112 protein-coding genes and 5 tRNA genes (2 of these 117 running past the window's edge) are annotated in these 111,759 nt (G+C 60.6%); 79 read left to right on the top strand and 38 right to left on the bottom strand.

The window, feature by feature from the left end; translation table 11 throughout:
* Together gatA and HFC70_RS10335 are read left to right on the top strand one after the other, a co-directional pair.
* On the top strand, nt 1–432 hold the end of the coding sequence (gene gatA, locus HFC70_RS10340) for an Asp-tRNA(Asn)/Glu-tRNA(Gln) amidotransferase subunit GatA (protein WP_168473150.1). The gene continues 1,050 nt to the left of window position 1, outside the view; the window shows 432 of its 1,482 coding nt (coding positions 1,051–1,482); the start codon falls outside the window, past its left edge; the stop codon is at nt 430–432.
* 65 nt (nt 433–497) lie between these two features.
* Complete coding sequence (locus tag HFC70_RS10335) at nt 498–770, top strand: hypothetical protein (protein WP_168473149.1); 273 nt, start codon at nt 498–500, stop codon at nt 768–770.
* Between the two features lie 56 nt (nt 771–826).
* Here HFC70_RS10335 and HFC70_RS10330 read toward each other — a convergent pair whose 3' ends face one another.
* Nucleotides 827–1,084, bottom strand: a complete 258-nt coding sequence (locus HFC70_RS10330) for a YjhX family toxin (RefSeq protein WP_168473148.1) — start codon at nt 1,082–1,084, stop codon at nt 827–829.
* A 377-nt stretch (nt 1,085–1,461) separates the two neighbouring features.
* On the opposite strand from HFC70_RS10330, the gene HFC70_RS10325 reads away from it, so the two are divergent.
* Both HFC70_RS10325 and HFC70_RS10320 read left to right on the top strand, forming a co-directional pair.
* Nucleotides 1,462–1,980, top strand: a complete 519-nt coding sequence (locus HFC70_RS10325; RefSeq protein WP_168473147.1) for a GNAT family N-acetyltransferase — start codon at nt 1,462–1,464, stop codon at nt 1,978–1,980.
* Between the two features lie 149 nt (nt 1,981–2,129).
* Nucleotides 2,130–3,464: a M10 family metallopeptidase gene (locus tag HFC70_RS10320; protein WP_168473146.1), complete on the top strand. Its 1,335-nt coding sequence runs from the start codon at nt 2,130–2,132 to the stop codon at nt 3,462–3,464.
* Nucleotides 3,465–3,490: 26 nt separating this feature from the next.
* Here HFC70_RS10320 and HFC70_RS10315 read toward each other — a convergent pair whose 3' ends face one another.
* Nucleotides 3,491–3,826, bottom strand: a complete 336-nt coding sequence (locus HFC70_RS10315) for a DUF1294 domain-containing protein (RefSeq protein ID WP_168473145.1) — start codon at nt 3,824–3,826, stop codon at nt 3,491–3,493.
* Nucleotides 3,827–3,980: 154 nt separating this feature from the next.
* On the opposite strand from HFC70_RS10315, the gene gatB reads away from it, so the two are divergent.
* From gatB to HFC70_RS10290, 5 genes are all read left to right on the top strand, one after another.
* Nucleotides 3,981–5,486 (top strand): Asp-tRNA(Asn)/Glu-tRNA(Gln) amidotransferase subunit GatB, encoded by a 1,506-nt coding sequence (gene gatB / locus HFC70_RS10310; RefSeq protein ID WP_168473144.1) that lies wholly within the window; start codon nt 3,981–3,983, stop codon nt 5,484–5,486.
* A gap of 3 nt (nt 5,487–5,489) precedes the next feature.
* Nucleotides 5,490–5,987, top strand: a complete 498-nt coding sequence (locus HFC70_RS10305) for a GNAT family N-acetyltransferase (protein WP_168473143.1) — start codon at nt 5,490–5,492, stop codon at nt 5,985–5,987.
* Nucleotides 5,988–6,016: 29 nt separating this feature from the next.
* Nucleotides 6,017–6,484 (top strand): GNAT family N-acetyltransferase, encoded by a 468-nt coding sequence (locus tag HFC70_RS10300; protein ID WP_168473142.1) that lies wholly within the window; start codon nt 6,017–6,019, stop codon nt 6,482–6,484.
* A 125-nt stretch (nt 6,485–6,609) separates the two neighbouring features.
* Entirely contained in the window at nt 6,610–7,008 is a 399-nt protein-coding gene (locus tag HFC70_RS10295; protein WP_168473141.1) for an NADH:ubiquinone oxidoreductase subunit NDUFA12, read from the top strand.
* A gap of 99 nt (nt 7,009–7,107) precedes the next feature.
* Nucleotides 7,108–7,548: a DUF2155 domain-containing protein gene (locus HFC70_RS10290; protein ID WP_168473140.1), complete on the top strand. Its 441-nt coding sequence runs from the start codon at nt 7,108–7,110 to the stop codon at nt 7,546–7,548.
* A 70-nt stretch (nt 7,549–7,618) separates the two neighbouring features.
* On the opposite strand, the gene HFC70_RS10285 is transcribed toward HFC70_RS10290, so the two are convergent.
* From HFC70_RS10285 to HFC70_RS10260, 6 genes are all read right to left on the bottom strand, one after another.
* Entirely contained in the window at nt 7,619–8,182 is a 564-nt protein-coding gene (locus HFC70_RS10285) for a hypothetical protein (RefSeq protein WP_168473139.1), read from the bottom strand.
* A gap of 121 nt (nt 8,183–8,303) precedes the next feature.
* The gene (aat, locus tag HFC70_RS10280) at nt 8,304–8,924 is read right to left on the bottom strand and encodes a leucyl/phenylalanyl-tRNA--protein transferase (protein ID WP_168473138.1); all 621 of its coding nucleotides are present in this window, start codon (nt 8,922–8,924) and stop codon (nt 8,304–8,306) included.
* An 8-nt stretch (nt 8,925–8,932) separates the two neighbouring features.
* Nucleotides 8,933–10,282 carry an acetyl-CoA carboxylase biotin carboxylase subunit gene (gene accC / locus HFC70_RS10275; protein WP_168473137.1) on the bottom strand — a complete coding sequence of 450 codons (1,350 nt, stop codon included), beginning with the start codon at nt 10,280–10,282 and terminating at the stop codon, nt 8,933–8,935.
* A gap of 4 nt (nt 10,283–10,286) precedes the next feature.
* The gene (gene accB / locus HFC70_RS10270) at nt 10,287–10,745 is read right to left on the bottom strand and encodes an acetyl-CoA carboxylase biotin carboxyl carrier protein (RefSeq protein WP_168473136.1); all 459 of its coding nucleotides are present in this window, start codon (nt 10,743–10,745) and stop codon (nt 10,287–10,289) included.
* A 21-nt stretch (nt 10,746–10,766) separates the two neighbouring features.
* Nucleotides 10,767–11,204: a type II 3-dehydroquinate dehydratase gene (gene aroQ / locus HFC70_RS10265; RefSeq protein ID WP_168473135.1), complete on the bottom strand. Its 438-nt coding sequence runs from the start codon at nt 11,202–11,204 to the stop codon at nt 10,767–10,769.
* 133 nt (nt 11,205–11,337) lie between these two features.
* Nucleotides 11,338–12,141, bottom strand: coding sequence for a DsbA family protein (locus tag HFC70_RS10260; protein WP_168473134.1), 804 nt, complete (start codon nt 12,139–12,141; stop codon nt 11,338–11,340).
* Between the two features lie 201 nt (nt 12,142–12,342).
* On the opposite strand from HFC70_RS10260, the gene HFC70_RS10255 reads away from it, so the two are divergent.
* Entirely contained in the window at nt 12,343–13,500 is a 1,158-nt protein-coding gene (locus tag HFC70_RS10255) for an aminotransferase class I/II-fold pyridoxal phosphate-dependent enzyme (protein WP_168473133.1), read from the top strand.
* A 123-nt stretch (nt 13,501–13,623) separates the two neighbouring features.
* Complete coding sequence (locus HFC70_RS10250) at nt 13,624–14,175, top strand: GNAT family N-acetyltransferase (RefSeq protein WP_168473132.1); 552 nt, start codon at nt 13,624–13,626, stop codon at nt 14,173–14,175.
* A 102-nt stretch (nt 14,176–14,277) separates the two neighbouring features.
* On the opposite strand, the gene HFC70_RS10245 is transcribed toward HFC70_RS10250, so the two are convergent.
* The gene (locus HFC70_RS10245; protein ID WP_168473131.1) at nt 14,278–17,178 is read right to left on the bottom strand and encodes a ribonuclease E/G; all 2,901 of its coding nucleotides are present in this window, start codon (nt 17,176–17,178) and stop codon (nt 14,278–14,280) included.
* Nucleotides 17,179–17,924: 746 nt separating this feature from the next.
* Between HFC70_RS10245 and HFC70_RS10240 the strand changes: the two genes are divergently transcribed.
* The 3 genes from HFC70_RS10240 to prfB all read left to right on the top strand — a co-directional run bounded on the left by HFC70_RS10240 (nt 17,925) and on the right by prfB (nt 23,044).
* Nucleotides 17,925–19,121 (top strand): N-acetylmuramoyl-L-alanine amidase, encoded by a 1,197-nt coding sequence (locus tag HFC70_RS10240; RefSeq protein ID WP_210259225.1) that lies wholly within the window; start codon nt 17,925–17,927, stop codon nt 19,119–19,121.
* A 235-nt stretch (nt 19,122–19,356) separates the two neighbouring features.
* On the top strand, nt 19,357–21,813 hold the full coding sequence (locus HFC70_RS10235) for a penicillin-binding protein 1A (protein WP_168473129.1): 2,457 nt from the start codon (nt 19,357–19,359) through the stop codon (nt 21,811–21,813).
* A gap of 99 nt (nt 21,814–21,912) precedes the next feature.
* Nucleotides 21,913–23,044, top strand: a protein-coding gene (prfB, locus tag HFC70_RS10230) for a peptide chain release factor 2 (protein ID WP_168473128.1) whose coding sequence is annotated in 2 segments (ribosomal slippage) — nt 21,913–21,981 and nt 21,983–23,044 — 1,131 coding nt in all. Because the reading frame shifts where the segments join, the coding sequence is not laid out codon by codon here.
* 92 nt (nt 23,045–23,136) lie between these two features.
* Here the strand turns inward: prfB and HFC70_RS10225 are convergent.
* Nucleotides 23,137–24,339 (bottom strand): multidrug effflux MFS transporter, encoded by a 1,203-nt coding sequence (locus HFC70_RS10225; RefSeq protein WP_168473127.1) that lies wholly within the window; start codon nt 24,337–24,339, stop codon nt 23,137–23,139.
* Nucleotides 24,340–24,517: 178 nt separating this feature from the next.
* On the opposite strand from HFC70_RS10225, the gene HFC70_RS10220 reads away from it, so the two are divergent.
* Complete coding sequence (locus tag HFC70_RS10220) at nt 24,518–25,171, top strand: TetR/AcrR family transcriptional regulator (protein WP_168473126.1); 654 nt, start codon at nt 24,518–24,520, stop codon at nt 25,169–25,171.
* Nucleotides 25,172–25,191: 20 nt separating this feature from the next.
* On the opposite strand, the gene HFC70_RS10215 is transcribed toward HFC70_RS10220, so the two are convergent.
* Both HFC70_RS10215 and HFC70_RS10210 read right to left on the bottom strand, forming a co-directional pair.
* Complete coding sequence (locus tag HFC70_RS10215; RefSeq protein ID WP_246735717.1) at nt 25,192–25,716, bottom strand: hypothetical protein; 525 nt, start codon at nt 25,714–25,716, stop codon at nt 25,192–25,194.
* Between the two features lie 12 nt (nt 25,717–25,728).
* Nucleotides 25,729–26,502: an NAD kinase gene (locus HFC70_RS10210; RefSeq protein WP_168473125.1), complete on the bottom strand. Its 774-nt coding sequence runs from the start codon at nt 26,500–26,502 to the stop codon at nt 25,729–25,731.
* A gap of 170 nt (nt 26,503–26,672) precedes the next feature.
* On the opposite strand from HFC70_RS10210, the gene HFC70_RS10205 reads away from it, so the two are divergent.
* Both HFC70_RS10205 and HFC70_RS10200 read left to right on the top strand, forming a co-directional pair.
* Nucleotides 26,673–26,748, top strand: a tRNA-Thr gene (locus tag HFC70_RS10205).
* Nucleotides 26,749–26,986: 238 nt separating this feature from the next.
* Nucleotides 26,987–27,199, top strand: coding sequence for an alkylphosphonate utilization protein (locus HFC70_RS10200; protein WP_168473124.1), 213 nt, complete (start codon nt 26,987–26,989; stop codon nt 27,197–27,199).
* 94 nt (nt 27,200–27,293) lie between these two features.
* Here the strand turns inward: HFC70_RS10200 and rlmB are convergent, their stop codons facing one another.
* Nucleotides 27,294–28,172, bottom strand: a complete 879-nt coding sequence (rlmB, locus tag HFC70_RS10195; RefSeq protein WP_168473123.1) for a 23S rRNA (guanosine(2251)-2'-O)-methyltransferase RlmB — start codon at nt 28,170–28,172, stop codon at nt 27,294–27,296.
* 198 nt (nt 28,173–28,370) lie between these two features.
* Here rlmB and HFC70_RS10190 point away from each other — a divergent pair.
* The 14 genes from HFC70_RS10190 (at nt 28,371) to HFC70_RS10125 (ending at nt 44,622) form a co-directional block, all read left to right on the top strand.
* A tRNA-Tyr gene (locus HFC70_RS10190) sits at nt 28,371–28,455 on the top strand.
* A 24-nt stretch (nt 28,456–28,479) separates the two neighbouring features.
* A tRNA-Gly gene (locus HFC70_RS10185) sits at nt 28,480–28,553 on the top strand.
* 202 nt (nt 28,554–28,755) lie between these two features.
* A complete protein-coding gene (tuf, locus tag HFC70_RS10180; protein ID WP_168473109.1) occupies nt 28,756–29,931 on the top strand; it encodes an elongation factor Tu in 1,176 nt (391 codons plus the stop codon).
* Between the two features lie 237 nt (nt 29,932–30,168).
* Nucleotides 30,169–30,831, top strand: a complete 663-nt coding sequence (locus HFC70_RS10175) for a hypothetical protein (protein WP_168473122.1) — start codon at nt 30,169–30,171, stop codon at nt 30,829–30,831.
* 129 nt (nt 30,832–30,960) lie between these two features.
* Nucleotides 30,961–31,036: transfer RNA gene (locus HFC70_RS10170), tRNA-Trp, on the top strand.
* 195 nt (nt 31,037–31,231) lie between these two features.
* Nucleotides 31,232–31,432: a preprotein translocase subunit SecE gene (gene secE / locus HFC70_RS10165; protein WP_168473121.1), complete on the top strand. Its 201-nt coding sequence runs from the start codon at nt 31,232–31,234 to the stop codon at nt 31,430–31,432.
* A gap of 16 nt (nt 31,433–31,448) precedes the next feature.
* Nucleotides 31,449–31,979, top strand: a complete 531-nt coding sequence (gene nusG, locus HFC70_RS10160) for a transcription termination/antitermination protein NusG (protein WP_168473120.1) — start codon at nt 31,449–31,451, stop codon at nt 31,977–31,979.
* 152 nt (nt 31,980–32,131) lie between these two features.
* Complete coding sequence (rplK, locus tag HFC70_RS10155) at nt 32,132–32,563, top strand: 50S ribosomal protein L11 (protein WP_168473119.1); 432 nt, start codon at nt 32,132–32,134, stop codon at nt 32,561–32,563.
* Between the two features lie 2 nt (nt 32,564–32,565).
* A complete protein-coding gene (gene rplA, locus HFC70_RS10150) occupies nt 32,566–33,264 on the top strand; it encodes a 50S ribosomal protein L1 (RefSeq protein WP_168473118.1) in 699 nt (232 codons plus the stop codon).
* A 347-nt stretch (nt 33,265–33,611) separates the two neighbouring features.
* Complete coding sequence (gene rplJ, locus HFC70_RS10145; protein ID WP_168473117.1) at nt 33,612–34,130, top strand: 50S ribosomal protein L10; 519 nt, start codon at nt 33,612–33,614, stop codon at nt 34,128–34,130.
* A 58-nt stretch (nt 34,131–34,188) separates the two neighbouring features.
* On the top strand, nt 34,189–34,566 hold the full coding sequence (rplL, locus tag HFC70_RS10140; RefSeq protein ID WP_168473116.1) for a 50S ribosomal protein L7/L12: 378 nt from the start codon (nt 34,189–34,191) through the stop codon (nt 34,564–34,566).
* Nucleotides 34,567–34,829: 263 nt separating this feature from the next.
* On the top strand, nt 34,830–38,972 hold the full coding sequence (gene rpoB / locus HFC70_RS10135) for a DNA-directed RNA polymerase subunit beta (protein ID WP_168473115.1): 4,143 nt from the start codon (nt 34,830–34,832) through the stop codon (nt 38,970–38,972).
* A gap of 197 nt (nt 38,973–39,169) precedes the next feature.
* The gene (gene rpoC / locus HFC70_RS10130) at nt 39,170–43,384 is read left to right on the top strand and encodes a DNA-directed RNA polymerase subunit beta' (RefSeq protein ID WP_168473114.1); all 4,215 of its coding nucleotides are present in this window, start codon (nt 39,170–39,172) and stop codon (nt 43,382–43,384) included.
* A 182-nt stretch (nt 43,385–43,566) separates the two neighbouring features.
* Complete coding sequence (locus tag HFC70_RS10125; RefSeq protein ID WP_168473113.1) at nt 43,567–44,622, top strand: cytochrome-c peroxidase; 1,056 nt, start codon at nt 43,567–43,569, stop codon at nt 44,620–44,622.
* A gap of 90 nt (nt 44,623–44,712) precedes the next feature.
* Here the strand turns inward: HFC70_RS10125 and HFC70_RS10120 are convergent, their stop codons facing one another.
* Entirely contained in the window at nt 44,713–45,006 is a 294-nt protein-coding gene (locus HFC70_RS10120; protein ID WP_168473112.1) for a transcriptional regulator, read from the bottom strand.
* Nucleotides 45,007–45,520: 514 nt separating this feature from the next.
* Between HFC70_RS10120 and rpsL the strand changes: the two genes are divergently transcribed.
* From rpsL to rplQ, 31 genes are all read left to right on the top strand, one after another.
* Nucleotides 45,521–45,892: a 30S ribosomal protein S12 gene (rpsL, locus tag HFC70_RS10115; RefSeq protein ID WP_003507760.1), complete on the top strand. Its 372-nt coding sequence runs from the start codon at nt 45,521–45,523 to the stop codon at nt 45,890–45,892.
* Nucleotides 45,893–45,973: 81 nt separating this feature from the next.
* Nucleotides 45,974–46,444, top strand: a complete 471-nt coding sequence (gene rpsG / locus HFC70_RS10110; protein WP_168473111.1) for a 30S ribosomal protein S7 — start codon at nt 45,974–45,976, stop codon at nt 46,442–46,444.
* Between the two features lie 31 nt (nt 46,445–46,475).
* On the top strand, nt 46,476–48,575 hold the full coding sequence (fusA, locus tag HFC70_RS10105; RefSeq protein WP_168473110.1) for an elongation factor G: 2,100 nt from the start codon (nt 46,476–46,478) through the stop codon (nt 48,573–48,575).
* Nucleotides 48,576–48,644: 69 nt separating this feature from the next.
* Nucleotides 48,645–49,820 carry an elongation factor Tu gene (gene tuf / locus HFC70_RS10100; RefSeq protein WP_168473109.1) on the top strand — a complete coding sequence of 392 codons (1,176 nt, stop codon included), beginning with the start codon at nt 48,645–48,647 and terminating at the stop codon, nt 49,818–49,820.
* A gap of 259 nt (nt 49,821–50,079) precedes the next feature.
* A complete protein-coding gene (rpsJ, locus tag HFC70_RS10095) occupies nt 50,080–50,388 on the top strand; it encodes a 30S ribosomal protein S10 (protein WP_006728688.1) in 309 nt (102 codons plus the stop codon).
* Nucleotides 50,389–50,561: 173 nt separating this feature from the next.
* On the top strand, nt 50,562–51,203 hold the full coding sequence (rplC, locus tag HFC70_RS10090) for a 50S ribosomal protein L3 (protein WP_168473108.1): 642 nt from the start codon (nt 50,562–50,564) through the stop codon (nt 51,201–51,203).
* 13 nt (nt 51,204–51,216) lie between these two features.
* A complete protein-coding gene (gene rplD / locus HFC70_RS10085; protein ID WP_168473107.1) occupies nt 51,217–51,837 on the top strand; it encodes a 50S ribosomal protein L4 in 621 nt (206 codons plus the stop codon).
* Nucleotides 51,834–52,127: a 50S ribosomal protein L23 gene (locus tag HFC70_RS10080; protein WP_168473106.1), complete on the top strand. Its 294-nt coding sequence runs from the start codon at nt 51,834–51,836 to the stop codon at nt 52,125–52,127. Before rplD ends, HFC70_RS10080 begins: the two co-directional genes overlap by 4 nt.
* Before the next feature lie 42 nt (nt 52,128–52,169).
* Nucleotides 52,170–53,006, top strand: coding sequence for a 50S ribosomal protein L2 (gene rplB, locus HFC70_RS10075; protein WP_168473105.1), 837 nt, complete (start codon nt 52,170–52,172; stop codon nt 53,004–53,006).
* A gap of 15 nt (nt 53,007–53,021) precedes the next feature.
* Nucleotides 53,022–53,300: a 30S ribosomal protein S19 gene (rpsS, locus tag HFC70_RS10070; RefSeq protein WP_054158102.1), complete on the top strand. Its 279-nt coding sequence runs from the start codon at nt 53,022–53,024 to the stop codon at nt 53,298–53,300.
* Nucleotides 53,301–53,302: 2 nt separating this feature from the next.
* Nucleotides 53,303–53,692: a 50S ribosomal protein L22 gene (gene rplV, locus HFC70_RS10065; protein WP_168473104.1), complete on the top strand. Its 390-nt coding sequence runs from the start codon at nt 53,303–53,305 to the stop codon at nt 53,690–53,692.
* Nucleotides 53,692–54,405 carry a 30S ribosomal protein S3 gene (gene rpsC / locus HFC70_RS10060; RefSeq protein WP_168473103.1) on the top strand — a complete coding sequence of 238 codons (714 nt, stop codon included), beginning with the start codon at nt 53,692–53,694 and terminating at the stop codon, nt 54,403–54,405. Before rplV ends, rpsC begins: the two co-directional genes overlap by 1 nt.
* 36 nt (nt 54,406–54,441) lie before the next feature.
* Complete coding sequence (rplP, locus tag HFC70_RS10055) at nt 54,442–54,855, top strand: 50S ribosomal protein L16 (protein ID WP_168473102.1); 414 nt, start codon at nt 54,442–54,444, stop codon at nt 54,853–54,855.
* A gap of 12 nt (nt 54,856–54,867) precedes the next feature.
* Complete coding sequence (gene rpmC / locus HFC70_RS10050) at nt 54,868–55,068, top strand: 50S ribosomal protein L29 (protein ID WP_168473101.1); 201 nt, start codon at nt 54,868–54,870, stop codon at nt 55,066–55,068.
* A gap of 14 nt (nt 55,069–55,082) precedes the next feature.
* Complete coding sequence (rpsQ, locus tag HFC70_RS10045; protein WP_168473100.1) at nt 55,083–55,319, top strand: 30S ribosomal protein S17; 237 nt, start codon at nt 55,083–55,085, stop codon at nt 55,317–55,319.
* 231 nt (nt 55,320–55,550) lie between these two features.
* Complete coding sequence (rplN, locus tag HFC70_RS10040) at nt 55,551–55,919, top strand: 50S ribosomal protein L14 (protein WP_018328276.1); 369 nt, start codon at nt 55,551–55,553, stop codon at nt 55,917–55,919.
* Nucleotides 55,920–55,932: 13 nt separating this feature from the next.
* On the top strand, nt 55,933–56,241 hold the full coding sequence (gene rplX / locus HFC70_RS10035) for a 50S ribosomal protein L24 (protein ID WP_168473099.1): 309 nt from the start codon (nt 55,933–55,935) through the stop codon (nt 56,239–56,241).
* Nucleotides 56,234–56,791 (top strand): 50S ribosomal protein L5, encoded by a 558-nt coding sequence (gene rplE / locus HFC70_RS10030; RefSeq protein WP_168473098.1) that lies wholly within the window; start codon nt 56,234–56,236, stop codon nt 56,789–56,791. The genes rplX and rplE overlap by 8 nt, the downstream gene beginning before the upstream one ends.
* Before the next feature lie 33 nt (nt 56,792–56,824).
* Nucleotides 56,825–57,130 (top strand): 30S ribosomal protein S14, encoded by a 306-nt coding sequence (gene rpsN / locus HFC70_RS10025; RefSeq protein ID WP_168473097.1) that lies wholly within the window; start codon nt 56,825–56,827, stop codon nt 57,128–57,130.
* Nucleotides 57,131–57,142: 12 nt separating this feature from the next.
* Nucleotides 57,143–57,541: a 30S ribosomal protein S8 gene (gene rpsH, locus HFC70_RS10020; protein ID WP_168473096.1), complete on the top strand. Its 399-nt coding sequence runs from the start codon at nt 57,143–57,145 to the stop codon at nt 57,539–57,541.
* Between the two features lie 42 nt (nt 57,542–57,583).
* A complete protein-coding gene (rplF, locus tag HFC70_RS10015) occupies nt 57,584–58,117 on the top strand; it encodes a 50S ribosomal protein L6 (protein WP_168473095.1) in 534 nt (177 codons plus the stop codon).
* Between the two features lie 12 nt (nt 58,118–58,129).
* Nucleotides 58,130–58,492 carry a 50S ribosomal protein L18 gene (gene rplR / locus HFC70_RS10010; protein ID WP_168473094.1) on the top strand — a complete coding sequence of 121 codons (363 nt, stop codon included), beginning with the start codon at nt 58,130–58,132 and terminating at the stop codon, nt 58,490–58,492.
* Between the two features lie 146 nt (nt 58,493–58,638).
* Nucleotides 58,639–59,208, top strand: coding sequence for a 30S ribosomal protein S5 (rpsE, locus tag HFC70_RS10005; RefSeq protein ID WP_168473093.1), 570 nt, complete (start codon nt 58,639–58,641; stop codon nt 59,206–59,208).
* A gap of 14 nt (nt 59,209–59,222) precedes the next feature.
* Entirely contained in the window at nt 59,223–59,432 is a 210-nt protein-coding gene (gene rpmD, locus HFC70_RS10000) for a 50S ribosomal protein L30 (protein WP_168473092.1), read from the top strand.
* A 16-nt stretch (nt 59,433–59,448) separates the two neighbouring features.
* Nucleotides 59,449–59,928, top strand: coding sequence for a 50S ribosomal protein L15 (gene rplO / locus HFC70_RS09995; protein ID WP_168473091.1), 480 nt, complete (start codon nt 59,449–59,451; stop codon nt 59,926–59,928).
* A 241-nt stretch (nt 59,929–60,169) separates the two neighbouring features.
* Nucleotides 60,170–61,510: a preprotein translocase subunit SecY gene (gene secY / locus HFC70_RS09990; protein ID WP_168473090.1), complete on the top strand. Its 1,341-nt coding sequence runs from the start codon at nt 60,170–60,172 to the stop codon at nt 61,508–61,510.
* Nucleotides 61,507–62,157 (top strand): adenylate kinase, encoded by a 651-nt coding sequence (locus HFC70_RS09985; RefSeq protein WP_168473089.1) that lies wholly within the window; start codon nt 61,507–61,509, stop codon nt 62,155–62,157. The genes secY and HFC70_RS09985 overlap by 4 nt, the downstream gene beginning before the upstream one ends.
* Before the next feature lie 227 nt (nt 62,158–62,384).
* Nucleotides 62,385–62,753 carry a 30S ribosomal protein S13 gene (rpsM, locus tag HFC70_RS09980; RefSeq protein ID WP_168473088.1) on the top strand — a complete coding sequence of 123 codons (369 nt, stop codon included), beginning with the start codon at nt 62,385–62,387 and terminating at the stop codon, nt 62,751–62,753.
* A 136-nt stretch (nt 62,754–62,889) separates the two neighbouring features.
* Nucleotides 62,890–63,279, top strand: coding sequence for a 30S ribosomal protein S11 (gene rpsK / locus HFC70_RS09975; protein WP_168473087.1), 390 nt, complete (start codon nt 62,890–62,892; stop codon nt 63,277–63,279).
* A gap of 103 nt (nt 63,280–63,382) precedes the next feature.
* Nucleotides 63,383–64,393: a DNA-directed RNA polymerase subunit alpha gene (locus tag HFC70_RS09970; RefSeq protein ID WP_168473086.1), complete on the top strand. Its 1,011-nt coding sequence runs from the start codon at nt 63,383–63,385 to the stop codon at nt 64,391–64,393.
* 126 nt (nt 64,394–64,519) lie between these two features.
* Nucleotides 64,520–64,945 (top strand): 50S ribosomal protein L17, encoded by a 426-nt coding sequence (gene rplQ, locus HFC70_RS09965; protein ID WP_168473085.1) that lies wholly within the window; start codon nt 64,520–64,522, stop codon nt 64,943–64,945.
* Nucleotides 64,946–65,059: 114 nt separating this feature from the next.
* Here rplQ and HFC70_RS09960 read toward each other — a convergent pair whose 3' ends face one another.
* The 3 genes from HFC70_RS09960 to msrP all read right to left on the bottom strand — a co-directional run bounded on the left by HFC70_RS09960 (nt 65,060) and on the right by msrP (nt 67,451).
* Nucleotides 65,060–65,698 (bottom strand): hypothetical protein, encoded by a 639-nt coding sequence (locus tag HFC70_RS09960; protein ID WP_168473084.1) that lies wholly within the window; start codon nt 65,696–65,698, stop codon nt 65,060–65,062.
* A 140-nt stretch (nt 65,699–65,838) separates the two neighbouring features.
* Nucleotides 65,839–66,501, bottom strand: coding sequence for a protein-methionine-sulfoxide reductase heme-binding subunit MsrQ (gene msrQ, locus HFC70_RS09955; protein WP_168473083.1), 663 nt, complete (start codon nt 66,499–66,501; stop codon nt 65,839–65,841).
* A 2-nt stretch (nt 66,502–66,503) separates the two neighbouring features.
* Nucleotides 66,504–67,451 (bottom strand): protein-methionine-sulfoxide reductase catalytic subunit MsrP, encoded by a 948-nt coding sequence (gene msrP / locus HFC70_RS09950; RefSeq protein ID WP_168473082.1) that lies wholly within the window; start codon nt 67,449–67,451, stop codon nt 66,504–66,506.
* Between the two features lie 285 nt (nt 67,452–67,736).
* On the opposite strand from msrP, the gene ilvD reads away from it, so the two are divergent.
* Complete coding sequence (gene ilvD / locus HFC70_RS09945) at nt 67,737–69,572, top strand: dihydroxy-acid dehydratase (protein ID WP_168473081.1); 1,836 nt, start codon at nt 67,737–67,739, stop codon at nt 69,570–69,572.
* Nucleotides 69,573–69,627: 55 nt separating this feature from the next.
* On the opposite strand, the gene HFC70_RS09940 is transcribed toward ilvD, so the two are convergent.
* Nucleotides 69,628–70,791: an endonuclease/exonuclease/phosphatase family protein gene (locus HFC70_RS09940; protein ID WP_168473080.1), complete on the bottom strand. Its 1,164-nt coding sequence runs from the start codon at nt 70,789–70,791 to the stop codon at nt 69,628–69,630.
* Nucleotides 70,792–70,866: 75 nt separating this feature from the next.
* Nucleotides 70,867–71,208 carry a lysozyme inhibitor LprI family protein gene (locus tag HFC70_RS09935; protein WP_210259222.1) on the bottom strand — a complete coding sequence of 114 codons (342 nt, stop codon included), beginning with the start codon at nt 71,206–71,208 and terminating at the stop codon, nt 70,867–70,869.
* A 241-nt stretch (nt 71,209–71,449) separates the two neighbouring features.
* Here HFC70_RS09935 and HFC70_RS09930 point away from each other — a divergent pair, with 241 nt between their 5' ends.
* Together HFC70_RS09930 and HFC70_RS09925 are read left to right on the top strand one after the other, a co-directional pair.
* Nucleotides 71,450–72,826: a DegQ family serine endoprotease gene (locus HFC70_RS09930; protein ID WP_246735730.1), complete on the top strand. Its 1,377-nt coding sequence runs from the start codon at nt 71,450–71,452 to the stop codon at nt 72,824–72,826.
* Nucleotides 72,823–74,136 carry a replication-associated recombination protein A gene (locus tag HFC70_RS09925; RefSeq protein ID WP_168473077.1) on the top strand — a complete coding sequence of 438 codons (1,314 nt, stop codon included), beginning with the start codon at nt 72,823–72,825 and terminating at the stop codon, nt 74,134–74,136. The genes HFC70_RS09930 and HFC70_RS09925 overlap by 4 nt, the downstream gene beginning before the upstream one ends.
* A 15-nt stretch (nt 74,137–74,151) precedes the next feature.
* On the opposite strand, the gene HFC70_RS09920 is transcribed toward HFC70_RS09925, so the two are convergent.
* Nucleotides 74,152–74,466, bottom strand: coding sequence for a DUF1883 domain-containing protein (locus tag HFC70_RS09920; protein WP_168473076.1), 315 nt, complete (start codon nt 74,464–74,466; stop codon nt 74,152–74,154).
* A gap of 172 nt (nt 74,467–74,638) precedes the next feature.
* On the opposite strand from HFC70_RS09920, the gene HFC70_RS09915 reads away from it, so the two are divergent.
* The gene (locus HFC70_RS09915) at nt 74,639–74,869 is read left to right on the top strand and encodes a hypothetical protein (RefSeq protein WP_168473075.1); all 231 of its coding nucleotides are present in this window, start codon (nt 74,639–74,641) and stop codon (nt 74,867–74,869) included.
* Nucleotides 74,870–74,982: 113 nt separating this feature from the next.
* On the opposite strand, the gene HFC70_RS09910 is transcribed toward HFC70_RS09915, so the two are convergent.
* Complete coding sequence (locus HFC70_RS09910; RefSeq protein WP_168473074.1) at nt 74,983–76,161, bottom strand: DUF1036 domain-containing protein; 1,179 nt, start codon at nt 76,159–76,161, stop codon at nt 74,983–74,985.
* 243 nt (nt 76,162–76,404) lie between these two features.
* Between HFC70_RS09910 and HFC70_RS09905 the strand changes: the two genes are divergently transcribed.
* Nucleotides 76,405–77,115 carry a lysozyme inhibitor LprI family protein gene (locus tag HFC70_RS09905; protein WP_246735716.1) on the top strand — a complete coding sequence of 237 codons (711 nt, stop codon included), beginning with the start codon at nt 76,405–76,407 and terminating at the stop codon, nt 77,113–77,115.
* Nucleotides 77,116–77,250: 135 nt separating this feature from the next.
* Here the strand turns inward: HFC70_RS09905 and lepB are convergent, their stop codons facing one another.
* From lepB to HFC70_RS09885, 4 genes are all read right to left on the bottom strand, one after another.
* Nucleotides 77,251–78,129, bottom strand: a complete 879-nt coding sequence (lepB, locus tag HFC70_RS09900; protein ID WP_168473073.1) for a signal peptidase I — start codon at nt 78,127–78,129, stop codon at nt 77,251–77,253.
* Between the two features lie 222 nt (nt 78,130–78,351).
* The gene (locus HFC70_RS09895; RefSeq protein WP_168473072.1) at nt 78,352–82,158 is read right to left on the bottom strand and encodes a vitamin B12-dependent ribonucleotide reductase; all 3,807 of its coding nucleotides are present in this window, start codon (nt 82,156–82,158) and stop codon (nt 78,352–78,354) included.
* 680 nt (nt 82,159–82,838) lie between these two features.
* Complete coding sequence (locus HFC70_RS09890; protein ID WP_168473071.1) at nt 82,839–83,420, bottom strand: hypothetical protein; 582 nt, start codon at nt 83,418–83,420, stop codon at nt 82,839–82,841.
* A 66-nt stretch (nt 83,421–83,486) separates the two neighbouring features.
* A complete protein-coding gene (locus tag HFC70_RS09885) occupies nt 83,487–85,355 on the bottom strand; it encodes a methyl-accepting chemotaxis protein (RefSeq protein WP_168473070.1) in 1,869 nt (622 codons plus the stop codon).
* Nucleotides 85,356–85,904: 549 nt separating this feature from the next.
* Here HFC70_RS09885 and HFC70_RS09880 point away from each other — a divergent pair.
* The 4 genes from HFC70_RS09880 to HFC70_RS09865 all read left to right on the top strand — a co-directional run bounded on the left by HFC70_RS09880 (nt 85,905) and on the right by HFC70_RS09865 (nt 90,495).
* Nucleotides 85,905–86,093 (top strand): hypothetical protein, encoded by a 189-nt coding sequence (locus HFC70_RS09880; protein ID WP_168473069.1) that lies wholly within the window; start codon nt 85,905–85,907, stop codon nt 86,091–86,093.
* Between the two features lie 73 nt (nt 86,094–86,166).
* Entirely contained in the window at nt 86,167–87,921 is a 1,755-nt protein-coding gene (locus tag HFC70_RS27200; protein WP_168473068.1) for a M10 family metallopeptidase C-terminal domain-containing protein, read from the top strand.
* A 397-nt stretch (nt 87,922–88,318) separates the two neighbouring features.
* The gene (locus HFC70_RS09870) at nt 88,319–89,869 is read left to right on the top strand and encodes a S8 family serine peptidase (RefSeq protein WP_168473067.1); all 1,551 of its coding nucleotides are present in this window, start codon (nt 88,319–88,321) and stop codon (nt 89,867–89,869) included.
* Nucleotides 89,870–89,907: 38 nt separating this feature from the next.
* On the top strand, nt 89,908–90,495 hold the full coding sequence (locus HFC70_RS09865) for a calcium-binding protein (RefSeq protein ID WP_168473066.1): 588 nt from the start codon (nt 89,908–89,910) through the stop codon (nt 90,493–90,495).
* Nucleotides 90,496–90,614: 119 nt separating this feature from the next.
* Here HFC70_RS09865 and gpt read toward each other — a convergent pair whose 3' ends face one another.
* The 3 genes from gpt to HFC70_RS09850 form a co-directional block, all read right to left on the bottom strand.
* A complete protein-coding gene (gpt, locus tag HFC70_RS09860) occupies nt 90,615–91,112 on the bottom strand; it encodes a xanthine phosphoribosyltransferase (protein WP_168473065.1) in 498 nt (165 codons plus the stop codon).
* A 226-nt stretch (nt 91,113–91,338) separates the two neighbouring features.
* The gene (locus HFC70_RS09855; protein ID WP_168473064.1) at nt 91,339–92,181 is read right to left on the bottom strand and encodes a universal stress protein; all 843 of its coding nucleotides are present in this window, start codon (nt 92,179–92,181) and stop codon (nt 91,339–91,341) included.
* Between the two features lie 111 nt (nt 92,182–92,292).
* On the bottom strand, nt 92,293–93,060 hold the full coding sequence (locus tag HFC70_RS09850) for a competence/damage-inducible protein A (protein ID WP_168473063.1): 768 nt from the start codon (nt 93,058–93,060) through the stop codon (nt 92,293–92,295).
* Nucleotides 93,061–93,286: 226 nt separating this feature from the next.
* Here HFC70_RS09850 and wrbA point away from each other — a divergent pair, with 226 nt between their 5' ends.
* Nucleotides 93,287–93,886, top strand: coding sequence for an NAD(P)H:quinone oxidoreductase type IV (wrbA, locus tag HFC70_RS09845; protein WP_168473062.1), 600 nt, complete (start codon nt 93,287–93,289; stop codon nt 93,884–93,886).
* Nucleotides 93,887–94,080: 194 nt separating this feature from the next.
* Entirely contained in the window at nt 94,081–94,326 is a 246-nt protein-coding gene (locus HFC70_RS09840) for a PilZ domain-containing protein (protein ID WP_168473061.1), read from the top strand.
* Nucleotides 94,327–94,353: 27 nt separating this feature from the next.
* Here HFC70_RS09840 and HFC70_RS09835 read toward each other — a convergent pair.
* The 3 genes from HFC70_RS09835 to HFC70_RS09825 all read right to left on the bottom strand — a co-directional run bounded on the left by HFC70_RS09835 (nt 94,354) and on the right by HFC70_RS09825 (nt 96,642).
* Nucleotides 94,354–94,438, bottom strand: a tRNA-Leu gene (locus HFC70_RS09835).
* Between the two features lie 72 nt (nt 94,439–94,510).
* On the bottom strand, nt 94,511–95,083 hold the full coding sequence (locus HFC70_RS09830; RefSeq protein ID WP_168473060.1) for a hypothetical protein: 573 nt from the start codon (nt 95,081–95,083) through the stop codon (nt 94,511–94,513).
* Between the two features lie 104 nt (nt 95,084–95,187).
* Complete coding sequence (locus tag HFC70_RS09825) at nt 95,188–96,642, bottom strand: TrkH family potassium uptake protein (protein ID WP_168473059.1); 1,455 nt, start codon at nt 96,640–96,642, stop codon at nt 95,188–95,190.
* Between the two features lie 102 nt (nt 96,643–96,744).
* On the opposite strand from HFC70_RS09825, the gene ilvA reads away from it, so the two are divergent.
* Nucleotides 96,745–97,992, top strand: a complete 1,248-nt coding sequence (gene ilvA / locus HFC70_RS09820; RefSeq protein ID WP_168473058.1) for a threonine ammonia-lyase — start codon at nt 96,745–96,747, stop codon at nt 97,990–97,992.
* On the opposite strand, the gene HFC70_RS09815 is transcribed toward ilvA, so the two are convergent.
* Complete coding sequence (locus tag HFC70_RS09815) at nt 97,985–98,971, bottom strand: carboxylesterase (protein ID WP_168473057.1); 987 nt, start codon at nt 98,969–98,971, stop codon at nt 97,985–97,987. The two genes, ilvA and HFC70_RS09815, sit on opposite strands and share 8 nt — an antisense overlap.
* A gap of 96 nt (nt 98,972–99,067) precedes the next feature.
* On the bottom strand, nt 99,068–100,081 hold the full coding sequence (locus tag HFC70_RS09810; RefSeq protein ID WP_168473056.1) for a glycerophosphodiester phosphodiesterase family protein: 1,014 nt from the start codon (nt 100,079–100,081) through the stop codon (nt 99,068–99,070).
* A 105-nt stretch (nt 100,082–100,186) separates the two neighbouring features.
* Between HFC70_RS09810 and HFC70_RS09805 the strand changes: the two genes are divergently transcribed.
* The 3 genes from HFC70_RS09805 (at nt 100,187) to HFC70_RS09795 (ending at nt 105,356) form a co-directional block, all read left to right on the top strand.
* Nucleotides 100,187–100,525, top strand: a complete 339-nt coding sequence (locus HFC70_RS09805; protein ID WP_168473055.1) for an HlyU family transcriptional regulator — start codon at nt 100,187–100,189, stop codon at nt 100,523–100,525.
* Between the two features lie 235 nt (nt 100,526–100,760).
* A complete protein-coding gene (amt, locus tag HFC70_RS09800; RefSeq protein ID WP_246735715.1) occupies nt 100,761–103,970 on the top strand; it encodes an ammonium transporter in 3,210 nt (1,069 codons plus the stop codon).
* A gap of 132 nt (nt 103,971–104,102) precedes the next feature.
* On the top strand, nt 104,103–105,356 hold the full coding sequence (locus tag HFC70_RS09795) for a diguanylate cyclase (protein ID WP_168473054.1): 1,254 nt from the start codon (nt 104,103–104,105) through the stop codon (nt 105,354–105,356).
* Nucleotides 105,357–105,434: 78 nt separating this feature from the next.
* Here the strand turns inward: HFC70_RS09795 and HFC70_RS09790 are convergent, their stop codons facing one another.
* A complete protein-coding gene (locus HFC70_RS09790; RefSeq protein ID WP_168473053.1) occupies nt 105,435–106,049 on the bottom strand; it encodes an FMN-dependent NADH-azoreductase in 615 nt (204 codons plus the stop codon).
* Nucleotides 106,050–106,182: 133 nt separating this feature from the next.
* Between HFC70_RS09790 and HFC70_RS09785 the strand changes: the two genes are divergently transcribed.
* Nucleotides 106,183–107,142: a LysR family transcriptional regulator gene (locus tag HFC70_RS09785; RefSeq protein ID WP_168473052.1), complete on the top strand. Its 960-nt coding sequence runs from the start codon at nt 106,183–106,185 to the stop codon at nt 107,140–107,142.
* A gap of 86 nt (nt 107,143–107,228) precedes the next feature.
* Here the strand turns inward: HFC70_RS09785 and HFC70_RS09780 are convergent, their stop codons facing one another.
* The 3 genes from HFC70_RS09780 to HFC70_RS09770 all read right to left on the bottom strand — a co-directional run bounded on the left by HFC70_RS09780 (nt 107,229) and on the right by HFC70_RS09770 (nt 110,262).
* Nucleotides 107,229–109,214 (bottom strand): bifunctional 2',3'-cyclic-nucleotide 2'-phosphodiesterase/3'-nucleotidase, encoded by a 1,986-nt coding sequence (locus HFC70_RS09780; RefSeq protein ID WP_168473051.1) that lies wholly within the window; start codon nt 109,212–109,214, stop codon nt 107,229–107,231.
* A 146-nt stretch (nt 109,215–109,360) separates the two neighbouring features.
* On the bottom strand, nt 109,361–109,696 hold the full coding sequence (locus tag HFC70_RS09775) for a PilZ domain-containing protein (RefSeq protein ID WP_168473050.1): 336 nt from the start codon (nt 109,694–109,696) through the stop codon (nt 109,361–109,363).
* A 104-nt stretch (nt 109,697–109,800) separates the two neighbouring features.
* A complete protein-coding gene (locus tag HFC70_RS09770) occupies nt 109,801–110,262 on the bottom strand; it encodes an Lrp/AsnC family transcriptional regulator (RefSeq protein WP_168473049.1) in 462 nt (153 codons plus the stop codon).
* Between the two features lie 156 nt (nt 110,263–110,418).
* Between HFC70_RS09770 and ald the strand changes: the two genes are divergently transcribed.
* Complete coding sequence (ald, locus tag HFC70_RS09765) at nt 110,419–111,537, top strand: alanine dehydrogenase (protein ID WP_168473048.1); 1,119 nt, start codon at nt 110,419–110,421, stop codon at nt 111,535–111,537.
* A 115-nt stretch (nt 111,538–111,652) separates the two neighbouring features.
* Here the strand turns inward: ald and HFC70_RS09760 are convergent, their stop codons facing one another.
* Nucleotides 111,653–111,759, bottom strand: partial view of a DUF1203 domain-containing protein gene (locus tag HFC70_RS09760; RefSeq protein WP_168473047.1) — the 3' portion only. Its footprint extends 367 nt past the window's final position; the window shows 107 of its 474 coding nt (coding positions 368–474); its start codon lies beyond the right edge, outside the window; it ends in the stop codon at nt 111,653–111,655.

Raw genomic sequence — 111,759 nt, 5'->3', positions numbered from 1 at the left:
CGCGCGCAAGGTTTCGGCACTGAGGTCAAGCGTCGCATCATGATCGGCACCTATGTGCTGTCGGCCGGCTATTACGACGCCTATTACCTGCAGGCCCAGAAGGTCCGCACGCTGATCAAGCGCGACTTCGAGCTGGCCTTCCACGCCGGAGTCGATGCGATCCTGACGCCCGCTACGCCATCATCGGCCTTCGGTATCGCCGACGAGGAACTGGCATCCGATCCGGTCAAGATGTACCTCAACGACATCTTCACGGTCACGGTCAACATGGCCGGCTTGCCGGGCCTGTCCGTTCCCGCCGGCCTCGACGCCAAGGGCCTGCCGCTCGGCCTGCAGCTGATCGGCAAGCCGTTCGAGGAGGAAACGCTCTTCAAGACGGCCCATGTCATCGAACAGGCCGCTGGAAAATTCACGCCGAAGAAGTGGTGGTAAGAGCCGCCACCTTTGAGCCTGGGCAGAGTGTTCGGAGCATCAGTCGATAACGAGCGGGGCATGCCATGGTCCATTCCGATCTCTCGCGTCTGATCGAAGCCTTCGACCGCCTTGCAGCCGTGAGCTTCAACATGGGCGCGGAATGGCAGGCTGTTCACCAGATTTGCCAGGATCACGAGGGCGAGCCGGTTTTCGATTGGGGGCATGCGTTATGTCATCGCATCGAAGGCGACGACTGGAATGCCGGCTATTGGTATCTCAGTGCCGGCAAGCTGAAGGCCACCGGCAGCTTTGCCGATGAATGGGCTGCGATGCGGGCCGCGTTGGTCGAGGTGTAGGAGCCGGGGCGGTACCGGCGGGATACGCCCGGGATTTCTCCCGGGCGCCTTGTTTTTCACCGATTATCCAGCTCCGCCCTGACCAGCACCAACCCTCTCTCGGTGATGCGGTAGGGCTTTCCGCCTTTCGACGAGATCGCCCGCTTCTGTTTCAGCTTGCGAAACAGGAAAAGGTTGACGCCGGGATAGAGCCAGCCGTCGCGGGAAAAGCAGTTCACCTTTTCGATTTTGCGGTTTTGGTCGCGGATGAGTTCGATCCTGCCGCCCTGGGCGAGCAGGTGAAGGATGCGCTGTTCGGCGCGGGAAATGTCCATTGTCGTGGTGATCCGGAATTCGCGTTCGAAAGCGAACGTACAAAAACGTATCCGGCGCCGTCAGGCGTCGGGGCTTCGTTTCTGTCGGGCCCTTGCGCGCGGGGGTTCCGCGGGCAGGGGCCTTTACCGGGTCTCAGCGAACATAAAAGCTCCACGGATTGATCGTTCTGATATGCCGAAGCTCGGGATCGCGGTCAACCAGCCTGCCAGACCCTTCGACACGCCAGCCAGTTCCACGCGCACAACTGTGACCCTGCCGCAACAATCCCATGACCGGTCATGGACCAGGGACATCCGGCGCCCGCCCGCCGGATTCCGGGACCCACTGGAAAAAGCCGTTCGCTAATGGTCTACTGGTCGGGATTGAAGGGGAGTCCATGATCACCATACGGAATGCGCGACTGGACGAGGCCGGGCTTTTGGCCGAAATCGGGCTTAGAGCCTGGGAAAAGGCCATGGTGCCTGTCGGCGAGACCAAGGCGATGCTGGACAATGCGCGATCCGCCTTCATGAACTTCACCTTGTCGCGCTGGCTGACCATCTCTGTCGTCGAAAAGCATGGCAGCCCTGTCGGCTGGGCGGCTCGCGAGGATCTCGACGAGAATATTTCGGACTTCTGGATCGACCCTGACTACCAGGGTCAGGGTCTGGGAACCGCGTTGCTGGCGGCCATCGAGGCCGACATTCTCCACCAGGGTTTCGAGAAGGCCATGCTGCAGACCCATGCGCGCAATAGAGAAGCGGTGGATTTCTTCGAGAAGCATGGCTTTACCGTCCACTGGCTGACGGTCGCCTATAATCCGAAGCTCGACCGCGATGTTGAGACGGTCGGCCTTTCCAAGCAGCTCGCATCCGAAACAGCGACCATTTATGGGCCTAATGGTAGTTTCGAGTAGAAAGAATCTGCTTTGCCGGATAGGCATTTTCCAGATTGTTTTTGGTCGCTGATATTTACCGACTGCGAACCGAATACTTGTAGGATCTTAGCCATCTAAACAACACAACAAGGCGGCCTCCGGTCCGCCTTTTCCGGGAGTGGAAGAGCATGGTCAATGCGGTTGCGCGCGACTTCAACAGCCTTGTGGATTACATCGCCAGGTTCAATGAGACGGATTTCATCGCCTTCGATCATACACGGATCACCGTCAATCTGAACGGCCTGTCTGATCCGGCAATGGTCGCCTCTGCCAAGAAGGCGCTGGCGTCCTGGGAGCGCGCGACGGGCCTGGATTTCGTCCTGTCCAACAGTGCCAATGCCGACATGATCATCAATGACAATGATTCCTCCGGCGCCTATGCGGGGCCGGAGTGGGATGGCGATGGCGTGATCAGTCAGTCGCATGTCAACGTGCCGACCAATTGGATGGACGGATTTCCGGTGGCTGAACGTTGGGGCTACGGATCCTATGGGCTCCAGACCTTCATCCATGAGATCGGACATGCCTTGGGTCTTAACCACGGCGGGCCCTATGACGGCTCCGGCACCTATGACGATGACGCAATCTACTGGACGGATACCTATCAGTATTCGATCATGTCCTACTTCACCCAGAGCGACAATCCGTTCAACGGGGCGACGGATCTCTATCCGATGTCGCCGATGATCGCCGATATCCAGGCGATCCGGCTGTTGTACGGCAATCTGGCTGTCGCCACCGGCAACACGCTCTATGGCAAGGGTGAGACGGTGCTGAGTGGCATTTCGGACCTTTCCAGATTCGCCGATGCCGCATTCACGATCAAGGACACCGGCGGCGTAGACACCTTCGACTTCTCCAATGCCGCCGCCCGCAGCGTCATCGATCTTCGCCCCGGCTATTTCTCCGACATCAACGGAAATGTTGGCAATGTGGCGATTGCGGTCGGAACGGTGATCGAAAAAGCCTTTGGCGGTCGCTTCAACGACACGCTTATCGGCAACAATGCCGCCAATACACTGGGCGGCAATGCCGGCGTCGATAGGATCAGCGGCGGCAACGGAGCCGACCGTATGGTTGGCGGTGCGGGTGCAGACTTCTTGACCGGAGGTGCCGGCGCTGATGATCTGTATGGCGGCGATGGCGCTGACAGGTTCATCTTCAAGACTGTCAGCGAGTCCCGCTCGACAGCGTCACAACGCGACACGATCTTCGATTTTTCCGGATCGTCCGGCGATCGCATCGACCTGTCGGGTATCGACGCCAGGGCGTCGGCTACCGGCAATCAGGCCTTCACCTTCATCGGCGGCAGCGCCTTTACCGGCGCTCAGGGCCAACTCCGCGTGTTCAAGCAGAATGGTGACACGTTCGTGGCTGGCGATGTCAACGGGGACAGGGTGGCGGATCTGGTTATTCACTTCGACGACAACCTGAATTTCTCGAGCGGTCACTTTATTGTCTGAGTGATCGATCAGCTATCGCCGGCGCGCTATCGGGCTGTCGATATCAGGTTGAGAACCATATCTATGATCGCGGCAGGCGTCATCGCAAAGATGGCGCCTGCCGCAATCATGATGGCATGCAGCCAGGCGATGCCGTTGAGATTGGACGCAAAGGGCTGCTTGCGGGTCTTGTGTCGAAGGATCTTGCGGGCCAGCAAGGCCGCGGGACTGCCCGCAAGAAAAGCCAGCGTCAGCAGTGTCGATTCCCGGACACGCCAAGTGCCGTCTCGGGCGGCATTCTTGTCCCACCAGTAGACGCAGAACACCACCACATTATAGAGCGCCACGATGAGCGCGAGAATCAGGATATCTTCGGATGCCATGCGCTCGAAGGTAGCGGGCGCGTGTTAAAGGATCGTCACCCATGACCGCGGACTTGACCCCGCAGGCGCGCCAAGCCTTGCGCCGCCCGGTCATTTGTTCTACCTCAACGAAGAACAAAATTCCCATTCAGCCCAGCATTCGCACGAGCATCAGATGACCCTTGTTGACACCCGCACGCCCGATCCGAAACGCTTCATCCCCGGCGCCACCGGCGATTGGGAAATCGTCATCGGCATGGAAGTCCACGCGCAGGTCACCAGCCAGTCAAAACTCTTTTCCGGCGCCTCGACGACGTTCGGCAATGCGCCGAATTCCAACGTGTCGCTGGTCGATGCCGCCATGCCCGGCATGCTGCCTGTCATCAACGAGGAATGCGTGGCCCAGGCCGTGCGCACCGGCCTGGGTCTGAAAGCCCAGATCAACAAGCGCTCGATCTTCGACCGCAAGAACTACTTTTATCCCGACCTGCCGCAGGGCTACCAGATCTCGCAGTTCAAGGACCCGATCGTCGGCGAGGGCAAGATCATCATCTCGCTCGGTCCCGATCGTCAGGGCCAGTTCGAGGATATCGAGATCGGCATCGAGCGCCTGCATCTCGAACAGGATGCCGGCAAGTCGATGCATGACCAGCATCCGACCATGTCCTATGTCGACCTCAACCGCTCCGGCGTGGCGCTGATGGAAATCGTCTCCAAGCCCGACATGCGGTCTTCCGACGAAGCCAAGGCCTATATGACCAAGCTGCGCTCGATCGTGCGCTATCTCGGCACCTGCGACGGCAACATGGACGAGGGTTCGATGCGCGCCGACGTTAACGTCTCCGTGCGCAAGCCCGGCGGCGAGTTCGGTACGCGCTGCGAAATCAAGAACGTCAACTCGATCCGCTTCATCGGCCAGGCCATCGAATACGAGGCCCGTCGCCAGATCGCCATTCTGGAGGATGGCGGCTCGATCGACCAGGAAACCCGCCTTTTCGATCCGGGCAAGGGCGAGACCCGTTCGATGCGCTCCAAGGAAGATGCGCATGACTATCGCTATTTCCCCGACCCGGACCTGCTGCCGCTGGAATTCGACGATGCCTTCGTGGAGGCGCTGAAGAAGGACCTGCCGGAACTGCCCGACGACAAGAAGGCCCGTTTCGTCGCCGATCTCGGCCTGTCGATTTACGACGCATCCGTGCTGGTCTCGGAAAAGGCGATTGCCGATTATTACGAGGCGGTCGCTGCCGGCCGCGACGGCAAGATCGCCGCCAACTGGGTGATCAACGACCTGCTGGGCGCCTTGAACAAAGCGGGCAAAGGCATTGAGGAGACTCCGGTTTCCCCCGCCCAGCTCGGCGGCATCATCGATCTCATCAAGTCGGAAGTCATCTCCGGCAAGATTGCCAAGGACCTGTTCGAGATCGTCTTCAACGAAGGCGGTGACCCGGCCGAACTGGTCGAGAGCCGTGGCATGAAGCAGGTTACCGACACCGGCGCCATCGAGAAGGCCGTGGACGACATCATCGCCGCCAACCCGGACCAGGTTGCCAAGGTGCTGGCCAAGCCGACGCTGGCCGGCTGGTTCGTCGGCCAGGTCATGAAGGCGACCGGCGGCAAGGCCAATCCCCAGGCCGTCCAGGCGCTGGTCAAGGCCAAGCTCGGTCTGCCGGAGGAATAGGCCTTGTTCTTTGTCCGCACCGCCGGCCCTCAGGATCTGGATGCGGTCCGGGCGTTGCTGGCTGAGAGCTTCCACGCCACCTATGACGGGTTTTATGGACCTGCCAAGGTCAAGCAGTTGCTGGACAGCTGGCATTCGCCGGCGGCCCTGAAAGCCCGACTGGCAAAGAAGGGTGGCGAGTTTCTGGTGGCCGACGACGGCCGCAAGCTGGGCGGCGTCGGCTATGCCGCCATGTCGGACAAGATGACCAAGACCGCCATGCTGCATCAGCTCTATGTCCGCCCGACCTGCCTCAGGCAGGGTATCGGCCGCGATATATTCGCCGAGCTGGAAAGCTGTTTTCCGGATGCCGAAGTCATGCGTCTGGAAGTCGAGCCGCGCAATGCAGCGGCGATTGCCTTCTATACGTCCCATGGCTTTGTCGAAGTCGACCGCACGACAAGCTGCGGCGGTCCGGACAGCGGTCTTGAGGCCATGGTCATGGAAAAGCCGCTCGGCTGACGGGACCGCTGAAACAAGGAGAACCGTCGATGGACCTTGGCACGATCACGGTCAGGCTGGCTGTTGAAAAGGATGTGCCGGCGATCGCCGCCATTCTGGCTGGCGATACGGTCGGCGGGCATGGCGATACGGCCGATCCCTCGGCACTGCCGGACTACCTCCAAGCCTTCAGGCAAATCGAGGCTTCGACCAACGAGCGGCTCTATGTAGCCGAGCGCGGCGGCGAGGTCGTGGCGACCTTCCAGACGCTCGTCACCACCACGCTGTCTGGCCGCGGGTCCTCCTCGATGATCATCGAGGCGGTGCACACGCGGCCCGATTGCCGCGGGCAGGGGATCGGTGCGGAGATGATCCGTTTTTGCTTGGCTAAGGCCGAGCAGAACGGCATGCGGCTGGTTCAGCTGACGTCGAATGCCGCCCGCAAGGATGCCCACCGCTTCTACGAACGCCTCGGCTTTACGGCGAGCCATATCGGCTTCAAGATCAAGCTGAAATGACGGGCATGATATTTGGAATCACTGGACAACGCAGCCCCGAGGCGGCATAAGCGGGAGAGCGAATTTTGGATCGGCCAGGCCTTTCCGCCCGCTGGCATGGACTGACGAATCCCCGAGGAAAAGACATGAAGAATTTCCTGCTGCAGATTTTCACCTGGTGGAATGGCCAGACCATGGGGACGCGTTTCTTCACTTGGCGCAACGGCAAGCGCGTCGGCGAAGATGAATTCGGCAATATCTATTACGAAGGCGGCCTGACCACGTTTGGCCTGCCGCGCCGCTGGGTCATCTACAAGGGCTATGCGGATGCCTCCTGCATTCCGCCCGGCTGGCACGGCTGGATCCATCACCGCACCGACGTCGCCCCGACCAAGGAAGACTACAAGGCGCGGGAATGGGAAAAGGGCCACCGCGCCAATGCCACCGGCACGTCGCTGGCCTACCGTCCGCCGGGTTCGATCGCCGTTGCCGGCGAACGTCCTGCGGTCACGGGCGACTATGACGCATGGACGCCGGGCAACTGATCCCGGCTTTTTGCCACAATTGAGCTTTAGGCGCTGAGCCTTCGGTGCTGCAATTGCCAGCGGCGCAAGACGATGCATTCGGTGGAGACCTGCAGACACATGAAGCCTTTCAAGCGGGATGGATCTTTGCCTGGCCTGTTGCGGCTGAGCGTGGCACTGGCCGCCGGATCCGTCTTCCTCCCAATGGCGCCGGCCCATGCCGAGCGGATCAGCAATTCCGTCGCCGTCTTTTCCGGGATCGACAAGATCACCGGGCGCATCACCGAATTCGATGTCTATATCGACGAGACCGTGCAGTTCGGCGCGCTGCAGGTGACGCCGAAGGTCTGCTATTCTCGCGACGAAACCGAAGCGCAGAAGATCGACGCCTTCGTGGAAGTCGACGAGATCACGCTGGACCGCAAGATCCGCCGCATTTTTTCCGGCTGGATGTTCGCCGACAGTCCGGCGCTCAATGCCGTCGAACACGCCATCTATGACGTGTGGTTGAAGGACTGCAAGCAATCGTCCGACGTGCCGGCGCCCAAGCCCGCCAGCTGACCTTGCGGCCAGCGTCCGACAGGACAGTTTCAGCGAAACCTGCGGCCCTCTTCGCGCCATTCATCGATTTTTATGCGAGGATCGCCGTGACGCTGGTGACGAACAGGATGGCAATAGCGACAGTGATGCCGACGACCACCTTGCTCCTTGCCAGTGCGGCAATGCCAAGCAGGATGTAATAGGTCAGGTTGAGGCCGGACCATAGTGCGAGGTCCGATAGGGGCCATGGCGTCGTGAAGGCAGAGATGGCTGCCGGAATCTGTTCCATGAGGTTGCTGGTCAGCACACAGAAGACCACCACCCGCCGGTGCTCCATGATGTGAATATCCAGCGTGTCTCTTTCCGACGCTTTCGGGAAAACCTGTGTGGCAGCGAAATAATACAGGAGCGCAACCAAGGCCACGGCGAGTGCGGTCAGATAGCGGACCTCGGCCAGGTCGCGATAGGCCCAGGCGTTCATCCAGAATGTGATCAGATCGACGAGGAGGAGCACACCGAACAGCGGCGCGACAAGGCCCAGCCGGCGCCTGTGGCGTTCATCGTAGGCGCGCGAGAAGCCGGACGCGACCTCGGCAACGGCCAGGCCGAGCAACAGGCCGTAAAAGCCGAACATGAAGGCGAATGCGTCGCTCATCGAATCGAATCCTTCCGTGAAAATCAGAAGATCGATTACTACTTGACGCCTGCATCTGAACGAACACCATAGGCGAAAACCTCACATCAGAAATCGTCGCACGGTGCTGTATTGCAATGGTTCAATCACCGAACGGCAGGTTCGGCGAGGCCATGGCGCGCTCCAACAGACGTGCGTATTCTGCTTTCGGAACGTCGATGGCGCCGAATGTCTTCAGGTGCTCGGTGGTGAATTGCGTGTCGAGCAGGGTGAAGCCCTTGGCGTTCAAATGATCGACCAGGAAGGCCAGACAGATCTTCGAGGCATTGGTGCGCCTGGAAAACATGCTCTCGCCGAAGAAAGCCGAGCCCAGCGACACGCCGTAGAGCCCGCCGATCAACTCGTCACCCTCCCAGGCCTCGACCGAATGGGCATGGCCCATGCGGAAAAGGGCGCCGTAGAGGCCGCGAATGGTCTGGTTGATCCAGGTGCTCGGCCGGTTTTCTACCGCCTCTCCACATTTCTCGATCACTTGCTCGAAGGCGGTATCGATCCGGATGTCGAACGGCTTCCGGCGGATGGCCTTGGCAAGGCTGCGGGGCAGGTGGAACCCGTCAAGCGGCAGGATGCCGCGCAGATCAGGCTCGACCCAGAAGATTTCCGGGTCATCGGCCGATTCGGCCATCGGGAAGAGCCCGATGGAATAGGCGCGCAGCAGGATGTCTGGCGTAATGGAAGTATCTCTGCCGCGCCGCCTTGCCATCGAGGTCTTTAAGGAGCCGTCCTGGCCAGGTATTCTTCCAGCCAGTGGATGTCATAGTCGCCGTTGGCAATGTCCTGATTGGAAATCAGGTCCTGGAACAGCGGCAGGGTGGTCTTGATACCGTCGATGACGAACTCGTCGAGCACGCGGCGCAGACGCATCATGCATTCGACGCGGGTGCGCCCATGCACAATCAGCTTGCCGATCAGGCTGTCATAATAAGGCGGGATCTTGTAGCCCTGATAGGCGCCGCTGTCGACGCGCACGCCCAGACCGCCCGGTGCATGGAAATGCGTGATCGTGCCGGGGGAGGGCACGAAGGTGCGTGGATCCTCGGCATTGATGCGGCATTCGATGGCATGGCCGGAAAACACCACTTCGTCCTGAGTGACCGACAGGCCGCCGCCGGACGCGATGCGGATCTGCTCGTGCACCAGGTCGATGCCGGTGATGGCCTCGGTGATCGGATGCTCCACCTGCAGGCGGGTGTTCATTTCGATGAAATAGAACTCGCCGTTTTCATAGAGGAATTCGATCGTGCCCGCGCCGCGGTATTTCAGCTTCTGCATCGCATCGGCGCAGACCTTGCCGATGGCCATGCGCTGCTCGACGTTGAGGGCCGGGGAATTGGCCTCTTCCCAGACCTTCTGGTGCCGGCGCTGCAGCGAGCAGTCGCGTTCACCCAGATGAATGGCATTGCCTTCGCCGTCGCCCAGAACCTGGACTTCGATGTGCCGCGGCTTGCCGAGATATTTTTCCATATAGACGGCATCATTGCCGAACGCGGCCAGCGCTTCGGAGCGGGCCGTCGAGACGGCCTCTTCGACTTCCGACTCGTCCTTGGCGATCTTCATGCCGCGGCCGCCGCCGCCGGCAGTTGCCTTGATCAGGACCGGGAAACCGATTTCGCGGGCGATCTGCAGGGCATTTTCCGGCAGCACTTCGCCGGCCGAGCCCGGAACGACCGGGATGCCGAGCGCCTTGGCGGTGTCCTTGGCGGTGATCTTGTCGCCCATGATGCGGATGTGGTCGGCGGTCGGGCCGATGAAGGTGATGCCATGGGCGTCGAGGATATCGGCGAACCGGGCATTTTCCGACAGGAAGCCGTAGCCCGGATGCACGGCGTCGGCGCCGGTAATCTCGCAGGCAGCCACGATCTGATGAATGTTCAGATAGCTGTCGCGCGATTGCGGGGGACCGATGCACACGCTTTCGTCAGCGAGGCGCACATGCATCGCATCGGCGTCTGCGGTCGAGTGCACGGCGACGGACGCAATGCCGAGTTCCTTGCAGGCGCGCAGGACGCGAAGGGCGATTTCGCCGCGATTGGCAATGAGGATCTTGGAAATGGGGGGCATCGGCTTACTCGATGATGACCAGAGGCTCGCCGTATTCGACAGGGCGGGAATCCTCGGTGAGGATTTCAACGACCTTGCCCGAACGCGGCGCGGGGATCTGGTTCATGGTTTTCATCGCTTCGATGATCAGAAGCGTCTGGCCTTCCTTGACGATCGAACCCACTTCGATGAAGGGCCGCGATCCGGGAGCCGGCGAGAGATAGACCGTGCCGACCATTGGAGCGGTGACGGCATTGGCGAGGTTGCGCACGGGTTCGGCGGCAATGACGGGCGCCGCGGCGACGGGTGCCGGCTGAGCCTGATAGGCCATCTGCGGCATCGACATCATCGGCGTGCCGGCGCGCGACACGCGAATGCGCAGGGCGTCCTGCTCGACTTCGATTTCCGTCAGATCGGTTTCGTTGAGGATGTTCGCCAGATCACGGATCAACGCCTGATCGATTCCCGTCTTTTTTTCAGCCATGGAGTGTGTCCCGATTCTTATCTATTGGGTGATGTTCTTCAGCGCATGGAGCGCCAGGATATAGCTAAACGGCCCGAAGCCGCAGATGACGCCTTTGACCGCGGGCGCTATCATCGATTTGTGGCGGAATTCCTCGCGCGCGTGCACGTTGGAAATATGCACCTCGATGACCGGCACCGGAATGGCGCGGATCGCATCGTGCAGGGCAACCGAGGTATGGGTATAGGCACCCGCATTGAAGGCGACGCCGGCGGCCGTCGCGCCGGCCTCGTGCAGCCAGTCGACCAGCACGCCCTCATGATTGCTCTGCCGGAAATCGACCGCAAAGCCGAGAGCTTCGCCGGCGGCCTGGCATTCGGCCTCGATATCGGCCAGCGTCTTGCCGCCGTAAATTCCGGGCTCGCGCTTTCCCAGCGCATTCAGATTGGGGCCGTTCAGGACAAATATCGTCTTGCTCATCTGCGGTTCCGTAGCGTCTTGAACGCCTCCTATAGACCGCCGGACCGGCTAGGGAAAGCCCCTAGCGGTTTTGCACAGGAACTTGCCCCGCATTTGCGGGCGGCAGCCCATTGTAGGGTGGGGGATAGGGCGTTCAGCAGGTGGTCTTGCCGCAGCCGCGGATATTGGCGACCATCTCGCCGATCGCCTGCGAACCGACGGCGCCGCCGATGGGCTGGTCGCCGACGACATAGGCCGGTGTCCCGGTGAAGCCGAGGCTGAGCGCCAGCTGATTGGCTTCGGCAAAGGCCTGGGTAGCCGGCTTTGCCGCCATCATCGCCCGGATTTCGGCCTCGCTGACGCCGAGGGCTTCTGCCGTCTCAAGCGCGCTTTCTTCCGTGGCCCGGCTCTGGCTGCCCATCAGGGCGCGGTGAAACTCGCCGTATTTTTCCGGAGCGATCTTGCGGAACGCGTCCGACACCACATGGGTCGCCTCGGAATCCGGACCGAGGATCGGCCATTCCTTCAGCACGAAGCGGACGTTCTTGTCGCTGGCGATGATCTTGTCCATGTCGGCGAGCGCCTTGCGGCAATAGCCGCAATTGTAGTCGAAGAACTCGACGATGGTGACGTCGCCCTGAGGGTTGCCAAGGGCAATGTCGTGTTCCGATTGGAACAGGGCGGTCTTGTTGTCCTTTAGCGCCGCCGATGCCTTTTCGGCCTGGGCTTGGCGATATTTCTTCTCCAGCGCATCCTGAACTTCGAGCATAATCTCCGGATTGGCCACCAGGTAGTCCTTGACCCGTGCTCCGAAGGCGGCATCGTTGCCGGCATCGGCAACCTGGACCGGCGCTGGCGTCAGGGCCTTGGGAAGCAGAACGAGACCTGTCGCTGCAACGGTCCAGGCGACGAACGCGACGCCTGCGACGATGCCGATTTTCGATGCACTCAATGCCATGGTGGTCCTCGTTTAAGGGCCCGGGCAGGGCCGTCCTTGTTTGGCGATGGCGGGCCGCGCCGGTATCCGTAACCCTTTTAAACAAAGGGCATAGCGAGGGGAACGGCAAAAAGAAAGCGGTCCTGCATCTCTCGCCATTGTGATGACCGGAATAATACGGCAAATGTCGGGCGCCGATGACCAGCAGAGAAAGCCCGCCTTGTGGTTCCCTTGTCCAAACGCAGTGCCGTTGATCCCTTTCATGCCATGGACGTTCTGGCGGAAGCCAATCGCCGCCGCCAGGCCGGACGTCCGGTCATTTCCATGGCCGTCGGCCAGCCGGGCCACGCCGCACCCGCTACAGCGCTCGAGGCGGCGCGCACAGCCCTCGAGCACGGCAGGATTGGCTATACCGATGCGCTCGGCCTGCCGGATCTGCGCCAGGCGCTTTCGGGCTATTATCGCCAGCAGCATAATATCGAGGTCGATGCGCGCCGCATCGCGATTACTACCGGCTCCTCGGCTGGCTTCAACCTCGCCTTCCTGACGCTGTTCGATGCAGGCGACGCGGTGGCGATCGCCCGACCCGGCTACCCCGCCTATCGCAATATTCTGCGGGCTCTGGGGCTGGTGGTGGTCGAGGTGCCGGTCAGCGCCGAGACGCATTACACCCTGACGCCGGAGAGCCTTGAGGCAGCCCAGGCGAGCGCCGGGGTGCGGCTGAAGGGCGTGCTGCTGGCAAGTCCTGCCAATCCGACCGGAACGGTCACCGGCCGGCTGCAGCTTCAGCGCGTCTCCGACTATTGCAAGCTGCACGATATCGCCTTCATCTCCGACGAGATTTATCACGGCCTGACCTATTCCGCCGATGCTGCCAGCGCCGTCGAATTCGGCGATGATGCGATCATCATCAATTCCTTTTCCAAATACTATTGCATGACGGGATGGCGGATCGGCTGGATGGTCGTGCCGGACGCCATGGTCCGGCCACTCGAATGCCTCGCCCAGAGCCTCTACATCTCGGCGCCGGAACTGTCGCAGATCGCCGCCATCGCGGCGCTCGGTGCGGGCGACGAGCTGGAACTCTACAAGGACAGCTGCCGGGCCAATCGCGACTTCCTGCAGCAGCGCCTGCCGGAGCTCGGCTTCGATCTTCTGTCGCCGATGGACGGCGCCTTCTATGCCTATGTCGATGTCAGCCGGTTCACCAATGACAGCATGGATTTTGCCCGCCGCATGCTGGCGGAAACCGACGTGGCCGCCACGCCGGGTCTCGACTTCGACCCGGTCGAGGGACATCGCGCCCTGCGCCTGTCCTACGCCGGAACGATGGCCGAAATGGTCGAGGCCACGGATCGCATCGCTCGCTGGCTTCGGTGAATAGGATTCGGCTTCAAGGACTTGGCCCGGTTTGCGGATTCCGTTTTCGAGGCTGTTGATTCAATGTGTCAGCCGGTGAAGCGGCCCGCCGAGAGACTAGAAATCCACATGTGGAGGTGACGAATGACCCTTGCCGGACGATTTTCCGCAGTGCCTGTGCTGGAGACTGCAAGGCTGCGCATGCGCGGCCATGAGGTCCGAGACTTCGAGGCGTCAGCAAGCATGTGGACCGACGAACGGGTGATACGCTTCATTACCGGCAAGCCCTCGACAAGGGCGGAATCCTGGTCGAGGCTGCTGCGCTATATCGGCCATTGGCAGGCCCTATCCTTCGGCTACTGGGTCGTGGAAGATCGGGAGACCGGGGCCTTTCTTGGCGAGGTCGGTTTCGCCGACTTCAAGCGGGACATCGTGCCGCCGCTGGATGGAATTCCGGAGATCGGCTGGGCCCTGGTGCCATCTGCACACGGCCGGGGCATCGCCACCGAGGCGGTCACGGCCGCGCTCCAATGGGCCGATCGACATATCGCCGGCAGCCACACGGTCTGTCTGTTCGACCCGGAGCACACAGCGTCCCTGCGCGTCGCGGAAAAGGCCGGCTATGTCCACAAGGCCGACGCAGTCTATTTTGGTAATCCGACATTGGTCATGGAGCGGGCCAAGCCGTCGTCATAGCTGCCGTCTTGGCCATTCTCTTCCCTTGAGCAATGCGCCCAAAGCAAAACGGCCGCGTCACTGACGCGGCCGTTCGTCTTTATTCAAGATGTGGCGGGCGGCCTACAGGAAGCCGCGCTTCTGCCACCAGCCGCCCTTCTTGGGCTTCGGTGCTTCGCCATCCGTCGCGCCCGATGTCACGACAGGTTCCGACGAGCTGACATTGGACTGGCGATTGGCACGGACCGGCTTGTCGTCTTCGACGGCGGCCGGTTGCTCGGCTACCGGGGCTGCAGCAACAGGCGGTTCGACGGGAGCCGGTGTGTCAGCCGAGAGTGCTTCGGCGGCCACCACGACCTCTTCCGGTGCCGCCTGCGGTGCGACGTCCTCGATCACCGGTTCCTCGACGGGCGAGGGGGCACCCTTGGCCTTGCGGGTCCGGCGCGGCTTGGCCGGCGCGACGCCTTCGATCGCTTCCACGGCTGCCATGGCCGGCTGGGCCGCAGCAACACTTTCGACGACGGCGTCCTCGATCAGCTCGGCCTGCGTTTCCGCATCGTCACCGTCCTCAGAGGCGCCGGCTTCGCCGTCGGCCGAGATCTCGTCTTCCGGACGGTTGCGACGGCCACCGCGCTTGCCGCGGCGACGGCGCTTGCGCTTCTGACCCTCTTCGGATGTGTCGTCCTGAGCCTCGGCACCGCTTACGGCCTCATCGGCCTCGTCGCTGCCATCCTCGTCATCGGCGTCCCCGTCGTCGTCCTCGTCGGAGGCCGACTGCAGGGTGTTTGCGGTATCGCCCGGCTGCTGGCCATTCTTGCCCCGGCGACGGCGGCGGCGCTTGCGCTTGCGTCCCGCGCTGTCATCGCTTGATTCAGCAGCAACGGCTGCCTTCGGTGCCGCGGCCGGTGCGTCGATGATTTCGTCGTCCTCTTCCTCATCGATCTCGATGATGACGTCTTCTTCTTCTTCCGGTTCCGGTACGAATTGCAGAAGGGTTTCGACCTTGACCGGGTTCTCGACGGCTTCGCCACGCTCGACGGCAAAATGCTGCGCGCCGACATTGGCATCGGCTTCGATGACGATCGAAACGCCGAAGCGGTTCTCATAGTCGACGATCGTGCCGCGCTTCTGGTTGAGAATGTAAAGGGCCGTCTCTGGCGTCGTGCGCACGGTGATGTCGTGCGTCGTGCTCTTCAGCAGGAATTCCTCGATGCCGCGCAGCACATGCAGGGCAACCGACGACTGCGAGCGGATCAGGCCTGTGCCGGCGCAATGCGGGCAGACCTGGGTCGTGGATTCCAGAACGCTGGCGCGGATGCGCTGGCGCGACATCTCCAGAAGGCCGAAATGCGAGATACGGCCGACCTGGATGCGGGCGCGGTCGTTCTTCAGGCAATCCTTGAGCTTCTTCTCGACGGAGCGGTTGTTGCGCTTTTCCTCCATGTCGATGAAGTCGATGACGATCAGGCCGGCAAGGTCGCGCAGACGCAGCTGGCGGGCCACTTCTTCCGCCGCTTCCAGGTTGGTCTGGAGCGCCGTGTCCTCGATCGAATATTCGCGGGTCGAACGGCCGGAGTTGACGTCGATGGCAACCAGCGCTTCGGTCTGGTTGATGATGATGTAGCCGCCCGACTTCAGCGTCACCTGCGGCTGCAGCATGCGGTCGAGCTGGGCTTCGATGCCCGAGCGCGAGAAGATCGGGTGAATATCGCGATAGGGCTGAACCACCTTGGCATGGCTCGGCATCAGCATCTTCATGAAGTCTTTCGCTTCACGATAGCCTTCCTCGCCGGCCACGACGATCTCGCTGATGTCCTTGTTGTAAAGGTCGCGGATCGAGCGCTTGATCAGGCTGCCTTCTTCATAGACGAGGCAGGGGGCAGTGGAGTTCAGCGTCAGCGTGCGGACGTTTTCCCACAGGCGCATCAGGTATTCGAAGTCGCGCTTGATCTCGACCTTGGTGCGGTTGGCGCCGGCGGTGCGCAGGATCACGCCCATGCCCAACGGCACTTCGAGATCGCGGGCGATTTCCTTCAGGCGCTTGCGGTCGGTCGGCTGGGTGATCTTGCGGGAAATGCCGCCGCCTCGTGCCGTGTTGGGCATCAGGACCGAATAACGGCCGGCGAGCGACAGATAGGTGGTCAGAGCCGCGCCCTTGTTGCCGCGCTCTTCCTTGGCGACCTGCACAAGCAGGATCTGCCGGCGCTTGATGACTTCCTGGATACGATACTGCTTGCGCGGCGTGCGGCGGACCCGGTCGGGAACCTCTTCCATCGCATCTTCGGCGCCGACATTCTCGATGACTTCCTTCTCGCCTTCGTCCTCGTCGTCGAAGTCGTCGTCATCGCCGCCCCGGCCGCGGCGTCCGCCGCCGGCTTCCTCGGAAATGAAATCGGTCTCGACCACGGCGGCCATGCCACCACGACCGTTGCCGTCATCGTCTTCGGCCGGGCCGGTCTCGCTGTCGGCCGCAGGTTCAGACGCCTCGGCGGATGCCGGTTCGGACGCTTCGGCAGTTGCCTGCTCCTCGGTCTCGCCGGCCTTCTTGCGGGGCTTTCTGGCGCGGCGCGGCTTCGGCTTCGTTGCGGCCTCTTCCACGGCTGCCGTGACAACCGGCTCCTCGGAGGCGATTTCTTCCACGGCGATGGCGGGCTGAGGCGGCGACAGGTCCGGCTGTTCGGCCTTGGAGAGGTCGACCGTGCGATTGTCGAAATCGCCTTCGTCGTCCTTGCGCTGTTCTTCCGCTTCGGCCCTCAAAAGAGCCTGCCGGTCGGCCAGCGGGATCTGGTAATAATCGGGGTGGATTTCGGCGAAGGCCAGGAAGCCGTGGCGATTGCCGCCGTAATCGACAAAGGCGGCCTGGAGAGAGGGCTCGACCCGCGTTACCTTTGCCAGATAGATATTGCCGCGGATCTGTTTCTTGTGCTGGGACTCGAAATCGAATTCTTCTATCCGATTACCGCGTACGACAACGACCCGCGTCTCTTCTTCGTGAGACGCGTCGATAAGCATTTTGTCTGCCATTTAAGCTGTGCTCCTCGGCGCGACCGCGAAGGTGAGAAGCCGCCTGGTGAATGCAGAGCGGATAGACCCTTGGAAAAGAGGCGCCGGATATGAATGCTCGCGGCTGGTTGGGTGTCAGGGGCAGCAGCCGCACAGCGTCCGGGATGGTGAAATCCCTAAGCCTGCTGACTTGAAACGAAACCTGCTGCGACGACATCAAAGACCAAACGAGAACGACAATTGCCAAAGGCCCGTCGGGGCCCGATGAATGCTCTGGAGAGCGTTTGGTGGTTGCCCACCCAGTACTGCCGCCGGCCTGTGCCGGCTTTGGATCCAGTTTCAGGACAAAAGTGCAATAGCGGCGGATGAAAAACCGGACATATGGCGCCAATCCTAAATCGGTTGGCAGCCGTCGCGCTGATTCTATCCCGTCAACACTTTTAACCCTCATTTGCGTTGTATGTTTTCTCTGTCACAATGGCAAGAGGAAACCCAAAAGCGCCATAATATTGATAAATTCAGCGGCATTAGCGGCAAGAGCCGAATCGCGACATGAAGCACGTCCGGGCGGACGCTTCAGGCCGTTGATTCGCTGCCCGCGCAGTGCCGACGGACCGGTCTGCGTTGGATTTGCAATTTGGTATGGGTTATGGGGCAAACTGGCGATCATAGGCGGGACTGTGGCGGAACGGGTCGGGCGCATGTTTTCTAACCGGGTAAGGGCAGGCGGAGGCGCGCTTGCCGCAGTCGGAACGCGGGCCATAGCCATGCTGTGCCTGGCTGTTGCTTTTCTGCACACGCCCGTTTTGGCCGCCGTCGCGGCGGAGGAAACGCCGCTTGTCGCCTACGGCGCGCGCATTGCCGGGGACAAGGCACGTACCCGCATCGTCATCGATTTTGACCGCAAGCCCGATTTCCAGGTGCGCTATATCGCCAAGCCCGATCGCATCGTCGTCGACCTGCCGGCAACCGCTTTCGGCTTTGCCGCAGACGATCTGGCGGCGCACGGTCTGTTCGAGGACATCCGCTATGGAGCAATCGACGCATCGAGTGCCCGGATCGTTCTGACGACGGCAAAGCCCGCCCGCCTCGTCCTCAGCGAAATACAGCCAGACGAGACCGGCAAGGGCTTTCGCCTGGTTCTGGACGCCGAGATGGCCACCGACGCCGTCTTCGCCAGCCTGGTCAAGGGCCAGGTCTGGGAGCAGGCGGCGCCGGCATCAGTGACGCGCGGTGATCGCGTCGAGGTGCCGAACCCGGCCCATTCCGGCGATTTCGTGGTTGCCGTCGACGCCGGCCATGGCGGCATCGATGCCGGCGCGACGGGCGCTGCCTCCAAAGCGGTGGAAAAGGACATTACCCTCGCCTTCGCCAGGATCCTGGCCGAACGGCTCAACAAGGAGCCGGGCATCAAGGCGTTCCTGACCCGAGACAAGGACGATTTCCTGTCCCTGTCCGAACGGGTGACGCTTGCACGCCAGGGGGGTGCCAATCTGCTGGTCTCGCTGCATGCCGACACCCTGCGCCAGGCCAATATCCGCGGCGCGACCGTCTATACCATTTCCGATACCGCATCCGACCATATGGCAGCCGCGCTTGCCGAACGCGAGAACCTGTCCGACGACGTGGGCGGGGTTGCCCGGACCACCGAACCGGCCGAAGTGACCGACATTCTCATCGACCTGACGCGGCGCGAGACCCAGGCCTTCTCGATCGCCATGGCGAAATCGGTGGTGTCCTCCTTCGAGGGCCAGGTGGCGCTGATCAACAATCCGCACCGTTATGCCGGATTCCAGGTTCTGCAGGCCCATGACGTGCCGTCCGTGCTGCTCGAACTGGGCTTCCTGTCCAACAAGGAAGATGAGAAGCTGCTGCTCGACGAGGCGTGGCGGGTAAGGATCGCCGATCTTCTGACCGAAGCCGTGCGGCGGTACCGGGCTCCGGTCGTCGCCAATGGCGGCTGAAGCCGGCCGGCGTCGTCCGGTTCCATATGGCAAGAGTTGTGACTATGTTTCATATGGCCCTATTTTCCTCACATTCGGGCCGTTACACCGGAACAACAGGGACTTAGACTGAAAACGTCAGGTTCGCCCGAAGCCTCAGCGCCTTGCCTTCGCTGGCACTGTGTGCAAAACGCCAAGAGATGTGCGATGTTCTGGATCGCGCGCCGACCTGAAAGCAATTGCCGGTAGCTGGACCATGATAAGATTAATTGGATATCTCTTCGGACTTGCCTCCGTTCTTGCCCTGGGCGTCGCTGTTGTCGCGGCGATCTATCTGGCTGGCGTGACGAAGGATCTGCCGGACTATGAAGTGCTGAGCAGCTACGCGCCGCCGGTCACGACCCGTATCCATGCCGGCAATGGTGCACTGATGGCCGAATATGCCCGTGAGCGCCGGCTGTTCCTGCCGATCCAGGCCATTCCCGATCGTGTCAAGGCGGCCTTCCTGTCGGCCGAAGACAAGAATTTCTACAATCATCCCGGCGTCGATATCTATGGCCTTGGCCGGGCGATCCTGGTCAACCTGCAGAATTTCGGCTCGGGCCGCCGCCCGGTCGGTGCCTCGACCATCACCCAGCAGGTGGCCAAGAACTTCCTGCTGAGTGCCGACCAGACGATCGACCGCAAGGTCAAGGAAGCCATCCTGTCGTTCCGCATCGAGCAGACCTATTCGAAGGACAAGATCCTCGAACTCTATCTGAACGAAATCTTCTTCGGCCTGAACTCCTACGGCATCGCCGGCGCGGCGCTCACCTATTTCGACAAATCCGTTACCGAACTGACCATCGCCGAGACCGCCTATCTCGCCGCCCTGCCGAAAGGCCCGTCGAACTACCATCCATTCCGTCATCCGGAGGCTGCCACCGAGCGCCGCAACTGGGTGATCGACCGCATGGTCGAGAACGGATTCGTCAGCAAGGCCGACGGCGACGACGCCAAGCAGCAGCCGCTCGGCATCACGCTGCGCCGCAGCGGCTCTTCGCTGTTTGCCTCGGATTATTTCGCCGAGGAAGTTCGCCGGCAGATCATCGAGAAATATGGCGACAAGGCTCTCTACGAAGGCGGTCTGTCGGTTCGCACCTCGCTGGATCCGAAGATGCAGATCGAAGCCCGCAAGGCGCTTCAGGCGGGTCTCGTGGCCTATGACGAGAAGCGTGGCTATCGCGGCCCCGTCAAGCAGATCCCGGTCGGTTCCGATTGGGGCACGCCGCTCGCCGAAGTGGCAGCCCTTGCCGACGTGCCGGAATGGAAGCTGGCCGTTGTGCTCGCCGTCTCCAAGAGTTCCGTCGATATCGGCCTGCAGCCGGCCAAGGAAGCCGGTGGCAAGGTGGCCGCAGAGCGCACGACCGGCACGATTGCTGCCGACGACATGGAATGGGCCTACCGTTCGGGCAAGGGCGACCGCAAGACGGCAAAGTCGCCGGATGGTGTTCTGGCACCCGGCGATGTCGTCTTCGTCGAGCCGGTTGGCGGCGAAAATTCCGGCCGCTATCGCTTGCGCCAGCCACCGAAGGTGCAGGGCGGCCTGGTCGCCATGGATCCCCATACCGGTCGCGTCCTGGCGCTGGTCGGCGGGTTCTCCTATTCGCAGTCGGAGTTTAATCGCGCCACCCAGGCGATGCGCCAGCCCGGTTCGTCGTTCAAGCCCTTCGTCTATGCGGCTGCGCTCGACAATGGCTACACGCCTGCCTCCGTCATCCTCGACGCGCCGATCGAGTTCGTCTCCGGCGGGCAGGTCTGGCGGCCGCAGAACTACGGCGGCGGCTCGGCTGGTCCCTCGACCCTGCGCCTCGGCATCGAGAAATCGCGAAACCTGATGACCGTGCGCCTTGCCAACGACATGGGCATGAACCTGGTGGCGGAATATGCCGAACGTTTCGGCATCTACGACAAGATGAACCCGGTCCTCGCCATGTCGCTCGGCTCCGGCGAGACCACCGTCATGCGCATGGTCTCGGCCTATGCGGTGCTCGCCAATGGCGGCAAGCAGATCAAGCCGACACTGATCGACCGTATCCAGGACCGTTACGGCAAGACCATTTTCCGGCATGAGGAGCGGGTCTGCGAAGGCTGCAACGCCAGCGGCTGGGAAGGCCAGGAAGAGCCCAACATCGTCGACAATCGCGAGCAGGTGCTCGATCCGATGACCTCCTACCAGATCACCTCGATGATGGAAGGCGTCGTGCTGCGCGGCACGGCGGCCGGCAAGATCAAGCTCGATCGGCCGGTGGCCGGCAAGACCGGCACGACCAATGACGAAAAGGATGCCTGGTTCGTCGGTTATACGCCCAACCTGGTGGCCGGCCTCTATATGGGTTTCGACACGCCGGCACCGCTGGGTCGCGGTTCGACGGGCGGCTCGCTGCCGGCACCGGTTTTCAACGAGTTCATGCAGGCCGCCATCGCCGGCACGCCGCCAACCAAGTTCCGGGTGCCGGACGGCATGCAGCTGATCCCCGTCAACCGCAAGACGGGCATGCAGGCCATGGACGGCGAGCCGGATACCATCATCGAGGCCTTCAAGCCCGGCACCGGTCCGGCCGACACCTTCTCCGTCATCGGCATGGAAGGCTACATGGCGCCCGAAGAAATCCTGCGCACCTCGCCGCAGGCCAATCAGGCCGTGCAATCGGGCACGCCGGGCCTGTTCTGACACCCCCCGCAAAGCGACGCACCGCGGCTCTTTACATCCGCGGCGCGCGCCACTATTCACGGGGCCACGTGAAGTTCCAAACTTGAGAAACAGGATAGTATGCGGACCGAGATCGAGAATATTGTCGATGACATCAAGCAGGCCGTAAGCCTGCTGAGGAGGCATCTTTGACTGGGACCAGGCGATAAGACGACTGGACTGGTTGAACAACAAGGCTGAAGATCCCAACCTGTGGAACGATGCCGCGGAAGCTCAGAAGCTCATGCGCGAGCGCCAGCAGCTGGAAGACGGCATCAATGGCGTCAAGATGCTGGAGCGCCAGCTGAACGACAATATCGAGCTGATCGAGCTTGGCGAGGAAGAGGGCGATGCCGGCATCGTCAAGGAGGCCGAGGATGCGCTGAAGGCGCTGAAGTCGGAATCCGGGCGGCTGCAGGTCGAGGCCATGCTGTCGGGCGAGGCCGATGGCAACGACTGTTATTTCGAAGTCCATTCCGGGGCCGGCGGCACCGAAAGCCAGGACTGGGCCAACATGCTGCTGCGCATGTATATGCGCTGGGCCGAAAAGCGGGGCTTCAAGGTCGAGATCATGGAACTGCATGACGGCGAAGAAGCCGGCATCAAGTCGGCCACGGTGCAGGTCAAGGGTCACAATGCCTATGGTTGGATGAAGACCGAATCCGGTGTCCACCGCCTGGTGCGCATCTCGCCCTATGACAGCAACGCCCGTCGCCACACGTCCTTCTCCTCCGTCTGGGTCTATCCCGTCGTTGATGACTCGATCCAGATCGAGATCAACGAGAGCGATTGCCGGATCGACACCTATCGTTCATCCGGTGCCGGTGGCCAGCACGTCAACACCACCGACTCCGCCGTGCGCATCACCCACATTCCGACCGGGATCGTGGTGCAGTGCCAGCAGGAGCGCTCGCAGCACAAGAACAAGGCCAAGGCCTGGGACATGTTGCGTGCCCGCATGTACGAGGCCGAACTGATGAAGCGGGAAGAGGCGGCCAATGCCGAAGCCGCATCCAAGACCGATATCGGCTGGGGACACCAGATCCGCTCCTACGTGCTGCAGCCTTACCAGATGGTCAAGGATCTGCGCACCGGCGTTGAAAGCTCGGCACCCGATGACGTGCTGAATGGCGACCTCAACGAGTTCATGGAGGCGGCACTCGCCCACCGCATCAGCGGCGGCGCGGATGCGGCGGTCGACGACATCGCCTGATCCGGTCTCGATCGGAAACATGCAAAAAAACGGCGGGGCAGGGCTCCGCCGTTTTTCTATGTGGGCTCTTGGGGTATGCGGGCCGTTCTGGCCTATTCCACGGTCACGGCTTTACGGGCCGAAGGTCGCAATGTCAGGGCGCCGAGCACGGACACCACGAGGCTGCAAAGGGCGATGGTGGCAATCATCGGCAGGGACGTGCCATCGAAGTACAGGCCCGAAAGACCCATGACGGCAGCAGCGGTGATGAATTGCAGCGTTCCCATCATGGCCGAAGCGCTTCCGGCAATCCGTCCATGGCTTTCCAGGGCAAGCACGGCAGCCGTCGGGATGATCGACCCGAGAAAGCCGTAGCCGATGAACAGGAAAGTCGCCATGACACCCAGGCGGTCGATGCCAAGGGCGGTGACCGCGAAAAGGGCCACCATGGTGGTGACAAAGCCGACGATGGCAAAGCCGATGACGCGTTTCAGGCCGAACCGCCGGGCAAGCCTGCCGTTCAGCTGCGACATGCCGATAAAGGAAACCGCGTTGATGGAAAACAAGACGCTGTAGAGCGATGGCGAGAGTCCATAATGCTCGATCAGCACGAAGGACGAATTGGCCAGATAGGTCATGTAGCTCGCCATGCCGAAGGAGGCGATCAGCACGAGGCCGAGATAGTGCGGGTCGCGCAAAAGCGTCCTGTAGCCGCTGATCGTGCTGGCAAATCCCGTTGCCGTGCGCTGTTCGGGCGGGCGGGTTTCCGGCAGCCGCAGGGCGACCAGAACCAGGCCGAGCAGGCAGGCGCCGCCCATGACCCAGAAATTGGCTTGCCAGCCGCCGGCCGCTGCGACAAAGCTGCCGGCCAGCGGTGCCAGCAGGGGAGACACGCTGAAGACCAGCATCAGCCGCGCCATCATATGCGCGGCGGCAACGCCGGTATGCAGGTCGCGGACGACGGCACGGGGAATGACCATGCCGGCACAGGCGCCCATGCCTTGCAGGAAGCGGAAGGCGATCAGCCATTCGATGGTCGGCGCCAGCGCACAGCCGACGGAGCCGAGAGCGAAGAGCCCAAGGCCGAAATAGAGGGGCGGTTTGCGGCCGAACATGTCGGACAGCGGGCCGTAGACGACCTGGCAGAGGGCGATTGCGATGAAGAAGGCGATGAGGCTTGCCTGCACCTGTCCGCTATCGGCCCCAAGATCGGAGCCGATGGCGGGAAGCGAGGGCAGGTACATGTCGGTCGCAAACAGTCCGACAGCCGTCAGCAGGCCGAGGACGACAGAAATGGGAATGGGTCTGGTCAGCATGAACAACCTATTTTAAGGAGGCCGGCCGGGAGAAAAGGCCGGGACGCCACGATCGCGGCAAGAGCGGGATGGCCGCAGACGCGGGCATCGGGCAGGAGAATGGAATGCCATTAAGTCAACTATGTAAAATATATTGGACACAATTGTCCAATTCGTCAAGTGCAGTTACGGTGATGCCATGAAAACCGTCGTACAGACCCCTGATTCCCCGAAGGATTTGCCCGAGCTGCCGCAGACCAAGCGAAGGGCGATCCTCGATGCGGCAGCGGTGGTCTTTTCGGAAGAGGGCTTTGCCGGCGCCAGCATCGACCAGATCGCCTCGAAGGCCGGGGTGTCGCGGCAGACGGTCTACAATCAGATCGGCGACAAGGAAAAGCTGTTCCATGCCGTCGTGGCGGAAATCACCGAGAAATCAAGCGCCCGGCTGTTCGAGGTCATGGAACAATTCCCGGTGGCGCCTGCCGATCTGGAAGCGGAACTGACGGCGTTTTCGGCCTTTTTCCTGCGTCGCGCCATGTGCGATCCGAACGGCCGGCGGTTGCGCAAGCTTCTGGAAGCCGAGGCCGTGCGCTATCCGCAATTGTTCTCGACCTGGAATGAATATGGTCCGGGCAAGAAATATCCGGCGATCGCAGCGCGACTGGCGCAACTGGCCCATGCCGGCTATCTCGACCTGGACGACCCGAATGTCGCGGCCCGGCAATTCGTGGCCCTGCTCGGCATGGATATCAAGACCGACATCCAGTTTGGCCGCCAGCCAAGCGACGAGGAACTGGACGATATGGCAAAGACCGCCATGCGGACTTTCGTGAAAGCCTATGCCAGGCGCTGAGGCATGATCTTAACGCCGTTTCAGTTGGTCGCCTTTTCGACGCGGATCTCGCCGAATTCGTCGATCAACACCGTGTAGCTTTCCGGCTCGGCGCTGGTCGGGTCGGTTTTCAGGTAGACGGTGGCAAACAGGCCGGGCAGCCGGCTGACGCCGGACGAGTCCTCGGGCCGGACATCGGTCACGTAAGGCTTGATCGCGGTGAACTCCTCGAGCTCCACGTTGTTGACAAGCTCCGGGCCTTCGTCGCGGGCGGCGATCTGCTGCAGATAGACCTTGGCCGTGCGGTCCGGCTGGCGCACGGAGATCAGGCGGTAATAGCCGCGCCGAGCCGGCTGCTGTTCGGTCGAAGGCGCGGGTGCTGTAGGCGCCGGCGAGGTTGCCTCGCTGCCCTCGACCACCGGTTCGCCATCGTCTTCCCAATATCCGCCGCTGATCACGAAGGTCACTGTGGGAGGTACGGCTCCGACATCCTGCGCAAAGGCGCTGAACGAATGGAGCAGCAGGATTGCCGCGATCGGAAAACGGAAATGAGAGAAGCGCGCCATGATTTACCTCGCTCAGTTGGAAAACTGTTCAGTCAGAATGCGGTCCGACCACGAGCGGTCGGGATCGGACAGAATGCGTGCGGTGGTGTCTTCGGACTGGGCAACCCGCACATGGATCACCGACTTGACCTCCGTGTGATCCGCAACGGCATTGACCGGCCGCTTTTCCGGTTCCAGCACCTCGATATCGACGCAGACCCGGTTGGGCAGCAGCGCGCCGCGCCAGCGGCGCGGACGAAAGGCGCTGACCGGCGTCAGCGCCAGCAGGGGGGATTCGAGCGGTAGGATCGGCCCGTGCGCTGACAGATTGTAGGCCGTCGATCCGACGGGGGTCGCCACCATCAGCCCGTCACAGATCAGTTCCTCAAGCCGCACCTGCCCGTCAATCAGCACGCGCAGCTTGGAGGCCTGATAGGACTGGCGAAACAGCGAGACCTCGTTGATGGCAAGCGCGATTGAACTCGATCCGTCGGCATTGGTTGTTGTCATCCGCAGCGGATGGAAATCGTTCTCGACGGCGGCGGCGATTCGCTCGCGCAGGTCCTCGATCTTGAATTCGTTCATCAGGAAGCCGACCGAGCCGCGGTTCATGCCATAGACCAGCTTGCCCGAATTCATCGTCTCGTGCAGCGTCTGCAGCATGAAGCCGTCGCCGCCCAGCGCCACAATGACATCGGCCTCGGCAGGCTCAGCATCACCATAGAGTCGAATCAACTTGTCGCGCGACGCCATGGCCTCGACGGTGTTGGAGGCCTGGAAGGAAAGCGACTGGAACGAACGCGACATGAAACGGCCCTTTGCGGTTGGCATCTTGGTACATGATAAACCGCTTGAGCGACAAGGTTTATTGCGTTGCGAAGCGACGGTTGGCCAACCCGAAAGCCCGTCATTTCGGTTTGCGGATTGGCAATTCCCTCTTTACAGTCAGTGAGAATCTGCTAGGGACGGAGCCGATTGCCCTTGTAGCTCAGTTGGTAGAGCACCTGATTTGTAATCAGGGGGTCGCGGGTTCGAATCCTGCCGGGGGCACCATTTTCTTCCTTATCCATTCCTGAAACATTTCGAACGACTCGTGCGGAACGGGTGGTCGATCGCCTTGTTGAATGCCGGATCGACTTCGCCACTTTGGCGGTCGATATCCGCCCCTCCGCCGTTTCTCAGCCACATTTGCCGCCGCAACCGCTGGACAGCGGCGGGGCCGGGGGAGTAAGCCGCGCTCAGGCCGTGCCACAACGGGCGGCGGCGATCAATATCAGCAGGAGAGAACGTCATGGACGTGCGCGACAGCAACGGCACCATCCTTCAGGAAGGGGACAACGTCACCCTGATCAAGGACCTCAAGGTCAAGGGGTCGTCCGAGACCCTGAAACGCGGCACCATGATCAAGGGCATTCACCTGACCGACAACCCGGAAGAGGTCGATTGCCGCCACGCCAAGATCAAGGGCCTGGTGCTGCGCACGGAATTTTTGAAAAAGGCCTGATCGGCTGACGGCCGGGATAGAGGCGTGTGGCCATTGAAAAGGCGACGCGCATCCGATCCCGGCACTTGCCCTGTGGACTGTCTTATCGTGCGGACTAGGATTTCAGCAGGAATTGCCGCGAAGCGTAAAGCGCGATCGCTGCGGCGTTGGAGACGTTCAGGGACTTGATGGCGCCGGGCATGTCGAGACGGGCCAGCGCATCGACGGTTTCGCGCGTCTTCTGCCGCAGGCCCTTGCCCTCCGCTCCGAGTACCAGCGCGATCTTGCTGCCCTGGAACGAGCCTTCGAGCGGCGCCGGTCCTTCTGAATCCAGGCCGATCGAATAAAAGCCGAGCTTCTGCAACTGACTGAGCGCATCCGCCAGATTGGTAATCTGGATATAGGGGATCAGTTCGAGCGCGCCGGAGGCCGATTTGGCCAGCACGCCGGATTCGGTCGGGCTGTGGCGCATGGTGGTGATCACGGCGCCTGCGCCGAAGGCGACGGCCGTGCGCATGATGGCGCCGACATTGTGCGGATCGGTGACCTGGTCGAGAACCAGCACCAGCGGGCTGTCGGTCAGGGCCTCCAGCCGGCGCACGGGCAGGGGACGCGTTTCCAGCATCACCCCTTGATGGATGGCATCGGGGCCTAGCACCTTGTCGAGATCCTGAGGGGTGACGATCTCCACCGGAAATGCCTGTTCGTCGGCGCGGCCGATCTCCAGCCGGATCAGCGCGTTCTGCGTCACGCTCAGCTTGACGAGGCTGCGTTCCGGGTTTTGCAGGGCTGCCCGCACCGTATGGAGGCCGTAAAGCTGCACCTGGTCGGGGGCCAGCGTCGGAGGGTTCCAGTCGGAGGCGGCGCTGCGGCGCTTCTGCGGGGCCGGCGTCGGGATTTCGCCCCGTTCGCGCTTGCCGTCGCGCACCTGGCGGCGCAGCGTGGCATAGTGGGTGTCTCGTGCGGATTTGTCGTCTGTCGGGTCTTTGCTCATGCCGTCTTATAGCGGGCCAGCGTCGCGGCGGATAGGGGCATGGCAAACCACAGGCTTTTCCCGGCTGTGGAAATTTTTCAGAATTTTCCCCCTTTCATCGTGTTGACATACGAGGGCGGGGCAGTCATATAGCCGCCGCAGACAGCGGGGCAACGCTTCGCTGTCGCAAGCTTGGTCGCTTGATCCAGACGGAATACTGGAGGGATGCCCGAGTGGTTAAAGGGGACGGACTGTAAATCCGTTGGCTCAGCCTACGTTGGTTCAAATCCAACTCCCTCCACCATTCTGTCTCATGGATCTTGACCCCGCGGGTATAGCTCAATGGTAGAGCAGCAGCCTTCCAAGCTGAATACGCGGGTTCGATTCCCGCTACCCGCTCCAGGTCGAGACGCAGCCTCAGTGCCGAACGCAACCGACCTTAAATTATTGATTTTCTAAAATTTCATCCCCATCTAAGTGCCTATCTGGCAGCCTGCCGATGGTTGGCACAATTAAGTCTTGCGCATTCGTTGCGAAAGCCTTAAACGGCGGCACTAAACCGGTTCGCCGGGTCAACCTTTTTTCGATCATAGGAAGCATTCAAATGGCAAAGAGTAAGTTTGAGCGCAACAAGCCGCACGTTAACATTGGCACGATCGGCCACGTTGACCATGGCAAGACGTCGCTGACGGCAGCGATCACCAAGTATTTTGGTGAATACAAGGCCTATGACCAGATCGACGCTGCTCCGGAAGAAAAGGCCCGTGGCATCACCATCTCGACGGCCCACGTCGAGTATGAGACGGCTGCCCGCCACTACGCCCACGTCGACTGCCCCGGCCACGCCGACTACGTCAAGAACATGATCACCGGCGCTGCCCAGATGGACGGCGCGATCCTGGTGTGCTCGGCTGCCGACGGCCCGATGCCGCAGACCCGCGAGCACATCCTGCTCGCCCGTCAGGTTGGCGTTCCGGCGATCGTCGTGTTCCTGAACAAGGTCGACCAGGTTGACGACGCCGAGCTTCTCGAGCTTGTCGAGCTGGAAGTGCGCGAACTTCTGTCGTCCTACGACTTCCCCGGCGACGATATCCCGATCATCAAGGGCTCGGCTCTGGCCGCTCTTGAAGATAGCGACAAGAAGATCGGCGAAGACGCGATCCGCGAGCTGATGGCCGCCGTCGACGCCTACATCCCGACGCCTGAGCGTCCGATCAACCTGCCGTTCCTGCTGCCGATCGAAGACGTGTTCTCGATCTCGGGCCGTGGTACGGTCGTGACCGGCCGCGTCGAGCGTGGCATCGTCAAGGTCGGCGAAGAAGTCGAGATCGTCGGCATCCGCCCGACCTCGAAGACGACGGTGACCGGCGTTGAAATGTTCCGCAAGCTGCTCGACCAGGGCCAGGCCGGCGACAACATCGGCGCTCTGATCCGCGGCGTGCAGCGTGACGGCGTCGAGCGTGGCCAGATCCTGTGCAAGCCGGGTTCGGTCAAGCCGCACAAGAAGTTCATGGCCGAAGCCTACATCCTGACGAAGGAAGAAGGCGGCCGTCATACGCCGTTCTTCACCAACTACCGTCCGCAGTTCTACTTCCGCACCACCGACGTGACCGGCATCGTGTCGCTTCCTGAAGGCACGGAAATGGTCATGCCGGGCGACAACGTCACGGTTCAGGTCGAACTGATCGTGCCGATCGCCATGGAAGAAAAGCTGCGCTTCGCCATCCGCGAAGGCGGCCGCACCGTCGGCGCCGGTATCGTTGCTTCCATCATCGAGTAATTTCGATCTGATCGAACGGAATAAGGAGGCCCTGCCGGAAACGGCGGGGCCTTTTTTTATTTCGGAAAGCAGTGCGGTCCGGCCTTGTCTGGCGCGCTTTCAGGGGGGGCGTCATGCTGCGGTGCGGAATTTACATTTGTCAAATTCGGCCTTCTGTGCTAAACAGTCCGCATGCATTCTCCGCCGCGCTCTCGATATCGAGCGTATCTTTTGGCTGATTGAATAAGCGGTTTCCCTATGACGATCTTGCAACGCGCGGCGAAAGCCGTCGCCGCCGGCGTCCTGTTGGTGACGGTATTCAGTTCCGTGCCCGTCCATGCCGAGGATCTGCCCTTGATCTGGGATGTCTCCCGGCTCGGGAAGAATGCGGTGAGCTTCCACACCGGTGTCCAGTTGCGCAGCCGGTTCAGTCCGTCCGTCGGCGCGGATGCGTCGATCATCGCCAGCGACGAGGGGGCTGTGGACGGCGAGAGCCTGCCGGTCCGGCTGTGGGGCAATGTCAAGCTCAGCGAACAACGCATGCCCGCCGAGAGCCGGGATACGACGCTTGTCGCCGCCTATGACCCGAGGGCCGGCGCATCGACCCTGTCCCTGACCCGCCTTCGCACCTGGATTGCCACGCCGTCCATAGACCTGCAGACCAGTCGCGTGCTGGAGGCGCGGGCAGCGGGAGGCGAGGGGGCCGGTGTCGTAGCGCGCCAGACGCTGAGGATCAGCCTGCCGGACATTCGCGCCGCGCTGGTGTCGGAAGGCTTCGTCGACCCGGCGGAGCGCGTCATGGCCGGCTCCATCAGCGTGGAGAAAAGCCTGATGCGCGACGTGACCGTCTCCGCCTCCGTCGACGATGTCCTGTCCAAGCCGTCGGCCACGTTCCGCGCCGGCTTCCAGAGAACATGGTAGCGGATTGACGGAAAATGACGGGCGAAAACCAAAAAACAGACTTGCCAATCCGCGCGTCGCACCGTAAAGGGAGCGCCATGCCCGCTGGCGGAACACTGCAGGCGGTTTCTTGAAAGAGAGACAAGGCATAGGGGTATAGCTCAGTTGGTAGAGCGGCGGTCTCCAAAACCGCAGGTCGTCGGTTCAAGCCCGGCTGCCCCTGCCATTCCATTTGCCGGGAAGCGCAACGACGTTGCTGCAGGATGGGCATGGGACGAACCGGGTAACGGTTAAATTTTCGCTGAAGATCGAATTCCCCTTGTGAAAAAGGGAATCGGTGTTTATGTAGGGGTTCAAACAGACACGCGGTGCGTGGGGCTGAAATGTTCAGCTTTACGCGCCGTATATGCGTGGGCAATAGATGGCATCGAAGACAAATCCATTCACGTTTCTGCAGCAGGTTCGCTCTGAGACGTCCAAGGTGACATGGCCGTCGCGTCGTGAAACCATGATCTCCACGGCTATGGTGTTGTTCATGGTCGTCTTTGCCGCGCTGTTTTTCTTTGCGGCGGACCAGCTGATTGGCTGGTTGATCAGCTTGGTGCTGAGCGTCGGCAATTAATCGGGCGGAGACGAACATGGCGGCGCGTTGGTATATCGTCCACGCTTATTCAAATTTTGAAAAGAAGGTGGCAGAATCCATCGAGGAGAAGGCGAAGCAAAAAGGGCTGAGCCATCTGTTCGAGAGGATCCTTGTTCCTACTGAAAAGGTTGTCGAAGTTCGCCGTGGCCGCAAGGTCGACAGCGAACGCAAGTTTTTCCCGGGCTACGTGTTGGTGCGGGCGAACCTGACGGATGAGGCCTATCACCTTATCAAGAATACCCCGAAGGTCACCGGCTTTCTGGGGTCCGACAACAAGCCTGTTCCGATCCCGGACTTCGAAGCCGAGCGTATCCTTGGCCAGGTTCAGGAAGGTGTCGAGCGTCCGAAGTCTTCGGTGTCGTTCGAGATCGGCGAACAGGTTCGTGTGTCCGATGGTCCGTTCGCCTCGTTCAACGGCACCGTGCAGGATGTCGACGAGGAGCGTTCGCGCTTGAAGGTGGAGGTTTCCATCTTCGGTCGTGCGACCCCGGTCGAACTGGAATACGCTCAGGTCGAAAAGGTCTGAGTTGAAGGGCGAGACCTGGCGTCTCGCCTGAAACGCGTGGAAGGATAGGGATCTGAAGCCGGATCCATCGTCCGCACCACGCAACCGCAGCCGCCGGACATGTCCGGCTTATCGGGGCCGGGAAACCGGTCCGTTACGAAAGGCAGAGAGAAATGGCTAAGAAAGTTGCAGGCCAGCTCAAGCTTCAGGTCAAGGCAGGATCGGCAAACCCGTCCCCGCCAATCGGCCCGGCGCTTGGTCAGCGTGGCGTAAACATCATGGAATTCTGCAAGGCGTTCAATGCCGCCACGCAGGAACTTGAAAAGGGCATGCCGATCCCGGTCGTCATCACCTACTATCAGGACAAGTCCTTCACCTTCATCATGAAGCAGCCGCCGGTCAGCTACTTCCTGAAGAAGGAAGCAAAGCTGACGTCCGGCTCGAAGACGCCCGGCAAGGGCCCGAAAGCTGGTTCCCTCACCAAGGCTCAGATCCGTTCGATCGCCGAAGCCAAGATGAAGGATCTGAACGCGGCTGACGTCGAAGGCGCAATGGCAATGGTCGAGGGCTCTGCCCGCTCCATGGGCCTGGAAGTGGTAGGTTGATCATGGCTAAGCTCGCAAAGCGCATGCAGAAGATCCGCGAAGGCGTTGACCCGACAAAGCTCGTTGCTCTGTCCGACGCAATCGTGATGGTCAAGGAACGGGCCGTCGCCAAGTTCGACGAAACCGTGGAAATCTCGATGAACCTCGGTGTCGACCCGCGTCACGCCGACCAGATGGTTCGTGGCGTCGTCAACTTGCCGAACGGCACCGGCCGTGACGTTCGCGTTGCCGTTTTCGCCCGTGGCGCCAAGGCTGAGGAAGCCAAGGCTGCTGGTGCAGACGTCGTTGGCGCCGAAGACCTGGTCGAAATCGTTCAGGGCGGCAAGATCGACTTCGATCGTTGCATCGCCACCCCGGACATGATGCCGCTGGTCGGTCGTCTCGGTAAGGTTCTCGGCCCGCGCGGCATGATGCCGAACCCGAAGGTCGGCACCGTGACCATGGACGTCGCTGGCGCCGTCAAGGCTTCCAAGGGCGGTGCTGTCGAGTTCCGTGTCGAGAAGGCTGGTATCATCCACGCCGGTATCGGCAAGGCCTCGTTCGACGCCAAGGCTCTCGAAGAAAACATCAAGGCTTTTGCCGACGCCGTCGTCAAGGCCAAGCCGGCTGGTGCCAAGGGCAACTACGTCAAGCGCGTAGCCATCTCTTCGACCATGGGCCCGGGCGTCAAGATCGACCCGGCCTCGGTCACCGCCGCCTAAAGAATTTGCCGGAGCCCTTGCGGCTCCGGTTATCCAAGAATTTCCGGCCCTTCGGGGCCGGAGATGTCCGGGGCAACCCGGATTTCCTGTCCGAGATTGCTGGTGGCTTAGGCCTTAATCGTTTAGCCGGCATGAGACGGGTAAGACCCGGATTTTGAAGGGCGTTTCGACGCCGTGAAGAAAGTCGGTTCGAGCCTTGTGTGCCTTGTGCCTGGAGCCTTCGGGTGACAGTGCGAGGGGACAGGATCCTCAAGCGCCGCTTGGGATCCGACATGATTGGATCCCTTGAGGCAAAGGCAAACCCGGCAGGATCGTTGGATTTCGATCCTGTCAACTGGAGACAGACAGTGGAAAGAGCGGAAAAACGCGAATTCGTCACGGAGCTGAACGAAGTCTTCAAGGCTTCCGGTTCGGTTGTCGTGGCCCACTATGCTGGTGTCACGGTTGCGCAAATGAACGACTTTCGTTCGAAGATGCGCGCAGCTGGCGGTACCGTCAAAGTCGCGAAAAACCGCCTGGCCAAGATCGCTCTTCAGGGCACGGAAGCGGAAGGGATGTCGGACCTGTTCAAGGGTCAGACGCTCATTGCCTACAGCAATGACCCGATCACCGCTCCCAAGGTCGTCATGGATTTCGCCAAGACCAACGACAAGATCGTGGTCCTGGGTGGTTCCATGGGAACAACGACGCTCAGCGCAGATGCAGTCAAGTCGCTTGCGACCCTGCCTTCGCTGGACGAACTGCGTGCGAAGCTGCTGGGCATGATCCAGACACCGGCTACCCGCATTGCAGGCGTTGTCGCAGCACCGGCAGCTCAGCTGGCCCGCGTGTTCGCCGCCTATGCCAAGAAGGACGAAGCCGCTTAAGGCGGATTTTTCGCTGTTATATCAAACCGGTTCGAACCGAATATAAGGAACTAGTAAAATGGCTGATCTCGCAAAGATCGTTGAAGACCTCTCTGCCCTGACCGTTCTGGAAGCCGCAGAACTGTCGAAGCTTCTCGAAGAAAAGTGGGGCGTTTCCGCCGCTGCTCCGGTAGCCGTTGCTGCTGCCGGCGGCGCTGGCGCTGCTGCCGTCGTTGAAGAAGAAAAGACCGAGTTCGACGTTATCCTGGCTGAAGCCGGCGCTAACAAGATCAACGTCATCAAGGAAGTCCGCGCTATCACGGGCCTCGGCCTCAAGGAAGCCAAGGACCTCGTTGAAGCCGCTCCTAAGGCTGTCAAGGAAGGCGTTAACAAGGCTGAAGCCGCTGATCTCAAGAAGAAGCTTGAAGATGCCGGCGCTAAGGTCGACATCAAGTAATATCGGAAGTCGTGGTTGGGAGAGGGCGGTAAGCCCTCTCCCGGTCACAATTTCTTGTGAACGGATTACCCAAAAGCCCGTCAAACCGGCTTTTGGGTAATGGGTTCTTCAAGAGGATGGTTTCGAACCGAACTGTAATTGGCAATCCGGCCTGCGGTTTCGGGATGTGAAACGAGATTGAAAAAATCCATTGATTGACGGGATCGACTGGCCAGCGAACCCCGTCCGTTGCAGGCCCGGATGCAAAATTTAAAGGAGCGACGATGGCTCAGACCCTTTCGTTTAACGGTCGCAGGCGCGTACGCAAGTTTTTTGGTAAAATTCCAGAAGTCGCGGAAATGCCGAACCTCATCGAGGTTCAGAAGGCATCCTACGACCAGTTCCTCATGGTTGACGAGCCTCAGGGTGGCCGTCCCGATGAGGGGCTTCAAGCCGTTTTCAAGTCCGTCTTCCCGATCACCGATTTTTCCGGCGCTTCGATGCTGGAATTCGTGTCGTATGAATTCGAACCGCCGAAATTCGACGTTGACGAATGCCGTCAGCGCGACCTGACCTATGCTGCGCCGCTGAAGGTGACGTTGCGCCTCATCGTGTTCGATATCGACGAGGATACGGGCGCCCGCTCGATCAAGGACATCAAGGAACAGTCCGTTTACATGGGCGACATGCCGCTCATGACCAATAACGGTACCTTCATCGTCAATGGTACCGAGCGCGTCATCGTTTCGCAGATGCACCGTTCGCCGGGCGTGTTCTTCGACCACGACAAGGGCAAGAGCCATTCCTCGGGCAAGCTGCTGTTTGCGGCCCGCGTCATTCCCTATCGCGGTTCCTGGCTCGACATCGAATTCGACGCCAAGGACATCGTCCACGCCCGTATCGACCGTCGCCGCAAGATCCCCGTGACCTCGCTGCTGATGGCGCTCGGCATGGACGGCGAAGAGATTCTCTCGACCTTCTATTCCAAGTCGACCTATGAGCGCGATGCCAAGGGCGGCTGGCGCATTCCCTTCAATCCGGAAACGATGAAGGGCGCCAAGACCATTGTCGACCTGATCGACGCCGACACCGGCGAAGTTGCCGTCGAGGCCGGCAAGAAGATGACATCGCGCCTGCTCCGCCAGTTGCAGGACAAGGGCCTGAAGGCTCTGCGCGCCACTGATGACGAGTTGTACGGCAACTATCTGGCCGAAGACATCGTCAACATGGCGACCGGCGAGATCTATCTCGAAGCCGGCGACGAAATCGACGAGAAGACCCTGCCGATCATTCTGGACGCCGGTTTCACGGCCATTCCGGTTCTGGGCATCGACCATATCAATGTCGGCGCCTATATCCGCAATACCCTGACCGCCGACAAGAACGAGAACCGCCAGGACGCTCTGTTCGACATCTACCGCGTCATGCGGCCCGGTGAGCCGCCGACGATGGAATCGGCCGAAGCGATGTTCAACTCGCTGTTCTTCGACGCCGAGCGCTACGATCTGTCGGCCGTCGGTCGCGTCAAGATGAACATGCGCCTCGACCTCGAAGTTGCCGATACCGTTCGCGTTCTGCGCAAGGACGATATCCTGGCCGTGGTCAAGATGCTGGTCGAACTGCGCGACGGCAAGGGCGAGATCGACGATATCGACAACCTCGGCAACCGCCGCGTTCGCTCGGTCGGTGAATTGATGGAGAACCAGTACCGCCTGGGTCTCTTGCGCATGGAACGCGCCATCAAGGAACGCATGTCGTCGATCGAGATCGACACCGTCATGCCGCAGGACCTGATCAACGCCAAGCCGGCTGCAGCCGCCGTTCGCGAATTCTTCGGCTCCTCGCAGCTGTCGCAGTTCATGGACCAGGTGAACCCGCTTTCGGAAATCACCCACAAGCGTCGTCTTTCGGCTCTTGGACCGGGTGGTCTGACCCGCGAGCGCGCCGGCTTCGAAGTCCGCGACGTGCATCCGACCCACTACGGCCGTATTTGCCCGATCGAGACGCCGGAAGGTCCGAACATCGGTCTGATCAACTCGCTGGCCACCTTCGCCCGCGTCAACAAGTACGGCTTCATCGAAAGCCCGTACCGCAAGATCGTCGACGGCAAGGTCACCACCGACGTGGTCTATCTGTCGGCCATGGAAGAAGCCAAGTACTACGTCGCCCAGGCAAACTCGGAACTGACATCGGACTTCACGTTCGTTGAAGAGTTCGTGGTTTGCCGTCATGCCGGCGAAGTCATGCTGGCGCCGCGCGACACCGTGAACCTGATGGACGTTTCGCCGAAGCAGCTCGTGTCTGTTGCGGCAGCGCTCATCCCGTTCCTGGAAAACGACGACGCCAACCGCGCTCTGATGGGCTCGAACATGCAGCGTCAGGCCGTGCCGCTGGTCCGGGCCGAAGCGCCGTTCGTCGGCACCGGCATGGAGCCGGTCGTCGCCCGCGACTCCGGCGCTGCCATTGCTGCCCGTCGTGGCGGCGTGGTCGACCAGGTCGACGCGACGCGTATCGTTATCCGCGCCACGGAAGATCTGGAATCGTCGAAATCAGGCGTTGACATCTATCGCCTGCAGAAGTTTCAGCGTTCCAACCAGAACACCTGCATCAACCAGCGTCCGCTGGTCAATGTCGGCGACGTCCTCAACAAGGGCGACATCATCGCCGACGGTCCGTCGACGGATCTGGGCGATCTGGCGCTTGGCCGCAACGCGCTCGTCGCGTTCATGCCGTGGAACGGCTACAACTACGAAGACTCGATCCTGCTCTCCGAGCGCATCGTGTCGGACGACGTGTTCACCTCCATCCACATCGAGGAATTCGAAGTGATGGCGCGCGACACCAAGCTTGGTCCGGAAGAAATCACCCGCGACATTCCGAACGTTTCGGAAGAAGCGCTGAAGAACCTCGACGAAGCCGGTATCGTCTATATCGGTGCGGAAGTGGCTCCTGGCGACATCCTGGTCGGCAAGATCACGCCGAAGGGCGAAAGCCCGATGACGCCGGAAGAAAAGCTTCTGCGCGCCATCTTCGGCGAAAAGGCCTCCGACGTTCGCGACACCTCGATGCGCATGCCTCCGGGCACCTTCGGCACCATCGTCGAAGTTCGCGTTTTCAACCGCCACGGCGTTGAAAAGGACGAACGTGCGATGGCGATCGAGCGCGAGGAAATCGAACGTCTTGCCAAGGACCGTGACGACGAGCAGGCCATTCTCGACCGTAACATCTACGGTCGTCTGCTGGACATGCTGCGCGGCCAGACCGCCATTGCCGGCCCGAAGGGCTTCAAGAAGGGCGTCACCCTCGCCAATGACGTGATCAGCGAGTATCCGCGGTCGCAATGGTGGATGTTTGCCGTCGAAGACGAAAGCATCCAGACCGAACTGGAAGCCCTGCGCGGCCAGTACGACGAGTCGAAGTCGCTGCTCGAACAGCGCTTCATGGACAAGGTCGAAAAGGTCCAGCGCGGCGACGAAATGCCTCCGGGCGTCATGAAGATGGTCAAGGTCTTCGTCGCTGTGAAGCGCAAGATTCAGCCGGGCGACAAGATGGCCGGCCGTCATGGCAACAAGGGCGTCGTGTCGCGGATCGTTCCGGTCGAAGACATGCCGTTCCTCGAAGACGGCACCCATGTCGACGTGGTGTTGAACCCGCTCGGCGTGCCGTCGCGCATGAACGTCGGCCAGATCCTGGAAACGCATCTGGGCTGGGCTTGTGCCGGCATGGGCAAGAAGATCGGTGCGATGCTTGATGCCTACAAGGCAGGGGCTGAAATCCAGCCGCTGCGCGATGTCATCGACAGCGTCATCGGTTCCGGTCCGAAGGGCGAGCCGATCAAGGACTACGACGATGAATCGATCGTCCGTTTGGCCGAGCAGACCCGTCGCGGCGTATCGATCGCCACGCCGGTCTTCGATGGCGCGGTGGAAGCCGACGTCAACGAGATGCTGCTGCAGGCAGGCCTGAAGGAATCGGGTCAGTCGACGCTCTATGACGGACGTACGGGCGAACAGTTCGACCGGCAGGTGACCGTGGGCTACATCTATATGCTGAAGCTCAACCACTTGGTCGACGACAAGATCCACGCCCGTTCGATCGGTCCTTACTCGCTCGTCACCCAGCAGCCGCTTGGTGGTAAGGCGCAGTTCGGCGGTCAGCGCTTCGGGGAAATGGAAGTCTGGGCTCTCGAAGCCTACGGCGCCGCCTACACCCTGCAGGAAATGCTGACGGTGAAGTCGGACGACGTGGCTGGCCGTACCAAGGTCTACGAGGCGATCGTCCGAGGCGACGATACGTTCGAGGCCGGTATTCCGGAAAGCTTCAACGTTCTCGTCAAGGAAATGCGCTCGCTGGGCCTCAGCGTCGAACTGGAGAATTCCAAGCTCGACGACGCTCAAGCAGGCCAGTTGCCGGACGCAGCCGAGTAAGTGTTTTGACAAGGCGCGTGCTGGTCACCAGCACGCGCCGTATTCTCCAGGCCGGCCAGCATAGTCTGCGGAGCGGCGCGGGGAGTTTTGCCGCATTTTGCGGTTATTGTCGTTTTTAGGGATCGGAGCGGCGTCCCGGGAATTCGCCGCATCCGAGACCAAGCTGAGGGCCATCGCGCCCCATGAAGGAGACAGGCATGAACCAAGAGGTCATGAATCTTTTCAATCCGCAGGTTCCGGCGCAGCATTTCGATTCCATCCGGATTTCGATCGCTTCGCCAGAGAAGATTCTTTCCTGGTCGTACGGCGAGATCAAGAAGCCGGAAACGATCAACTACCGCACGTTCAAGCCGGAACGCGACGGTTTGTTCTGCGCCCGCATTTTCGGACCGATCAAGGATTACGAATGCTTGTGCGGCAAGTACAAGCGCATGAAGTACAAGGGCATCATCTGCGAAAAGTGCGGCGTTGAAGTCACGCTGTCGCGCGTTCGCCGCGAGCGCATGGGCCATATCGAGCTTGCAGCGCCGGTTGCCCATATCTGGTTCCTGAAGTCGCTTCCGAGCCGTATCTCGACCCTTCTCGACATGACGTTGAAGGATGTCGAGCGCGTTCTGTATTTCGAGAACTACATCGTCACCGAGCCGGGCCTGACGTCGCTGAAGGAAAATCAGCTTCTGTCGGAAGAAGAATACATGATCGCCGTCGATGAGTTCGGCGAAGATCAGTTCACGGCCATGATCGGTGCTGAAGCGATCTATGAAATGCTGGCTTCGATGAACCTCGAGAAGATCGCCGGCGACCTGCGCGCCGATCTCGCCGAGACGACATCGGATCTGAAGCAGAAGAAGCTGATGAAGCGTCTGAAGATCGTCGAGAACTTCATGGAATCCGGCAACAAGCCGGAATGGATGATCATGAAGGTCGTGCCCGTGATCCCGCCGGACCTGCGTCCGCTGGTGCCGCTGGACGGTGGCCGCTTCGCGACCTCCGACCTGAACGATCTCTATCGTCGCGTCATCAACCGTAATAACCGCCTGAAGCGCCTGATCGAACTGCGCGCGCCGGGCATCATCATCCGCAACGAAAAGCGCATGCTGCAGGAATCTGTGGACGCGCTGTTCGACAACGGCCGCCGTGGCCGCGTCATCACCGGCGCCAACAAGCGTCCGCTGAAGTCGCTGTCCGACATGCTCAAGGGCAAGCAGGGCCGCTTCCGCCAGAACCTGCTCGGCAAGCGCGTCGACTATTCCGGCCGTTCGGTTATCGTGACCGGTCCGGAACTGAAGCTGCACCAGTGCGGCCTGCCGAAGAAGATGGCGCTCGAGCTGTTCAAGCCGTTCATCTACGCCCGCCTCGACGCCAAGGGTTATTCCTCGACCGTCAAGCAGGCCAAGAAGCTGGTTGAAAAGGAAAAGCCTGAGGTCTGGGACATCCTCGATGAGGTCATCCGCGAGCATCCGGTTCTCCTGAACCGCGCGCCGACGCTGCACCGCCTGGGCATCCAGGCCTTCGAACCCACGCTGGTCGAAGGCAAGGCCATCCAGCTGCATCCGCTCGTCTGCACCGCCTTCAACGCCGACTTCGACGGCGACCAGATGGCCGTTCACGTGCCGCTGTCGCTGGAAGCCCAGCTTGAAGCCCGCGTGCTGATGATGTCGACCAACAACATCCTGCACCCGGCCAACGGTGCACCGATCATCGTTCCGTCGCAGGACATGGTTCTGGGTCTCTACTACCTGTCGATCATGAACCAGAATGAGCCGGGCGAAGGCATGGCTTTCTCCGACATGGGCGAATTGCACCATGCGCTGGAAAACAAGATCGTCACCCTGCATGCCAAGATCCGTGGTCGCTTCAAGACGGTCGATGCCGAAGGCAAGCCGGTTTCGAAGATCTTCGAAACCACGCCCGGCCGCATGATCATCGGCGAGCTTCTGCCGAAGAACGTCAACGTGCCCTTCGACACCTGCAACCAGGAAATGACCAAGAAGAACATCTCCAAGATGATCGACACGGTCTACCGTCACTGCGGCCAGAAGGACACGGTCATTTTCTGCGACCGCATCATGCAGCTCGGCTTTGCCCATGCCTGCCGCGCCGGCATTTCGTTCGGCAAGGACGACATGGTCATTCCGGAAACCAAGGTGAAGATCGTCGGTGATACCGAAACCCTGGTCAAGGAATACGAGCAGCAGTACAATGACGGCCTGATCACCCAGGGCGAAAAGTACAACAAGGTCGTCGACGCCTGGGGCAAGGCCACCGAAAAGGTTGCCGAAGACATGATGGCCCGCATTAAGGCTGTCGAGTTCGATCCGGCCACCGGTCGCCAGAAGCCGATGAACGCCATCTACATGATGTCCCACTCCGGTGCCCGTGGTTCTCCGAACCAGATGCGCCAGCTGGGCGGCATGCGCGGCCTGATGGCCAAGCCTTCGGGCGAAATCATCGAGACGCCGATCATCTCGAACTTCAAGGAAGGTCTGACCGTTAACGAGTACTTCAACTCGACCCACGGCGCCCGTAAGGGTCTTGCAGACACGGCCTTGAAGACCGCGAACTCCGGTTACCTGACGCGCCGTCTCGTCGACGTCGCCCAGGATTGCATCGTCAACCTCGTGGATTGCGGCACCGACAAGGGCCTCACCATGACGGCGATCGTCGATGCCGGTCAGGTTGTGGCTTCGATTGGTGTTCGCGTTCTGGGTCGTACCGCGCTTGACGATATCGATCATCCGGTCACGGGTGAGCGCATTGTCGATGCCGGCCGCATGATCCTCGAAGCCGACGTTGTCGAAATCGAAAAGGCTGGCATCCAGTCGATCCGCATCCGTTCGGCGCTGACCTGCGAAGTTCAGACCGGCGTCTGCGGCGTCTGCTACGGCCGAGATCTGGCCCGCGGTACCCCCGTCAACATGGGCGAGGCCGTCGGCGTTATCGCGGCTCAGTCGATCGGCGAGCCGGGCACCCAGCTCACCATGCGTACCTTCCACTTGGGCGGCACGGCGACCGTGGTCGACCAGTCGTTCCTGGAAGCCTCGTATGAAGGCACGGTTCAGATCAAGAACCGCAACATGCTGCGCAATTCCGATGGCAACCTGGTTGCCATGGGCCGCAGCATGGCCATCACCATTCTCGACGAGCGTGGTGTCGAGCGCTCCGCACAGCGTGTGGCCTATGGTTCGAAGATCTATGTCGACGACAATGACAAGGTGAAGCGCGGCCAGCGTCTGGCTGAGTGGGACCCCTACACCCGTCCGATGATGACGGAAGTGGAAGGTATCGTTCACTTCGAAGACGTCATCGACGGTCTCTCCGTTCTGGAAGCCACCGACGAGTCGACCGGTATCACCAAGCGTCAGGTTATCGACTGGCGTTCGACCCCGCGCGGTTCGGATCTGAAGCCTGCCATCGTCATCAAGGACGCAGCCGGCAATGTTCTGAAGGTGTCGCGTGGCGGCGAAGCTCGCTTCCACCTGTCGGTGGATGCGATCCTGTCGGTCGAGCCGGGTCAGAAGGTTTCCCAGGGCGACGTGCTGGCACGTTCGCCGCTGGAAAGCGCCAAGACCAAGGACATCACCGGTGGTCTGCCGCGTGTTGCCGAACTGTTCGAAGCCCGTCGTCCGAAGGACCACGCCATCATCGCTGAGATCGATGGTACGATCCGCCTGGGCCGCGACTACAAGAACAAGCGTCGCGTCATCATCGAGCCTGCCGAAGACGGTGTAGAACCGGTCGAATACCTGATCCCGAAGGGTAAGCCCTTCCATCTTCAGGAAGGCGACTATATCGAAAAGGGCGACTACATCCTCGACGGCAACCCGGCACCGCACGACATCCTGGCGATCAAGGGCGTGGAGGCACTCGCTTCCTACCTCGTCAACGAAATCCAGGAAGTCTACCGTCTGCAGGGCGTTGTGATCAACGACAAGCACATCGAGGTCATCGTTCGCCAGATGCTGCAGAAGGTTGAAATCACCGACGCCGGTGACTCGACCTACATCGTCGGCGACAATGTCGACCGCATCGAGCTGGAAGGCGTCAATGACGGCCTGATCGAACAGGGCAAGAAGCCGGCTTACGGCGATCCGGTCCTGCTCGGCATCACCAAGGCTTCGCTGCAGACCCCGTCCTTCATCTCGGCCGCATCCTTCCAGGAAACGACCAAGGTGCTGACGGAAGCAGCGATCGCCGGCAAGACCGACACGCTGCAGGGCCTGAAGGAAAACGTCATCGTCGGCCGCCTGATCCCGGCCGGTACCGGTGGTACCATGACGCAGATCCGCCGTATCGCCACCTCGCGCGACGACCTCATTCTCGAGGAACGCCGCAAGGGCAGCGGGGCCGATATCGCAACGCCGATGCTGCGCGACATGGCCTCGCCGGAAGCGGCCCCCGCAGCCGAATAAGGCTCGTAAAGCCGGGTGCGATTTTGTCGCAGCCGTGGTTTTGATAGTTGATAAACGCCCGGAGAAATCCGGGCGTTTTTCGCGTTGAGGTGGCGTCACGCCCGGATTCGCCTTGATCCAGCGCAACACTCCAGTTTTTATGAATTCTAAACTGGCTCCGTTCACAACGAACGGAGGTTCTCATGAAAAAACTGGTTTCAACGGTTGCCGCAGTTCTGCTGGCAACAGTCGCGTTTGCCGCCGATCCGGTTCCCGCGGATTTGCGCGCCACGGCGCTCGAAATATTCAAGCCTTTGCCGTCGACGACCCCGTCGGTCGCCAACAATCCGATCACGCCTGAGAAGATCCTGCTCGGCAAGGCGCTGTTCTTCGACCCGCGCATTTCCGCCTCGGGGGTCTTCTCCTGCAATTCCTGTCACAACCTGGCAACGGGCGGTGACGATAATCTCGAGACCTCGATCGGCCACGGCTGGCAGAAAGGCCCGCGCAATTCGCCGACCGCCTTGAACGCGGTCTTCAACGTCGCCCAGTTCTGGGATGGTCGCGCCGAAGACCTGAAGGCGCAGGCCAAAGGCCCTGTCCAGGCCGGTGTCGAAATGGCCAACACGCCCGACCAGGTCGTGGTGACCCTGAAATCGATGCCGCAATATGTCGAATGGTTCAAGGCGGCATTCCCCGGTGACGCCGATCCTGTCAGCTTCGACCATATGGCGATGGCCATCGAAGCCTTCGAGGCAACGCTCGTCACGCCGGCCCCATTCGATGCCTATCTGAACGGCTCGGATGACGCGCTATCGGACATGCAGAAGCAGGGGCTGGCGCTGTTCATCGACAAGGGCTGCTCATCGTGCCATGCCGGCATCAATGTCGGAGGGGAGGGGTACTTCCCATTTGGCCTGATCGAGAAGCCCGGCGCCGATGTCCTGCCGGAAAACGACAAGGGACGCTTTGCCGTGACCAACACGGCGGATGACAGCTATGTCTTCCGGGCCGCCCCCTTGCGCAATATTGCACTGACGGCACCCTATTTCCATTCCGGCAAGGTGTGGAACCTGAAACAGGCCGTCGGCATCATGGGCACGGCGCAGCTTGGCGAAGAGTTGAACGAGCAGGAGGTTGACCAGATCGTCGCCTTCCTCGATTCGCTGACCGGCAAGATCCCGGAAGTGACCTATCCGGTCCTGCCGGCCGAAACCGATGCGACGCCGCGGCCGAGCGGTGAGATCAAGAAGAACTGATCCGGATTGCATCGATGTCAAAAAAAGGGGCCGTCCGGCAACGGACGGCCCCTTGATCATCTGGTGTCTGCCCGGACAGGGCCTGCGACCTCAATTAAACCGGATGATGGCCACTTCACCCTGCAAGGCGCCCTGATAGGCCGAGGCATGCGGCTCTTCCTCGGGGATTTCGCTGACAAGGCCGATCTGGTCGAGATCGGCCTCGAGAAAACCTTCCTCGGCAAGCGCATTGAGCGCTTCACGCACGGCCGAATCGTCGTCCGGGGCGGCCAACATGATATGCAGGTCGACACCATCGTCGCCATCCCGCTCGTAGGCCTTGGCAATGATGATGAACACCATCGGGCCGTCGAGATTATTGTCATTGTCCGGAGTGCTGATCATGCGACTCGTCCTTTTTCGCTGTGATCTCGATTCGAATCGTAGGAATCGCCGTTGTCGGGGGAGGCATCGGAACGCCGTTCGGCAATTCTTAGCGGCAAATCTCTGAAAAGCCCAATGCATTTCAGGAGACGATCGCTATATTGTGTAACAAACTCGTGCCGCAAGGCCAAAGGGCCTGCCGGGCAGGGCGTGCAGGCCAATAATTTTCGATAGAGACTTGACGGAACCGGGGGAAAACAGTAACACGCCCCTCATCAGATCCCATGTGAGGCCTGTCCATTCGGAACGACGCGTTCTGGAGTTCGTCTCAAACAAGGTTCTAATCGCACGTGAAGACGACAATGCTGCACGCATGACGCACCGACTGTGCGTCCTCTGCTTTTTTGTGGCCCATCCGTGAATAACGGGTCGGGCCGCATTTTGCGTATGACGAAAATTGTGCGACCACCGCCGGTGACGGCAAAGTATGGGTCCGGAAGGGCTTGAGAGACAAGAATTTGCAAGGGATGGTTATATGCCTACCGTAAATCAGCTGATCCGCAAGCCGCGTCAGGCGCAGGTAAAGCGTAACAAGGTTCCCGCTCTGCAGGAAAATCCGCAGAAGCGTGGTGTTTGCACTCGTGTTTACACGACGACCCCGAAGAAGCCGAACTCGGCGCTTCGTAAGGTTGCCAAGATCCGCCTGACCAATGGCTTCGAAGTGATCGGCTACATTCCGGGTGAAGGTCACAACCTTCAGGAACACTCGGTCGTCATGATCCGCGGCGGCCGCGTAAAGGACTTGCCGGGCGTTCGTTATCACATCATCCGTGGTGTTCTCGATACGCAGGGCGTCAAGAACCGCAAGCAGCGCCGTTCGAAGTATGGTGCGAAGCGTCCGAAGTAATCGGCATTCGTATTTTTTCCAGCGCTGCGCGAGGTTCTCCGCGTGTTAAGGCGCTTACACACAAGTTGAGAGACAAGAAGTATGTCCCGTCGCCATAAAGCAGAAAAGCGTGAGATCAATCCGGACCCGAAGTTCGGCGATCTCGTCGTCACCAAGTTCATGAATGCTATCATGCTGCACGGTAAGAAGTCCGTCGCTGAAACCATCGTTTACGGTGCGTTCGACAGCGTTCAGGCTAAGACCAAGCAGGAGCCGATCACGATCTTCCATCAGGCGCTCGAAAACATCGCGCCGCATGTTGAAGTTCGTTCGCGCCGCGTTGGTGGTGCGACCTACCAGGTTCCGGTTGACGTTCGTCCCGAGCGCCGCCAGGCCCTGGCCATCCGTTGGTTGATCACTGCTGCTCGCAAGCGCAACGAGACCACCATGGTCGATCGCCTCTCGGGCGAACTCATGGACGCCGCAAACAACCGCGGTTCTGCTGTCAAGAAGCGCGAAGACACGCACAAGATGGCCGACGCTAACCGCGCATTCTCGCATTATCGCTGGTAATCGACGAACAGATTTCGAAAGGCAGTCCACAATGGCTCGCGAATATAAAATCGAAGACTACCGCAACTTCGGCATCATGGCGCATATCGACGCCGGCAAGACGACGACCACCGAGCGTATCCTTTATTACACCGGCAAGTCGCACAAGATCGGCGAAGTTCACGATGGCGCCGCCACCATGGACTGGATGGAGCAGGAGCAGGAACGCGGCATCACCATCACGTCTGCTGCGACCACGACCTACTGGAAGGGTCGCGACGGCAAGATGCGCCGTTTCAACATCATCGACACCCCCGGCCACGTCGACTTCACCATCGAAGTCGAACGTTCGCTGCGCGTGCTCGACGGTGCGATCGCTCTGCTCGACGCCAATGCCGGTGTTGAGCCGCAGACGGAAACCGTCTGGCGCCAGGCTGAGAAGTATCATGTTCCGCGCATGATCTTCTGCAACAAGATGGACAAGACCGGTGCCGACTTCTACCGCTCGGTCTCGATGATCAAGTCGCGCCTCGGTGCGATCCCGGTCGTCATGCAGCTGCCGATCGGCGCTGAGACCGAGTTCAAGGGCGTCATCGACCTGATCGAGATGAACGCTCTGGTCTGGCGCGACGAATCGCTCGGCGCCCAGTGGGACGTCGTCGAAATTCCGGAAGACATGAAGGAAAAGGCTCAGGAATATCGTGAGCTGCTGATCGAGACGGTTGTCGACATCGATGAAACCGCCATGGAAAACTACCTGAACGGCATCATGCCGGACAATGAGCAGATCCGTGCGCTGGTCCGTCGCGGTACCATCGACGTGAAGTTCCACCCGATGTTCTGCGGCACGGCCTTCAAGAACAAGGGCGTTCAGCCGCTGCTCGACGCCGTTTGCGATTACCTGCCGTCGCCGGCCGACATTCCGGCCATCAAGGGCATCGACGTCAAGACGGAAGCTGAAATCGAACGCCATGCGTCCGATGAAGAGCCGCTCTCCATGCTCGCCTTCAAGATCATGAACGACCCCTTTGTCGGTTCGCTTACCTTCGCCCGCATCTATTCCGGCAAGCTCGAAAAGGGCACGTCGGTCATGAACACGGTCAAGGAAAAGCGCGAACGCGTCGGCCGCATGCTGCAGATGCATTCCAACTCCCGTGAAGACATCGAAGAAGCCTTCGCCGGCGACATCGTGGCTCTCGCAGGCCTCAAGGAAACCACCACCGGCGACACGCTCTGCGATCCGCTGAAGCAGGTTATCCTGGAACGCATGGAATTCCCCGAGCCGGTCATCCAGATCGCCATCGAGCCGAAGACCAAGGGCGACCAGGAAAAGATGGGCCTCGCGCTCAACCGCCTGGCAGCTGAAGATCCGTCTTTCCGCGTCAAGACCGACGAGGAATCCGGCCAGACGATCATCGCCGGCATGGGCGAACTGCATCTCGACATTCTCGTCGACCGCATGCGTCGTGAGTTCAAGGTTGAAGCCACCGTCGGCGCGCCGCAGGTTGCCTACCGCGAAACCATCACGCGCACCCACGAAGAAGACTACACCCACAAGAAGCAGTCGGGTGGTACCGGTCAGTTCGCACGCGTCAAGATCGTGTTCGAACCGAACCCGGATGGCGAAGACTTCAAGTTCGAGTCCAAGATCGTTGGCGGTTCCGTTCCCAAGGAATACATCCCCGGCGTTCAGAAGGGCATCGAAAGCGTTCTGTCTTCGGGTCCGCTGGCCGGCTTCCCGATGCTCGGCGTCAAGGCAACCCTGATCGACGGCGCCTACCATGACGTCGACTCCTCGGTTCTCGCCTTCGAAATCGCCTCGCGTGCCTGCTTCCGTGAAGCGGCCAAGAAGGCTGGTGCACAGCTTCTCGAGCCGATGATGAAGGTGGAAGTCGTTACGCCTGAGGATTACGTCGGTGACGTGATCGGCGATCTGAACTCCCGTCGTGGTCAGATCCAGGGCCAGGAAGCCCGCGGTATTGCCGTTGTCATCAACGCAAACGTGCCGCTGGCCAACATGTTCAAGTACGTCGACAACCTTCGCTCGATGAGCCAGGGTCGTGCCCAGTACTCGATGACCTTCGACCATTATGCGCCGGTCCCTTCGAACGTCGCACAGGAAATCCAGGCCAAGTACTCCGGCCAGAAGTAATCGGCCCCCGGGCTTTTGTAAGAAACAAGGAATACCCCCTTTTGGGGGAAAAGAAACGGAGAGCCGAAAATGGCAAAGAGTAAGTTTGAGCGCAACAAGCCGCACGTTAACATTGGCACGATCGGCCACGTTGACCATGGCAAGACGTCGCTGACGGCAGCGATCACCAAGTATTTTGGTGAATACAAGGCCTATGACCAGATCGACGCTGCTCCGGAAGAAAAGGCCCGTGGCATCACCATCTCGACGGCCCACGTCGAGTATGAGACGGCTGCCCGCCACTACGCCCACGTCGACTGCCCCGGCCACGCCGACTACGTCAAGAACATGATCACCGGCGCTGCCCAGATGGACGGCGCGATCCTGGTGTGCTCGGCTGCCGACGGCCCGATGCCGCAGACCCGCGAGCACATCCTGCTCGCCCGTCAGGTTGGCGTTCCGGCGATCGTCGTGTTCCTGAACAAGGTCGACCAGGTTGACGACGCCGAGCTTCTCGAGCTTGTCGAGCTGGAAGTGCGCGAACTTCTGTCGTCCTACGACTTCCCCGGCGACGATATCCCGATCATCAAGGGCTCGGCTCTGGCCGCTCTTGAAGATAGCGACAAGAAGATCGGCGAAGACGCGATCCGCGAGCTGATGGCCGCCGTCGACGCCTACATCCCGACGCCTGAGCGTCCGATCAACCTGCCGTTCCTGCTGCCGATCGAAGACGTGTTCTCGATCTCGGGCCGTGGTACGGTCGTGACCGGCCGCGTCGAGCGTGGCATCGTCAAGGTCGGCGAAGAAGTCGAGATCGTCGGCATCCGCCCGACCTCGAAGACGACGGTGACCGGCGTTGAAATGTTCCGCAAGCTGCTCGACCAGGGCCAGGCCGGCGACAACATCGGCGCTCTGATCCGCGGCGTGCAGCGTGACGGCGTCGAGCGTGGCCAGATCCTGTGCAAGCCGGGTTCGGTCAAGCCGCACAAGAAGTTCATGGCCGAAGCCTACATCCTGACGAAGGAAGAAGGCGGCCGTCATACGCCGTTCTTCACCAACTACCGTCCGCAGTTCTACTTCCGCACCACCGACGTGACCGGCATCGTGTCGCTTCCTGAAGGCACGGAAATGGTCATGCCGGGCGACAACGTCACGGTTCAGGTCGAACTGATCGTGCCGATCGCCATGGAAGAAAAGCTGCGCTTCGCCATCCGCGAAGGCGGCCGCACCGTCGGCGCCGGTATCGTTGCTTCCATCATCGAGTAATCGATTGACGAAATGCCGGCGGCGTTGTATGTCGCCGGCCACGATGACGCTCGGATCGTGTGATTTGCACGGTCCGGCTTCGGCACTGCTTTTGATGCGACCTTAGAAGGTCGCGGATGGCAGGTCTCCTTCTACTTTACAAGTGACAGGGGCACCCCGCGGTGTCCCTGTGATTTTTGAAAATCGGGGGCCGGCCAGTATTGGTAATTCACTGTCTCTGCGTATGCGGGACGCAAGAAAACAAACAAGGACAAGTCGAATGAACGGCCAGAATATCCGCATCCGCCTCAAGGCGTTTGATCACCGGGTTCTCGATGCCTCCACGCGGGAGATTGTTTCGACCGCTAAGCGCACCGGTGCAAGCGTTCGCGGCCCGGTACCGCTCCCGACCCGCATCGAAAAGTTCACCGTTAACCGTTCGCCGCACGTCGACAAGAAGAGCCGCGAACAGTTCGAGATGCGCACGCATAAGCGCCTGCTTGATATCGTAGACCCGACCCCCCAGACGGTTGACGCGCTGATGAAGCTCGACCTGGCTGCCGGCGTAGACGTCGAGATCAAGCTCTAAAAATGGAATTCCGGCGAGAGCCGAAATAACAAGGAAGGTACGTGGCAAGACCTGCCAACGACTTCTCGAAACGGGAAACCCGATGGTCCGGAAGGGCCTGAGTGGAATCCTTAAACAAAGAGGCAAGGGGAGGGCCGCAAGGCCCCGACTCGACTCTCAAGAGGAATGAACCAATGCGTTCAGGTGTGATTGCACAGAAAGTGGGAATGACCCGGGTCTACAACGACGCCGGCGAGCACATTCCAGTAACGGTTTTGCGCATGGAAAGCTGCCAGGTGGTAGCCCAGCGCACAGTCGACAAGCACGGCTATACGGCCGTTCAGCTTGGTGCCGGCGTAGCCAAGGTCAAGAACACGACCAAGGGCATGCGCGGCCATTTCGCCGCTGCAAGCGTCGAGCCCAAGGCAAAGCTCGTTGAATTCCGCGTATCGGAAGACAACATGATCGACGTCGGCGCCCAGCTGATGGCGAGCCATTTTGCGGCCGGCCAGCTGGTCGACGTAACCGGCACGACCATCGGTAAGGGTTTTGCCGGTGCCATGAAGCGCCATAATTTCGGCGGTCTTCGGGCAACCCACGGTGTGTCGGTTTCGCACCGTTCGCACGGTTCTACCGGTTCCAACCAGGATCCGGGTCGCGTCTGGAAGGGCAAGCGCATGGCCGGCCACATGGGCCAGACCCGCGTCACCACCCAGAATTTGGAAGTCGTTTCGACCGATGAAGATCGCGGTCTGATCCTTGTTAAGGGCGCAGTGCCCGGTTCCAAGGGTTCCTGGATCATCGTGCGCGACGCCGTCAAGTCGGCATCGAAGTAAGGGAGCCAAGCATATGGAACTCAACGTCAAAACCCTCGAGGGTAAAGATGCCGGCACGGTTTCCCTGTCGGATGCCATTTTCGGCCTCGACCCCCGCGAAGACATTATCGCCCGCATGATCCGCTGGCAGCTTGCCAACAAGCGTCAGGGCACGCACAAGACCAAGACCCGTGCGGAAGTCTCCCGCACCGGCGCCAAGATGTACAAGCAGAAGGGCACCGGTCGTGCTCGTCACCATTCGGCACGCGCTCCGCAGTTTCGCGGCGGCGGCAAGGCCCATGGCCCGGTTGTTCGCAGCCACGCCCATGACCTGCCGAAGAAGGTCCGTGCTCTGGCCCTGCGTCATGCACTCTCGGCCAAGCTGAAGTCCGAAGACCTGATCATCATCGATCAGCTCGTTTCGACGGATCCCAAGACCAAGGCACTGATCGGAAGCTTTGCTTCGCTCGGCCTGACCAACGCTCTGCTCATCGGCGGCGTTGAACTCGACAGCAATTTCAAGCTCGCAGCCGCAAACATCCCGAATATCGATGTTCTGCCGGTCCAGGGCATCAACGTTTATGACATCCTGCGCCGCGGCAAGCTCGTGCTTTCCAAGGCAGCGGTTGAAGCTCTGGAGGAGCGGTTCAAATGACTGATCTTCGCCACTACGACGTGATCGTATCTCCGTCGATCACGGAAAAGTCGACCCTGGCATCCGAACAGAACCAGGTCGTCTTCAACGTCGCCAAGACTGCTTCGAAGCCTGAAATCAAGGCTGCCGTCGAAGCGCTCTTCGGTGTCAAGGTCACGGCCGTGAACACACTGCTGCGCAAGGGCAAGGTCAAGCGTTTCCGCGGGTTCACCGGAAAGCAGAAGGACGTGAAGAAGGCGATCGTTACGCTCGCCGACGGTCAGTCCATCGATGTGTCCACCGGTGTCTAAGGATAGGCCCAGTAGGGTAGAAACCCAAAAGGGAACAAGATAATGGCATTGAAAAGTTTCAATCCGACCACCCCTAGCCAGCGTCAGCTGGTCATCGTCGACCGGTCCGGCCTCCATAAGGGCAAGCCGGTCAAGTCTCTGACGGAAGGCCTGTCCTCCAAGGGCGGTCGTAACAACACCGGCCGTATCACCGTTCGCTATCAGGGCGGCGGTCACAAGCGGACCTACCGTCTGGTTGACTTCAAGCGTCGCAAGTTCGACGTCGAAGGCACCGTCGAGCGTCTGGAATACGACCCGAACCGCACCGCGTTCATCGCGCTGATCAACTATGCCGATGGCGAACAGGCCTATATCATCGCTCCGCAGCGTCTTGCTGCCGGCGACAAGGTCATCGCTTCGGAAAAGGCCGTCGACGTAAAGCCCGGCAACACCATGCCGCTGCAGTACATCCCGGTTGGTTCGATCGTGCACAACGTCGAGATGAAGCCGGGCAAGGGCGGCCAGATGGCCCGCTCCGCAGGCACCTATGTGCAGCTCGTCGGTCGTGACCAGGGCATGGCGATCCTTCGCCTGAACTCGGGCGAGCAGCGTCTGGTGCACGGCTCCTGCCTTGCTACCATCGGCGCCGTGTCGAACCCGGACCACGGCAACATCAACGACGGCAAGGCCGGTCGTTCGGTGTGGCGCGGCAAGCGCCCGCACGTTCGCGGCGTTGTCATGAACCCGGTTGACCATCCGCACGGCGGCGGCGAAGGCCGCACCTCTGGTGGCCGCCATCCGGTAACCCCGTGGGGCAAGCCGACCAAGGGCAAGCGTACGCGTTCGAACAAGTCGACCGACAAGTTCATCATGCGTTCGCGCCACAAGACGAAGAAGTAAGAGAGGTAGTCAGGAATGGCTCGTTCAGTATGGAAAGGCCCGTTTGTTGACGGCTATCTTCTCAAGAAGGCTGAGAAGGTTCGTGAAGGCGGTCGTAGCGAAGTGATCAAGATGTGGAGCCGTCGCTCCACCATCCTGCCGCAGTTCGTCGGTCTCACCTTCGGTGTCTACAACGGCAGCAAGCACATCCCGGTCAATGTCAACGAAGACATGGTCGGACACAAGTTCGGTGAATTCGCTCCCACCCGGACCTATTACGGTCACGGTGCGGACAAGAAAGCGAAGAGGAAGTAATCATGGGCAAGGCAAAAGCCGAACGCCGGCTGAAGGACAACGAGGCGCAGGCAATTGCGCGCACGATCCGCGTCAGCCCCCAGAAGCTGAACCTAGTCGCGGCTCTGATCCGCGGCAAGAAGGTCGAGCGCGCTCTCGCTGATCTGGAATTCTCGCGCAAGCGTATCGCCGGCACCGTCAAGAAGACGCTGGAATCGGCGATTGCCAATGCCGAGAACAACCATGATCTCGACGTTGACCAGCTGATCGTAGCGGAAGCGTATGTCGGCAAGTCCATCACCATGAAGCGTTTCCACGCTCGTGGCCGTGGTCGTGCATCGCGCATCGAAAAGCCGTTCTCGCATCTGACCATCGTCGTGCGCGAAGTCGAAGCCAAAGTGGAGGCCGCATAATGGGTCAGAAGATCAATCCAATCGGTTTCCGTCTCGGCATCAACCGGACCTGGGATAGCCGCTGGTTCGCCGACAATGCCGAATACGGCCAGCTGCTGCACGAGGATCTGAAGATCCGCGCGTATCTGATGGAAGAGCTGAAGCAGGCCGGCATCGCCAAGGTGGTCATCGAGCGTCCGCACAAGAAGTGCCGCGTCACGATCCACTCGGCTCGTCCGGGCCTGATCATCGGCAAGAAGGGTGCGGACATCGAGAAGCTTCGCAAGAAGCTCGGCGAGATGACCAATTCCGAAACGCATCTCAACATCGTTGAAGTGCGCAAGCCGGAAGTCGACGCAACTCTGGTTGCCCAGTCGATCGCCCAGCAGCTCGAGCGCCGTATCGCGTTCCGTCGTGCCATGAAGCGTGCCGTTCAGTCGGCCATGCGTCTTGGCGCCGAAGGCATCAAGATCACCTGCGCCGGTCGTCTCGGTGGTGCTGAAATCGCTCGTACGGAATGGTATCGCGAAGGTCGCGTGCCGCTTCACACGCTGCGTGCCGATATCGATTACGGTGTAGCGGAAGCCACCACCGCCTACGGTATCTGCGGCATCAAGGTCTGGATCTTCAAGGGCGAAATCCTTGAGCACGATCCGACGGCTTCGGAACGTCGTGCGCTCGAAGGCGACGCCCAGGGCAGCAGCACCAACAACCGCCGCCGCGAAAACGCGTAATTGGCGCCGCGTGGCAGAAAGTTTGGAGAATAGAAAATGTTGCAGCCAAAGCGCACAAAATACCGCAAGCAGTTCAAGGGCCGTATCAAGGGCGTAGCCAAGGGCGGTTTTGACCTGGCTTTCGGCGAGTTCGGCCTGAAGTCTCTTGAGCCGAACCGCGTCAATGCACGCGAGATCGAAGCGGCCCGCCGCGCGATCACGCGTTACATGAAGCGCGCCGGCCGTGTCTGGATCCGGGTATTCCCGGACGTTCCGGTCACCGCCAAGCCTACCGAAGTTCGTATGGGTAAGGGTAAGGGCTCGGTCGAATACTGGGCTTGCAAGGTCAAGCCCGGCCGCATGATGTTCGAGATCGACGGTGTCAGCGAGGAGATCGCCCGCGAGGCGCTTCGTCTCGGCCAGGCCAAGCTCTCGGTCAAGACGCGCTTCGTACAGCGCATTGCAGAGTAAGGAGCAAGGCACATGAAAGCCGAAGAAGTTCGCGGCCTTAGCGCCGACCAGCTCAAGGACAAGCTTGCCGATCTGAAGAAGGAGCAGTTCAACCTGCGCTTCCAGAAGGCGACCGGCCAGCTTGAAAAGTCCTCGCGCGTCAACGAAGTCCGCAAGGATATCGCCCGCGTGAAAACCATTGCCCGCCAGAAGGCGGCAGAAGCCAAGGCCTAAAGGACCAGAATAATATGCCTAAACGCATTCTGCAGGGCGTCGTTGTCAGCGACAAGAACGACAAGACTGTTGTCGTTCGCGTAGAGCGTCGATTCGCTCACCCGCTGCTTCAGAAGACCGTTCGTCGTTCCAAGAAGTACAAGGCTCACGACGAGACCAACCAATACAAGACCGGCGACACCGTATTCATCGAAGAATGCGCGCCGATCTCCAAGGATAAGACCTGGACGGTGGTTTCCGCCCAGGCTTAATTGCAGAGAAATGGGCGGGGCCCTTGCGCCTTTCCTAAAAATCTGTATGAAGCAGCGCAGTAGCGCAGGAACGCTCCGGTAACGGGCGTTCTTTTGCTTTGAGCGTGAGGAAGGTCCCATTTGGGAAACCACCTTGGCACCGACCCCACGCAAAACGAAATTTTTGTCCATAAGCCGGTATAGGGGGCCTCTGCGCCCAACCGTTCCGGTAAAACAAGAAGGCGACCTGACATGATTCAGATGCAGACAAACCTCGACGTCGCGGATAATTCCGGCGCACGTCGTGTCATGTGCATCAAGGTGCTGGGCGGCTCCAAGCGCAAGTACGCTTCTGTCGGCGACATTATTGTCGTTTCGATCAAGGAAGCCATCCCGCGCGGCCGCGTGAAGAAGGGTGACGTGATGAAGGCGGTTGTTGTTCGCACCGCCAAGGACATCCGCCGCCCCGATGGCAGCGTCATCCGTTTCGATAATAACGCAGCCGTTCTTATCGACAACAAGAAAGAGCCGATCGGCACCCGTATCTTCGGACCGGTTCCGCGCGAACTTCGCGCCAAGAACCACATGAAGATCATCTCGCTGGCTCCAGAAGTACTGTAAGGAGCCACGAGAGATGCAAAAGATCCGCAAAGGCGACACAGTCGTCATGCTTACCGGTAAGGACAAGGGTCGTTCCGGCGAAGTCATTCAGGTAATGCCGAAGGAAGATCGCGCTATTGTGCGCGGTGTGAATGTCGTCAAGCGCCATCAGCGCCAGACGCAGACGCAGGAAGCCGGCATCATCAACAAGGAAGCCGCAGTGCACCTGTCCAACGTTGCCCTGATCGACAAGGACGGCAAGCCTACTCGCGTAGGTTTCTCCGTTGTCGACGGCAAGAAGGTCCGGGTTGCCAAGCGTTCGGGAGAAGTGATCGATGGCTGAGGCAAAGTATGAGCCGCGTCTGAAGACGGAATATGTGAACCGCATTCGCGCCGCGATGCAGGAGCAGTTTTCCTACGCAAACGTGATGCAGATCCCCCGCGTTGATAAGATCGTTATCAACATGGGTGTTGGCGAAGCGACCGCTGACTCGAAGAAGCCGACCGTTGCTGCTGCCGACTTGGCCGCCATCGCCGGCCAGAAGCCGGTCATCACCAAGGCCCGCAACTCGATTGCAGGCTTCAAGGTTCGCGAATTCATGCCGATCGGCGCGAAGGTTACTCTTCGTGGTACCCGCATGTATGAATTCCTGGATCGTCTGGTCAACATCGCGCTTCCGCGCGTTCGCGACTTCCGGGGCCTGAACCCGAAAAGCTTTGACGGCCGTGGCAACTTCGCCATGGGCATCAAGGAACACATTGTGTTCCCTGAGATCAACTACGACAAGGTTGATCAGATGTGGGGCATGGATATCATCGTTTGCACGACGGCGCCGACGGACGACGAAGCACGGGCTCTTCTGAAAGAGTTCAACTTCCCGTTCCGTACATAACCGTAACGACGAGCGTAGAAAGGGAACTTCCATATGGCGAAGACCAGCGCAGTTGAAAAGAACAAGCGCCGCCGCAAGACCGTTGCTCAGCACTCCGCAAAGCGGGCTGTTCTGAAGGCAACCATCATGAACCAGTCTCTCTCGATCGAAGAGCGGTTCAAGGCAACCCTCAAGCTGGCAGAATTGCCGCGCGATGGCTCCAAGACACGTATTCGCAACCGTTGCGAAGTGACGGGCCGCCCGCGCGCATTCTACCGCAAGCTCAAGATGTCGCGTATCGCGCTTCGCGAGCTGGGCAATTCCGGCAAGGTGCCGGGCATTGTCAAGTCGAGCTGGTAAGGAGACGGGCAAATGACGATGACTGATCCGTTGGGCGATATGCTCACCCGTATCCGGAATGGTGCTTCCCGCCGCAAGGCGACTGTGACCAGCCCGGCTTCCAAACTCCGTGCCCGCGTTCTCGACGTTCTGCAGGCCGAAGGTTACATCCGTGGTTATTCTCAGGTTGATTATGACAACGGCAAGTCCGAACTCAGCATTGAGTTGAAATACTACGAAGGCGCATCGGTGATCCGTGAGATCGGCCGCGTGTCCAAGCCGGGCCGCCGGGTCTATGTCTCGGTTAAGTCCATTCCGCAGGTCGCGAACGGTCTCGGCATCACCATCCTTTCGACTCCGAAAGGCGTGATGGCTGATCACCAGGCTCGTGAACAGAATGTTGGTGGCGAGGTTCTCTGCTCGGTCTTCTAAGACAGTGTAGATACGCCTAGCGAAACAGACAGGTTTGAAAAAATGTCTCGTATCGGTAAAAAGCCCGTTCAGGTGCCTGCAGGGATCACGGCCACGATTGATGGCCAAAAAGTGACTGCCAAGGGCCCGAAGGGTGAACTCTTCTTCGTCGCGAATGACGAAATCTCGGTTGCGCTTGAGGACAACGCTGTTGTCGTCAAGCCGGCCAACGAAAGCAAGGATGCTCGGTCCAAGTGGGGCATGTCCCGCACCATGATCGAGAACATCTTCAAGGGCGTCAAGGACGGCTTCGAGCGCAAGCTCGAAATCAACGGCGTTGGTTATCGTGCGTCTCTGCAGGGCAAGAACCTGCAGCTGGCGCTCGGCTTCAGCCACGACGTCGTCTATGAGCCTCCGGTCGGCATCACCATTGCCGTGCCGAAGCCGACGGAGATCGTGATCTCCGGGATCAACAAGCAGCAGGTCGGTCAGGTCGCTGCGGAGATCCGCGAATATCGCGGCCCCGAGCCCTACAAGGGCAAGGGCGTCAAGTATGCCGAAGAGCGGATCGTCCGCAAAGAAGGCAAGAAGAAGTAAGGATCGCGCGAAATGGCAAGCAGGAAAGAAGCACTTGTACGTCGTGCGAACCGCGTTCGGCGTCAACTCAAGGCGGTGGCCAATGGCCGTCCGCGTCTGTCGGTTCATCGCTCGTCGAAGAATATCTACGCCCAGATCATCGACGATGTCGCCGGCCGTACGCTGGCAGCCGCGTCCACTCTGGAAGCAGATCTGCGTTCTTCGCTGAAGACCGGTGCCGATACGGCAGCAGCAGCCGTCGTCGGCAAGCTGGTTGCCGAACGGGCTGGCAAGGCCGGCGTGAAGGATGTGGTCTTTGACCGCGGCGCCTTCATCTATCATGGCCGCATCAAGGCCCTGGCAGAAGCTGCCCGCGAAGGCGGTCTGAACTTCTAATGAAATTCCGCCCGGGTCTCTTAAAGATCCGGGCGGCTTACCGGTTTGACCGGTGTCCCAGTTTCGCTTCCCCCCTGGAGAGGGCGGGGCGGAATTTATTGTTGTGATCTGCCGATTGCACCCGGAAAAGAAAAAGGAAAAGGACAATGGCACAAGATAAGCGTGGCTCGCGCGATGATCGCCAGGGCCGTGAAGAACGCGATAGCGAATTCGTCGACAAGCTTGTCGCGATCAACCGCGTCGCAAAAGTAGTCAAGGGCGGCCGTCGTTTCGGCTTCGCAGCCCTCGTCGTCGTCGGCGACCAGAAGGGCCGTGTTGGCTTCGGCCATGGCAAGGCACGCGAAGTGCCGGAAGCCATCCGCAAGGCAACGGAAGCTGCCAAGCGCGAACTGATCTTCGTGCCGCTGCGCGATGGTCGTACGCTGCACCATGACGTCAACGGCCGTCACGGCGCCGGCAAGGTGCTTCTGCGCTCTGCAAAGGCTGGTACCGGTATCATCGCCGGTGGCCCGATGCGCGCTGTTTTCGAAACGCTCGGCATGCACGACGTCGTCGCCAAGTCGACCGGTTCTTCGAACCCGTACAACATGGTTCGCGCCACGTTCGACGCCTTGAAGCACCAGGTTCATCCGAAGGACGTCGCTGCTCAGCGTGGCCTGAAATATGCGACCCTTCAGTCCCGCCGTGCCGCTTCCGGCAACGCGTCTGAAGAATAAGAGGAGTCTGATCCATGGCCAAGGCTACGAAGAAGACTGAAAACAAGACGGTCACGATCGAACAGATCGGTTCGCCAATTCGCCGCCCGGCAGTTCAGCGCGCAACGCTGGTCGGCCTGGGCCTCAACAAGATGCACCGGGTCCGCACCCTGGAAGATACGCCTTCCGTTCGTGGCATGATCCGTGCTGTCCAGCATCTCGTTCGCGTCGTCGACGAGAAGTGAGACGGGGGAAGTCATCATGAAACTGAATGAAATCAAAGACAACGAAGGCGCAACCAAGGACCGTATCCGCGTAGGTCGCGGTATCGGTTCCGGCAAGGGCAAGACCGGTGGTCGGGGCGTCAAGGGTCAGAAGGCCCGTTCCGGCGTCGCCATCAAGGGCTTCGAAGGCGGTCAGATGCCCATCTACCGTCGCCTGCCGAAGCGCGGCTTCAACAACATCTTCGCCTCTGATTTTGTGGTCGTCTCTGTCGGCCGCATCCAGACCGCGATCGATGCCAAGAAGCTCGATCCGAAGGCAACGATCGATGCTGCAGCGCTCAAGGCTGCCGGTGTTATCCGTCGCCTCAAGGACGGCGTTCGTATCATGTCCGACGGCGAACTGACGGCAAAGGTGACCTTCGAGGTTGCTGGCGCTTCCAAGGCTGCGGTCGAAAAGATCGAGAAGGCAGGGGGCTCCATCAAGCTCCTGTCTGCAGCCGCCGAGACCGCGGAATAATCTAGACTATTATCGCCCGGGGTGCTTCACACCGGGCGATTTTTCTCCCATATGTGTGCCTCACGACCCATGGACGGAATGACGCCGTTTCGTCTTCCGGGAGATTTTTGGAAAACTAAAGGGTGAGGCATGCGATTGCGCCGCAATCTCGACGCGCCCGGTTTTCTGCGAATAATTGGAATTTGACCTCCGGAACTGGTGACAGAGATGCGCCTCCGGACTTGGTTACGCGGAGAATTGCATGGCTTCTGCAGCGGAACAACTGGCCTCAAACCTGAATTTTTCAACGTTTTCCAAAGCGGAAGATTTGAAGAAGCGGCTGTGGTTTACTCTTGCCGCCCTTCTTGTTTATCGGCTCGGCACGCATATCCCGCTGCCCGGCCTCAACCCGGAAGCCTATGCGGCGGCCTTCCAGGGCCAGTCCGGTGGTATCCTCGGCCTGTTCAACATGTTTTCCGGCGGTGCCGTCGAGCGCATGGCGATCTTCGCCCTGGGCATCATGCCCTATATTTCCGCGTCGATCATCGTGCAGCTGATGACCTCCGTCGTGCCGGCGCTCGAGAACCTCAAGAAAGAGGGCGAGCAGGGCCGCAAGATCATCAACCAGTACACCCGCTACGGCACTGTTCTGCTCGGCACGCTGCAGGCCTATGGCATCGCCGTCGGTCTTGAAAGCGGGCAGGGGCTGGTGGCCGATCCGGGCTGGTTCTTCCGCATTTCCGCCGTCGTCACCCTGCTGGGCGGCACGATGTTCCTGATGTGGCTCGGCGAACAGATCACCTCGCGCGGCATCGGCAACGGCATTTCGCTGATCATTTTCGCCGGCATCGCCGCCGGTCTGCCGACCGCCCTGGCCGGCACTCTTGAACTCGGCCGCACCGGTGCATTGTCGACCGCGATCATCCTGACGGTTCTCGTCGTGGCGATTGCCGTCATCGCGCTGATCGTCTTCGTCGAACGCGCCCAGCGCCGGCTGCTGATCCAGTATCCCAAGCGCCAGGTGGGCAACCGCATGTTCCAGGGCGATACCTCGCACCTGCCGCTGAAGCTCAACACCTCAGGCGTCATCCCGGCGATCTTTGCGTCTTCGCTGCTGCTGCTGCCGGCCACCGCCGCCGGCTTCACCGGCACGTCCACTCTGCCGGCCTGGGCCACTAGCATCATCGCAGCGCTTGGCCATGGCCAGCCGCTCTACATGGTGCTCTACGCGGCCCTGATCGCCTTCTTCGCCTTCTTCTACACGGCGCTGGTCTTCAACCCGAAGGACACCGCCGATAACCTGAAGAAGCACGGCGGCTTCATCCCCGGTATTCGTCCGGGCGAGCGTACGGCCGAATACATCGACTACGTGCTGACGCGGATCACCGTGATCGGCGCTCTTTATCTGGTAATCGTCTGCATTCTTCCCGAAATTCTGGTGTCCCAGACCGGCGTGCCATTAGCCCTTGGTGGTACATCGCTTTTGATTGTTGTCAGCGTGACCCTCGATACTGTAGCACAGGTTCAAGGACACCTCATTGCTCAGCAGTATGAGGGGCTGATCAGGAAATCGAAATTGCGTGGAGGAAAGAGGGGACGATGAGACTTATCCTTTTGGGACCGCCGGGCGCTGGGAAGGGAACCCAGGCTCAGCGGATCGTCGAGAAGCACGGTATTCCGCAGCTCTCGACGGGGGACATGTTGCGCGCGGCCGTTCAGGCCGGGACCGAAGTCGGCAAGCGTGCCAAGGCTGTCATGGACGCCGGAAAACTGGTGTCGGACGATATCGTCATTGCCATCGTCTCGGAGCGCATCGATGCGCCGGACTGTGCCAAAGGCTTCATCCTCGACGGCTTTCCACGCACCCTGGTACAAGCGGATGCCACCGAATCGATGCTGACGGCCAAGGGTCTCGACCTGTCGGCCGTCATCGAGATCAAGGTTGACGACGTGGTGCTGGCGGACCGGGTTGCCGGGCGCTACACCTGCGCCAATTGCGGCGCAGGCTATCACGACACCAATCTGAAGCCGAAGGTGGAGGGGGTCTGCGACAAGTGCGGATCGACTCACTTCAAGCGGCGTCCGGATGACAATGCCGAGACCGTGCGTACGCGCATGTCTGCCTATTACAAGGAGACGGCGCCGCTTCTCGGTTACTACTATGCCAAGGGAAAACTGCATTCCGTGGACGGCATGGCCGAGATCGATGACGTTACGGCGGAAATCGAAGCGATTCTCGGCGCGCTCTAGGCGCACCGGGATTAATTTCTTTACGGGAGCAGTTGCTTTTGGCCACTGATTCCGTTAAACAGCGCGCCAACTCGCAAGTGAAAAGCGGTCGGCGCGTTCTTCCTCAAGGGAAGACCGGGTTCGATCGTTTTGACTTGTTGCGAACCTGAATTGTAATTGCGGCTCCGTTGGGGCCGTGTAACGAGACACCACTTGCCGGATGGCAACTGGAACCAAGGAGAATAGGCGTGGCACGTATCGCTGGCGTCAACATCCCGACGGCAAAGCGCGTAGTTATCGCGCTGACCTATATTCACGGGATCGGCACGAAATTCGCACAGGAGATCGTCGAGAAGGTCGGTATTCCGGCTGAACGTCGAGTTCATCAGCTCACAGATGCTGAAGTTTTGGCAATCCGCGAAACCATCGACCGCGACTACCAGGTCGAAGGTGACCTGCGTCGCGAGACCTCGATGAACATCAAGCGTCTGATGGACCTCGGCTGCTATCGTGGCCTGCGCCATCGCCGCAGCCTGCCGGTTCGCGGTCAGCGCACGCACACCAATGCCCGCACCCGCAAGGGTCCGGCAAAGGCGATCGCTGGTAAGAAGAAGTAATTTCCCGGCTATAGACCGGGTGGGAGGCTGGCGCCTTGGCGCCGGCCTCCTTTGAGTTTGGTTTGGGGCCGGCAATGGCCCCGACCGGTGGAGCCGCTGGTATTACGGCGGTGCAGAGATCAACGAAAGGGATATCATGGCCAAGGAAGCCACCCGCATTCGCCGTCGCGAACGCAAGAATATTTCGTCGGGCGTTGCCCACGTCAATTCGACATTCAACAACACGATGATCACCATCACCGACGCACAGGGCAACACCATTGCCTGGTCGTCGGCTGGCGCCAAGGGCTTCAAGGGTTCGCGTAAGTCGACCCCGTTCGCCGCCCAGATTGCTGCTGAAGACTGCGCCAAGAAGGCCCAGGAACACGGCATGAAGTCGCTGGAAGTGGAAGTCTGCGGTCCGGGTTCGGGTCGTGAATCTGCCCTGCGCGCCCTCCAGGCTGCCGGTTTCATGATCACCTCGATCCGCGACGTGACCCCGATCCCGCACAATGGTTGCCGTCCGCGCAAGAAGCGTCGCGTTTGATCCTCGTCATTTCATCCACCGATGAGCGCCGCGGCGCTCCTCTCGGTGCTTCTAAAGCTCGGTTGTCACGATTGGATGGTGGCAACGAACGGAAGGTAAAAACATGATTCAGAAGAATTGGCAGGAACTGATCAAGCCGAACAAGGTGGAGTTCTCCTCCACCGGCCGCACCAAGGTGTCGCTCGTCGCCGAACCGCTGGAACGCGGCTTCGGCCTGACGCTCGGCAACGCGCTGCGCCGCGTTCTCTTGTCGTCGCTGCGCGGCGGTGCTGTCACCGCCGTTCAGATCGACGGTGTGCTGCATGAGTTCTCGTCGATCCCGGGCGTCCGGGAAGACGTGACCGACATCGTGCTCAATATCAAGGAAATCGCCATCAAGATGGACGGCGATGATCCGAAGCGCATGGTCGTGCGTAAGCAGGGCCCGGGCGTTGTCACCGCCGGTGACATCCAGACGGTTGGCGATATCGAAATCCTCAACCCGAACCATGTGATCTGCACCCTCGACGAGGGCGCCGAGATCCGCATGGAATTCACGGTCGCCAACGGCAAGGGCTATGTCCCGGCCGAACGCAACCGTGCCGAAGATGCACCGATCGGCCTCATCCCGGTCGACAGCCTGTACTCGCCGGTCAAGAAAGTGTCCTACAAGGTGGAAAACACCCGTGAAGGCCAGGTTCTCGACTACGACAAGCTGACGATGCAGATCGAGACGGACGGTTCGATCACCGGCGAAGACGCCGTTGCTTTCGCCGCCCGTATTCTTCAGGATCAACTCGGCGTTTTCGTCAATTTCGACGAGCCGCAGAAGGAAGTCGAAGAGGAAGCCGTTACCGAACTCGCGTTCAACCCGGCCCTCCTCAAGAAGGTCGACGAACTCGAACTTTCGGTTCGCTCTGCCAACTGCCTGAAGAACGACAACATTGTTTACATCGGCGATCTCATTCAGAAGACCGAAGCCGAAATGCTTCGCACTCCGAACTTTGGTCGCAAGTCGCTGAACGAAATCAAGGAAGTTCTCGCTTCCATGGGCCTGCATCTCGGCATGGAAGTGCCCGCATGGCCGCCCGAGAACATCGAAGATCTCGCCAAGCGCTACGAAGACCAGTACTAAGAACAGCAAAGGCAGCCTTAAACCTGCCTTTCCCCGTCAAACAGCAGGCCCGCGAACCGGTGCCTGTATGTGCCAGGAAACGGCAGGGCCTCGGATAGAGGGAGCCTGCGTACAAGGAGAATAGCAATGCGCCACCAGAAAGCCGGCCGCAAGCTGAATAGAACTGCCAGCCATCGCAAGGCAATGTTTGCCAACATGGCTGCTTCGCTCATCCTGCATGAGCAGATCGTCACGACCCTGCCGAAGGCGAAGGAAATTCGCCCGATCGTCGAAAAGCTCGTTACCCTCGGCAAGAAGGGCGACCTGCACGCCCGTCGCCAGGCAATCTCGCAGATCCGCGACGTTGCTGTGGTTGCCAAGTTGTTCGACACGATCGCCACGCGTTACGCCACCCGCAACGGCGGCTACCTGCGCATCATGAAGGCCGGCTTCCGTCAGGGCGACAATGCCGCCATGGCCGTTGTCGAGTTCGTTGAGCGCGACGTCGACGCCAAGGGCGCCGCCGACAAGGCCCGCGCTGCCGCTGAAGCGGAACTCGCCGAAGCCGCATAAGATTTTCCCTTTGAAGGGAAATGCAAAAAGCCGGATGAGCGATCATCCGGCTTTTTGGCGTTTGGCAATTCGGCGTGATGGCCTCGGCGGAGGCGTTACCGGCTTGTCGGTTTATTATTGCCGGGAGGTGCAGCTGGGATAGGGCGGCTGTTCGCCTTCGACCACGTCGCACAGCCGGATCGGCAAAAGCTGGGCGAGGCGCGGCTTCCAGGTCTCTATGTCATAGACCGGCGGTGTGTGCTGGGGCGCCAAACGTTCGGCCCATTGCACGGTGATATAGCCGAACGGCGATTTGACGAAGACGATAACCGCTGTCTCGCTATGTGCCTCTTCCCCTGCCTTGGCTGGCGCGACCGTGCCGCAACCCAGAAACACCACCAGCCCCGACAGACCATTGATCTCTGTCGGTCCAAAGGACGTCCCGGTAAAGGTTTCCCTGCAGGCCTGCTGGTAGTGGCCGGCCAGAATCTGCGCGGCCTCGTCCAGCGTCGTTTGCCCTTCGGCATCCTTGAAGCCCGTCATGGTGATCATCTGCGACCAGTCCTCGACGCTTTCGCCAGCCGGCACCGCCTCCTGGAGATAGGCTGCGCCGTTTGTATCCTCAAAGCTCGGCTGGAAGCCCGACGGCAGGTGATAGGAAACGATCTGGCCGAACACGGGCGTCGTCATCGTCATCCCGTCTTGCGACGAGGCCAGCGGTGCGGCCAATAGGCAGGCCATGGTAAAAGTGAAAACTGCAACAGGCGCCTTCATCCGTATCTCCGCAGGGGCGCGCCGCCGGACGTTCGGCGGCGGATACGGAGACTATTGCACGAACAGGCCGCCCGTGTATGTCCTCGGTCGCGGTCGTGCTGACTTTGATTGGCACACGCGGCCGCCGAACCCTGCAGTCGCTATTCGCCGGCGTTTGCCACGACGGACCGTCCGGCTCTGCCGCTCGGTTTGTTGGCGCGTTTCCATGCCATGATCTTTGGCCGGACCAACCGGTAGACCAGCAGGACGATGACCACGGTGATGTAGAAGGCGGGCTCCCCGGTAATCGCCTTCAGCGACAGGGCATAATGCAGGGCAGCGGCGGCGATCACCGCATAGACCAGCTTGTGCAGCTTGACCCAGCGCGCCCCGAGCTTGCGGATCGACCAGCGGTTCGATGTGACGGCCAACGGGATGAGCATCATCAGCGCCGCCATGCCCAGCATGATATAGGGCCGCTTGGCAATGTCGCCGAAGATCGACGAGAAGATCAGGCCGCGGTCGAGCGTCAGATAGACGGTGAAATGCGCGAGCACATAGTAGAAAGCGAGAAGGCCGAGCGCCCGGCGATAGGCAATCAGGTTGACGCCGAAGAGATCGCGGATCGGAGTGACCAGCAGCCCCAGACAGAGAAAACGCAGCGCCCAGAGCCCGAGCAGGTGTTCGAAGGTCCGGACCGGATCGGCCCCCAGCCCGCCGAAGATACCCTGGTAGAACGCCCAGAGACCGGGGATCAGGCCGATGGCGTAGAGAGCCCAGATCGAGGCCGGTCTGTAGCGGGCGGGAAGGGACGGCAGCGTCATGATCAGAACTTTACCGAGAGGTCCATGCCGGAATAAAGGCCGGCGACCTCCTCGGCATAACCGTTGAACGGCAGGGTGTTCATGCGTGCGCCGCCGAACAGGCCTTCGGCCTCGCCGATGCGCCGCTCGGTTGCCTGGCTCCAGCGCGGATGATCGACCGCCGGGTTTACATTGGCATAGAAGCCGTATTCGCTCGGCGCCGACCTGTTCCAGGTGCAGGGTGGCTCCTCTTCGGTCAGGGTGATCTTGACGATCGACTTGATGCCCTTGAACCCGTATTTCCACGGCACGACAAGGCGCAGCGGCGCGCCATTCTGGTTCGGCAGGGTCTCGCCATAAAGGCCAGTGGCCAGGATCGTCAGCGGGTTGCGGGCCTCGTCAAGGCGCAGACCATCGACATAGGGCCAGGGCAGGGGCTGGAACAGGCCGCGCTGGCCGGGCATCTCTTCTGGGCGAACCACCGTCTCGAAGGCGACGTATTTGGCACTGCCGAGCGGCTCGACACGATCGAGCAGGGCTGACAGCGGGAAGCCGATCCAGGGAATGACCATCGACCACGCCTCGACGCAGCGCATGCGGTAGATGCGCTCCTCCATGGTGAAGTCCTTCATGATGTCATCGATGCCGATCACGGTGGGTTTGTTCACCAGTCCGCCGATCTCCACCCGCCACGGCGTCGGCTTGAAGGCCTCGGAATTCTGCAGTGGATCGGATTTGCTGGTGCCGAATTCGTAGAAGTTGTTGTAGCTCGTCGCATCTTCCTTGGTGGTCAGCTTTTCGGTGACCGTATAGTCGGTCGCTCTGGCCGAAAGCGCTGCGGCAAAGGCACTCGGAGCCGCGGCAAAGGCCAGCCCACCGGCAGCAGCGCCCAGTATCGTGCGGCGGTTCATGTAGACCGTCTGCGGCGTGATATCCGAACCGGCGATCTTTGGCGGATGATAGACGGGCATGGCTTAGTCTCCCAATGTCTGCTGGATGGTCTCGAATACTATACGTAGCGCAACTGACCATTGTTTCACCCATTGTAAAAGAATCTCTGCAGCCACATTTTCGTGTTTGGGCTGTGAGAGTTTTACAGGCCGTGGCAACCGTACCGTTTTGCGCTATGCTGATAGTGACAGTTTCGGCTCTATCCACTAGGACAGGCCCAAAATCCGGCAATTCGTGCACCATCCGTCTCACGGAACTGCACCCGACACCGGCCAAGAACCACGAAAAGATCCGAGGTAACACCGATGCCAGTCTATCGTTCAAGAACAACGACCCACGGCCGCAACATGGCCGGTGCACGCGGCCTGTGGCGCGCCACCGGCATGAAGGACAGCGATTTCGGCAAGCCGATCATCGCGGTGGTCAACTCGTTCACCCAGTTCGTGCCGGGCCATGTGCACCTGAAGGATCTCGGCCAGCTGGTGGCCCGCGAGATCGAGGCCGCCGGCGGCGTCGCCAAGGAGTTCAACACCATCGCGGTCGATGACGGCATCGCCATGGGCCATGACGGCATGCTCTATTCGCTGCCGTCGCGCGAACTGATCGCCGACTCGGTCGAGTACATGGTCAACGCCCACTGCGCCGATGCCATGGTCTGCATCTCCAACTGCGACAAGATCACCCCCGGCATGCTGATGGCCTCGCTGCGCCTCAACATCCCGACGGTCTTCGTCTCCGGCGGCCCGATGGAAGCCGGCAAGGTCGTCATGCACGGCAAGAAGGTGGCGCTCGATCTGGTCGATGCCATGGTGGCGGCCGCCGACGACAAGATTTCCGACGAAGACGTGCAGACCATCGAGCGTTCGGCCTGTCCGACCTGCGGTTCCTGTTCGGGCATGTTCACCGCCAATTCGATGAATTGCCTGACAGAAGCGCTCGGCCTGTCGCTGCCCGGCAACGGCTCGACGCTCGCAACCCATTCGGACCGTCGCGAACTGTTCCTGGAAGCCGGCCGCCGCATCGTCGACCTTGCTCGTCGTTATTACGAGAAGGACGATGTCACGGCCCTGCCGCGCACCATCGCCTCCAAGGGTGCCTTCGAGAATGCCATGGCACTGGATATTGCCATGGGCGGCTCGACCAATACCGTTCTGCATATCCTGGCGGCGGCCCATGAAGGCGAGGTCGATTTCACCCTTGACGATATCGACCGCCTGTCCCGTCGCGTACCGTGCCTGTCAAAGGTCGCGCCGGCCAAGGCCGACGTTCACATGGAAGACGTGCACCGCGCCGGCGGCATCATGGCCATCCTCGGCGAGTTGAACCGCGCCGGCCTTTTGAATGCCGATCTGCCGACGGTGCATTCTGCCACTCTGGGCGAGGCGATCGCCAATTGGGACATTGCCGTCACCGACAATCCCAAGGCTCTGGAACTGTTCAGCGCCGCACCCGGCGGCGTGCCGACCCAGACTGCCTTCTCGCAGTCGTCGCGCTGGGAAGAGCTTGATACCGACCGCGAAAACGGCGTCATCCGCGATGCCCAGCATCCCTTCTCCAAGGATGGCGGCCTAGCCGTGCTGAAAGGCAATATCGCGCTCGACGGCTGCATCGTGAAGACGGCCGGCGTCGACGAGAGCATCCTGAAATTTTCCGGCCCGGCCAAGGTGTTCGAAAGCCAGGATGCCGCCGTCAAGGGCATCCTCAACAACGAGGTGGTTGCCGGCGACGTCGTCGTCATCCGCTACGAAGGCCCGAAGGGCGGTCCCGGCATGCAGGAAATGCTCTATCCGACCAGCTATCTGAAGTCGAAGGGCCTCGGCAAGGTCTGTGCCTTGATCACCGATGGCCGCTTCTCCGGCGGCACGTCGGGCCTGTCGATCGGCCATGCCTCGCCGGAAGCCGCCAATGGCGGCCTCATCGGCCTGGTGCGCGAAGGCGACATGATCGACATCGATATCCCGAACCGCAGCATTTCGCTGCGCGTCGGGGATGACGTTCTGGTGACCCGCCGCGCCGAGCAGGATGCCTTCGGCTGGAAGCCGGCCCAACCGCGCAAGCGCAACGTCACCACGGCGCTGAAGGCCTACGCTGCCTTTGCCACCAGCGCCGACAAGGGCGCTGTGCGGATCTTGCCGGAGTAAGACGTCCGGACATCTTGAATGTCCAGCGACCCGGCCCTGTGCCGGGTCGTTTCGTTCAAGCGTCTCCCTCATACCGAGACACCACAAGGCTGACCGGGGCGTGGTCGCTGGTCTTTGACTTGGCACTCAAAACGGCATTGATCCTGTCGTGGATCTCGTGCTCCACCTTGCCCGAGTGCGGGTTGACGATCAGCGGTCCAAGACCGCGCCGGCTCAGCGCCTCGGTAAAGGTGATATGGTCGAGCAGGATGGTGGGGGCACGCGCCGGGTCCAGCTCATCTTCGAACCGCGCCGTCCAACGCAAATTCTGCGGATAGTCGAACAGGGCGTGATTGAGAAATTTGCGCGCGAAGAACACGTCCCCTTGCAACACCCCGATCAGGTCGTGCAGCAGGTATTCCCGCTCCAGCAATTCCTTGCCCGGCCCGTCGTTCAGGTCGCCGATCACGAAGATGATCGGCAGTTCTTCCTGGGAGAAGCGCTTGTCGATATAATAGCGGACGTCCGTGGCTTCCGTGGTCAGCTTGGACCGGGCCAGATGCGCATTGGCCATGAACCATGTGACGTCGGCACGGTCGAAATAGGCCTTGTCGTCTTCGCCCGGCTGCCGCTTCGGCACATCGATGCCGATATGCTTGCTCTTGAAGTGACACCCGATGATCTCCACGCGCCGTCCCTGATAGGACATGACCAGCACCTGCGGGTGGCGGTAATGTTCATGCTCGTGGCGAATATTCGCACCGACGATCTCGCCCTTTTTGTCGAGCTTGGGCGCCGAGAAAAACCATTTGCCGTTCTTGTGCCCCATCAGCGAGGCATCGGCCGTATAGGACTTCCAGATGGACAAATCGAGCAGGTGCGCGCCGGTCGATGCGCGCAGGTCCGGCTTGACCAGAAACCACATCCACTGTTCGCCCAGCGTATCATAGGCCTTGTCGTCCTGGCCCTCATGCCGAATGAGTTCGTATTCCTGGAGATAGGTCTCGGCGAATTCCGCCATCACCTCGGAGCCACGGATACCTTCGATCAGGAACAGGACATCCGCATCAATCTCCAGCACCTCGTTTCTCAGCGCCTGAAGCTTGGCCTCTGCTTCCTCTTTTGAAGGACGCGTACCGGTAAAACTCTTCGATTTGGGCTTGAACCGACCGCTCGCTACACCGAAGGAATCGACCAGCCATTCGACATTCCAGGATGTAATCTTGAACGCCTGCGCCATGCTTCAGACCTCTGTCTCGGGACGAAGGTGAAATTAACACGAATGCAGCTTCAGAGTGTATAGGCTATGTGAAATTCACTTTGGCCGTTCTATCCCGTCATAGACGGTCGTCAGTTCTGCCAGGCGTGCGGCATAAGCGGCCGTCAGGCAACCGATGTCGGCCTTGCATTCGCCCCTCTTGGTCAGCCACGCGATCTGCTGGTCCTGCAGTTCTCCGCGATTGCCCATGGCCAGCAGGCCCGACAGCAGCTCGAAAGTCGTGACCATCTTCACATCCATGTCGTTGAGCGCTCTGGTGTCGCAGATCGCCTGCTCGTCCGCCTTCAGTTCCTTGCTCTCGCAATCGAAGCTGGCGGCCTGGGAATGGCCGGGAGCCGAAAGGGTGAAGGCTCCCAGGAGGGCGGCTGCGATGGTCATGGAGTGACGGGGCATGGGATATTTCCTCAAGGTTGGGCGGCTTCTGGCAGCACTGCGCGCAGCGCCACAGCCTTTCAACGCGCATTGCCTTGGAATTGTTCGATTCACGTCTAAATGATCGCCGCACTGCTTGCTCGGCATCTTTCTGTTTTGCTTGTCCGGCCAGCGGGCCTAGAACGATAAATTGAGAATTCAGCAGGAGAATCGAATGCGCGTATTGGTTAGCACCGTGATCGCGACGATGGTCGCCGCACTCACCATGGCGCCTGGTGTGCATGCCCAGACTGCCCAGACAGCCAAGACCGTGCCCACCAGCCAGGTGGAGATGCAACTGTCCTTTGCGCCGCTGGTCAAGCAGACCCATGGTGCCGTGGTCAATGTCTATGCCGAGCGCATGGTGCAGCGGCGGTCTCCGTTTGCAGGCGACCCCTTCTTCGAGCAGTTCTTTGGCCAGCGCATGCCCAACCGCACGGAAAAGCAGTCGTCGCTCGGCTCGGGCGTGATCGTCGAGGCCAACGGCACCGTCGTCACCAACAATCACGTCATCGAGGGCGCCGACGAGATCAAGGTGGCCTTGTCGGACGGCCGCGAATTCCCGGTCAAGGTGGTGCTGAAGGACGATCGGCTGGATCTGGCCGTGTTGAAGATCGATGCCAAGGAGCAGTTCCCCGCCCTGACGATCGGCGATTCCGACCGGCTCGATGTCGGCGACCTGGTTCTGGCGATCGGCAATCCCTTTGGCGTCGGCCAGACGGTGACCTCGGGCATCGTCTCGGCGCTGGCCCGCAACCAGGTGACGGAAGGCGATTTCGGCTTCTTCATCCAGACCGATGCCTCGATCAATCCCGGCAATTCCGGCGGCGCACTGATGAACATGCAGGGCGAACTGATCGGCATCAACACCGCCATCTTCTCCAAGGGCGGCGGCTCGAACGGCATCGGCTTTGCCATTCCAGCCAATCTGGTGAAGGTCTTTCTGGCCGCCGCCGATACCGGCGCTGCCAGTTTCGAGCGCCCCTATATCGGCGCCTCGTTCGAGCCCGTGACATCGGATGTCGCCGAAGCGCTGGGCCTCGACAAGGTGCTCGGCGCCCTGGTCGTCCGCACCGTCGAAGGCGGGCCGGCCGACAAGGCGGGCCTCAAGCCCGGCCAGGTGGTGACCGCCGTCAATGGCATCGGCGTCGAGCATCCCGATGCGCTCGGCTACCGGCTGACCACGGCTGGCCTTGGGAAATCCGTGGCCCTGACGGTTGCCGAAAACGGCAAGGTCCGCGAGCTGACCATGGAACTGGCCGCAGCGCCGGAAACCAATCCGCGCGACGAGCGCACCATTGCCGGCGGCAGTCCGTTTTCCGGCGTGACGGTCGCCAATCTCTCGCCGCGCATGGCCTATGAACTGCGCATGCCGGCCGAGGCGACCGGCGTGGTGATCTCCAGGATCGAGCCGGGCTCGCTGGCGGCACGCCTCGGTTTCCAGCCGCGCGACATCGTCGTGTCGGTCAATGGCACGACGATCGGCTCGACCGCCGACATGGCAGCCGTGGTCGCCTCCGAACCCGATTTCTGGCGCGTCGAGATCGAACGCGATGGCCAGCGCATAAGGCAGATGTTCCGATGAGCGATCTCTTCGCGCCGCAGGTTCCAGGCGATGTGGCGGCCAAGCGGCCGCTGGCCGACCGCCTGCGGCCGAAGACGCTGGCCGAAGTGACCGGCCAGGAACACCTGACCGGCAAGGACGGCGTGCTGGCCCGCATGATCGCGTCCGGTTCGCTTGGCTCGATGATCTTCTGGGGGCCGCCCGGCACCGGCAAGACCACCGTCGCACGGCTGTTGTCCGGCGAGGCCGGTCTTGCTTTCGAGCAGATCTCGGCGATCTTCTCCGGCGTCGCCGATCTCAAGAAGGTGTTCGAGGGTGCGCGCCTGCGCCGCATGGATGGCCGCCAGACGCTGCTGTTCGTCGACGAGATCCACCGCTTCAACCGCGCCCAGCAGGACAGCTTTCTGCCTGTGATGGAAGACGGTACGGTCATCCTGGTCGGCGCGACCACCGAAAACCCGTCCTTCGAGCTCAACGCCGCTCTTCTGTCGCGCGCGCGCGTGCTGACCTTCAAATCCCATGACGAGGACAGCCTCGCGACGCTGTTGACGCGGGCGGAGGAGGCCGAGGGAAGGGCGTTGCCGCTCGACGATGACGCCCGCGCCAGCCTGATCCGCATGGCCGACGGCGACGGCCGTGCCGTGCTGACGCTGGCCGAAGAGGTCTGGCGCGCGGCGCGCGCAGGCGAGATCTTCGACACCGAAGGCCTGACGCAGATCGTCCAGCGCCGCGCGCCGGTCTATGACAAGGCGCAGGACGGTCACTACAACCTGATCTCGGCCCTGCACAAATCGGTGCGCGGCTCGGATCCGGATGCGGCGCTCTATTATCTCTGCCGGATGTTCGATGCCGGCGAGGATCCGCTCTATCTCGGCCGCCGGCTGGTGCGCATGGCGGTCGAGGATATCGGCCTGGCCGATCCGCAGGCGCTGGTGATCTGCAATGCCGCCAAGGATGCCTATGACTATCTCGGCTCGCCGGAAGGCGAACTGGCGCTGGCGCAGGCCTGCGTCTATCTGGCCACTGCGCCGAAATCGAATGCTGTCTATACCGCCTTCAAGGCGGCGATGCGGGTTGCCAAGGAAAACGGGTCGGCGCTGCCGCCGAAGCACATCCTCAACGCCCCGACCAAGCTGATGAAGGGCGAGGGCTATGGCGACGGCTATCGCTACGACCACGACGAGCCGGACGCCTTTTCCGGGCAGAACTATTTTCCCGAAAAGATCGGCCGCAAACAGTTCTACGAGCCGGTGGAGCGTGGCTTCGAACGCGATATCAAGAAACGGTTGGACTGGTGGGCCAAGCTGCGCCGCGAGCGCGGCGAAAGCTGAGCGAAACCGTTGCGATCAGGAGGCCTTGTTGATCCGTGGCGCTGCTGCGGGCGGTGCGATCATCTTGACCGAGGATTCGGCCAGGCCGTGATGACCCTCCATGTCGACGATCAGGTGCCAATGAGCGCTTTCGGGGATCGTCACCTTGATCGGTGATTTCTTGGCCACACCGCCGACCCATTTGAAATCCAGCGTTTCCTTGAAGCGCTGGAAGTTCGGCGCGGTCATCAGTCGCACATTGTTGACGGCCGAGAGCGTCACTTCGATGATGGCGCCGGCGCGTTGTTCCTTCAGGTCGTAATGGGTAAAGCGGAAAGTCGGCTTGGACATTCTGCCCCTCGTTCGCATGGTTGTTTTCGTTGATGCTAAACTACACCAAGCCGGTTAAAAAATCGTTGGTTTACAGTGCCGCATGGCGCCCCGTGCGCGCCCGGTCGATTTTTGTGGAACTTAATCCAGCCTATGGCGTTGAAGGAGGGAAATCAAACCACAGGAGACCGTCATGAGCACCAACACCTATATCGCCATTGCCGTCGCCATGATGGTCAATGCCGTGGTATTCGGCATCGGCGCCGTCACGGTCCTGTCGATCCCGGCGCTTGGCGAAAACGCCAAATATCTCATTCCGGCCGTGGTCGTGGTGACCTTTTGCGTCACGCCGTTCATTGCCTGGCGGATCGCGCCGCGCCTGCGGCTGCGGTATTGGCGCGAGCGTGGCGAGCTCGGCGCATAAACCCTATCGAGCGATCCACCGCTTGAAGACCAGCAAATTCCCCTCCGACCTCCATTGCCCCGTTCCGGTTCTCCGGGCGGGGCATTTTTTTGGCCAGAATGAAAGACGGGTGCTCAATTGGCGTCGCGCACATAGTCGAGCCGATTGCCGCGCGGCAGATGCATGAGCGAGAGCGCATCCGGCGTCACCGACAGCAGCCCGTAGCAGGACACAGCCGGATCAGCATCCGACCGCACCGTGACCAGCGGCTGCTCGACGGTTGACGGCACGCCGCCGCAATCGACGCCGACCTTGAACTGACCCTCGGCCACGGCATTTCCGTCATAATAGTCGAACTTGCGGCCATCCTCGACGAAGCGGATCGTGCTGCGCGCGTCTTCGGTGCTGCGCCAGGCGCCGACCAGACTGTTGTACAATTGGCCGCGAGGAGCGTCGAGCGCGCCCTCCTCGGGTTCGACGGAGCGCAGCGTAATATCGACTGACGTGTCGCCCTCGATGCCGAGATCGCCGGACAGCGTCACGCCGCTGTTGAGCGGAAGTTTCGCCATCTGCTCGAACAGGTCGGACGGCGATCGCCCGTCGTCTGTCGCCACATATTTCCAGCTGTCGGCCACCACGGTGCAGGCGGTCTTGCCGTCGACCGGCTCGCAGCCCTTGAAAATGCCGGTAATCGTCGTCGGTTGCCCATAGGCGCCGGGATCGGGAATGGAAAAGGCTTCCGGCTCCTTCGGTTTGGCGATCGGCCCCTTCGCGGCGCTGTCGGGCTTGGGCTTTCCGAACGGCTCCGGCGCCTTGGCCGGCACCTGCGGCGTTCCGGGTTCGGCGGTCACGCGGGCGTCCGGTCCGCTGATCTTGACAGTCAGGTCTTCGCCGGGCGTCTTGATGTCGACCTTGGCGAAATCGTCGAGCCGGTAGCCGCGCGCCGCGCAATCCTTCTGTCCGGTGATGTCGAATTTCTTCGGCTGGGTGCAGAACAGGTAATTCTCGCCCTGGAACTGGCCCTTTGGATCGATGGCGCGATAGTAGAAATAGCGGTTGCGCACCGGCCCGTCATAGACCTTGCCGCAGGCGCCGGGCTCGATATTCCACCAGCCGGAGGATTGCCAATCGCTCTCGCCCTTGTACCCGATCGCCACGCTGCGCCGCACCTTGGTTTCATTGCAGAAATTCACCTCGGCTGTCGCACTGCCGGCAGAGACGGCGAGGCCGGAAAAGCCGCCGAAAAGGGCCAGCGCCAGCGCACCCGACCGGCGGGCACTCCTGCGACCTCTGCTCAAAACCCTGTGCGTCATGCCTTGCCCCCACGCCGTCGATCTCTGACCTTGAGCGCAACGTTAGCGCGTGACGGGAGATTCGGCCAAGACTTTTGCGGGGTGCAGCGGCGTGGCACCAGGCTTTACCGTTCAATGTCTTCGGCGCGGCCATTGCCGGTTTGTCCGACGGTCTCTACAACTCGTTGAGGGGGCCGACGACATTTCGTCCGCATGACATCCGACCGCCAGATAGCCTCGACAGAATCCCGGAAGCTGATCACCATGACCTTGAACCCAAAGCTGCTGATCCCCTGTGTTGCCGGCCTTTGGGCCTGCCTTGCCGGCACGCTGTTCGTGGCCGGCACCAGCCAGGCGGCCGGCTTCGACTGCACCAGGGCACGGTTGCCGGATGAACAGGCGGTCTGTCAGGACAAGCGGCTGTCGACATTCGACGAACTGTTGAACAAGCGTTTTCAGGGCGCCAAGCCATCTGCCGCGGACCCGGAAGACCTCAAGCACAGGCTTCGCAACTTTTTAGCCGACCGGCACGATTGCGGGCGCAATACGTCCTGCATCCTCGCCACCTATATCGCCGCAGTCTGGGAGATATCCGGCGATCGCGACACGGATCTAAAGGATGTCTCGGCGACGATGATGGTGAAGGGCAAGCCGATCGTGTCGTCAAAAATCCCCTCGGCGATTGGAGACTGCAGCGCAACCACCGTGCTGGATGTCCATCCGCGCCTCGATATGGAAGACGCCGACTTCAGCGCCGGCATCGGCATCGACTATGCCAACGAGGGCTATGGCGTTTCCTATAACCGGGAGGAGCAGGTCGCCCGCTCAAAGCCCGGCGACCCCGTCGTCCTGTGCCTGATCGAAATCGACCGCGACTGCCCGCCGGATTCGGGCGGCCGCCTCTTCCTCACCACCAACCAGCGCACCGGCGAAAGCTGGATCCTGCCGGATGCGCAGCACAAATGCGGCGGCTGAGGGGGGATCCTCGGGTCGGGCCCGAGGATGACGGAGTGTGGGGGGAGCTTTGGTAGTCAAAGGATGGGTGCTGTCATCGCGGCCCATCACCGATGCAGTACCTCCGCGACCCCGCGCGATTTGGCTGCGATATTCCTATTCGGGTTGGATGCTCAGCCAAGTCCTGTGCGGAGCTACTGAATTGAAAAATATCAGGAGCGGTCGCGACTCGATATTTTCTTCGGGCACGAATCCGACATCAAAGCGGCTGTCGTTACTGTTATCCCGGTTGTCGCCCATCATGAAGTAGTGTCCGTCAGGGACGAGAAATTCCTCAGTGTCATCAGCGATGGAGTTGTCGCTTGTCTCGATGATGGGGTGATCAACGCCCCCAGGAAAACGTTCGGTATAGAGTGTTTGGCCGGGTTGAAGCGGGATGTCCGTTGTCACCAGGGACTGCCTGTCGACCATCACGTCGTTGATGAAGAGCCTGCCGTCGCGCATCTGGATACGATCTCCGGGCAGACCGATCACGCGACTGACATAGCTGAGCGTGGGTTCCGGGGGAAAGGCGAAGATAACAACTTCACCTCGTCTGGGCGGCCGTCCCCCGATCCGATGGCTCGGACCTATGCCGAAGATCAGCGAATACCTGCTGATACCGTAGGTCAATTTTTCGGAAAACAGATAGTCGCCGACTTGTAGGGTCGGCTGCATGGAGCCCGAGGGAATGTTGAACGGCTGCACTAGGAGATTTCGGATCAGCAGCGCGATCAAGAGCGGCGCGAGAAAGAAAAGGAGAAACCAAGTGTAGAGCTTCGAGAACCACGGATAGCGATCGCGCGGCAATTGTCGTGACGCGGTGAAGTAGACATGGGTGCTGCCTGCCAGATTGTAGACGAGGGTCACCAGGAGCACCATCCAGTCCGGATGACTGATCCGTTGATATTGCAATGCAAAAGGTACGACATGGGCAACAACTACGCTGACGAAAAGGTAGGCGATCCCCAGTCGGCCTCTGCCGAGATAAAACATGCCGAATTCAGGGGACAGTATGAAGCTGATGGCGGCGGCCCAAGCCGGATGCCGTCGACGATAGGATGCAAATATTTGCACTTGTTGACCTAATGAAAAGGCTGACCGGTTGTGTCAGCAAATGAAAAAAAGCCGCGATGAACTTAATCACCACGGCTTTCCAATTAGAAGCCCGTGAGGGGGACGTGATCCAGATCAGTCGACCCTCTCTACAGGATTATTTCAAGAGCACCCACTCGTGCTTCCACACGTATCGCACTTCTCACACGTGCCATTCCGCACCATCGTGAAATTCTGGCATTCCGAGCACATGTTGCCGGTATAGCCCTGCGCGATCGAGCGCATGCGGCGTTCGCTTTCCTTCTTTTTGGCTTCTGCCTTGGCAGCCGACGCGTCGTCTTGCGCCTTGTCGGTGAACAGGCCCTGGCTTTCGACGGCTTCGGCCAGTTCCTCGGCATATTCCTCGACCAGCGCCGCGGCGCGTTCTTCGTAGTCGCGCTTGAAGGACACGACTTCCGAGGTCGAGATGGCCATGACCGGCTCGATCTTGCGCACTGTATTGCCGGCGATCGCCGTGACCGTGGCGCCGCCGGAGGCCTTGGCAGGCGCTGCGGTTGCAGCTCCCTTGGGCTCTGTGCTGGACGCTGCCGAGCCGTGGCCGGAAACCAGGACCGGCTTGTAGCCGCGGGTCAGGCCCTTGGACACGGCGTCGGCCTTGCCTTCCTTCATACCGCGGCCGAGCGCCGTATTGCCGAAGTCGGATGTGTCGACATGGGCGAGGTCGTGGCGGCCGAGATAGGAGATCGCCAGTTCGCGGAAGACGTAGTCGAGGATCGATGTCGCGTTCTTGATCGCGTCATTGCCCTGGACCATGCCGGCCGGCTCGAACTTGGTGAAGGTGAAGGCGTCGACATATTCCTCGAGCGGCACGCCATACTGCAGGCCGAGCGACACCGAGATGGCGAAGTTGTTGATCAGCGCGCGCAGCGCCGAGCCTTCCTTGTTCATGTCGAGGAAGATTTCGCCAAGCCGGCCGTCATCATACTCGCCGGTGCGCAGGAAGATGGTGTGGCCGCCGATCTTGGCCTTCTGGGTATAACCCTTGCGGCGGGTCGGCAGTTTTTCCTGTTCGCGCACCAGGCGCTCGACGATGCGCTCGACGATCTTTTCGGTCACGATCACGGCCTGAGCGGCGGCCGGTGCCTGCAGCAGTTCTTCCAGGGCATCCTCGTCGCCATCGTCCTCGATCAGCGAGGCATTGAGCGGCTGGCTGAGCTTGGAGCCGTCGCGGTAAAGCGCATTGGCCTTGAGTGCCAGCTTCCAGGACAGCATGTAGGCGGCACCGCAATCCTCGACGGTCGCCTCGTTCGGCATGTTGATCGTCTTGGAAATGGCGCCCGAGATGAACGGCTGGGCCGCTGCCATCATGCGGATATGGCTTTCGACCGACAGGTAACGCTTGCCGATCTTGCCGCACGGATTGGCGCAATCGAACACCGGCAGGTGCTCGGCCTTGAGGAACGGTGCGCCTTCCAGCGTCATCGCGCCGCAGACATGGATATTGGCCGCTTCGATCTCTTTCTTCGAGAAGCCGATATGCTCAAGCAGGTTGAAGCTGATGTCGGACAGCTGCTCTTCGGAGACCTTCAGCGTATCACGCAGGAAGTCGACGCCGAGCGTCCACTGGTTGAACACGAACTTGATGTCGAAGGCCGCCTTGGTGGCGCCGTTGATCGCCTCGATCTTCTCGTCGGTGAAACCCTTGGCCTTCAGCGAACCGGGATTGACGCCCGGTGCCTGGTTGATGTTGCCGTGGCCGACCGCATAGGCCTCGATCTCGGCGATCTGGCTTTCGCTGTAGCCAAGCGCCCGCAGCGCTTCCGGCACGGCACCGTTGATGATCTTGAAATAGCCGCCGCCGGCCAGCTTCTTGAACTTTACCAGGGCAAAGTCGGGCTCGATGCCGGTCGTGTCGCAATCCATGACCAGGCCGATCGTGCCGGTCGGGGCAATGACGGAGACCTGGGCATTGCGGAAGCCGTGCTTTTCGCCAAGCTCCAGTGCCTTGTCCCAGGCGGCCTTGGCATGGGCGACAAGTGCTGGATCCGTGCAATCCTCATGGATGAGGGCGACCGGATCGACCGACAGGCCTTCATAGCCAACCGTCTCGCCATGGGCGGCGCGGCGATGGTTGCGGATGACGCGCAGCATGTTGTCGCGGTTCGGTGCAAAGCCGGGGAACGGTCCGAGTTCTGCGGCCATTTCCGCCGAAGTGGCATAGGAAATACCGGTCATGATCGCGGTGAGGCTGCCGGCGATGGCGCGCCCTTCGTCGCTGTCATAGGGAATGCCGGTCGACATCAGCAGGCCGCCGATATTGGCATAGCCCAAGCCAAGCGTGCGGTATTCGTAGGACAGTTCGGCAATCTGGCGCGACGGGAACTGCGCCATCATGACCGAGATTTCCAGAACGACGGTCCACAGGCGAACGGCATGTTCGTAATCGGCGACATCGATCTTCTTGGTCTTGGCATCCTTGAACTGCAGGAGGTTCAGCGAGGCAAGATTGCAGGCCGTGTCGTCGAGGAACATGTATTCCGAGCACGGGTTGGAGGCGCGGATCGGGCCGGCGGCCGGGCAGGTGTGCCAGTCGTTCATGGTCGAGTTGAAATGCAGGCCCGGATCGGCCGATGCCCAGGCGGCATAGGAGATCTTTTCCCAGAGGTCGCGGGCCTTCAGCGTCTTCATGACCTTGCCGTCCTTGCGGGCGGTCAGGTTCCAGTCGCCATCCTGCTCCACGGCGCGCAGGAAATCGTCCTTCAGCGAAACGGAATTGTTGGAGTTCTGGCCGGATACGGTCAGATAGGCTTCCGAATCCCAGTCCGTGTCATAGGTCTTGAATTCCATGTCCTTGTAGCCCTGCTGGGCGAACTGGATGACCCGCTTGACGTAGCTTTCCGGAACCTGGTCCTTCTTGGCGGCCTTGATCTCGCGCTTGAGCGCCGGGTTCTGGTTCGGGTCGAAGCAGGCGTCGTTGTCGGCCGTGCAATTGACGCAGGCCTTCATGATCGCCTTCAGATGCCGGGCAACGACCTTGGAGCCGGTGACGAGGGCTGCCACCTTCTGCTCTTCCTTGACCTTCCAGTTGATGTATTCCTCGATATCCGGATGGTCGATATCGACCACCACCATCTTGGCGGCGCGGCGCGTCGTGCCGCCCGACTTGATGGCGCCGGCAGCCCGGTCGCCGATCTTCAGGAAGCTCATCAGGCCGGAGGAACGACCGCCGCCGGACAGCTTTTCGCCTTCGCCGCGCAGGTGGGAGAAGTTGGAACCGGTGCCGGAACCGTACTTGAACAGGCGCGCTTCACGCACCCACAGGTCCATGATGCCGCCTTCGTTGACCAGGTCGTCCTCGACCGACTGGATGAAGCAGGCATGCGGCTGCGGATGTTCATAGGCCGACTTCGACTTGACCAGTTTGCCGGTGAAGGGGTCGACATAGAAATGGCCCTGGCCGGGGCCGTCGATGCCATAGGCCCAATGCATGCCGGTGTTGAACCATTGCGGGCTGTTCGGCGCGACGCGCTGGGTGGCCAGCATATAGGCAAGCTCGTCCTTGAAGGCCGAGGCATCGTCCTCGGAGGTGAAATAGCCGCCCTTCCAGCCCCAGTAGGTCCAGGTGCCGGCCAGCCGGTCGAAAACCTGGCGGGCATCGGTTTCCGAGCCATACTGCTCGTCCTTCGGCAGCGCCTTCAAAGCCTCGGTGTCGGGAACCGAGCGCCAGAGGAACGAGGGCACGTCATTTTCTTCGACCTTCTTCAGGCGAGCCGGAACGCCGGCCTTGCGAAAATATTTCTGGGCAAGGATGTCGGCCGCAACCTGGCTGAACTGCGCCGGCACGTCGATGTCGGCCAGCCGGAAGACGATCGAGCCGTCCGGGTTGCGGATCTCGCTGATCGCCTTGCGGAATTCGATTTCCGCGTAAGCGCCCTGGCCTGGCTTGGTGAAACGACGTTCGATGCGCATTTGCCTTGGTCCCTCGTAAGTTCGTGCCCCCGCAAGGCACATAAATATCCATCCGACGGCATCGCCATGGATGCAGCCAGCGTTTCGCCCGCTCTGTTGAGAGGAATCATCATCTGATGACCGACTCTGTATCTTGTGGTGATGGTGGCTGCAAACGCTAAATATAGTGTTAACAGATTATTGCCGCCAGTCCCAGTGCAGCTTTGGCAGCCAAAAAATCACGAAAAAACTTGCCCGTGGGGAGAGAGCCGGTCATCGACATCTCCGCCATTCGCCGTGGTGATTTTTTTGAAACGAACCGGTCTCGTACCCTCCCGGTTCAGCCGCCGCCGCAACTGGCCCCATTAACTTTGAAAGGCATGATTCCGTCAAGTGGTGGTTTATGACCAAATTATTAATACAATATCTTGTGGTGTTACGCTGTGGAAAACGGGGAAAGACGGGTCGTTCAGGAATTTCAGGTGCTTGCGGCCGAAGCTTAAGCTAAGACCCCGTCGCGGGCGGTCAGCATCCGTAACGGTAGTGGCAGCGCATATTCATAATGGGACATGTCGCGGCCTGCCACGCCGGGTCTGTATAACTTCGCCGCTTCCCGAATCAGTCAACAAAAAAGCCGAAGCGTGGGGGTGACGCTCCGGCTTGACGCAGTGTTGAACGACCCTTTCGGGTCAACAAATTTCTTAAAGGGCGTCGAGATTGACACCAACGGTAATCGCGCCGATCGGATTGCCGGCCTCGTCGTTGATCGTCATCGAAGCCTGCGATTGCAGCGCCTGTGTCGACTCGTCCTTTTCGATCTCGTCGACGAACAGACCGTCCTTGCCGGCGCCGAAGGATTTCTGGAACTTGGCTTCGTCGCCCTGCCAGTAATCGGACGTCATGTCGCTCTGGCCGACATTGAGACCCTTGGCATCCATCACGAACACCTCGGCGATGGCGCCCTGGGCAGCGGCCTGCTTCTCCTTGAGCAGCTTGGACACGGCATTGGCAAGCACGGCGTCGATCATCGTGTGGTCGGTGCCGTCGACTTCGGCGCGCCATTTCTTGTCGAGAGCGTCGATATCGGCATCGGTCAGCGCGGCATGTTCGGCATTCTGCGCCTTGATCGCCGCGATGATTGCCGGATCATTGATCCAGGGCGCGACTTGTTCCTGGAGAAAAGCGGTGACGGGTGCAACATGGGCCTCCTGGGCGGATGCCACGGTCGCGGCCAGGGTGAGACTTGCCGATGTCATCAAGAATGCTGCTAGAATCTTCGTCATGGATATCTCCTCATAGATCGTTGGCTATCGTTGAATTTTCTGGGCAGTCTCTCAAAGCAAAGCTGTTCAGTATTCTTCCCAGGCCTGGGCAGAGGTAGCGATTGCCGCGTTGCCGGCAGACCGGCGGGCGACTGCCGTCGGCGACGGGCGGGAGTGAACTGCAGCCGGTGCCGGGCGGGACTGAGTGGCTCCAGCGACCACGAAGCCGCCGGATGCGTTTTGCAGCAGCCGGCTTTGCGACAGCAACTCGTGACAGGCCGCATTGGTCTCCTCGACCATGGCGGCGTTCTGCTGCGTCATTTGGTCCATCTGGTTGATCGCGGTGTTGATTTCGCGAAGCCCTGACGACTGTTCGCGGTAGGACGAAACGATCAGAACGATGCTGTCGTTGATGTGGTTGACCTGCTCCTCGATCTTCAGAAGCGCATTTCCCGTATCGTTGACGAGGCTGACCCCGGCCGAGACTTCCTGGTTGGAAGCGGTGATGAGCTGCTTGATCTCCTTGGCGGCGCGCGCCGAGCGTTGTGCCAGTTCTCGCACTTCCTGGGCCACCACCGCAAACCCTTTGCCGGCCTCGCCGGCGCGTGCGGCCTCGACGCCGGCATTCAGCGCCAGCAGGTTGGTCTGGAAGGCGATCTCGTCGATGACGCCGATGATCTGGCCGATCTTGACGGAGGAATCCTGGATGCGATCCATCGCGCCGATGGCGTTGCGAACGATGCTCGCAGAAGCCTGTGCACCTGCCTTTGCTTCGCTGACCAGCAACCCAGCGCTTTCGGCGTTCTTGGAGGAGGTCGAAACGGTGGATGTGACCTGATGCAGGGCGGCGGCGGTTTGCTCCAGTGACGCCGCCTGGCTTTCGGTGCGCTTTGCCAGTTGATCGGCAGAGCTTGCCAATTGGTCGGAACCGGTTTCGACGGCGATGGATGCGCGCTTGATCTCGCTGATGGCGGCAGCGACCGCATCGACCATCTGGTTGAAGTCCATCTGCAGCCTGGTGAATTCAGGCTCGAGTTCGTCGAGATGGGTGGTGAAGTTCCCCCTCGACAGTTCTGCAAGTGCGGCTGCCAGGGTTGCGACGACCTGCCGCTGCGTATCGGCGGTCTGTTCGGCCGCGCGTGCATGACGGGCCCGCTCGTCTTCAATCGAACGACGCTGTTCTTCGACGCGGCGCTCCTGCTCGATCTTGGCGATCGCGTCGTTGCGGAAAACCTCGAGTGCCCGGGCGAGAAAGCCGATTTCGTCGCCGTTCTGCCGGTACTGGACGGGGGTCTGGTTATCGCCATTCTGCAAGGCGGTGATGCGATCGGTGATGGTCTGCAGCGGCTGGCCCACCAACAGCCGCATGGCAAAGAGGAAGGCGACGATGCAGGTGACGATGGCGGCCGATTGCATGGCGAGTGCAAACAGCGCCTTGCGCCGGGCTTCGTTGAAAATATCGTTTGCGGACCAGCTGGTGGCGACATAGCCGGGGACCTTGCCGGCTTTGTCGAGCGGCAGCGGTGCGATGATCGTCACGATTGCGTCGGAGATCCGGTTTTCGTCGATGACGGTCTTGTCGGGCTTTGCGCTGATCAGTGCCGTCAGTTCGGCCGGGGTATAGGCGTTCCCGGCTTTCTCGCTTGTCCAGGCGTCGACCGGCGTCAGCTCGGCATTATAGGCGGCGAACTGCACCAGGTTGAGCGAGCTATCCTCGCGGTAGAGCGCATAGACTTCCTGAACGGCATTGGCCTTGCCCCATTTCACCGCGCCCGCCGCGAGCGAAGCGAACTGTTCGGTGTCCTTCTGCCAGCTCGCCTGGGCTAGTTGCAGCATGGAGCGGCTCTCGCTCGTCGAGGTATAGATGGCGAGCGCGACGATGCCGCAGACATTGATCCCGATGATGATCGCGGACAATTTTATGGTCAGGGAGAGGCTGCGGAAAAAATTGAGCATGTCAAAATATGACTTTCGCCTACGATACGCTTTGGGATCTTGGCCCAAGGTACGGGATTTCCGAATGACATCATACGCTCAAGGACATTCAGGCCTTCATGCCTGGCGTCGGCGATCTTTGAAATGCGTATTCCAGTATATATAGAAGTCGAAAATTAAAAATTACTGAAATTATGGGGTTCATCCCTCTCATGATCGGGTTGCAGGCAACCGATAGGAAATCAAGAATATTCACCGGAACGCCGCTTGGCATAAACCCATAAAATCAAGGCCTCAGCCATGCGCCTGGCTTGTAAGCCGGTGTTTAAGTCGCGGCAATCAGTCCCAGATTTGGTCAATCAAAGGCTTGAAATTCATTTTATTCTTCCTCCTGATTCGTTTATGATTAAAAAAGAAGACTGCGACCGCTCCGATGCTTCCCGTCGTCTTTAGTCGGCAATAAAATCGGCAATAAGACATGTCGAGGAGGTTTCTGTGGGTGCCGGACGTTTTACTGTGCGAGGTACGGCAATCAAACTGTTCGCCGTTTCTTTGATTGTGATGGGTTCCATGACGGAAAATGCTTCGGCACTGCCGCGCAACCCGGAGCGGCCGCTCAGCGAGAAGACCTGCGCCGAGGCCAAGGCCCGCTATGAGGAGGCTCTGACCGGAAGCCCGCTTGTGTCACGCGAGCGAAACGCGGAACTGGCGGAACTGGCGCGGCAGTCGATGATCCGGCTGTGCGGCGAGAAAAACTGATCGAATTCATGGTGCGCATGCCGGATAACTCGGCAGGCGCGGGGACGCGAACACGCGGAAGGGGGACGACATCATGCCGAATATCACCGAGACCACCGACGCCTTGGCGTCGACGGGCACGATTTATGGATTGCAAGTCGGCCAGACGGCACAGGGCCGGCTCGCAACTGTGTCTGACCACGACTGGTACCGCGTCTCGCTGACCGCCGGGCAGACCTACACCTTTGCGCTGGTCGGCACTGGTGGCAACGATCTGGCGGACGCCCTGCTTCAGCTGCGCAATGCATCCGGAGCTCAGATCGCCATCGACGATGACGGCGGTCCCGGCTCGAATTCCACCATCACCTTCACCGCCACGACGTCCGGCACCTATTATCTGGACGTCGGCAGTTACAACGATTCGTACTCGGGTCAGTATGGCCTGTCGTTCACAGCCGGTAGCCTTGCCCATTACGACTACATGATGGGGGCCGGCAATCTGATCCGCGGCGGGACCAGTTGGTCTGCGACGCCGGGCACCGCCGTCAACGTCACCTATTCCTTCGACACCTCGAATGCCGACCAGACCGACGCCAGTGGCAATGCGACCGCCTTCATAGCGCTGTCCTCCGTCCAGCGTGCGGCCGCACAGCAGAGCCTGGTCATGTTTGCAGAGGTGGGCAACGTCACCTTCACCCAGTCTGCAGCGAATACCGGCACGATGCGGTTCTCGGCCTACAACTCGACCACGGACGGCGCCGGCGCCTATGCCTATTATCCGGGTGACCCGAGTGCCGGCAGTCTGGCCGGCGACGTCAACCTCAACAATGACAGCGTCTCGACGACCAGCATTCCGCGTGGCAGCTATTCGTTCTTCGCCATGCTGCACGAAATCGGCCACGCCATGGGACTTGCCCATCCAGGCGATTACAATGCCGGCCCCGGCGTCAGCATCACCTATGGTACACATGCCCAGTTCGCGGAAGATTCCCATCAGTATTCCGTGATGAGCTATTTTGACGAAGACAACACGACGGGCAGCTTCGGCAGTTATCCGGACACCTTGCTGATGTTCGATATTCTGGCGGTTCAGCAACTCTATGGCGTCAATCGCAACACGCGCGCCGGAGATTCGATCTATGGCTTCAACGGTAATACCGGCTCGGTTTACAATTTCGCCAGCAATACGGACCCCGTCTTCTGCATCTGGGACGGTAATGGCAACGATACCATCGACGCCTCGCAATATTCGATGGCGCAGCGTATCAACCTCTACTCTGCCTCGTTCTCCAATATCGGTGGTTTCACCGGAAATATCTCGATTGCCGTGGGCGCAGTGATCGAAAATGCCAAGGGCGGCTCTGGGAACGACATCATTGCCGGTAACGGAATATTGAACCGGCTTTGGGGGAATGACGGCAATGACCAACTCTATGGCTATGCGGGCAATGACATAATGAGCGGAGGCAATGGCAACGACCAGATCTTCGGCGGTCTCGGCAATGATCGGCTGGTCGGCGGCGCTGGGGCCGACAGGTTCATTTTCAACACCGCGTTGAACGGCAGCACCAATGTCGACATGATCGGTGACTTCAACGTTGCAACTGACACCATCGCGCTCGACAATGCCATCTTTACCGCGATCGGAGCCGTTGGAACCTTGGCTGCCGCCGCCTTCCGCAAGAATGCCACCGGGCTTGCCGGTGATTCCAATGACCGTATCATCTATGAAACGGACACGGGCGATCTCTTCTATGACTCGAACGGCACCGGATCAGGTGGGCGCACCATGATCGCCCATCTCGGTTCGGGCTTGGCGGTGACCAATCAGGATTTCTTGATCGTTTGAGGCCGCTTGCCTCTGAACGGATCGCTATGCCGGGAAAGGCGCCTTTGGGCGCCTTTTTCAATTGTCCGTCGCCAGGCGTCCCTTGGGTGTCAAACCTGAACTCATTGGCAAGAGGCACGGAGGCAAAGCCCAGGACCTCAGCACGGACAGCAACTGGTTTCGGTTGCAATGTCGTTCTTAAAATATTGCAGCGATCATCACAAGTATTCAATGAAGACGAATAGAATTCTGTTTATATTTTCTGCCTACGCGCAAGGCTAGCAGTAGCGTATATGTCTCTTCCAAGATAAGATACCCAGTCAGTGGGGATGCGAAACTTTGGCTCAAGCAGATATTTCGAGTAAAAGACGTACGCGTATCATGTCGCCGTGATGGCGGTGTTTTCCTAGGAGGGCATATGTCAATTCCAACAGATCCTCGACTTTCGACTGACTTCTCGCCAGAAGACCAGCAGTGGTATCTCAATCAGCGGTACCCCAGCCGTTTCGATCTGCGGGTGATGGACGCCTGGGCCGATTATACCGGAGCCGGGGTCGATGTTTTTGTCATAGACGATGGCTTCGACTACAATCACACCGATCTATCGGCAAATTACGACGAGACGATGGATTACGACTATTCCAACGACACGACCGATGCCTTCGGCGCCAGTTCCGACGCTCACGGAACGGCGGTCATGGGCATTATCGGCGCGGATGACAATGGTCAGGGAACGGTCGGGATCGCCTTTGATGCCAATCTTGTGGGTTATAGGACCGTTGCTCGTTCCTCCGACACCAGGCTGGAGAATACCCGCGACGGCATCCGTGATGCCGCCAATGCGGGTGCCGATGTCATCAACGTCAGCCTGAACCAGGACGGGATAGCGACGATCTTCGGCGGTTCTCTCACGCCGAGCCTGGTGCTCTCCGTTCGGACGTCGATCAATTTTGCCGTCGAGACTGGTCGGGACGGCCTCGGCACGATCATCGTCAAGTCGGCCGGCAACGGGCGTGGTGGCGACTATGACGTCAATGCCAACATGTGGACCAATGACACGCGACAGATCGTCGTGGCGGCGGTCAACCAGAACGGCAGCGTCTCAAGCTATTCGAGCTATGGTGCTGCCAATCTCGTGTCGGGTTTCGGCTCGCCGAGCGAGGTGGTGACGACCGACCGCACGGGCAGTGCTGGCTATGATGCCACCGATATCACGAACCGGTTCCACGGAACCGACGCCGCTGCAGCCATGGTGTCGGGCGTGGTGGCGCTTGTGCTCGACGCCAACGCCGACCTCGGCTGGCGCGACGTGCAGACCATCCTTGCCGTCTCGGCTCGCTTTTCCGACGCCCCGGGCGTCGGATCCCAGCGCGAGCCCGTGTCTTGGAACGGCGGCGATAACTGGAACGGCGGACGCATGCATTTCTCCATCGACTACGGCTATGGCCTGGTCGATGCAACGGCCGCCGTGAGACTGGCTGAAAGCTGGCTGCTAGGCGCTGCCGCCCAGACCAGCGTCAACCAGGTCATGACCCTTCAGGACGGCTTGAACAGCACGGTTACCATTCCGGATGGCAACAGTACCGGTCGGACTTTCACCATCCGGGAGGCGGATGCGATCGAGGTCGAGCGTGTCAGCCTCACGGTGACATTTGCCACGACCTATGTCGGTGACGTCAAGATCGTCCTGACATCGCCGGATGGTACGCGGTCCACGCTTGTCAACGGAACGGGAACTTCGCAGGATTTCAATGGCACCTGGACATTCGAGAGCCAGGCGTTCCGGGGTGTGTCGAGCGCCGGCGCGTGGATGGTCTCCGTCATCGACGCTGCCTCGGGGAACACGTTGACGGTCAGCGATCTCAAATTGAGAACCTTTGGCAGCGCCTCAAGCGCCAACGATCGCTACATCTTCACCAATGAATATTCCGATTTCGCTGGTCTTGGCGCACATGCCACGCTGACATAGACAGAAATGGCGGTATCGACATCATCAATGCGTCGGCGGTGACGTCTGCCTCGCTGATCGACCTGAATGACGACGCGCAATCCCGCATCGATGGCGTCAACGTTAACTTCCAGGGAATGGAACGGGCGATCGGCGGCGACGGCAGCGATACCTTCCATGGCAATAGCGGCGCCAACCACTTCTATGGGTTTCGCGGCAATGACCTCTTGATTGGCCGCGCCGGCAACGACCTTTTGAGCGGCCAGGCAGGCGATGACAGGCTTTTTGGCGGCCTCGGCAATGATCGGATGGTCGGCGGCGCGGGTACCGACAAGTTCGTGTTCAACACCGCGCTGAACGGCAGTACCAATGTCGACACGATCGACGATTTCAGCGTGGTGAGTGATTTCGCAATGCTGGACAACGCCATCTTCAGCCGGATCGGCGCGCCAGGCACCCTGTCGTCCGCAGCGTTCCGCAAGAATGCCACCGGGTTGGCGGGCGATTCCAGCGACCGGATCATCTATGAAACCGATACCGGCAATCTCTTCTACGACTCGAATGGAACGGGGTCAGGAGGACGCGTCAGGATCGCCCATCTCGACTCCGGCCTGTCGCTGACCCACCAGGATTTCCTGATCATCTGACGTCGGCTTGTCGGGTTACTGATTTGCAGAAAAGGCGTCTTCGGGCGCCTTTTTTCATCGACCTGTCTGCCGGTCGATTCATCCTGGGTGCCGGACGACTTGCCGCCGCAGGGCGGCGTTCAGCCGCGCGCGCCTTTGGCGATCGGTTCCTGATAGGTGAAGCCCATGTCCCAGGGGAAATAGATCCAGGTATCCTGGCTGACTTCGGTGACGAAGGTATCGATCACCGGCACGCCCTTCGGCTTGGCATAGACGCAGGCGAAATGGGCCTTGGGCAGCATGGCGCGCACTTCGGTGGCCGTCTTGCCGGTATCCGTCAGGTCGTCGACGACAAGAACCCCGGCGCCGCCCTCGCTGGTCAGTTCCGCGGAAATTCCCTTCAAGAGGTTCATCTCGCCCTGATTGACATAGTCGTGGTAGGAGGCGATGCACACGGTCTCGATCAGCCGGATGTTCAGTTCGCGCGAGATGATGGCGGCCGGCACCAGGCCGCCGCGGGTGATGCAGACGATCGCCCGGAAATCCTGGCCGCTGCCGGCCAGCCGCCAGGCTAGCGCCCGGGCGTCGCGGTGAAACTGATCCCAGGAAACGGGAAAGGCTTTTTCGGGAAGGGACATGGTCTGGGCTCCGCAGGACAAGGGTAGGGCATCGCGCCGGCATCCGGCGTGTTTCAAAAAGGCAGGGAGCTTGCGGGGAGACCAAGCCGCGTTCTCGGCACTGGCGCCAAAAACACGTTTCGCGCGAACGGCGTCGCGCGAAAGGAGCCCGCAAGGGCAATCTGTCTTTGGCCGTTGCTATTAGCGGCAATCGAGGGCTCTAGGCAAGCCCCCGGATTGCAGGCGATCAGCGCGACAGCAGGGTAAGCGCCGTCATCGAATCGAGAACCGTGCGGGTCACGCCGCCAAACAATGTCTCCCACCAGCGCTTGTGGCCATAGGCGCCCATGACGAGCAGATCGATGCTGCTGTCTGCCAGGCGGTTTTCGATGGCAGCCGACGCCGACAGCTTGTCGGATTCCTGATGCGCCACCATGACCTTGACGCCGTGGCGGGCGAGCGTGGCGGCGATTTCGGCGCCGGCCATTTCCGGCGACTGGGTGTTGGTTTCCGGCGGATCGACGGAGAACACCTCGACCGAATCGGCGGCTTTCAGGAAGGGCAGGGCGTCGAACGTGGCGCGCGCCGCCTCCCGCGAACCGTTCCAGGCAATCAACACCCGCTTGATCGGCTTCGGCGTCTTGAGGATATAGGGAACCAGAAGCACCGGACGGCCGCTTTCGAACAGGAAATTTTCCAGATCGGCCCGGCTTTCCGACAGCAGCGAATTGTCGCCCTGGGCGGCGATCACCAGATCGACGGTGCGGGCGCTGTCGACCAGCGATCCCGAACTGTAGCCGGCCGAGGAGAGGAAGCTGCGCCATTCATGGGAGGCGCCGTTACGCTCCGCCAGATCCCTGAAGATGCGCTCGACATTAACCGTCTCGGTATGGGCCATGTCCTGCAGCGCCTGAACCGTTGCCGGGTCCGGAATCTCCATCGGCGCAACCAGCGGCACGGCGGCAATGGTTTCGGCATGCAGGCCGACGATATGGGACTGGAAGGTGTCGGCCAGTGCAATCGAGAAATCGCTAATCTGTTGTGCATTCTTGGGCGTGTCCAAGACGGCTAGAATGGTTTTGTAGCCCATAATCTTCTCCTCAGCGGTAGTTCTGTTGTGTCCGCCCAATCATTGTACGCATGCGATCCTCTGCCGTTCCTTGACTTCGGTCAACCCTGCAGAGGTCCTGGGGCGAAGCGTTCACGGATTGCCGGAGGCGGTGGCGCGGCTTGCCATCAGGTCTGCGATCATTGCCTCTATAGCGGCGGCAGCGGCCTCCAGCGGCGCTTCGCTGCGGGCCCGCACGACAAGCTCCGTGCTGAAGCTGCGCCCGTCGAAGCGCGGATAGGAGCCGATGCTGGTGTCGGGATGCTCCTTCTGGACGGCGGCCAGCAAGGTGCCGATATCGCCTTCGCCGAACGGGCAGGCAAGGGTGCGCGACAGCACCTTGCTGCCGGCCGGCAGCCCGTCGATCACGGCATTCAGCATGGCCTGGAAGACCTGCGGAACGCCGGCCATGACGAAGACATTGCCGATGTGGAAGCCGGGCGCGGTCGACACCGGGTTGGCGATATGGATGCTGCCTTCGGGCATGCGCGCCATGCGCTTGCGGGCCTCGGTGAACTCCATGTTGCGACGGCTGTACATCTCGCCCAGCAGGTCCATCGCCTTGTCATCATAGATGCAGGCAAGACCAAATGCCTTGGAGACCGCGTCGGCCGTGATGTCGTCATGGGTCGGACCGATGCCACCGGAGGTGAAGACGTAGTCGTAGCGGCCACGCAGCGCATTCAGCGCCTCGACGATCGCCTCTTCCTCGTCCGCCACGATCCGGACTTCCTTGAGATCGATGCCGGCAAGTGTCAGCATGTCGGCGAGATAGCCGATATTCTTGTCTTTCGTCCGTCCAGAGAGAAGCTCGTCGCCGATGGCCAGCATGGCTGCCGTGACGATGGTGGCGTGGGTCATGGGGGATGTTCCTGAGAGCTGTTGGTCGGTCATTACTAGCGCCGTTCAATGCCAAAGCAAATGCCTGAAGTCACAGGTCTGCGTCGCGCCGATGTCAGCTTGGCCGATGAAGTGCGTTGCGCTTGTGAACAGTCCGTCTTCGCCGGACAGGCTAGCTCTGCGCGCCAGGAACGCTACATATGGCCTCGACGCATTTCATCATCCCCCGAACGAACGGAGACATATCATGGCTAAGGTTTTGGTCCTTTACTATTCGGCTTACGGCCACATCGAAACGATGGCCTATGCCGTTGCCGAAGGCGCGAAGTCGGCGGGCGCCGACGTCACCGTCAAGCGCGTTCCCGAACTGGTGCCGGAAGAGGTCGCCAAGGCGTCGCACTTCAAGCTCGACCAGAAGGCCGAAATCGCGACCGTCGAAGAACTCTCCGAATACGACGCCATCATCGTCGGCGCCGGCACGCGTTTCGGCACGGTCGCTTCGCAGATGCGCAATTTCTGGGACCAGACCGGTGGCCTGTGGTTCAACGGCAAGCTGGTCGGCAAGGTCGGCTCGGTCTTCACCTCTTCGGCAACCCAGCACGGCGGCCAGGAATCGACCATTCTCGGCTTCATCCCGACCTTGCTGCATCATGGTCTCGTCGTCGTCGGTCTGCCCTATGCCTTCCAGGGCCAGATGGGCGTCGAAGCCGTCAAGGGCGGCTCGCCCTACGGTGCCTCGACCATCACCGATGGCGACGGCTCGCGCATGCCGTCGGAGGTTGAACTCGACGCTGCCAAGTTCCAGGGCGCCCATGTCGCCAAGATTGCCGCCAAGCTGTCGGCATAAGAATATCGGCCGGCTTTCAACTGGTCGGCAAGGAGCGCGGTCTATCGGCCGCGCTCTCCTGTTTTCAGGACGGGCCGCTCCGGCGTTTTGCTGCGAATCTAGTATGTTAAATTTTCCTAAGTGTTCCTTGACCTTTTCTTCCTAGCCTTGTCTGGCGCCAGCGGCGTTTTCCGCTGTGTGAAGGACAAACGTTTATGGAAGAGCGACGAACGACAACCCGGTCGCGCGCGTTGAAGGCAGGACGCGTCGTGACCAACAATGGCCACTCGACCCACGACTGCATGGTCCGCAATCTTTCCGCCAGCGGCGCAAAGCTTGTCTTCGAGACCACCATCGACATTCCCGACCAGTTTCAGTTGCGCCTTGAGGATGGCGTGATGCGCTCTTGCACGGTGCGCTGGCGCAAGGCCCGGGACATCGGCGTTTCGTTTGATGGTTGAACGGCGGGCAGCGGTGCAGGATAAGCCTGGTGCGGGCGGCGGGGGTCGAACCCGCACAGCCGAGGCCGAGGGATTTTAAGTCCCTTGCGTCTACCAGTTTCGCCACGCCCGCGCGGCCCCTGTTTCAACCAGTTGCGGGGGCACGTCAAGGGTGGCGTGGCGGCTTTGTGACGCTTGCCGTTTGTTATTTGAGCAGGGTGAACGGCTGCTCGAAGGCCGTGACCTTTTGGCCGACATTGTCGTTGATCGTATAGTGCAGCACGTAGTCGCCGGGATCGGCGCCGGTGACGTCAAGCGTCAGGTGCGTGTAGATTTCCTGGTTGGCGACAAAGCCGGTGAAGGTGAAGTTGCCGAATTCCTTTTGCGCGGCAAGGATTTCGCCAGCTTTGTCCTTCAGTTCCAGGTCGACGCTGAAATTGGATTGTTGCTTTCCCTCGCCGATATCCTTCCAGGACAGGCCGATCAGTTCCACATAGGTGACCAGCGGCTCGCCGGGGGAAAAGGCCGAGCCATCCCGCGGCGTATAGGCGCCGAAGGCCTTCGGCTTGTCCGAGACGAAGACCGCCGTTTTCACGGAAAAGGGCAGGGTGGCGGCAAAGGCCGCAAAAGCTTGGGCGGCGGCCTCATAAGCACCGAGCGCATCGCCGCTCGCCGACTTCTGTTCGGCGATGGCTGCGGCATCGGCAAGCGGCCCGGCCTCGACGCCGGCGGCCGCGGCCAGGCCGACCGCCAGACAGACCGCGCGCTGCATCTGCATGCCAAAACTTCTTGTCCTGATCGGGTTCATTGCCCCGTCCTCCCTTGCCCCATGACCCTTGCCGACAATTTCAAGCAACGGCGTGGACAGTCAAGGGGGCTGCGTCAGGTTCTCCAGAACATCGGCATCAGCAGCACCATGACGGACAGAACCTCGAGGCGGCCGAGCAGCATCATCAGCGACAGCAGGTAGAGGGCCGGATCGCTAATCGTCGAAAAATTGCCGACAGGTCCGATGATCGAACCGATGCCGGGGCCGACATTCGACAGGGCGGTGATGACGGCGGATGTCGATGTCTCGATATCATAGCCCAGCAGGCCCATCAGCACGCTGCCGACCACCCAGAGCAGAAGATAGGTTGTTGTGAACAGGATGACCGTCGACTGGGTCTCCGCATCGACCGTCTTGGTTCCGTAGCGCACCGAATAGACTGCATTGGGGTAGATCAGCTTTTTCAGGCCTGTCGTGATGATGCTCGACAAGATGACGAAGCGATAGGCCTTGATGCCGCCGGCCGTGGACCCGGAGCAACCGCCCATGAAGGTCGCGAAAAAGGCCAGCAAGATGACGAAGGGTCCCCAAAGCGTATAATCGTCGCTGGCATAGCCCGTGGTGGAGAGCAGCGACGAGATGTTGAAGAACGAATGGGTGAGCGCTGTTGTCAGTTCGACATCGTTTCGCAGGTGATGATAGACGGCTACCGCGACCGAAAAGGCGCAGAGATAGCCGACGAAGACGCTGATCTGCGGATCGCGCAGCGCATCCAGCCGTTTACGCACGATGAAGACGATCAGGATCGAGAAGGGTAGGCTCGATATCGTCATGAAGAAGGTCGACACCCATAAGAGGGCGTCGTTTCGGAAAAATCCAAACGATGCGTCGTGGGTAGAAAAGCCAGCCGTAGCCACCGTCGTCATCGCATGGTTGATCGCGTCGAAATGGCCCATTCCGGCAAAATCATAGGCCATGGCGCAGGACAGCGTGATACCGACATAGACCGCAACGAAGGCTCGGGTGAAGCTTGCCAGCCGCGCAAAGGGTTTGTCGTTGGTGTCGGAGGATTCCATCTTGAAGAAGGACATGCCGCCGACCCGCAGGAACGGCAGGACGAACAGGCCGAGCGCGACGATACCGATGCCGCCCAGCCAGCACAGCAGAGACCGCCACAGAAGCAGTCCCGGCGGCATATCGTCCAGTCCGACGAGAACGGTCGATCCGGTCGTGGTTATGCCGGAAATGCATTCGAACAGCGCCTGGGCGAAGGTCAGGCCCAGGCCGGAGAAGTAGAATGGCACGGCGCCGACGAGCGAGAAGACCGCCCAGAGAAGATTGACCAGAACGAAGCCGAGCCGTTTGGTGAAGGTCGGTGGTGCACCGCGGGTCGCCATCGCGGTCATCAGCGACAGCCCGCCGACCATGAAGGCGCAGATGGCGAAGATGTGCCAGTCGTCATGGCCGTAATAAAGGTCGATCATCGCCGGAACGACCATCGCCGTCGCCAGATAGAGCCCGCACAGGGCGGCTATGTAGATGGCGAAGCGGAGGAGGTTGGCGTTCAAGGACGGGACATTCCTGTCTAAAGCATCGCGGAAAAGAGCTTTGTTTCCGCCGGTTCGTTATGCCATAGCGGGAGCCATGACAAAATTCAATGGATGGACGACGTGACCCGACAGGACGTTTTGCAGGCGACCGAAGCAATGCGGGAGATTTTCCCCGCAACCCCGCTGCAACTGAACGAGCATCTGAGCGCCCGCTACGGTGCCAGCGTCTACCTGAAGCGCGAGGATCTCTCGCCGGTCCGCTCCTACAAGATCCGCGGCGCCTTCAATTTCTTCCGCAAGGTGATTGCAGGCGGTGGCACCGACAAGACCTTCATTTGCGCCTCCGCCGGCAACCATGCCCAGGGCTTTGCCTTCGTTTGCCGGCATTTCGGGGTGAAGGGTGTCGTCTTCATGCCGGTGACCACGCCGCAGCAGAAGATCGACAAGACGCGCATCTTCGGCGGCGAGTTCATCACCATCCGCCTGTTCGGCGACATTTTCGACCAGTGCTACGCGGCGGCCCGCGAGCATGTCGAGGCGATCGGCGGCTATATGGTGCCGCCCTTCGATCATGCCGACATCATCGAGGGACAGGCGACCGTTGCCGCCGAAATCCTCGAACAGCTGCCCGACGGCGAAAGCCCTGATCTGGTGATCATGCCGGTCGGCGGCGGCGGTCTGTCGGCCGGGATGACCGGCTACATGACGGATGTACCGGCGGACGGCTTCGTCTTTGCCGAACCGTCCGGCGCGCCGAGCCTGAAGCGCAGTCTGGAGGCGGGCGCCGTCGTCACGCTGCCAAAGGTCGACAATTTCGTCGATGGTGCGGCCGTTGCCCGGATCGGCGACCTGAATTTTCAAGCGCTGCGCGGCTTTCCGGCTGAGCAGGTCCTGCTGATTGCCGAAAACGCCATCTGCGTGACGATTACCGAAATGCTCAATGTCGAAGGCGTGGTGCTCGAGCCGGCCGGCGCGCTGGCCGTTGCCGCGCTGGAGGAACTGGGTCCGGACCGCCTGCAGGGCAAGACCGTCATTGCGGTCGTCTCGGGCGGCAATTTCGATTTCGAGCGGCTACCGGATGTCAAGGAGCGTGCCATGCGCCATGCCGGGCTGAAGAAATATTTCATCCTGCGCCTGCCGCAGCGCCCGGGCGCCCTGCGCGACTTCCTCAATCTGCTAGGCCCCGACGACGATATCGCCCGGTTCGAATACCTGAAAAAGTCGGCCCGCAATTTCGGCTCGATCCTGATTGGCATCGAAACCCGCGAACGCGGCCATTTTGCCGAACTGATAGCCCGATTCGAGGCGGCAGGCCTCGGCTATGAGGATATCACCGAAAACGAGATCCTCGCCAACCTGATCATCTGACCGTCGGCTGGTCCCTGAGCCATGCCGTAATGCGAGCGGCCAGCGGCTGTGTCGTCGATGGCGACAGCGCGTCGCCGGCAATGACGTGATGGTTGGGATCCTCGACTTCGCCCGGATCGATGATCTGCGCCGGAGCACCCCAGCGGGCCGCGATCCTGGCCGTGAGATCGGGCCTGACCACCGTGTCATGCGGCGAGCACAGGAACAGCGCCGGTGAGTCGATCGTCTCGACCGGAACGCGCGCCGCAAGACGCACCAGATGCGCCATGGGGATCAGGGCTTCCACCGGATATTCGGTCGTCCAGCGCGCGGCATGCAACGCATTGCGTGGTTCGAAACCGCGGCGCGGGCCGATGACCAGCCGGGCAATGGACCCGCCGAACGGCATGGCGAGCAGGAACGATCCGGCCGCCTGCAGACCGTAGTTCGGTGACAGCAGAACGGCGGCCGCGATGCGGCCACGGTAGAGGGGCTGGGTGAGCGCCCAGGTCACCAAAGCCCCGCCGGTCGACGTGGCCATCACCACTGTTCTGTCGCCAAGGCGCTCGGCGACGGCCAGTGTTTCCGAAAAATCGGCAATCCAGTCCGTCACCCTCGCTTTCGCCAACGCATCGCCGCTCTGTCCGTGGCCGGTCAACCGGGTGAAATAGAGATTGGCGCCGAGATCCTTTGCGACCAGATCCGGCAGCGGGCGGATTTCGCCGGCGGAAGCGGAGAATCCGTGGATATAGATCAGGACAACAGGCGTCCTTGCCCGGCTGATCGGGTCGGCCCAGACAATCTGCTTCTGTGCGCCATCGCGCACATTGCCGGCTTTCGCTTCCGCCCTCGCGAGATAAAGGTCAAGATCATCGCCGATGGCGCCGGGATCGAATGGTGCAGCGGCAAGGGGGTTCAGTGGTCGTATCATGAGGGCAACGATGATGATGGCCAGCACAGCGACAATCGAGGCCGAAACGCCCAGAAACGTATATGGCATCGCTCTCCCCGGTTCCGGTATCGTCGGTCTTGTTCCGCCCATGTCAGAGGGCCTGCCACACAAGCGTAGCGCGACAGCGACTGCCGGGATAGGGGGTCATCGTCGGCAGAGCCTGGCCGGTGATGATGTCGCGCAGAGGCCTGCGGCGGATGCCATTGCAGCGGCTTGTTCGATACGGTTGGTCCAGATTGCGCCGGCAAAGCCCGGCGGCACCAGTGCCCAGCTTTCACTATCGTCGAGCCCAGCTGATCCGAGGTCACCACTCTCATAAGGCCCGAGCAGCAGAACGTCCGAACCGACGGAACGCATGCGCTCGGTGAAGCGATGCGGCCAGCCCCAGAGCAGGGCTGCGTAATTGACGGGCACAGGCACGAGTGTATTGCGGCAGGCGGCGGGAACATAACCGCTCCAACCTGTCGCCAGATAAGTGAGGAGGCAATCTTTGACGGTGTCCTTGGTATAGCCCCGCAATCCTTCGATCTTGTCGATTGCCGCAAGCGTTGGCCGGTCGTCGCCGTAGACGCCATAGACCGCCGACCTGTAGGCAGGGTTGGATTCGAGCATTGCTGCCAGTGCCGTCCCTTCCTCCTCCCGCCTGCTTTTGAAGTTGATCAGGAACCTGCCGTCCGGCAAGGCGCGGAACACCTCGTCCAGTGTGGGCATCATGCCGATGCCCTGGCCGCGAAACGGAAAGGTCTTGCCGTTATCGGCGGTGTAGCCGTAACCGATATCGAGCTCCTTTAGCCGTGCCATTGGCGTCGTCTCGGTAACGCCTGTTGCATCGGTTCGACATTCGAGCGTCCAGTCGTGAAAGACGGCAAACTGTCCGTCCGGCGTCAGATGGACGTCGAGTTCCACCACCGAAGCGCCAGCGTCGAATGCAGCTCTCATCGAGGCCAGCGTATTCTCTAGATAGGAATGGGACGGCGGACCGATACGCTGTGCGGTGCAGGTATCGTTCTGCAGGCCCGTGCGATCGAAGGTCTGGTGCTGGCCGCGATGGGCGATCACCTCGAACGTCCGTCCGTCGGTCTCGCCCACGAAGAGATTTGTGTTGGCGGCCCAGATAGCAATGCCAACAGCCAAGATGATGCCAAGAACAATCTTCATCCGCCTGTCCTCGTTGGAATCGTCAGTGTCGATGCACCGTGGAAATTGGGCTTTTCGATGAAACAGGGACTTTAGTGCGCCGGGCGGATATGCTAGGCACGCCTCATGGCTTCCTTTCTGTCGAATATCCTTTCCCTGTTTTCCGGTGCGCCGAAGTCCGGTGCCGCCAAGTCGGGTTCTGCTGCAAAGCTTGCCGCCGAGCCGCAGGTTCATGGCGACTGCACCATATTTGCCGAACCGATGCGCGAGGGAAACCAGTTCCGGCTGGCCGGACGCATCGAGAAGGTGGTTGACGGCGAAACGCTGGAGCGGGTGTTCATCCGCGCCGACGTTTTCTCCTCAGCCGACGACGCGCTGGACGGAACCTTTCGCAAGGCGCGCCAGATCATCGACCAGAACGGTGCTTCGCTGTTTTCGGACGGCGCGAAATCACGTTCCGCCTGAACGGAGCAAGGCTGACGCACGCCGCTTTTGCACGCCATGATGGTGCAATGCGGCAATATACGCCGCCTGCTTGAAAAGATTGAATTTTCCCGTGCCCCGTGGTGGGATCGCTTACCTTAAAAAGCACGTCAAATGATCACTCAATTTTAAGTGATTGCCGATCATATGGCCTCGAAGCGTGGTTCGGGATGTGCGGGTGAAATTCAAGTTTTCGCTATTTGTGAAGGGCCATCTGTTGAGATACTTGGTAGCGGCAGTCACGTTCTGCGCGCTGACCTCGGCCGCGATGGCTGCTGATACGGATGCGACCACGGTGGCCGGCAATCTTGACCTGGTCTGGATCCTGGTCGCAGCCGGCATGGTCATGATGATGCAGGTCGGTTTTCTGCTGCTGGAAGCCGGCATGGTGCGCTCGAAGAACTCCATCAACGTCGCCCAGAAGAACCTGCTGGATTTCGTCTTCGGCGTCGTCGCCTTTGCAGCCATCGGCTTCATGATCGCCTTCGGCGCATCCGACGGCTTCGTCGTCGGGACAGAGGGTGATTTTTATTTCCTGCACAACCTGACGACCTGGGAAAGCGGCTTCTTCGTCTTCCAGGTGATGTTCTGCGGAACGGCGGCGACGATCGTGTCCGGTGCCGTTGCCGAGCGCATGAAGCTGTCGGCCTATGTATTCGGCTCGCTGTTCCTGTCGGGCATCATCTACCCGGTCTTCGTGCACTGGACCTGGGGCTCGGCGCTGACGCCCAATACATCGGCCTTCCTGGCCAATCTCGGCTTTGTCGATTTCGCCGGTTCGACCGTGGTGCATGCCACCGGTGGCTGGATTTCGCTTGCCGCCTGCATGGTCATCGGCCCGCGTCTCGGACGCTTCGATGCCAATGGCAATGTCGTGCGCATCGCCGGCCATAATCCTGTCCTGTCGACGACGGGCGCCTTGCTACTGTTCATCGGCTGGATCGGCTTCAATGGCGGCTCCACGGCAAAGGCGTCCGCGGACATGGCGCCGATCATCCTGAACACGGTTCTGGCCGGCGGCATGGCCACCTGTGTCGGCTATGTGCTCGGCTATTTTCGCGACGGCGTGGTCCTGCCCGAAAAGGCCCTCTGCGGCATGCTGGGCGGGCTGGTGGCCGTCACCGCCGGCTGCCATGTGCTCGATCCGTCCGGCGCGCTGATCATCGGGGCTCTCGGTGCGGTGGTGGCGATTTACGGCAATGAGTATGTCGAGCGCCGATTGAAGATCGACGATGCTGTCGGCGCGATCGGGGTTCATGCCTTTGCGGGCGTTGCGGGAACGCTGGGGCTGGCTTTTCTGGCGCCGGTCGAGGCGTTGCCGGCCGGCGGACGGTTTGCGCAATTTTACATCCAGGTCTTCGGTTCGCTCTTGAATTTCTACTGGGCCTTCGGGCTTGGCTATGCCTTCTTCTGGCTTCTCGATCGCATAATGACGGTGCGGGTGTCTGTCGAAGACGAAGAGGTCGGGCTGAACGTTGCCGAGCACGCCACAAGGCTCGGCGTCGGCCATGTCGAAGATGCTCTGTCCGGGCTGGTCAACGGAACGGCCGATCTCACCCACCGCCTGCCGGTCGTCAGCGGCGACGAGGCGGAAAAGCTCACCGGCCTTTTCAACCGCCTGATGGACAATATCGAAGAGGAGGAAAAGAACCGCGGCAAGTTGACGGCCAAACGCCGCGATGACGAGGAGGCCGAGCGGGTCGCCACCATTGCAAACGCCACGTTCGAGGCGATCGTCATGTATCATGACGGCATCATCGTCGATGGCAATGAACAATTGGCCAGTCTCCTTGGTCTGCCCTTGAAGGACCTGATCGGCCGGCCGATCTACGATTTTCTGTCCCAGGACGGCCGCGTCACGCTGCAGGAGGCTTCTCAGGATGGAGTGGACGCGAGCTTCGAGGTTGTCATCCATACGCCCGGCGGCGAGCAGATTCCGGTCGAGGCCCGCGGCCGTGATATCGTCTATCGCGGCAAGACGATGCGTGTCGGCTGCCTTGTTGATCAGCGCGAACGCCGGGCGGCCGAACAGCACATCCGGCATCTCGCCTTGCACGATCCGCTGACGGGCCTGGCAAACCGGACGCTGTTTGCCGAGCATCTCGCCGCAAGCGTCGACCGGGCCAATGCCGGCTGGGGCTGCGCCGTTGTCCTGGTCGATCTCGATCACTTCAAGGATATCAATGATATCTACGGTCATCCGGCCGGCGACGCCGTCATCCGCGAGACCGCCCGGCGGCTGACAGCCGCTCTCGGGCGCTATGATGTCGCCGCTCGTCTCGGTGGGGACGAGTTCGCCGTCATCCTGTCCAACGGTTCCTTCGAAGCCCAGATCGAGGACTTCAGCCGGCGTCTGATTGCCGCGTTCCGCGAGCCCTTCGACACGGGGCGCGGCGAGATGATCAAATGTGGCGTCAGCATCGGCTCTGCCCTTTGCCCGGAACATGCCTCGACGTCCGAGGAACTGATCAACCGGGCCGATGTCGCCCTCTACCAGGCCAAGGATTCCGGCCGAAACACCTGGCAGATCTTCCGGCCGGGCATGAACGAATTGATCGAGAAGCGGCGGGCACTGGAGGCCGACATCGAACAGGCGCTGCAGCGCGACGAATTCGAACTGTATCTGCAGCCGCGCATTCAGGCCGCCACCGCGCAGATCGTCTCCTATGAGGCGCTGATCCGCTGGCATCATCCCGAGCGCGGCCTCGTCAGCCCGAGCGAGTTCATCCCGGTCGCAGAAGCCTCCGGCAAGATCATCGCCATAGGCGAATGGGTGATCGAGCAGGCCTGCCGGCTCTTGCAGGGCGAGGTGGCCGACGGGCGCCTGAGCGTCAATGTCAGCACCATCCAGTTTCGCCATCCGGACTTCCTGCACAATCTCTCCACGATCGTTCAGCGCTCCGGCATCGATGCGTCGCGGCTGGAGCTGGAGATCACCGAAAGCGTCCTGATCGACAACGACAAGCGCGCACTGGATATCCTGGAGGCGCTCAAGGATTTCGGTTTCCGTATCGCCCTTGACGATTTCGGCACAGGATACTCGTCGTTGAGTTATCTTAGCCACTACCCGTTCGATGCCATCAAGATCGACCAGGGTTTCGTCAGCAGTCTCGGGGTCGAGGACAATGCCGCGACGATCGTCCGCACCATCATCGACCTGGGGGCAGGCCTTGGCATGAAGGTCGTCGCAGAGGGCGTCGAGACGATCGAGCAGGCGCTGTTCCTGGCGCAATCGGGTTGCGACGAACTGCAGGGCTATTTGCTGGGCAAGCCGTTGCCGGCCCGCAACATTCTGCGGGAGATCGATCAGGCTGTCGCGGTGCAACTCCGCGGCATGCCGCGTCCCGCCTCGCGGGCAGGGTCCTTGCTCGGGGTCGGCGGCGAGAATTATGCAGACCTGCCGCGCGGCCCGCGAAAAGCCCTGTAGGAAGGTCATCATCCCGTGCTAGGCGGGTTTTGGCGGTGGACGTGAAAACAGCCGAAGCTGAGTCGGCTTCTTCGTGGAGCCGCAATGGAGAGGGTCCGTACGGTCTTGGCGGCAGCGGACGAGTGGAGCCCGATGGTTCAAACAATAAATCTGGCGCTCTTTCTGGCCGAAGCCGCGCTCTATTTCAGCCTGATGACGGCTCTGCTGCATTTCCGACACAGGATCGGTCTTGGCGTTTTCCTGACGGCCCTCGGCGTCATGCATTTCGTCGAGACCTATCTGGCGGCCGTCTTCTATGTAAGCCTTCCCTTTGGCGTGGTCTCGCCGGGTTCGTCGGTCTTTTTCACCGGCAAGCTGATGATGATCCTGATGCTCTACATCAAGGAGGATGCCTCCACCGTCCGCCAGCCGATCTACGGTCTGTTTCTCGGCAATCTGGTGACGGTCGCCGTCGCCCAGGTCGTGCTGTTGCATCAGCCGGTGGAAATGGCGCCCCGCCAGTTCGCCGACATGGGCTTCCTGCAGGACATGGGACTGCTGATGATCTGGGGCACGGCGCTGCTCTATCTCGACGCGCTCGGCATCATCCTGCTCTACGAACGGCTCGGTCGGACCTGGTTGCGCCGGACGGTGGTGCGTTTTGCCTTGAGCGGCATGCTGGTGCTGACTTTCGACCAGATCGGTTTCTATGCGCTCCTGAACTATCTCTACGATGCGCCGGCCAGCGTGTTCTGGGGTGGCCTGAAGGCCAAGATGTTCTCGGTCACGCTTTATGCGGCATTCTTCATGCTGTACCAGTCGATGTTCCGCGATCACAACATCACCCATTCCCGCCGCCCGATCGGCGATGTCTTCAGCGACCTGACATTTCGCGAGCGCTACGAGGATCTGTTGTCCAGGACCGGGCGCGACATGCTGACCGGGCTTTACGACCGCAGCCGCATGGAGATCGAGGCGCCACGGCTGATCCGCGAATCGCTGCGCATCGGTACGCCGGTCAGCCTGGCCATCGTCGATGTCGATCACTTCAAGTCGGTCAACGACCGGTTCGGCCATCTGCATGGTGACGAGGTCCTGAAGGCCATTGCCGACGGCATGGCCGGCCAGTTGCGGGAGGGTGACCATATCTTCCGCTATGGCGGCGAGGAATTCGTGGTGCTGATGCCGGAAGCATCCCATGGCGATGCCCTGGGGCTGGCGGGCCATCTCTGCCGCACCATGGCCGCGACGATCCGCAACATGGCTGGTGAGCCGGTGACGATCAGTATCGGGGTGGCCACCGCGCCGCATGATGGCGGCAGTTTCAACAGCCTGCTGGCCCTGGCCGACGAGCGTCTCTACAAGGCCAAGGACGCCGGCCGCAACTGTGTCGTCGGCATCGTCTGACAATTGGCCCGTGTTGGCGGCACGAAAAAATCCGGCCGCTCTCGCGACCGGATCCTGTCATTGTGCAGTCGTGGTTCTTCAGGCTGCCTGGGCCAGCTCTGCAGCCTTGGCGTGAGCGGCGGCAATCGCCTTTTCGGCGGCCTCCGGTCCATAGGCCAGGCCTTCGACATAGATGGTTTCGATGTCGGTGATACCCAGGAAGCCGAGAACCGTCTGCAGGTAAGGAACAGCATGGTTCATCGGGGCGCCTGGGCCGCTGGAATAGACCCCACCCGAGGCCAGAACCACATAAGCCTTCTTACCGGTGACAAGGCCGACCGGACCGGATTCTGTGTATTTGAAGGTCAGGCCGGCGCGCGCGACATGGTCGATCCAGGTCTTCAGCGACGAATAGATGTTGAAGTTGATCAGGCCGGTGCCGATCACCAGCGTGTCGGCGGCCAGCAGTTCCCGGACCAATTCGTCGGAGATGACGGCGGCTTCGGCTTCGGCCGGTGTGCGATCGGCTGCCGGCTTGCGGATGGCGGCGGTGAAGGTGCCGTCCACATGGGCGAGCGGATTAGCGGCCAGGTCGCGATGCACGATCTGCGCTCCGGTCTGGGCCTTCAGCTTCTCGGCAAGGTCGGTGGCAACGCTGCTGGACTGGGATTCGGCACCGCGCGGGCTCGAAGTGATCAGAAGAATGGAGGACATGGCAGTTCCTTATCGTGTTGGCTTCGCGGCCGGGCAGGGAGAACCTCGCCGCTGTGGCCCACAGATAGGCCGTTGCTGCTATCGAAAAAACCGTGATAATGTCGATTGTAATTATCGAATTATTGGATGAGACATGGACGCCAACCCGACCCTCGACCAGTTGCAGGTCTTTCTCGCCGTTGCCGATGCCGGCAGCTTTTCAGCCGCCGCCCGTGGGCTCAACCGCGCCCAGTCGGTGATCAGCTACACGATCGGCAATCTCGAAGCGCAGCTCGACGTGTCGCTCTTCGAGCGCAATGGCGCGCGCCAGCCGAAACTGACCGATGCCGGCAAGGCGATGCTGGCGGATGCCCGGCGCATCGTCGGCGACCTCCAGGTCATGCGGGCACGCGCCATCAGCATGAAGCAGGGCCTGGAGGCGGAAGTGTCGGTCGCGATCAGCGTCATGGTGCCGACCGACGCCATGGTCGCCGTGCTCAAGGAATTCCGCACGATCTTTCCATCGGTCGCCCTGCGCCTCGATGTCGGTGAACTCGGGCGGATCATGGAGCTGGTGATGACCGGACGCTCGTCGATCGGCATTGGTGGTGCCCTGATGCGGCAGGACGATTCGTTGCAGGTCGAGCGGATCGGCCATAATTTCCTGCTGCCGGTTGCCGCAGCCACCCATCCGCTGGCGCAAATCGCAGGACCGCTGACGCTGGCCGACGTGCGGGAGGAAGTCCAGCTCGTGGTCACCGATGCATCGGACCTGACCACGGGACGCGATTTCAACGTGCTGTCCTACAAGACCTGGCGGGTCAGCGACATCGCCACCAAGCATCACCTGATCCGCGGCGGGCTCGGCTGGGGCGGATTGCCGGCCTCCGTCATCCATGACGATATCCTGTCGGGCCGCCTGGTTCATCTCAATCTGGAGGCCTACGAGCAGGGCCATTACTCGATCTATGCGATCCGCAAGACGGCATCGCCGCCAGGACCGGCGGCTGCCTGGCTGATAGAGGCCTTCCGCCACAAGCTGTCCTCCTGCCCGGCTCATTTTCCGGGTGAGGTCCTTGATTCAGTTCGCCAGGATCAGGCGCTACGGGCTTGAATCGACTCAAGCAAACGGCAGCGGGACAAGCAGAACCCGCGGTCTGGTGACCGCGGGTTCGGGAAGAAATAGGTAGACTTTATCCCCTATAGAAACAGCCGGAACTTGGCAAAGCCATCGGCACCGTCGCCGGCATCCTCGATCCTGGCACCCTTGACATCGCCTGCAAAGGCGCGGGCCTTCGGGCCGGTCTCGAAAATCGCCGTGGCACCGTCGACCGGCGCAAAGCTCCAGTTGTCGTCGGCCGAGGGGTTGATGGTGCCCTGATCGATGATGTAGCGCACGATTACGTCGCGATTGGTATCGGGCGCCACGAAGATCACCTTGTCGCTGGCAATCTCGGGGAATTTGCCGCCGCCGCCGGCGCGGTAATTGTTGGTCGCCACGACGAAGCGTTGTGCCGGATCAATGGGCTGGCCGAAGACGCTGAGGTTCTTGATACGGCTTGATTCCGGATTGACCGCCTTTCCGTCCTTGTCGTATTTCGCTGGAACGGACAGGTCGATCTGATAGGTCACCCCATCGATGACGTCGAAATTGTAGGATGGGAAATCCGGGTTGAGCAGCGGCACATCCTTGGCGCCGGCCGCCACCTGGTTGAACATGCCGGCCGACATTTCCAGCCAGTTCTTGACCTGCTCGCCGGTGATCAGCACGGCCTGAACGGTGTTGGGATAAAGGTAGAGGTCGGCCACATTCTTGATGGCAATGTCGCCCGCCGCCACATCGGTATAATAGTCCGCGCCGCCGCGGCCGCCGGCCTTGAAGGGTGCCGCGGCCGAAAGGATCGGCAGATCCTTGTATTCGGTCTCCTTCAGCATGTCGCGGATGTACCAAGTCTGCGCATTGGAGACGATCTGTACCGACGGATCGTCGGCCACCAACGCAAAATAGGAATAGAGCGGCGCCGAGGTCTTGCCGACCGGGGTGCGGACATAGTCGAGCGTCGCCTGATGCTCCTCCGCGACCGAAGCCACCACCTCCGGCTTGTCGGTGGTGTCGGCGACGATCTTGCGGTTGTCATCGCGATGATAGATCGGCCGCGCCTCGCAGGTGAAGTCGACGATCTTCCAGCTCTTGCCGTCCTTTTCGATCAACAGGTCGATCAGGCCCATATGCGAGCCCCAGAAGCCGGCCATGACAGCCGGCTTGCCGAGCAGGGTGCCCTTGACCGGATCGGCGCCCGGCACGTCGTCAAAGCTCTTCGGGCCGGGGAAGACCAGGTGCTGGTGGCCGGTGAAGACGGCATCGATGCCCTCGACGCCGGCGAGATAGAGCGAGGCGTTTTCCATGCGTTCAGTCTGGCCGTGGCCGTCGATGCCGGAATGGGATAGCGCCACGACGATGTCGGCGCCTTCCTCCTTCATCACGGGCACCCAGGCGCGGGCCGCGGCGACGATATCGCGCGTCTGCGCCCGGCCTTCGAGATTCTTGGCATCCCACAGCATGATTTGCGGTGGCACGAAGCCGATGAAGCCGATCTTGATCGGGTTCTCGTTACCGGCGCCGTCCTTGATCATCCGGTCGAGAATGACATAGGGCTTGAAGAACAGCTGGTCCTGTTTGGCGTCGGTGGCCAGTTCGCCTTTGGTCAGGTTGGCACAGACGATCGGAAACTGCGCGCCGCCCAACGTGTTGAACATGAAGTCCAGGCCATAGTTGAATTCGTGATTGCCGAGGGTGCCGCAATCATAGCCGAGCACGTTCATCGCCTTGATCACGGGATGCAGGTCGCCGGCCTTCATGCCCTTCTTGTAGGCCATGTAATCGCCCATGGGATTGCCCTGCAGCAGGTCGCCATTGTCGATCAGCAGGGAGTTGCCGGCCTCGGCGCGGATGGCGTCGATGAGGCTTGCGGTGCGCGCCAGGCCCATCGTGTCGTTGGGTTTGTCGGCATAGTAGTCGTAGGGCATCACATTGACGTGGATATCGGTCGTTTCCATGAGCCGCAGATGGGCCTGGGCGGCATTGGCGCGGGCTGCGAAGGGATGCAAAACGACAAGAGCCGAAGTCGCGGCAAAACCGCCGAGAAGGGAGCGACGCGAAATGGGGTGCAGGTCTATGAGCGACATGGCAATCTCCTACGTAAAACTGGCCTAATGGCGAACAGAGATAAGGCCAATTGCGAAGATGTGCATCCGGAAAATGACAAGGGTATGATGTCGAGCCGCAAGCGCTGGCGGGAACGGGTCCAATATACCCGTGCCGGTCGGCGGCTCTATCGGGTCAGAACCGGCCGGACCTCTCGATGGAAATGACGGAAATAGGCCGACATCTGCGCCAGCGAATTGCTGGTCTGCTTGATCTGGATGCCGAGCCTGCCGTCGCGCCGCCAGCGTACGGTGCCCTCGATGAGGCCGATATCGTCGTTCTCGATGACGACATTGCTGCCGGTCGCCGCATTGAACTTGCCGCTGAGTTCGATGGCGATACCTGTCCGCGACACGTTCAGGACGCGGCCCGCCGCCTGCTGGTTCAGGTATTTAACGGTGCTGTCGATGCGGCATCGGTTGCGCTGCACTTTTCGACCATCCATCTTCAAATTGTTCTGCATCGTCGATCCCCATTGAAAGACCTGTCTCCGAATGTGACAAGTCTATGAGGCATTGGTTGCAAGCGGCTGAAACGATTCACTCAATTTGCACTGACCGATGAATTTCAGAGCCCGACATTCGGCCGATCGATGATTTCGCGCAGCGCAAAGCTGGAATTGATCTTGACGACGTGGGGCAGGGCCGAAAGCCAGTCCCGGTGGATGCGCTCGTAGTCCTCGAGATCCTTGGCGGCGACCCGCAGGATATAGTCGTATTCGCCGGACATCAGGTAGCACACCAGCACATTCGGACAGCGCTTCACCGCCGCCTCGAACTCCGTCAGGGTCTTGGCGAACTGCCCCGACAGCGAGATGTGGACGATCACCATCATCTTGTAGTCCAGCGCCTTGTGGGAGAGGCGCGCGTGATAGCCGCTGATGACGCCGGTTCGTTCCAGGATATCGAGCCGCCTCGAACAGGCAGACGCCGACAGCCCGACCCGCTCGGCAAGCTCCGCATTGGAGATCCGGCCCTCCGCCTGCAATGTCTTCATGATGGCAAGATCAATGGTATCGGGCTGTGCCATGCGTGGAACCTTCGAAAAATGACGAATATACGCAATGATCATCGAAAATCGACTGTTCTGCAATCGCTCTTCGCAAGGACATTCACCGGAAATTCTGGTTTCTTCGTGCGGTGGAAAAAGACGGCGAAAGCCATTCAAACGAGAGAGGAACGCTGAATGCGTGTCGGTTGCCCGAAGGAAATCAAAAACCATGAATATCGTGTTGGGCTGACGCCCGGTGCCGTCCGGGAATATGTGGCCCATGGCCATGAGGTTCTGGTCGAGACGGGAGCCGGTGCCGGCATCGGCGCGGACGATGGCGCCTATATGGCCGCCGGCGCGAAGATCGCTGCGACCGCCAAAGACGTCTTTGCCAAGTCCGACATGGTGGTCAAGGTCAAGGAACCGCAGCCCTCGGAATGGGCGCAGTTGCGCGACGGCCAGATCCTCTACACCTATCTACACCTGGCGCCCGATCCGGAGCAGACCAAGGGCCTGCTGGACAGCGGCGTGACCGCCATTGCCTATGAGACTGTAACCGACGAGCGCGGTGGCCTGCCGCTTTTGGCGCCGATGTCAGAAGTTGCCGGTCGTCTGGCCATCCAGGCCGGCGCGACGGCGCTGCAGAAGGCCCATGGCGGCCGTGGCATCCTGCTCGGTGGCGTTCCGGGCGTTCTGCCGGCCAAGGTGGCCGTCATCGGCGGCGGCGTCGTCGGCCTGCATGCGGCCCGCATGGCCGCCGGCCTTGGCGCCGATGTCACCATCCTTGACCGTTCGCTGCCGCGCCTGCGTCAGCTCGACGATCTCTTTGCCGGCCGGGTTCACACCGTCTATTCGACCATCGATGCGCTGGAGCAGGAAGTCTTTGCCGCCGACCTGGTGATCGGTGCCGTGCTGATTCCCGGCGCCGCAGCCCCCAAACTCGTCACCCGCGAAATGCTGTCCGGCATGCAGAAGGGCGCTGTCATCGTCGACGTGGCGATCGACCAGGGCGGCTGCTTCGAGACGTCGCATGCCACGACCCATTCCGAGCCGACCTATGAAGTCGACGGCATCGTGCATTATTGCGTGGCCAACATGCCCGGCGCCGTGCCGGTGACATCCACCCAGGCGCTGAACAATGCCACGCTGGTCCATGGCCTGGCTTTGGCCGATCGCGGCCTGCGCGCCATCGCCGAGGATCGGCATCTGCGCAATGGCCTGAATGTCCACAAGGGCCGCATCACCAACAAGCCGGTGGCAGAGGCGCTTGGCTATGAGGCTTACAGCCCGGAAAGTGTCCTGAACGTTGCCTGACGCGACGTGAGGTTTTTCAGGACGCATCCCGCAGAGTCAGGTCCAAAAATAATGCGGTGATGCGTCCGTTCAGGGCCGGCCAGATCTCGTCTGGCCGGCTCTTTTTGTCTCGACTTCAGACCCGGTCGATGCGGCACTGGTAGCAATTGTTGCGGGCCGAGCGCACATGCACATAGGCAATATCGTCGCGCGCCAGCAGTTCGTCCGCTCGAGCGGAAATGT

It is taken from the genome of Agrobacterium sp. a22-2, from assembly GCF_012276985.1.
Classification (GTDB): Bacteria; Pseudomonadota; Alphaproteobacteria; order Rhizobiales; family Rhizobiaceae; genus Allorhizobium.
The sequence above is the reverse complement of the archived record's forward strand: the minus strand, read 5'-3'. Positions and strand labels throughout refer to the sequence as shown.

What these genes read in the sequence shown, in the direction of transcription:
- ald (WP_168473048.1), top strand. Translation starts at nt 110,419, where the DNA reads ATGCGTGTCGGTTGCCCGAAGGAAATCAAAAACCATGAATATCGTGTT.
- HFC70_RS10320 (WP_168473146.1), top strand. Translation starts at nt 2,130, where the DNA reads ATGGTCAATGCGGTTGCGCGCGACTTCAACAGCCTTGTGGATTACATC.
- HFC70_RS10175 (WP_168473122.1), top strand. Translation starts at nt 30,169, where the DNA reads ATGACGATCTTGCAACGCGCGGCGAAAGCCGTCGCCGCCGGCGTCCTG.
- rplX (WP_168473099.1), top strand. Translation starts at nt 55,933, where the DNA reads ATGCAAAAGATCCGCAAAGGCGACACAGTCGTCATGCTTACCGGTAAG.
- rplN (WP_018328276.1), top strand. Translation starts at nt 55,551, where the DNA reads ATGATTCAGATGCAGACAAACCTCGACGTCGCGGATAATTCCGGCGCA.
- HFC70_RS09770 (WP_168473049.1), bottom strand. Translation starts at nt 110,262, where the DNA reads ATGGCACAGCCCGATACCATTGATCTTGCCATCATGAAGACATTGCAG.
- HFC70_RS09810 (WP_168473056.1), bottom strand. Translation starts at nt 100,081, where the DNA reads ATGAAGATTGTTCTTGGCATCATCTTGGCTGTTGGCATTGCTATCTGG.
- rpsC (WP_168473103.1), top strand. Translation starts at nt 53,692, where the DNA reads ATGGGTCAGAAGATCAATCCAATCGGTTTCCGTCTCGGCATCAACCGG.
- HFC70_RS09970 (WP_168473086.1), top strand. Translation starts at nt 63,383, where the DNA reads ATGATTCAGAAGAATTGGCAGGAACTGATCAAGCCGAACAAGGTGGAG.
- HFC70_RS10215 (WP_246735717.1), bottom strand. Translation starts at nt 25,716, where the DNA reads ATGGCGCGCTTCTCTCATTTCCGTTTTCCGATCGCGGCAATCCTGCTG.
- HFC70_RS09870 (WP_168473067.1), top strand. Translation starts at nt 88,319, where the DNA reads ATGTCAATTCCAACAGATCCTCGACTTTCGACTGACTTCTCGCCAGAA.
- rpsL (WP_003507760.1), top strand. Translation starts at nt 45,521, where the DNA reads ATGCCTACCGTAAATCAGCTGATCCGCAAGCCGCGTCAGGCGCAGGTA.
- rpoB (WP_168473115.1), top strand. Translation starts at nt 34,830, where the DNA reads ATGGCTCAGACCCTTTCGTTTAACGGTCGCAGGCGCGTACGCAAGTTT.
- tuf (WP_168473109.1), top strand. Translation starts at nt 48,645, where the DNA reads ATGGCAAAGAGTAAGTTTGAGCGCAACAAGCCGCACGTTAACATTGGC.
- HFC70_RS09780 (WP_168473051.1), bottom strand. Translation starts at nt 109,214, where the DNA reads ATGTCGCTCATAGACCTGCACCCCATTTCGCGTCGCTCCCTTCTCGGC.
- rplL (WP_168473116.1), top strand. Translation starts at nt 34,189, where the DNA reads ATGGCTGATCTCGCAAAGATCGTTGAAGACCTCTCTGCCCTGACCGTT.
- lepB (WP_168473073.1), bottom strand. Translation starts at nt 78,129, where the DNA reads ATGTTTTATCTCGGCAGAGGCCGACTGGGGATCGCCTACCTTTTCGTC.
- HFC70_RS10300 (WP_168473142.1), top strand. Translation starts at nt 6,017, where the DNA reads ATGGACCTTGGCACGATCACGGTCAGGCTGGCTGTTGAAAAGGATGTG.
- rpsQ (WP_168473100.1), top strand. Translation starts at nt 55,083, where the DNA reads ATGCCTAAACGCATTCTGCAGGGCGTCGTTGTCAGCGACAAGAACGAC.
- HFC70_RS09775 (WP_168473050.1), bottom strand. Translation starts at nt 109,696, where the DNA reads ATGCAGAACAATTTGAAGATGGATGGTCGAAAAGTGCAGCGCAACCGA.
- accC (WP_168473137.1), bottom strand. Translation starts at nt 10,282, where the DNA reads ATGCCCCCCATTTCCAAGATCCTCATTGCCAATCGCGGCGAAATCGCC.
- HFC70_RS10330 (WP_168473148.1), bottom strand. Translation starts at nt 1,084, where the DNA reads ATGGACATTTCCCGCGCCGAACAGCGCATCCTTCACCTGCTCGCCCAG.
- rplO (WP_168473091.1), top strand. Translation starts at nt 59,449, where the DNA reads ATGAAACTGAATGAAATCAAAGACAACGAAGGCGCAACCAAGGACCGT.
- rpoC (WP_168473114.1), top strand. Translation starts at nt 39,170, where the DNA reads ATGAACCAAGAGGTCATGAATCTTTTCAATCCGCAGGTTCCGGCGCAG.
- HFC70_RS09785 (WP_168473052.1), top strand. Translation starts at nt 106,183, where the DNA reads ATGGACGCCAACCCGACCCTCGACCAGTTGCAGGTCTTTCTCGCCGTT.
- nusG (WP_168473120.1), top strand. Translation starts at nt 31,449, where the DNA reads ATGGCGGCGCGTTGGTATATCGTCCACGCTTATTCAAATTTTGAAAAG.
- HFC70_RS09885 (WP_168473070.1), bottom strand. Translation starts at nt 85,355, where the DNA reads ATGCTCAATTTTTTCCGCAGCCTCTCCCTGACCATAAAATTGTCCGCG.
- rplD (WP_168473107.1), top strand. Translation starts at nt 51,217, where the DNA reads ATGGAACTCAACGTCAAAACCCTCGAGGGTAAAGATGCCGGCACGGTT.
- secY (WP_168473090.1), top strand. Translation starts at nt 60,170, where the DNA reads ATGGCTTCTGCAGCGGAACAACTGGCCTCAAACCTGAATTTTTCAACG.
- HFC70_RS10325 (WP_168473147.1), top strand. Translation starts at nt 1,462, where the DNA reads ATGATCACCATACGGAATGCGCGACTGGACGAGGCCGGGCTTTTGGCC.
- rplK (WP_168473119.1), top strand. Translation starts at nt 32,132, where the DNA reads ATGGCTAAGAAAGTTGCAGGCCAGCTCAAGCTTCAGGTCAAGGCAGGA.
- HFC70_RS09880 (WP_168473069.1), top strand. Translation starts at nt 85,905, where the DNA reads ATGACGGAAAATGCTTCGGCACTGCCGCGCAACCCGGAGCGGCCGCTC.
- HFC70_RS09790 (WP_168473053.1), bottom strand. Translation starts at nt 106,049, where the DNA reads ATGTCCTCCATTCTTCTGATCACTTCGAGCCCGCGCGGTGCCGAATCC.
- HFC70_RS09850 (WP_168473063.1), bottom strand. Translation starts at nt 93,060, where the DNA reads ATGACCCACGCCACCATCGTCACGGCAGCCATGCTGGCCATCGGCGAC.
- HFC70_RS09940 (WP_168473080.1), bottom strand. Translation starts at nt 70,791, where the DNA reads ATGGCGCAGGCGTTCAAGATTACATCCTGGAATGTCGAATGGCTGGTC.
- HFC70_RS10250 (WP_168473132.1), top strand. Translation starts at nt 13,624, where the DNA reads ATGACCCTTGCCGGACGATTTTCCGCAGTGCCTGTGCTGGAGACTGCA.
- gatB (WP_168473144.1), top strand. Translation starts at nt 3,981, where the DNA reads ATGACCCTTGTTGACACCCGCACGCCCGATCCGAAACGCTTCATCCCC.
- rplA (WP_168473118.1), top strand. Translation starts at nt 32,566, where the DNA reads ATGGCTAAGCTCGCAAAGCGCATGCAGAAGATCCGCGAAGGCGTTGAC.
- HFC70_RS27200 (WP_168473068.1), top strand. Translation starts at nt 86,167, where the DNA reads ATGCCGAATATCACCGAGACCACCGACGCCTTGGCGTCGACGGGCACG.
- rplV (WP_168473104.1), top strand. Translation starts at nt 53,303, where the DNA reads ATGGGCAAGGCAAAAGCCGAACGCCGGCTGAAGGACAACGAGGCGCAG.
- rlmB (WP_168473123.1), bottom strand. Translation starts at nt 28,172, where the DNA reads ATGAGCAAAGACCCGACAGACGACAAATCCGCACGAGACACCCACTAT.
- HFC70_RS10210 (WP_168473125.1), bottom strand. Translation starts at nt 26,502, where the DNA reads ATGTCGCGTTCGTTCCAGTCGCTTTCCTTCCAGGCCTCCAACACCGTC.
- HFC70_RS10125 (WP_168473113.1), top strand. Translation starts at nt 43,567, where the DNA reads ATGAAAAAACTGGTTTCAACGGTTGCCGCAGTTCTGCTGGCAACAGTC.
- HFC70_RS10220 (WP_168473126.1), top strand. Translation starts at nt 24,518, where the DNA reads ATGAAAACCGTCGTACAGACCCCTGATTCCCCGAAGGATTTGCCCGAG.
- HFC70_RS09905 (WP_246735716.1), top strand. Translation starts at nt 76,405, where the DNA reads ATGACCTTGAACCCAAAGCTGCTGATCCCCTGTGTTGCCGGCCTTTGG.
- aat (WP_168473138.1), bottom strand. Translation starts at nt 8,924, where the DNA reads ATGGCAAGGCGGCGCGGCAGAGATACTTCCATTACGCCAGACATCCTG.
- HFC70_RS09920 (WP_168473076.1), bottom strand. Translation starts at nt 74,466, where the DNA reads ATGTCCAAGCCGACTTTCCGCTTTACCCATTACGACCTGAAGGAACAA.
- rpsK (WP_168473087.1), top strand. Translation starts at nt 62,890, where the DNA reads ATGGCCAAGGAAGCCACCCGCATTCGCCGTCGCGAACGCAAGAATATT.
- rpsH (WP_168473096.1), top strand. Translation starts at nt 57,143, where the DNA reads ATGACGATGACTGATCCGTTGGGCGATATGCTCACCCGTATCCGGAAT.
- HFC70_RS10295 (WP_168473141.1), top strand. Translation starts at nt 6,610, where the DNA reads ATGAAGAATTTCCTGCTGCAGATTTTCACCTGGTGGAATGGCCAGACC.
- rpsN (WP_168473097.1), top strand. Translation starts at nt 56,825, where the DNA reads ATGGCGAAGACCAGCGCAGTTGAAAAGAACAAGCGCCGCCGCAAGACC.
- rplF (WP_168473095.1), top strand. Translation starts at nt 57,584, where the DNA reads ATGTCTCGTATCGGTAAAAAGCCCGTTCAGGTGCCTGCAGGGATCACG.
- HFC70_RS09935 (WP_210259222.1), bottom strand. Translation starts at nt 71,208, where the DNA reads ATGACCATCGCAGCCGCCCTCCTGGGAGCCTTCACCCTTTCGGCTCCC.
- rplP (WP_168473102.1), top strand. Translation starts at nt 54,442, where the DNA reads ATGTTGCAGCCAAAGCGCACAAAATACCGCAAGCAGTTCAAGGGCCGT.
- fusA (WP_168473110.1), top strand. Translation starts at nt 46,476, where the DNA reads ATGGCTCGCGAATATAAAATCGAAGACTACCGCAACTTCGGCATCATG.
- HFC70_RS10290 (WP_168473140.1), top strand. Translation starts at nt 7,108, where the DNA reads ATGAAGCCTTTCAAGCGGGATGGATCTTTGCCTGGCCTGTTGCGGCTG.
- HFC70_RS09910 (WP_168473074.1), bottom strand. Translation starts at nt 76,161, where the DNA reads ATGACGCACAGGGTTTTGAGCAGAGGTCGCAGGAGTGCCCGCCGGTCG.
- HFC70_RS09830 (WP_168473060.1), bottom strand. Translation starts at nt 95,083, where the DNA reads ATGCAGATGCAGCGCGCGGTCTGTCTGGCGGTCGGCCTGGCCGCGGCC.
- HFC70_RS10335 (WP_168473149.1), top strand. Translation starts at nt 498, where the DNA reads ATGGTCCATTCCGATCTCTCGCGTCTGATCGAAGCCTTCGACCGCCTT.
- HFC70_RS09895 (WP_168473072.1), bottom strand. Translation starts at nt 82,158, where the DNA reads ATGCGCATCGAACGTCGTTTCACCAAGCCAGGCCAGGGCGCTTACGCG.
- rplR (WP_168473094.1), top strand. Translation starts at nt 58,130, where the DNA reads ATGGCAAGCAGGAAAGAAGCACTTGTACGTCGTGCGAACCGCGTTCGG.
- HFC70_RS10235 (WP_168473129.1), top strand. Translation starts at nt 19,357, where the DNA reads ATGATAAGATTAATTGGATATCTCTTCGGACTTGCCTCCGTTCTTGCC.
- HFC70_RS09930 (WP_246735730.1), top strand. Translation starts at nt 71,450, where the DNA reads ATGGTCGCCGCACTCACCATGGCGCCTGGTGTGCATGCCCAGACTGCC.
- HFC70_RS10245 (WP_168473131.1), bottom strand. Translation starts at nt 17,178, where the DNA reads ATGGCAGACAAAATGCTTATCGACGCGTCTCACGAAGAAGAGACGCGG.
- HFC70_RS10225 (WP_168473127.1), bottom strand. Translation starts at nt 24,339, where the DNA reads ATGCTGACCAGACCCATTCCCATTTCTGTCGTCCTCGGCCTGCTGACG.
- msrP (WP_168473082.1), bottom strand. Translation starts at nt 67,451, where the DNA reads ATGCCCGTCTATCATCCGCCAAAGATCGCCGGTTCGGATATCACGCCG.
- HFC70_RS10080 (WP_168473106.1), top strand. Translation starts at nt 51,834, where the DNA reads ATGACTGATCTTCGCCACTACGACGTGATCGTATCTCCGTCGATCACG.
- HFC70_RS09840 (WP_168473061.1), top strand. Translation starts at nt 94,081, where the DNA reads ATGGAAGAGCGACGAACGACAACCCGGTCGCGCGCGTTGAAGGCAGGA.
- HFC70_RS09890 (WP_168473071.1), bottom strand. Translation starts at nt 83,420, where the DNA reads ATGACGAAGATTCTAGCAGCATTCTTGATGACATCGGCAAGTCTCACC.
- rplC (WP_168473108.1), top strand. Translation starts at nt 50,562, where the DNA reads ATGCGTTCAGGTGTGATTGCACAGAAAGTGGGAATGACCCGGGTCTAC.
- wrbA (WP_168473062.1), top strand. Translation starts at nt 93,287, where the DNA reads ATGGCTAAGGTTTTGGTCCTTTACTATTCGGCTTACGGCCACATCGAA.
- HFC70_RS09805 (WP_168473055.1), top strand. Translation starts at nt 100,187, where the DNA reads ATGGCTTCCTTTCTGTCGAATATCCTTTCCCTGTTTTCCGGTGCGCCG.
- tuf (WP_168473109.1), top strand. Translation starts at nt 28,756, where the DNA reads ATGGCAAAGAGTAAGTTTGAGCGCAACAAGCCGCACGTTAACATTGGC.
- HFC70_RS10240 (WP_210259225.1), top strand. Translation starts at nt 17,925, where the DNA reads ATGCTGTGCCTGGCTGTTGCTTTTCTGCACACGCCCGTTTTGGCCGCC.
- HFC70_RS09795 (WP_168473054.1), top strand. Translation starts at nt 104,103, where the DNA reads ATGGTTCAAACAATAAATCTGGCGCTCTTTCTGGCCGAAGCCGCGCTC.
- rplQ (WP_168473085.1), top strand. Translation starts at nt 64,520, where the DNA reads ATGCGCCACCAGAAAGCCGGCCGCAAGCTGAATAGAACTGCCAGCCAT.
- rpmD (WP_168473092.1), top strand. Translation starts at nt 59,223, where the DNA reads ATGGCCAAGGCTACGAAGAAGACTGAAAACAAGACGGTCACGATCGAA.
- HFC70_RS09855 (WP_168473064.1), bottom strand. Translation starts at nt 92,181, where the DNA reads ATGGGCTACAAAACCATTCTAGCCGTCTTGGACACGCCCAAGAATGCA.
- accB (WP_168473136.1), bottom strand. Translation starts at nt 10,745, where the DNA reads ATGGCTGAAAAAAAGACGGGAATCGATCAGGCGTTGATCCGTGATCTG.
- rpsE (WP_168473093.1), top strand. Translation starts at nt 58,639, where the DNA reads ATGGCACAAGATAAGCGTGGCTCGCGCGATGATCGCCAGGGCCGTGAA.
- HFC70_RS10200 (WP_168473124.1), top strand. Translation starts at nt 26,987, where the DNA reads ATGGACGTGCGCGACAGCAACGGCACCATCCTTCAGGAAGGGGACAAC.
- HFC70_RS10315 (WP_168473145.1), bottom strand. Translation starts at nt 3,826, where the DNA reads ATGGCATCCGAAGATATCCTGATTCTCGCGCTCATCGTGGCGCTCTAT.
- HFC70_RS09925 (WP_168473077.1), top strand. Translation starts at nt 72,823, where the DNA reads ATGAGCGATCTCTTCGCGCCGCAGGTTCCAGGCGATGTGGCGGCCAAG.
- msrQ (WP_168473083.1), bottom strand. Translation starts at nt 66,501, where the DNA reads ATGACGCTGCCGTCCCTTCCCGCCCGCTACAGACCGGCCTCGATCTGG.
- rpsS (WP_054158102.1), top strand. Translation starts at nt 53,022, where the DNA reads ATGGCTCGTTCAGTATGGAAAGGCCCGTTTGTTGACGGCTATCTTCTC.
- HFC70_RS10285 (WP_168473139.1), bottom strand. Translation starts at nt 8,182, where the DNA reads ATGAGCGACGCATTCGCCTTCATGTTCGGCTTTTACGGCCTGTTGCTC.
- HFC70_RS09815 (WP_168473057.1), bottom strand. Translation starts at nt 98,971, where the DNA reads ATGCCATATACGTTTCTGGGCGTTTCGGCCTCGATTGTCGCTGTGCTG.
- aroQ (WP_168473135.1), bottom strand. Translation starts at nt 11,204, where the DNA reads ATGAGCAAGACGATATTTGTCCTGAACGGCCCCAATCTGAATGCGCTG.
- secE (WP_168473121.1), top strand. Translation starts at nt 31,232, where the DNA reads ATGGCATCGAAGACAAATCCATTCACGTTTCTGCAGCAGGTTCGCTCT.
- HFC70_RS10120 (WP_168473112.1), bottom strand. Translation starts at nt 45,006, where the DNA reads ATGATCAGCACTCCGGACAATGACAATAATCTCGACGGCCCGATGGTG.
- rpmC (WP_168473101.1), top strand. Translation starts at nt 54,868, where the DNA reads ATGAAAGCCGAAGAAGTTCGCGGCCTTAGCGCCGACCAGCTCAAGGAC.
- HFC70_RS10260 (WP_168473134.1), bottom strand. Translation starts at nt 12,141, where the DNA reads ATGGCATTGAGTGCATCGAAAATCGGCATCGTCGCAGGCGTCGCGTTC.
- gpt (WP_168473065.1), bottom strand. Translation starts at nt 91,112, where the DNA reads ATGTCCCTTCCCGAAAAAGCCTTTCCCGTTTCCTGGGATCAGTTTCAC.
- rpsJ (WP_006728688.1), top strand. Translation starts at nt 50,080, where the DNA reads ATGAACGGCCAGAATATCCGCATCCGCCTCAAGGCGTTTGATCACCGG.
- rpsG (WP_168473111.1), top strand. Translation starts at nt 45,974, where the DNA reads ATGTCCCGTCGCCATAAAGCAGAAAAGCGTGAGATCAATCCGGACCCG.
- rplB (WP_168473105.1), top strand. Translation starts at nt 52,170, where the DNA reads ATGGCATTGAAAAGTTTCAATCCGACCACCCCTAGCCAGCGTCAGCTG.
- rplE (WP_168473098.1), top strand. Translation starts at nt 56,234, where the DNA reads ATGGCTGAGGCAAAGTATGAGCCGCGTCTGAAGACGGAATATGTGAAC.
- ilvD (WP_168473081.1), top strand. Translation starts at nt 67,737, where the DNA reads ATGCCAGTCTATCGTTCAAGAACAACGACCCACGGCCGCAACATGGCC.
- HFC70_RS09960 (WP_168473084.1), bottom strand. Translation starts at nt 65,698, where the DNA reads ATGAAGGCGCCTGTTGCAGTTTTCACTTTTACCATGGCCTGCCTATTG.
- HFC70_RS09985 (WP_168473089.1), top strand. Translation starts at nt 61,507, where the DNA reads ATGAGACTTATCCTTTTGGGACCGCCGGGCGCTGGGAAGGGAACCCAG.
- HFC70_RS09915 (WP_168473075.1), top strand. Translation starts at nt 74,639, where the DNA reads ATGAGCACCAACACCTATATCGCCATTGCCGTCGCCATGATGGTCAAT.